Raw genomic sequence first — 115,343 nt, forward strand, 5'->3', positions numbered from 1 at the left:
TCCCACCAAAGTCGGCCAGACCGTGAAACGGAAGTTTTATTATGAATTTTTGGTCGACAAACACCTCGGGCTTTATCTTTGCCTGTATCGGACTGGGGAAAACCGGATTCGAAGAGGTTTCGGGAAAACAAAATTCCTCCCGTTCTTCGGCGTGTCCTATTGCTTTGGCAATCATTCGGCCTTGCAACGCATGATCTCCCAAATCCAGGAGACGCCCTACGATTCCATGCCCCAAGCGCAGGAATACCTCGGCCATTATCACTTCCTCATGGGCAATCTGGCCGATGCTGAAAAATCGTACAGCCAAGACGAATCCCCCTTTGCATTGATGGGAAGGACTCTCCTCTACGCGGAACGGAAAGAAGCGGAAAAGCTCCAGGATTGCCTCGAGCGAATACCTCAGCACGAACGAAGTCTCAGAGCGGCCTCAGCGTGGCTCTATCTCGGTGATTATGAACAATCACTGAAACAGGGAATGGAGGTGTGGCAAAACCGAAATCATGAACACCTTTTGGACAGCCCCTACAATCGAGCGGTGATCATTGAGCGAATCGTGTTGGCGATGCTTTGCCTCGATCGCACCGATGACGCCAAAGCGTGGATGAAGGAGAACCGAAGCGATTTCGCGAGCGACAACGAATTCGATTTCTGGAACGCCATATGTGAACGTTTCCAAAAAGGTGGAGATGGTGGATTGACCCTTCTTTCGAAAATTGACACTCACCAAATCGTGTCGTTTCACAAAGGGCTGACACTTCGATGCCGTGGTCATTACCAAGAGAGTTTGTTCGCTTTTGAGCGGGAGGACACTGTCTGGCCACATTGGCAGAATCAACTCCACGCAGCGCTTACCTATGGCCATATGGAGGAAGAAGAAAACCAGGAAAAGCTCTTGGCCTCGTTACCTCAGTATTGCTGGCTTCATTCCGCCAATCAAAAGGTCCGCAAAAAGGATCCGGCCTTTACCTCCACCTTTTCCGATGTCATTCGGGTGGAGCGACTCTTTCAACAGAGGCAAGAACTATCGGACGCAGACAGAGAAATATTGCTGCGAAACCATTTACCCATGTTCCACACACTCGTGCTGGATGAAGGGCGTTATTGCCAATAGTAGGAAGATGGGGCGCCGCGGCGCTTCGCGTGTCGCGAACATTTCCCGCAACGATGGTTCAAGCGTCGATCGCAGCCCCTGTTCCAGGCGGTTCGACAAGGCGCTATTCAGTTGACATCAAAGGATATCCGGCCCTATGATGAATGTGGTAACCAAACACGAATCTCATTCGCATCACATTCCATTTCCGTCTGGAACGAGCTCATTCGCCAATTGGCGAACCGAGGTCGCTCACCCGAATTAAGGTAGCTTATGCCTCCCAAAAAATCGATCCAAGGTGATGTACTGTTCTGGAGCAAACTGTATCTCGGGTTCTGTCGGGATTGTTTCAAAACCGGATCGATTCGGGCGGGAATCTTCATGTATTTCTCGTGGTTACGCCTTGCAGCCATGCGAGCCCGAAAAGAGACCGAAGAAAAGTCGGAAGAGCTATCGCCATTCACCTACACGATGCACTGAACCTCGACGAGGGCATATTTGAAAGTTCTGGGTGTTTCTTTTGATTATCACGATGCGGCCGCGGCCCTGGTCATCGACGGTCAAATCGTCGCAGCGGAAACAGAAGAGCGATTTTCACGTGTCAAGCACGATCCCGGCCTACCATCTTCCGCCATTGAATTTTGCCTATCCGAAGCCGGGTTGAAGCCGAACGATTTGGATCGAGTCGTCTTCTATGAAGATACCCGCAAAAAATTTGATCGAATCCTGAGTTTCGCCACGGCCAAGGATGCGGCCGCCTTGGACAAGGTCATGCGCGTCTGGGTGAATGGCGATAAGTTTTTCCCCGAACAACGACTCGCCCACTATCTGGATATCGATCCCAAAAAGGTGACCTCGGTCGATCACCACATGGCCCATGCAGCCTCCGCGTTTTTTTGCTCTCCCTTTCAGGAAGCGATCGTCGCGACTTTGGACGGGGTCGGCGAATATCATACAGCCTCCGTATGTCGTGCCTCCGACGGGAACATCACTCGCATCTTCGCCCAGGAGCTGCCTCACTCTTTGGGTCTGTTTTACAGCGCCTTCACCGCCTTCCTCGGGTTTCGAATCAACGAAGGTGAATACAAGGTCATGGGTATGGCCGGCTTCGGAAAACCGAATTACCTAGACGATATCCTTGCCATGTTCGAGCTCTCCCCCCGTTTTGGCTTCAGGCTCGACCAAAAGTGCTTCGATTTCGCACTCTCCGCGGAGGTTCCCTTCAACGGGGCATTCATCGAGAAGTTTGGGCCTGCACGAACACCGGAAAGCCCTTTCGATGTCAACGAAGATGGCGAAATTGGCACCTCCAGCCGCCACTACGCCAATATCGCGGCGAGTGTGCAAAGAGCCACCGAAATCATCATTCTCGACTTTGTGAAAAAAGCACTCCAAGACCAAAAAACAGAAAACCTGTGTATGGCCGGCGGAGTCGCGCTCAACTCACTGGCCAACGCACGAATCAAACAAGAACTCGGAGCGAACCTCTACGTTCAACCGGCGGCGGGAGATGCGGGAGGTGCGCTGGGTGCCGCGTATCTTGCGGAATCGCCAGCATTGCTGGCACGTCGATCTCCCATGACTTCCGCTTTACTGGGCCTGAGTTTCGAAGATTCACACATTCGCGACCGACTCCATGGCTCCATGAAACGCCGAGCCGTTCATTTCGAAACGGACGAGGCGCTCCTCGCGGTAGTGGTAGATCGACTGGCCACAGGACACGTCATCGGATGGTTTCAAGGCCGTGCGGAATGGGGTCCCCGAGCTTTGGGATGCCGCTCCATCCTGGCCAACCCCATGCTCCCCGACATGCAAGCCAAGGTCAATCGACTCATCAAGTTTCGCGAACCCTTTCGCCCTTTTGCCCCCTCCGTCATTGCCGACCGCGCCCACGAGTTCTTCGAGGTGGATCCGGAAATAGAGCCATGGGATCCCGAATTTTTCATGCTGAGTGTCGTCAAGGTATTGCCCCACAAGCGAGCGCTTCTTCCCGCGATCACCCACGTCGATGGCACCGCACGCATTCAAAGAGTCAGTAAAACGGTGAATCCGCTGTACTACGAATTGATTCATGCGTTTGGAGAACGTACGGGCGTCCCCGTGTTGCTGAACACCTCGTTCAACCTCCGGGGAGAGCCGATCGTCGGTTCTCCCGAAGATGCCGTCGCCACCTTCGGTTTCAGTGGTCTGGACTACCTCGTCATGGGTCGCACTATGATCGGCAAGTCGACTCCCAAGAAAGGTACGGCCCGATAGATCCTATTCGGAGCCGCTCAGGAGACGCACCGTCCCCCGATACCACGGTTTTCACCCTATCCCGTCATTACAGAACAGGATCTCCCAATAGGTGGTCGGGATAGATGCTGACGATTTTTCCTTCCAGGCCGGAAAACAGCGATAGATCTCGAGCGATCTCCCGCTGAAACGCTTTGGATGAAATCAGGACCTGATCGGGCTCAAAAGCTTCCATCTCATGCGGGGCCACAAGTGGCATACCGAAAAGATGGGCACACTCACCTGGATCTCGATCGGCAATGGCCACGATATTCGCCTTGAGAAGCATCGAGCGGCGCATGAGAAAGGAGGTGTGTTCGCCGGCACCATAGACGATCACCCGCGCTTCCTTTTCGATCCAATCCATTACCAACTTGTCGACGGTGCCGATCGGATCCCACTCAGGTTTTGACATTTCCGCTCGAGTGGCACAACCAATCGTCTCCGATGACAAAAGGTCGGCGACCTGCTTTTGCCCATGAGCGGATAACAGATCCAAAAACTTCGTCACGAGCCAAGTGCATTCGGTTTTTTCATAGTGATGTTTGATCTTCGAAATCAGCGGCTTCAACTCTCGTTCAATTCGGGATTCGGTTTGGTCGGTCAGCAGACGTACGACCTTGTTTTTATAAAACCATTCACGGTGGTATTTAAGGCAATCGATCACTTCCGCACTACTGTGGCTATACAGAAAGCGATTTGTGACATAGTCCGGTGTGCGCGGAAACGTGATATGAACATGATCCTGGTGATCATGGCTGAAATGCTCTCTTCCACGCAGCTCTTCCATCACAATCTCATAGGACGGAAAATATTCAATCGGTTCCCTTGGATGATTCTCTACAAATTGCTGTATCCCGATCCTGAGCAGGGCTTTATCGTGAAACGTGTGGACGTGGTAATCCATTTGACCAAGGATCTGCCGATGAACGCCTTGCTTCTTTCCGAATTTTTCCGGATTGAGCGATGGCCCCCAGTCATAGCGTTGTGGCGAAAGAGTGAGCACGAAATGGAAGGAGTCTGACACCAATTTTTTGAGGCATGAATAGATATGTTCCAGATCGGAAAGCACTTCGTCACAGGTCATGGCCTGAAACTCGTAATCGCCTCGTGCCATGCCATGAGCACAGCAAATGGGAATCCCAGTTTGTGTGTGGCTTAAATAGGTCGCAGAACCGAGGGTCACAATGACCACCGCTGCCTCGCGCAAGTGTTGTTTCGCGTATCGATCCATAACGCGCATATCGTGCAACAGAGCCGTTTTGTCGGACCGATTCACTTGCATGTTTTTGAAGTGTCGCATCGAAAAAAGTTTGGCCTGATCTTCAAACGCGTAAATGTCTCGTTCCGAGTAGTGTTTCAAGCCTACCCAGAACGACATCAGCTCGCTCAGCGTACGAGGAGAAAAATGTTGGTTTGAATCCCGATGGCTAAAACACGAGAATCCCAAGCGATTCAACACACCAGAAACGTGCAGTCCAAAACAGCTACCCATAGCGAATACATTCGTGTCGAATTTTTTAAATATAGGATTGTAGGGCAAAGAGAGATAATGGTCGTGGATACTCCCAACAGGCGCATCGACCAAGGGAGGATATTCGCTTGGATTCCAATCTGTTCGATCGAAAGACTCTCTTGTGCTCAAGGTCAGTCCCCAGGGAAGCTTCCCCAAATGCTCGGATTCGGTGACGTTGCGGTATTATAAAATGTGTATCTTCCTCGAAACAAGGATCGTTACCCCAATGCTCCGGCATTCCGACAGTTCGGGTTCAGTCAGAACCGATTGGCCACCAATCAAATTGCAGGGTCGAGCCCTCTCCATCTAGGACGAACGCGCTCGAAGCACATGGCGCCCCCATGCCGGGGAATTGGTCAAGCTTGCAGGGCATGCGGCACACGCCCAAACACCTTTATTTCCAACCCTGAAGATTATATAATCTTCGGATCAAACCGAGGCCCCGAGAAAGATGGACAGACTATGAACGCAACCTTTTTTGTCGTTGTCAGCAACACCAGGTCCGGCTCCACCTATTTAGCCACCACGCTGAACGAGCTGTCACAGGTAACTTGCGATTTCCAGGCGAATTGGTACCCGAAACCCCGGAAAATCGATGACTTTCGTCTTCCATTTTATCCAGGTTGCGATGTTTTGGAAATCCTGCGTACCTCACTGGAAGACTCAATAGCCAGGGGCACCAAACTGACGTTTAACGCCCAATCCATCCTCACCTCCACCGAGGCAGGGAAGATACTGGATGCCTTTTCGCAGAAAATAAACATCATCCAGTTAAGACGGAACTATTTAGATATTTATGCCTCTCGTTTCGGTCGAGGTACGGTCCACATTCTGAATCCCGATCGCGACAAGGCCAACGAAAGCAAATTGATACACTCAATCCAAAACATCCAGGCTCTTACCGAACAGGCAGATTTCGAGATGGACCCCCTCGACTCATACAAGGCGATCCTCCTTTTCTTCTGTGCCGATGCAGTGGGTCGCGGCCTACGCATAAAAGCCGATCGAGGCTACCAAATCCGATACGAGCGCATCTCGGAAGAAATCGGCGATATCGCGCGATTCTTGAAGGTGCCTTATCGCGGACCGGAAATTGAAAGCGCGACAAATCGACCGGTCGTCAAAAAACTCCCACCTCTGGATTTCGAATTGCTTCCAAACATTCAATTCGCCAGAGAGGTTGCCGCGGTGTTCGAGCGAGCCTATGACCGGCTGGAATCGACGGGAGAAAACCCCGTGAAACAGGTTGCTTGCAACGAGGAGGGGTACCTGAAGATCGCAATGGATCGCGAAATCCAGGATCGGCTTTCAAAAATTTGGCAATCCTTTTCATTGCCTCTCGGTTCGATACTCGAACCTGGCCTGAATCGAATCAAGAATATCGATATGAACGAGCGTATCAAAACACTCGGGCTGAACAACGACCTCTCCAAGTAACCGACAAAGACATGAAAAAACCGATCTATCTCATCTACCACATCCCAAAGACAGGCGGCGATTCAGTCATATCTTTTTTTCAATCCCATCTCGATGAGGATCGTGACTTCATCTTCTACTCTGCCAAAGGTTTGCAACGATTGAAAATGGCAGGCCGCCCAAGCCTGGAAGAACGCGAAGTCACAGATCTAAACAGGATCAAAGCGGTGATCGGGCACGAGGTCACTCACCGAACTGCTACCTTTTTCACAAATCGCGATTGCCGGTTTTCCACCATTCTACGGGAGCCGGTTGCCCGACTCACCTCGGAATTGAATTACGCGCTCACCCAAATCGCCAAGGGTCGCCATGATTTTTTCAGTCAGCTTCCCTGGGTAAGAGATAGGGAAGCATTCCACACGACACTGACCACCGAAGGGCGGTTACCCGAGTCGGATTTAAGGGCCTATGTAAACACCCTGAGACAAAGGCCAGGATGGCCCGACTTTCAGTGCTTTTGGCTGACAGTCTGCTTTCCAAGCTTGGCTGGCCATACCGCTGGCGATCATCCGTCCGAACGGGCCAAAGCCATTTTGGATCGTTTTTGGTTGGTGGGCACCACCAATCGAATCGAAAAATATGCGGCCATTCTCGGCAAGGCACTGGATCTTCCGAAATTCGAACATCATACGAACAAATCGACCAAATATGTGTCCCAAACCGAACTCAAGGCACACTTTAAAAACGAGATGCCCGCACACGACAGAATACTGTTTGATTATTTTGCACAACGTTTCGAGAAAGCAAGCATCAGGTTCCAATAAACCAAGCAATTTTCATTGCCTCTTCTCCGCTCGCTCTCTTATATGCAGTATACCCTCAAATTGTGGGCTTACTGGACCCTTGGCGTGGGAACAGAGAGGCATTTTAATTTGAGTGGATAGAGGTCCGATTGCTTTGCAAGTATTTTTAGTCTTGCAAGTTTTCAACTCGTAGGCTTGAACACATCACAATTTTCCTGTTCAATCGTTGATAATCTAAGATGCAGCCATCCAAAAAATTAGACAACGAAAACATCACAATCAGAATGTTTCTTTAATAATGCCTCTCATATTAATATTTCTTTGCCAACACAGGGCACAACAGGCACATTTCGCTTAAGACCAAGCACTCGGCGCGCTTGGTTTCAATGTTTTATTCCACAGGAGTATACAAGTGAAAAAAGTAGCATCCATGTTACTGGTCTTTTGTCTTTTCTCAATCGGACACGCTTTTGCAGGTTACGGCAAGGCGATCATTCCCCACATGTCGGCAAACACCGCAACTGACAGCATCAATCTTTATTGGATTTCCAATATCACGGAGCACGATATCAAAGTCACGATCACCTTCTACGATCAGGACGGTAACGCACTCACCAGCGGTGTTTCCTACACCAACTTCATCAACAGCAATGCCGATATCGCTGCTGGTAAAACAGGCCTCAGCACGGTAGATACTTCCACCTGGAAGTATGGTTATGGCGTCATCGAGTGGGAAAACAAGGGTAGCGACGAAGACGTCGTCGCTTTGGTCGCACATGGCTTCTTCGACGAAAAAGACGGCTCCTCCAATCCCCAAGGATTTTATGCCATCAGCATCAACGCCGGAATGCCCTTTTAAGGCAAAAGTAACACCGAATCATGACCTCCTTTCGAGGGTCATGACCATGCTCGAATCCGATACTTGGTCATTCGAAAACAGATGATCAAAGTATCAAATTGGGCGCAGGCGCCTTCCAAGGCCTGCGCCCATTGCTTTTTTGCCCGTCGAACATCGATTTGTAAACAGTCCTCCACCCCAATCTTCCGGCACTGAACCACTACTTCCGATACTGCGCCGCCTTCGCCTTCACCGCATCCTCGATCGTCATCATCGGTTCGCGATAGTAGGAGCGCATGCGGCGGTTGATCATGGCGATGTTTTTGGGACGCTCGAGGCCCAGATCGCTCAAGGAAATGGGCAGGACGCATTCGGCCGGATCCAGGGCCATCGCCTCCGCCAATCGGCAGGCGATGTCGTAGCGACTCCAGGCTTCATCGCCACAGACGTGGACCAGCCCGCGCGCATCGGCCACCTGCAGGGTGGCTACGATGCGGATCAGGTCTTCGCGCAGGAGGGGGCAGAAGATTTGGTCGGTGGCGGCTTTGACCTGCTTCCCGCAAGCGAACATGGTCGCCATTTCGTCCAAGATGCTGCCGTCTCCCTTTTCCAGCGAGTAGATCTTGCTGTAACGCAGTACCAGGCCCGCACCGCCCGTTCGCGCCAATATCTCGCGCTCGGTCTCCAGCTTCTGGTGACCGTAGTGAATGACCGGTTCGGGAATGTCTTCCTCGGTATAGTTGCCTTCCACTCCTGCAAAGACCGAATCGGACGAGGAAAATACCGGCCGAATGCCGGCGGTGATCAACTGATCTACCAACTGCAAGGTCCCCCGGACATTGATCTGATAGGACCGTTCCGGGTCACGCTCGCAACGGCCCACATTGGCCTCCGCCGCCACGATCACGGCGTCTTGGAACCGTTCCAGATCGGGAACAACGGCACTCAGGTTCGGCTCGGCCAAATCCAGGAAAGCCAGGTCGGGGGCAGGGTTCATACGCCGCGAGGTGCCGGCACACTTGACGTTCCATAGGCGGTATTGGCGTATCATGGCGCGGCCGACGAAACCGTCACCGCCGATTACGAGCGATGTGGGGACATCGATTTTGTTCGTCATGCGACTCTCCGGTAATCATGGGTCAATAAGCGTAATTTTCACATGGGCGAAGTCATTTTGCACGAGCTATCAAATATTATTATGTTCGTCTTTTTAACGAAACGCTCTCTAAAATGAATAACCTATCTATCACGCATCGCATTTTCCTAGAGCTGAGGCAATTCCAGCATTCATACCATGTCCACCAACATAAACCTAGCAATCATTACATCCCACCGAGTTACAACAACATACGGCATTCAAGCCATTCCTTACCTTGCTTCATTCAAGTCAACAAACTACATTACATCAGCCTCTCAACACTATCATCCACGGATAACTCACAAAAAAACAAAGGAGCTCCCCATGAAAACCTCAGCGTTAATCTTTGTAGTATTTTCTCTTTGTTCGACCTATCAGGTATTAGCTGGATCTGGAAAGGCAATCATCCCGAACTTTTCCGCTAACTCAGCCACAGACGGCAAGTGCGTGTATTACATGTCCAATATTACTCCACATGATTTAGAAGTAAGCATTACATTTTACGATCAAAATGGAACAGTTATCACCAGCGGAATAGTTTATACAAATTTCATTAACAGCAACACCGAAATTGCAGCCGGTAGTACCGGAGTAGTAGTTATCAATCCTACACCATGGAAGTATGGATATGCAGTTATCGAATGGAATAATAAAAGCACCGACGATGATGTTCTGGGCCTCGTTGCACATGGTTTCTTTGATCAGCAGGATGGCAGCGATAATGCTGAAGCTTACTACTCTATACCGATCAATTGCGGCGCAGCTTTTTAAGCAGGATGACGCTTTCACGTAACTCCTAGGCCCGCATGACAGAAGACCCAAAGCGCAGATCCTAAAGGATCTGCGCTTTTTTATTAAGAAAACGCTGAAGGATCACCAACTCAATCCCCTTTGCCGGGGGCACCGCCACTCTCCCTGGCGCCGCGGACCACGGTGGTGCGGCTGGCTCGGCCGTTGCCGCTGAAACTCCGCAGGCGGATCACCTCGCCAGTCACCGATACCGGGCCTTTGTACGCCTGGGAAGAGGGCGTCGGCTCCGAGCCGTCCTCGGTGTAACGCAGGTCGAGGCCAGGATAGCGCACGTTGGCTTTCAGCACGCCCCGCTCGATCCGCGCGCCTGGCAAGGGGATGCGGTACGCCACCCCGCCGAACAGGTGATCCAACCTGGGCAACTCGCGGCGCCCGAGCCGATCGGCAAAGGCCCCCCAATCGCGGGCCACCTGCCCCTCGCGCGACGCCGACGGCTTCGCCATTTCCCAGCTCGGCCGCGCCGCCCAGGCCCGCTCCGCCAACCCCAACAGTTTGGGGAACAGCATGTACTCCAGCGCCTCGGTGTCCGCCACCGTTTCGGTCCACAACTGGCCCTGGATACCGAGGACACGCTTGGCCCCCTCCGCCGTCAAACGGGCCGCATGCGTGTAACGGGCCGGGTCGATCGGTTGGCCCATGCGGTCGTGGGTGGCCGAGGCGAACAGGTTCTCGGGGGCGAAGCGAAACACCTTGTAGGTGTCCACATAGCCCGCCCAGTAGTAGCCCGGTTCCTGGAAATCCTTTTGGTAGGCCAGGTCGAAGTAGAGGTGTGGCGCCGAACACAACACCACTTCCGCGCCCGCGTTCGCCAGGCGGTAGGCGGTGTCCTCGCGGCCCCAGCCCGGCACGTCGTTCCACACGTAGGCCTGAATCGGCGGGTCGAGCAGCAACGGATTGGGCTTGTCCGCATGACCGCCCTCGTGCCCGCCCTCGCGTGTGATCAGGGCCGATTCCTCCCAACCGGCCAGGCGGATGCCGCGCTCGGCCAGCCGCCGGTGCAGCCGTTCGAAAAAGATGGAAAACAATCGGTCCTGTGGGTTTTTGTCCTGGATGCCATGCGCCTTCAAAAAGGCCTGGCAATCGGGGGAATCGAGCCAGGCGCCCTTGGGTACCTCGTCGCCGCCCGCGTGGATGGTGCGCAGCGGCGCATCGGCCTCTCGATACATCCCCACCAAGGTTTCGACAATCTTGTCGATGAACAGGAAGGTGTCCTCGCGACAGACGCACAGCACGTTGTCGCGCCAACCCTGAACGGACCGGTAACGCGAGGTATCCGCCGGATCGTGGAGCGACAGTCGTGCATGGGGGTCGGCCAGGAGCCCAGGTGCCCGCTTTTGGTCCGCCCCCTCGGCGCGCCGGTTGCGGTGCTTCATGGCGGCGATCGCGGCGCGGGCGTGGCCCGGCAAATCGATCTCGGGAATGACTTCGATGTGGCGTCGCGTGGCGTACCGCAGCATTTCGATCATGTCGGCCGCGCTGTAAAACCCACCGATCCGTTCCGGCCCGGAACCGAAGGACGGCGGCAACTCCCCGTCACCCGCACCGCGAAACGCACCGAAGCTCGTCAATTCCGGCAACCCGGGAATCTCCAGGCGCCAGCCCTCGTCGTCGGTCAGGTGGAAGTGCAATCGATTCAATTTGTAGAAGGCCATCAAGTCCAGCACCTTCTTGACCGAGGCCACCCCGTGGAAATTGCGGGCGACATCGAGGTGCATGCCGCGATAGGCAAAGCGCGGCACATCGAGGATGTCGACCTCGGGAAGATCGAGCGATCGTCCCTTCGTTCGGTAGGCCAGCGGTTCGGCCAAGGCCAGAAGCGACTGGATCCCGTAAAAGGCGCCGGCCGCGGTTTCGGCGTCGATACGGACCCCATCCTTGGGTCGCACGGTCAGGCGATATCCTTCCGCGCGCACACCCTGTTCACCGGCCAAATCAGATAACTCACCGCGATTCAACCAGACGGTCGCCCCATCGGGCCGTCCCGCTTCCACCAACCGGGCCTCGATGGCGAAATGGGAACGCAGTGCTTCTTTCAGGAACCGGGCCTCCGCCGCGAAATCGGGGTGAAATCCGATCCTCGAGCCGGATTCCAGCACCACAGACCCCTTGCCCACCCGCTGACGGCGCGGGGTGGGCAGCACCAGATGCGAAGCGGCCCCCGATTTCGGCATCTTCACGAGTGCCCGTGCCGCCTCTTGGTTGAAGCGATATCGCGTTTCCGCGGTTTCCGGTGGAACCACATCCTCTGCAGCACGTTGCATCGATCGGGTATCGACGTGCGACGGCAATTCGAGCGTCACCGGCGTCGTACGAAATGTGTCTCGAACTTGTTCGCGCAAATAAAAACCATTTGGCGCCATCGAACGATTGACGGCGCTACCCTCGAACCGGAGCGAGATTTTCAGGGGATTCGGCAAGCGTTTACTTTTCCACCCTGCCTTGGGCTGAATGCGCCACAGGTCCCCGTTCACATGGTGAACCTGAACGGGTGAACCCTTCGGCAGGGGATCGACCACCAAGGGGAAGTTGAAGAACAGGGCCCAACCGGAGGTCGCCGGCAACGCCGGCCCCTCGATCGCGAGGATCAGGTCGGCCTCGGCCCGCGCCGGCTCGCCCGACGGCGGCTCGGTCAAGACCCAACGCAGGTGCAGGCGCCGAGCGGGCTCGGACGAATCGCGGGACGCGCCCTCCTCGACGGCAGGCTGAGCGGGTGCGATCGCGATCGAAGCCAGGACAAAAAGCAGGACGGGACCGAGACGACGGGGGGTCATGGCAACCTCCGAATATTTTGTTTGATGAATTAACTAAATCACGTTTCACCAAGGCCTGGCAAGTACCTCTCCCGTTTTTCCACCCTAAATCCACCTCAACGACCGAATCGATCGAGTCGACCGAACGGTCGAATGTTTCGCCAATTGACGAAAAACACCCGATTTGCCCCGGCTTTCGCTCAGGTATTGTATTGATTTGACTTTGGCCTTCCCGCTAAGATGGTGGGGCCTACCGTGATATCTCAGCTGGATGCCCTTAGTGAATAAAGTGATTTCCGCCTCCCAAAAAGCGACCCGGGCCCAAACCAAAGAGCACAACAAACGGTTTATCCTCAAAACCATCTACGAGCGGGATCCCATCAGCCGCGCCGACTTGGCACGCCTGACCAAATTGACGCGCGCATCCATCTCCAATGTGGTCGCCGCCCTTCTCGAAGAGAATTTGGTTCACGAGGTCGGCCTCGCCAAGAAAAGCGTCGGCAAACCGCCCACCTTGCTCAGCTTCAACAAGAGTGCCCGCCAACTCATCACCCTCGACCTGGCCAACGACCAATTCCGCGGCTGTTTGATGAACCTGCGCGGCGACATCACCGATCGCGTCAAGATCTCGGTCGAAGAGCAGCGCGGCGAATCGGCGGTCGACAAGGTCGTGGAACTGATCGAGGAGTTGAAGGCCAAAGCGACCGAACCGCTGCTGGGCATCGGCATCGGTACCCCGGGCGTCATCGAACCCTATCGCGGCGTGGTCAAGAGCGCCATCAACCTCAACTGGTCCGACCTTCCCCTGGGCGACATGTTGGAAGAGCGCTTCGACATTCCGGTCTACATCGCCAACGACGCCCAACTGGCCGCACTGGCCCAGTACCTGTTCTCGCCGGACAAGGAGTCCATCAAGAACCTGATCCTGGTCAAGGTGGGCCGCGGCATCGGCTCCGGCATCATTTTCGGCGGCGAAATCTTCTTCGGTGACGGCTTCAGCGCGGGCGAAATCGGCCACGTGGTGGTTGACCCCAACGGCAAGCTGTGCACCTGTGGCCACAATGGCTGCCTGGAAACCATGGCCAGCACGCGGGCACTCAGCGAACAAATGACGCAGATCGCCATGGCCAATCCCAGCTCGAAGCTGCACGACAAGGCCCGCGCGGGACATCCGCTTCACTCCAACGACATTTTGCAAGCGCATCAGGAAAAGGACTTCACGGTGCAGCCGGTCATCGAGCGCTCCGGTCGTTTCCTCGGCGGTGCCATCGCCCACCTGGTCGGTGCGATGAACATCCGCCACATCTACATCGCGGGCTCGATGGCGCGCTTCGGCGACGCCCTGCTCGAACCGATCCGCCAGGAAGTGTTCCGCCGCTCGTACCCGGCGCTCATCAACCAGATCGACATCGAGATCTCGGACCTGGGCGCCGACATCGTGGTGTTGGGCGCCGCCGCACTGGTCCTGAACTTCGAACTGGGCATCGTGTAATCGGACCGAGCGGAGACCCGGGCTAAAGGGCCGCTTTTTAACCCAATCAATGGTGATTTCGTTTTTTACCACAAAGTCGTTGCCCAGGCCGGGGGCCGGATTGCCGGTGGTTCGGCATTCCGACCACTGGGTTTCAAGTGGGTAACTAATCGAAGCGAAACGCTAGGGAGTTCCCACGTTCGCGAGAGTGGCGTCGTGCCAGGTAGGTGCGACCGCTGGTCGCACATTCCGAAGCCAGTTGTTTTAATCGCGCCGACCCTCAAAAATTAGGTTGAAACTCCTCGAATGGATTACTTCGACAAGTTCATCCGGCGGATGAACCTACCGGGCACGACGAAACTCTCGGCATTCGGGTGCTCCAAACACAACTTGCTTCATCAGATGTTTTCAACTCTATCTTCGAGCTTTACATAGCTTGTTACATAATTATGTTACATAAGAGGTCACAGAGGAAACGGAGTTGGGATTGGACACGGGAAGCCATTGGGAACCTGCTGCCCGAATGAGCTCTTGATTGTCCGAACCATCGCTCGACGCGCAACCGGATGAGTCGTGTGTTCAAGGATGATGGCGACGAGAATCTATTCACCGAAAAGCTTTTTTCTCAAAACGACGCGTGATCCACCCCAACAATTTACCGTTCAACTCATGACAAATAGCATCTTGCGATAAATATTGTTATAGTATTTATTCTGAATTACATGATAATTTACCTTGGGATAATCAATGGTAAAAGCCGCTGAGTTGGAGATATCGATCTTCTGCCGCGATCCCTCGACCTATGCGATCAATCTCTGGTTTCACATGCCCGGGAGCGAGGTGGATGAGCGTCTTCGCAGTCTCGACCTACCGACCCTGAAGTCGGAACAGTTCGCCGAGATTTGCAAAGCGACGGAACAAAGTGCGCGCCTTCTCTCGGATTGGCTTTTCGCTCACCCAGATGTGCAATCGGCGTTCAAAGCGGCCCAACGACGCGCGGAAGATCACGAACTGCGGTTGCGCCTCCGACTCTACATTCAATCGGGTTCCGCGGAACTGCAGAAATTGCCGTGGGAGATGCTGCTCGATTTCCAGACGGGCTATCCACTCTGCCTCAGCGAACGCATCCTGTTCTCCCGTTACCTTTCGAGCCGCTATTGGAACCGCGTGACGGCCCGCAGCCATTCGGGCCTCGAGGCGTTGATCGCGATCGCCAACCCGAGCGACCTGGACGCGTATCAGCTCGCGCCCCTCGACGTGGCAAAAGAGCGCGCACGAGCCGAGAGCGGCCTGAAGTACATGCGCACGCGGACGCTCGCCCAGAATGGTGCGGCCCGAATCGACGCGATTCGGGAAGGGCTGCGCAAAGGAGTGGACGTCGTGGTGCTCGTTTGCCACGGCAGCATGAAAAACGGGCAACCGCTACTCTGGCTGGAAAACGAATCGGGTAAGGTGGCCCGAGTTCCCGGGGAACTGCTGGTCCAAACCCTGACCCAATTGGTACGGCTTCCGCGACTGATCCTTCTGGTCTCCTGCCATTCGGCGGGCGACGCCGACGGCAGCGGCACGGGGAACTTTTCATCGGCCCTCGGACCGCGCCTGGCAGAGGCCGGCGTCCCCGCCGTGGTGGGGATGCAGGGCGCCGTCAGCATGACCACCATCGATCGCTTCCTCCCCGCATTCTTCGAGGAACTGCAACGCAATGGGTCGGTCGATCTGGCGATGTCGATCGCCCGCGATCGGGTTCGCGATCGCCCCGACTGGTGGCGCCCCGTCCTGTTCTCGCGCCTCAAATCGTGCGAACTCTGGTATGCCCCCGGGTTCGCGATCCAGCGAGGTGGCAATGAAAAATGGCTGTCGCTGATTCACAGCCTGGGAAAAGGGAAATGCACCCCGATCCTCGGCCCGGAGATCAGCGAATTCCTGGTGGGCTCCCGCCGCGACCTGGCTCTGAACTGGTCGCGCGCCTATGGGTTCCCCTTGACCGAACACCACAGCGGCGAACTCCCCCATGTCGCACAATACGTTTCGGTGAAATTCGACCAGGGCATGGCGGTTTCCAAGTGGGAAACCCACGTAACAAACCGACTTTCCAGCCACTTGCCCGACGACCCATCCACCACCGAAAAGCCTCAGTCCAGCCAGGATTGGGATCGATTGGCCGAACGAGCCCTCGAAGCCAACCCGAACAACGCCTTCGACCTGCTGGCCCGCCTTCCCGCCGCGCTGTTTCTCACCACCGATCCCGTGCCCCTTTTGGAGGCGGCCTTGCGTGCCCGCGACAAGCAGCCGCATTCCGAGTTGTGCCGCTGGAACGACGACATGGAAGATTTTCCGTCGGTGTTCGAAGACCAACCCAACTACCTGCCTTCTCAAACCCAGCCCCTGGTTTACCGTCTGTTCGGTTGCCTGACCGAATACGATTCACTGGTGTTGACGGAAGACCATTACTTCGACTTCCTGATCGGCGTGACCGGCAACCGCGACCTGTTGCCGGGGCGGGTGCGCCGCGCACTGACCGACTCGGCGCTGTTGTTCCTGGGCTTTCGCTTGGATCGCTGGGATTTCCGCGTCCTGTTCCGCGGGCTGATGAAACGCCAGGGTGGCCGACGCCGGCGACGCTACACCCATGTGGCGGTCCAGATCAGTCCCGACGAGGATCAACTCATCGAACCCGAAGCCGCCCGCCAATACCTGCGCGAATACTTCGACGACGCCAACATCACGCTCTACTGGGGCTCGCCCACGGATTTCCTGGCGGAATTGGCCGCCCGTCTCGAGGAGCGATAGATGAATCGGGACCCTTTCGCGACCACATCGTGGGATTCCCGGGAGGACAACCCATACGTGGGACCACGCGCCTTCCGTTCGGGTGAACGCCTGTACGGACGGGGGCGCGAGGCCCGCGACCTCTTGGATTTGCTGATCGCCGAGCGCATCGTGTTGCTGTATTCCCCTTCGGGTGCAGGCAAGTCTTCCCTGATCAACGCCCGGCTCGTTCCGAACCTCGGAGAAGAGGATTTCCTGGTCCTGGGAGTCGGCCGTGTGGCAGGCGACATCCCTTCGGATCTGAAGATTCCCAAAACCGCCAACCACTACCTGGTGAGTTTGGTGTTGTCCCTGGAGGAATCGCTCCCGAAAGACCGGCGCACCCCGGTGGACATCATCGAACAACTGGACCTGAAGGCCTACCTGGACTACCGCCGCCGCGACGATCCTTCCTCCAGCGCCATTTTGATCCTCGATCAGTTCGAGGAAATCTTGACCCTGGACCCCACCGATCAGGCCGCCAAACAGGAGTTCTTCGAAACCCTGGGCGCCGCGTTGCGCGACCCGGACCTGTGGGCACTGTTCGCGATGCGCGAGGATTTCCTGGCCGGTCTGGACCCCTATCGCCGCTACCTGCCGACTCGCTTGGAAGTTCACTTCAGGCTCGACCTGCTGCGCCCGGTCGCCGCTCGGCGGGCGATCCGCAGACCGGCGCTCGCCCAGGAGGTGTCTTTCCAGGAAGAAGCCGTCGCCCTGCTCGTGGACAACTTACGGCAAACCCAGGTAGCGAACCCCGATGGCAGCCAGGAGACGAAGCTGGGTCCGTACGTGGAACCGGTTCAGTTGCAGGTCGTGTGTCACCGGCTGTGGGAGAAGCTGCCGGAAAATACCTCGGAGATCACCATGGCCCACGTCGGCCAAGTGGGTTCGGTGGACGAAGCGCTCGCCGGATATTACAGCAACCGCGTCAAAGTGATCGCGCAACGCACCGGCACCTCCGAGCGCAGGATCCGGCTCTGGTTCCAGTTCTGCCTGATCACCGAGAACGGATACCGGGCTCAGGTGCCGCTGGGTGCCGAGAAGAGTCAGGGCCTGGAAAACGAAGCGATCCAGGGTTTGGTGGATGCGTACCTGGTGCGGGCCGAGCCACGCCGGGGCACGACCTGGTTCGAGCTGTCCCACGACCGCATGATCGAACCCATTCGCGCCGGCAACGAGGCGTGGCGGCTGAAAAACCTGAGTCCCGTGGAACAGCACGCTTTGGATTGGGAAGGCAACCGTCGCGCCGATCGCTACCTGCTGCGCGAGGGCGCCCTGGAGCAGGCGGAGGTCTGGGCGGCGACCCACCAGGAGTTTCTGCGACCCTTGGAGCGAGACTACCTCGAGGCCTCGCGCCAATTTCAAAACCATCTCGAGGTCAAACGCCAGCGGACCCGAGTTCGTTGGAACACGCTAATCATCGCGTTTCTCGTGGCGACGGTCATCGGCCTCTGGGCCAGCTTGACGCGGGCCCGCATTCAGGTGGACCTCGAGCAGGCGGAGTCGGCGAGAAGCGAGGTCTTGGAGGAACTGAAACAGGCCAAATTGGAACGTGCCGCCGCCATCGACACACGTGACAAAGCGCGGCAGGAAGCCGATCGATTGATCGCGGCCGCCGAACTCCGCGCTCGCGAAACCCAGGAACGGATTCAACAACAGCTCGACGCTTCCATGAAACGGCAGCAAGAGGCCCAGCGCAGATTGGAGGCCGCGGAACGGGAAGCCACCGCCTTCCGCGAGGCCAAGCGCAAGGCCGAAGCGGAGCTGGAGAGCTTCAGCCAGGAGGCGGATTCCCAAAAGCGCCTCCTGAGAGCCGACTTGGATCGCAAACGATCCGAGGCGAAGCGTTTAAAGGAAAGAAACATTGCACTCAATGTGGCCAAACGAGTGCCTACCTTGATGGATGGCCAAACCGCGGGTCCGCTCGCCTACGCCGCCCTGAACCTGTTTCGCCAAAATCATGCACCGGATTTCACGATCCCGGTCGATTTTTACCAAGCACTCATCAGTGCCCTTCAACTCCTGGAATATCCGTTTCAGAGTCTGCTTCCGATCGGTGCCGAAGATACGATCCGCGCCTTGGCGCTTCACCCCGAGACGGGTGTGTTGGCGGTCGGCGGTGATCGCGGCAGGGTCGCGATTTGGACTCCCGTCAGAACCGAAACCCTGCTCGATCACCTGGTCGAGTTCGAAATGGGCAGCCCCATCAGGGAACTTCTGTTCGCCCCAAATCACCACGACTTGATCATCGGCACATCGGATGGTGCCATTGCGATTTGGAAAAAGCCCTACATCCGAACCAAACCGGAAACGATTGTCAAACTGCCCACCAACTCGATTTGGCGCATGGCCCTGTCACACGATGGCCAATGGTTGGCGACGCTGGGAAGGAACGGTTGGCTGACACTTCATTCGCGCAATCCCGACAATGGTTCCATCACCAGCGACCCCAATTTTCCCAGCGCGCCAGAACCCGTGCGGGCCATGGCGTTCCAACCCAACCTTCCCAACTTGGTGTTGGGCGGAGAATCGGGCGGTATCCATCTGATCCGGTGTGGCGTGCAGGGTACGGCTCCCGTTCGTCTGTTCCAATTCCCCAGCGCGAGTGCCGACACAGAACCGGAGAACCTCACCCTTACGTCCCTTGCGATGAACGAGGCGGGGCTTTTGGCCGTCGGCACTTCGGGGCACGGTATAAAAATCCTCGAACTCGAAGATCGAGCGGCAAAAGCCAAACACCATCTCCCTCACGATTTTCCCGTTTTCGATCTTCATATGTTCCCCGACGGACGCCTTCTCTCTGCGGGCGGCAGCGGTGCCGTGAACCTATGGATCGATCCACGGAACAGCCAAGAGGCCATCGAACTGGGAAGCCATGGTGCCTGGGCGATGGTTTTGGCTGCCTCCCACGATGGCGGCACCGCCTTCAGTGGCGGCGCCGACGGCACCGTCCGTCCCTGGCTGGCGAGCACCGACGCTTTGGCAGATGCGATTTGCCCCTTGGTTCGAGAGCCAATCTCGGAAAAAACGTGGCGCACGTTCTTCTACGACCTTCCCTTCAATCCCCCTTGCCAAACGGACCCCTAGATCCGCTTCCCGATTCCGGAGGTCGATTCATGTTCATCCCGTTCGGTCGTTGCAAAAAGGTACTCTCGATGGTTTTGGTTTTCGCGGTATTCGGAGGCGGCTGCTTTGGCCAAAGCGACGACCTCGACTGCATCGCACGTTTGGACAAGGCCCGACGAGCATTCGCGATCGGCGACCTGGATGCCGTGATCGCGCGTCTGCAGCCCTGTCTCAAAGGGGTCAAGCAACGGCGCGAGTACATCGCCGTTCTGGAACTGTACGCCCGCGCCCTGTTGGCCAGCGATGCGTTCGCGGAGGCGGAAAGCGTGGTCACTCGCATCTTCGGGCTGGTCCCCAGGTACGAGCCACCTTCCGATGCGCTGCCGCCATTCCGGTGGCTGGTGGCACGGGTCGGGGAAACCCAAGCGAAGCTGACCGTCAGTTCCGCTTCGCTGCTCTCGGAGAACCGCAGCGAGACGCCCGCAATGGTGGACTACCTCGGCCGAACCACGATCGAACTTTCCGGCTATCGCAACTTGGCCGAAATCCTCTACGACTTTTCCGGTTTCGACATCACCCAGGGCAACGGCGACGAATTCATGACCATTACCCCGCGCGGTTTCCGCACCGAGGGCAATTTCAGCATGCTTTTGCGGATCGACGGGGTCGAGCAAAACGACCTGCATTCCAACCTGATGTACCTTTCGAGGCAATTCCCGCTCAGCAACGTCGAACGCGTGACGGTCGTCTACGGCCCCGCTTCGACCATCTACGGCCCCAACGCCTATATGGGCGTGATCGACGTGGCGACCAGTGTACCCAGCCCTGAACCCGGCCAGGCGGTTGGCGCTCGAATTCGATTGGAGGCCGGTTCGCTGGATTCCCAGTCCTTCGACATGACCTTTGCCGGTCGCATGCTCGGCGACAGGTTGGACGGCGGCCTAGATTGGGCCCTGACGGCCCGTCGGTTTCGGTCCGACGAGAACGACCTGAGTGCCGACCCCACTTGGGATTATCGTGGAGAGGTGCGCTCGTTCGGTTTCGTGGTCAGTGAAGGCCAGCTCATCGACATCTTGGAGCCCACCTTTCCAAGACCCGAAACAGCCTCCTTCACCGACCCCACCGACGATTGGTACCTTTCGTTCAAACTATCGCGAAACGGTGTGTCGGCCGGCATCGAGACCTGGCGTCGAGAGGAGGGATCCGCTCCCTGGTTTTCCGACAATTTCCAGCCAGACGGTGCCGACGTGCAGTGGACCCCAAGACACACAACCCTGTTCGCCAATTTCGTCAAAGCGACCGACGTACTCACGTTCCGAATGGAAAACCGCTATACGGAACACCGCCTCGACGAAGGTACTTCGACGTCCTGGTTTACCCAAAACCTGGCCAACAGCGGGTTTGAATCGCCTAATCGGTTCCACTGGCACCAGTTCTCCACTCAATTCCGCAGCCAAGTCAGTTTGCTCGTTCCGGTCACGCCCTGGCTTTCGGCGTCCACAGGCGCAGACCTGCGCCTGAGTAAGGTCCATTCGGGTCTCGACCGCTGCATCGAACGCGACAACAACGGTGATTATGGGTGTCAACCCGTGAAACCCCATGACGGCCTGGAAGACGTTCTCTTCTTCGACATGCTGGATCTAGGTGTTTTTTCCCAGCTCAACTTTCGATTTCGCGAGGCCTGGAAAATCACTATCGGCCTGCGCCACGACCGCAACAAGAACCGCAGCGAAGACGCTTTTTCTTATCCAAGTCGAACCAGCCCCCGTCTTGCCATGATCTGTCGTTTGAGTGACAGGATGACCTTGCGAACACTGTACGCGGAATCGTTTCGGCAGCCAAACATCTACGAATTGGTATCCTTCCGCCGCATTCCCTTCGCACGATTGGATTTCGACATCGCCAGCACTACAAAGCGTCGATATTCCGCAGAAAACACGGAATTATCAATCCTTTGGGATGATCAACCACGCCACCATTACGTGGGTATGACTTTGTTTCACACCAAAATAAGAGATGTGTTTTCGGTCTTCGTTCAGGACAACGAAAGCGACCTGATATCCCGGGGATTCCAGCTACTTGCAGGCTGGAGGAACGAACGCGCCAACCTGAGAGGGAACTTCACCTTCACGAATCCCAAGGTCGTAGGCGAACGAGCCGTGTTTCGTTATTTCGGGGAATATCCCGATTTGGTCCAACCCTTTCCTCAAGCCGATCCAACCCAGCGGCGAGACAGGATCGGCAACATCGCCCGTTATCGCTTGAACCTGGCCGGCAACTACCGCTGGGACCGACCCCGACTGAATCTGAATGCGCGCATCAACGTGGTCGGCGATCAGCCCTCGGGTCCCGACACCACGATCACCCTGGGCCCGAAGGACGAAATCGAGGGCTACTGGATCGCCAACACCACCCTGACCTGGCACCCCTTCTCCCAATCGAAGCGCTGGGTTTCGGAGACCCGACTCCAACTGATCGTCAACAACCTCTTCGACCACGACTACACCCACCCAGGCGTTGGAACGGCCGACAGCTTCACCCGCGATGACGGCACGACCGTCGGGTTCTACGCCGCCGAAATCCCTCAAGCGGGCCGCACCGCCTACCTGCGGTTGCTCATCGATTTTTGATCACCGAAGCCCCGGATCCTCGACCAACCCACCAGACCCCAAACGCGCCTTCCAACCGCAATTACCACTTCAGCGCAGTTTTCAGGAGCAGGCATGGAACAGTCTCCCAATCTCGACGAGCTCTTTTTTTTCAACGGCATCGACGCCGCCACCGGCAATGCGGCGATTGCGCCTCAACCGCTTCAAAACCTGATCCCGTCCATCCGTCAAGCCGAGCTGCCCGACGACCTGAAAGAGCTGGAGGCACTGCGCCAACACAAGGAACCCCACTACGGACTCAAGTCCGGCCTCGACCCGAAGGACCTGGCCCAGGCCGGCTGGGGCCTGATCTGCGCCGAGGATGTGGACCCCGCCATCCTGCGAGCCTTGGAGCCGCTCATCGCATGGCGTCGCGAACAGACGCGGCCCGATCGCCACCGGGTGATCTCGGGCGCCGACGGCATTCGCGCCGGTGAATCGAAACGCGACTTCCTCAAGCGCCACAACATCGGCCCCGGCCCGGTCAACCCGGAAAAAATGCCTTACTACCTGCTGTTGGTGGGCGACCTGTCTTCCATTGGCTGGACCTTTCAGTATCAATTGGACGTGCAGTACGCCGTGGGGCGGATATGGTTCGACACACCCGAAGACTTCGCCAGGTACGCCCAATCGGTGGTGGCCGCCGAGCGCGACGGCCTGGCGCTGAATCGCCGGATCGCCTTTTTCGGGCCGGATTACGACGAATCGACCGAACTCAGTCGGGTCAATTTGGTGGAACCGCTTCACGACTATCTGGCCAAATCACATCCCGATCTCGAACTCACCAAACAGGTCGGCACCCAGGCCACCAAGGCCGCGCTGGCCGAGCTGTTGGGCGGTGCGGAAACGCCCGCGCTGGTGTTCTCCGCCAGTCATGGCGAATTTTTCAGCCCGGGACAACCACTTCAACGGGAGCACATGGGCGCCGTCCACTGCCAGGATCCCGGTGGCCACGATTTGCGGGCCATCCGGTCCGGCGCATTGCGAAAGTACTACTTCAGCGGCGACGACCTGGATCCCGATGCTCGGTTGCACGGCTTGATCGCCTTCTTTTTCGGCTGCTATTCGGCGGGAACCCCGGCGCGCGACAGCTTCGCGCGCTACGACCGTAGCGCGAAGCGGATCGACAGCGAAACGTCGCTGCGCCAGGGGCCACAAGCCGGTCTCTTGAGTGACACCCCCTTCCTCGCGGCGCTGCCTTCGGGCCTGCTGTCCCACCGGCGCGGCGGTGCCCTGGCCGTCATCGGCAACGTGGATCGCACCTGGAGCTTTTCGTTCCGCTGGGGTCGCGCCGGCTTTCAACGAGATGTCTTCGAGAGTGCGCTGGATCAGTTGATCGCGGGTTCCCCGATCGGATCGGCGATGGAGGCGTTCAACGAACGCTACGCGGAGCTCGCGGTCGAGCTGGCCGCCGAGCTGGACGACATCGACCACGGCAAACGGGTCGCCGAACGCGAGCTGGCCCGACTCTGGGCCGCGCACAACGACGCCCGCGGTTACGTGGTTCTCGGCGATCCCGCCGTTCGGTTGCCCCTGGCCAAACCCGACACCGCACCCACCGGCAGGAAACCCCTGCAGTTCGACGAAGCGAAGATGCCCGCATTTGATTCCTCTTCCCCGAGCGGGCCCGAACCGATTCCGGCAGCCATCCAGCACCATATCGCCGACTCGTCGGATACAACCGAAGAAGGAGAGGATTTCGAAGAATTCACCTTCTCGACCCGGTCAGCGCTCTCGGATTCCCAGCCTCCACCGACGTCCACGAGTTCTACGACCCTGGTGGTCACGACCTATATAGGTGGAAACGATCCCGATCCTTCCGAGAAATCAAAGGTGGTGGCCCGCACCCGCATGGACGCAACCGGCAACGTGGAAAACTGGCTCCCGGACCCGGAGCACCTGGACGCCACCGCTTGGCAGGCTCATCGAGATGTTCTGGCGCTCGCCCTTCGGCACCGCCGCCCAAAATAAAAAAAGCGCGAGCCCGAAAGCCCGCGCCAGGAGCATTAGAGAAACCAAGGACAATCGTGTCAGCAGCCGGTGGCGGGTCCGATATCCGTCCAGACGTTGGAGGATGCAGGGTTGTCACCCTGGGTCCACCACTTGGCGCGGTAACGGCGGCCGTTGTAGTTGACTTCGTCACCGCCGTTGTAGGCCCGCGCGGGGTTCCAGGTCTCGCCGCCGCTTTGGTTTTCCCAGACCGAGTTGGTTCCCGGGGTTTCTCCCCGAGTCCACCACAACGCTTTCCAAACCTTGCCGTCGTGGCTGACCATCTCGCCACCCGTGTAGATCTGGTCGGCGTTCCAAGCCGGGTAGTCGCCGGGATCGGGGCCGCCGCAGCCATCGTCCGGCCGGACAGTCACGTCGACGGTTGCGCTGTCGGAAAGCGAGCCATCGGAGACCTGGACCTCGAAGGTGAAGGTCGTGTCGGCCGTCACCGCGGGCGCCGTGAAACGGAGCATGTCCGCGGTGGTGCCATCCGGATCGATGCCGGCGGGCACCGACCACTGAAAGCTCAGGGCGTCTTCGTCCGGATCGTACGAGGCCGAGGCGTCGATGACGACGGCATCGCCGGCGGTCACGGTTTGATCGCCACTCACCACCGCTACGGGAGCCCGGTTCGCCGAGGCCGGACGCACCGTCACCGCGACGGCGTCGGTGTCTTCGAACTCACCATCGGAGACAGTGAGCTCGAAACGGTATTGGGTCTCGGAGGCCACCGACGCCACCTCGAAGGATGGCGTGGCGCCATTGGCACCCTCCAACACCACGGTCGGTCCCGTGACCTGCTGCCAGGAGTATTGGAGTGCATCGCCGTCGGGATCGCTGGAAGCCGACCCATCGAGCGCCACCCGGGCCGGTGCGGTCGCGGCGAGGTCAGAGCCGGCGTTGGCGGTCGGAGGTTGGTTGCGGGGCTTGGGTGCGATGGTGATCACGACCTCGTCGCTGTCGCTGAACTCACCGTCGTTCACGGCCAGCTCGAACCGATAGGTCGTGTTCTCCTGCACCTCGGGCGCCTCGAACCCGGCCCGGGCCTGGTCGGCATCGCGAATCGCGACAGCCGGGCCGCCGGTTTGGGTCCAGGCGTAGCTCAGCGGATCGCCGTCGGGATCGAAGGAAGCCGAACCGTCGAGGGTCACATCGGCGGGACCCTCGTAGCGCGCGTCCATGCCGGCGTTGGCGACCGGCGCGGCGTTGCCGGGCTCGACCTCGTAACTCGAAGCCTTGCCATTCAGCACGAAGAGGCGCGGACCGCCGGAAAAGGTCAGCTTCATCATGCCCTGAAGGGTCACGCTCCCGCCCGCGGGAATGCCCTGCCAACCGGGTCCGGTGATTTCGAAGCGTTGAAAGTCGTCGTGTTCGCCGGTTTTCGTGAAGGACGCGCCCCAGACCGAGGTCAGGGTGGTGGTTTTGGGCAGGCTGAACCCGAGTTTCCAACCCGGGTCGATCGCATCGGCGCCGTGGTTATGGAGGGTGAGGGCAAAAGTGTAGTTCGGATGGTCGTAGGTCCCGCCAAAACGAATCTCGTAATCGGCCGTTTCCGCGGGCAGGGGAAAAGTACTCATGCGCCCGTCGGCCGGACCGGCGCCCTGGAACATCTCGTGGGCCAGGGTGGTCAGGGTCGAACCCATGCGGTATTCGCCGTTGGGGCCCATTTCGAAGTCGCCGGCCAGCTCCCACATCATGATGCCGCCGAGTCCCTTGTCGATCACGTACTGCACCTTGTGCCGCATGGACTCCTCGTCCTCCAGCGACAGGAAGACGCGCTTGTTTTCGTTCCAGATGTAGGGCACTTTACTGACATCGTCGAAAAAGCGCTCGTAGGTGCCGCCCAGATCGGGATCGAAACCCCAGTCGTCGGCGTAGCTCAGGTTCTCCCGGTTGGCCACCAGGTTCTTGAGGTGCCACAACGGGTTGGAACCCGACCCGATCTCCTGGCCGTTCTCGTCCAGATCGTGCCAGATGTTGTCGATGCCCAACGCACCGCCGCCACTCTGGGCTGCGGAACCGTAGAGCCCGCCGGGCAGGCTGCCCTTGTTGACGTTGCGCCAGCCGCGCGAATAGTAGGGGATGCCCACGTTCATCTTGGCCGGCGGAATCACGCCGCGAAAATAGCGATAGGCCCAATCCACGTTGAGAACCGGAACGCCCAGCGGCCGTGTTTCGGGGTCGCGGTCATCGGGCAGCAGTGCCGAGTTGTGTCCGACAAATCCGTTCCAGGCACCGTGGAAGTCGTAGGTCATGATGTTGACGAAGTCCATGTAGGTCGCGTACTCGCCCATCATCATACCGCCGAGAATCCAAGAGGAAGCAGGCGCGGCCATCGTCAACAGGTAGGATTTCCCATCCTGGGCACTGGCTTCGTCCAGTTTCCGGCGCAGCAACTTGACCAACTCCATGTAGTCGGCGTACAGCCGACCACGGCGCGGTTCGGAGACGTCGAAATCGTTGGGATTGCCGGCCTGCGAGGTGGCCGTGGGATATTCGTAGTCGATGTCCAGGCCATCGAAGCCGTAATCGCGCAGGAACTGGACGGCGCTGTCCGCGAAGGCCTCGCGGCCCGCCGCGGTTTCGCACATCGTATAAAACCCGCGCGACTCGGCCCAGCCGCCCACCGCGATCAGGGTCTTCACGTGGGGATACTGTTCTTTCATGGTGCTCAGCACGTTGAAGTGACCGAGGTAGGGATATCGATCCGACTGACCCGGCAGGGTCATTTCGATCGCGGCCTCCCGGCTGCTGAAATCGATGCGGTTGGTTTGCTCGTTGACGCGTGCGAAGGCGTAGTTGAGGTGGGTGACGCGATCCCAAGGGATGTCGGTCGCCAAAAAGGTGGGAAACCCATTGGAACCGTTGCGCCATTCGGTGAAGTAGCCGACGATGCGCCGCTGTGGGGCGGCATCGCCGGCCAGGGTGATCGGCGCCAGCCAGGCAATGGCGAAAAGCGCCGCGATGTGGGCCAGATGCAAGGCCTTACGTAGCATAGTTCTCTCCTCAAATATGACCAACTCGGGGGAACGACCACCCCGAGTCGGGGATGGTACTCAGTCCGAATCACGATTCGCCCGCCGGATCGGGACACACCGACACCGCGGACGGTCGCGGTGGGTCGAGCCCGGCGAAAGCCAAAAAATCGTGAGTTCGAGCGCGGTCTCCGATGCCGGCGGGGTGACATCCATAAACATGGCAACCGGAAGCCGTCGCTCGTCGAAAGGGCTCGACATCGGGGTAGCGCGCACAGCGTTGGGTGCGACCGTTACCCGTCGTCGGGGGAAGGCGGGCGATGTCACCGCGCGAGGCGGCACGCCCGAGACGGAACCGACCTCGAGATACAGGTCGACGGCGGTCCGGTTTCGGATCCGAAAACCCGGGGAAACCGACGCGCCGGCGAACGTCTTCGAGGCATGGGGGGCATCAAGGGGTTGGAACGATTGAATGATGGCCGTTTTCCCGCGAACCGGGGAGATTCGCGATGAAAAGGGTGGGGGAAAGGCACGCGCGGCCGGGGCGGCGACGCGTGGAAAAGCCGGGAAGCGGCAGGTAGTTGCGGGATGCGCCGTGATGGCGGAGGGGTCCCCTGCCCGGCCAACCCGAGTGGGGATGGGGGACGGCGACCCACCGAAGTGGGCCGCCGGAGCCGTGGTCGGGGGGAGACCGCGGGTTGGGGATGAAATGGCTTTTTGTTCAATCAGTGTACTAAACATGTCAGTGAACGAAGGTAAAGTCAAGCCAAAAACTTGTCAACAGGTGCGCCGCGGAATCGCGGGAGATGTGAGCAACCCTACACAAGCGGGCAGGTTGCCCCGCGGGAAACAGCAAAAGGCCGATGGTCGGGGGAAATTTGCTATAGTGGCGAAGAGCGCGGGACCCCGCAGCCCGTCAGGGTGCGGTCCACGGCGCTCGATTTGGATTTCGTCCCGCCCACCTCGCACGCGAGCGCGAGAGAGATGGCGGGCTCAGTAAATCCGCCACGACGTCGGGCATCCGTTTTTCCCGTAAAATCGTCGAACGCACTACCGCATAAACCCTTTCGTAACGCAGATGCAGCTCGTCCCGAAGCCCGGAAACGCGAGGATTCCGGAACGGTGACGTGTTTTTTGCGACATTTTTTGTTTGTTCACTTGACAAACTTAACCACGGCTTCACATAATGCTTTCACCAAGTCTGCGATCTCTTGCACTCCACCTTACCGGCGCGGCCCTCTCCCCCGAGGGACCCGTCCACTTCCGGGGGCTCTTTTGTTTGTTGCTCTCCTTTTCTCTTTTTCTCTTCCCCCGTCGGCGGTCCGCGTCGGATCGGTCAAGCGTACCCGTCTCCACTCATCCGGTAGACGACACGAGAGGTTCCGCAAATTTATGCAGCACACGGAGGTTTCCCAGTGTTGAGACATCATGCTTTGACAAGTCGTCTGGGCGCGTCGGTTCCCCACCCCGCTCCGTCGCCTCACGGGCGCTTCGCCGCTTTCCTATCCCCGCTTGGTAAGCGACTGGCTCTCGCTCTCGTCCTGTTCCTGCTGTTCCCAATCCCCCAACTTCTCGCTCAATCCAGCAACGCCGCCGTTCAAGGCCGCGTCGTCGTTCAAGGCAGAGGCGCCCTCGGCGACGCCCCCGTCCTGGCGCGCAATACCGAAACCGGAATGGAATGGACCGCCACCACCAACAAGGACGGCTATTACTTTTTCCTGTCCATCCCGCCGGGCACCTATGAAATTCGCTTCGAACACGAGGGTTTCGAGCCCCAGATCAAATTGGCCAAGATGTTCATCGGACAGAAGGTCGACATCAATTTCGAAGTGACCCCGGGCGGCATCAGCGAAGAGGTGACCGTCACGGCCGAAATCCAGGCGACCGACCTGACCAAATCGGACCTATCGATTCCGATCCGCAACGAGCAGATGGAAAAGCTGCCGCTCAACGGCCGCAACTTCCTGGAAGTCGCCACCCTGGCGCCGGGCACCAAGCCGGCCGCCGGCGGCGCTTCCGGTTCGGGCCTGACCACCGGCGCATCCACCGCGTCCAGCCTGGGCTTCTACGTGGACGGCAGCGATCGCAAGAACGAGATCGTGGACGGCGGCATGGTCGGCCAGTTCATCAGCTCGTCGAACGCCTTTCCGCTGAGTGCCATTCGCGAGTACCGCGTCGTGACCCAGCTCTACAAGGCCGAGTTCGCCAAGGCGTCGGGTGGCGTGGTCACGGCGGCCACCAAGTCGGGCACCAACGACCTCAACGGCGAGGTGTTCTTCACCTATCGCGACAAGGACCTGAACTCCAAAAACGCCTTCGCCAGCGAGAAACCGGCCTACGAGCGCAACCAGATGGGTTTCGCGGTCGGCGGACCGATCGTGAAGGACAAACTGCACTATTTCCTGGCCTACGAGGACACCCAGGTGGACGAGTTCTACATTTCGGCGCCGACGGGCGATTTCGCCGATCAGGGCGGCAACTTCCCGATGCCGCAAAAATCGAAACTGGGCTTCCTGCGGCTGACCTACCAGCCGTCACCAGAGCACTATTTCGACATCTCCCTGGACGATCGCGACGAGTCGAACACGGCGTACTGGCTGTGGTGGGCCCAACCCTACACCCAGGATCGCGGTCTGGATTTCACCAACGACGTCACCAACATCAGCGCCAAGTACCAACTGGTGGCCGGCACGGCACTCCACGAGATCCGCTTCAACAGCCAGGATTACGGCTGGGCGACGGCGACCCTCGCCCAACCGGGACCCGGCCTGCGCTACCCCAGCATCCACATCGGCCCCTTCTCCCATGCGCCGCAGGATTGGGCCCAGGAACGCTACTCGTTGAACTACGACGTCAGCGTGGGATTGGGCAATCACTTCATCAAGGCCGGCGTGTCGGCCCAGCGGTTGCGCTATCAGGCCGAACAGCAGCTTTTCCTGAACCCGCAATTCGATTTCGAGACCGATACCGCCACGGTGCCCTACAACGCCAGCATCGGTGTCGGTGACCCGGGCGTCGCCAAGTACAACACCCAATACGGCCTCTTCATTCAAGACGATTGGAAGGTCAACGACAAACTCACCCTGAGCATGGGCATCCGCTACGACTATGAAACCAACATGCTCAACAACGACTTCGTCACCCCCGCCGACGTACGCGCGGATCTCACGCCCTACTTCGACGAACGCTACTTCTCCGACGGCAGCAATCGCGATCCGTTCACCGGCGCGCTTCAGCCGCGGCTCGGCCTCTCCTACGACATCAGCGGCGACGGCACCCGCTTCCTGACGGCCGGCGTGGGCATCTTCTACGACCGCACCATCTGGAACGTGGCCTCCGACGAAGCCCTGCGCTACACCTACAAAATCTTCAACATCCGCTTCTCGGAAGACGGTGCCAACAATTCGCTGGTATGGGACGACGCCTACTTCGAGCGCGACAACCTGCTGGACCTGATCGCCAGCGGTGAAACCGATCCGCCGGAAGTCTTCCTGATCCCCGACGACCTGAAGCCGCCCAAGACGATTCAGTTCAGCGTGGGCTACCGCCAGAAAATTCAGGACGCCACCCTCAGCGTGAGCTACGTGGGTGTGCGCGGATCCAACGAAACCGCGGTCTACGACGCCAACGCCAACGGCCAAATTCCCGGCTACGGCAAGGTGAACGTCTGGACGGACGAGGGCAACTCCTGGTTCGACGCCTTCTACCTCTTCTTCGACCGTCCCTACAAAGACGGTTGGTTCGGCCAGGTGTCCTACACCCTGGGCTGGGCCGACAACGAGTCCGATTCGCTCTACCACGGCTACTGGCGCTACACCAGTGAAGACATGCTGGAACGCGCGCCGGCCCTGACCGACGAGCGTCATCGGGTTTCGGTCAACGTCGGGTTCGACCTGCCCTGGAAAATGCAGGTCAGCGGCTGGGGCACCTACGCCACCGGCACGCCCTACGAGGTCATCGTGGGCTCCGACGTCAACGGCGACGGCTTCGTGAACAACGACTATCCCGAGGGCGAAGGCCGCAACTCGGGCCGCAAGGACGCCACGAAGGTGCTCAACCTGCGTCTCTCCAAAAAGGTGACGCTACGCCAGATCGGGCTCAACGTCTACGTCGACGCCTTCAACGTGTTCGACTGGGAAAACTACACTTCCTACATCAACAACCAACAATCGGCCAGCTTCGGGCAAGCGAGCGCGGCCGGCGATCCCCGCCAGATCCAGGTGGGCGGCACCTTTACGTTCTAACCAGGGCCCATTCGGTAACGAAAAGGGCGAAACCGCCCAATTCGTTCGCCTGGATGGGTACGCCATCGGCCCTCGGGCGTCAGGTCTCAGCAACATACTTGTTCACAGGTAATTAACTGACACCTGACACCTGGCTGCCGATACCGGGTCGCAAGCGTTTCCGAGGTGCCGATTCCTCGATGAAGCCCTATTTCCGGATGGGCACAAACGAATCCTAGTGAGGCGGCGGGCTTGCTCCAGCCAGGTGAGTCGCCTCGATCCGGCTGACGTTGTGAAAACGTCAAAACCTTCGGGGGTCGTGCGCTCAGGGCGCTCGGCCCCCTTTTTTCGTGTCGGGGAATGGGGCCGCATCGAACGCTTTCGGCCTTCCATCGAACAACCGCGGGAAACGGGAGATCATCGGTTTTGTCCCCTCGGAAATTCTGACGAAAAACGCAGCCGCTACCCCTTGCCGCAAATTCTTGCTATGATCTAGTAAATTTTACTGCCCTCTTTCCACCAGCGTTCCCGCCAAACCGGATTCGTCGATCGTTTCCGGTCGAGCCGCGAAAAGAGTCCTTTCCGATGTCAGTTACCCCTGTCGCCACGGCATCCGAACAACGCCGCATGGCTCTTCATGTCAGGCGCTTGCTTCTGGCCATGATCTACCATGCCGGCTCTGGATATCCGGGTGGAGCGCTTTCCGCGACCGATATCCTGGTCCACCTGTACTCCCAGTGCCTGGCCACCACGGCGGAGGCCATGGCGGAGCCGGATCGACCGCGGTTCGTGCTTTCCAAGGGGCACGCGTGCGCGGCGCTCTACGCGGTGGCCGCCCTGAAGGGCCTGCTTCCGCTCGACGCCCTGACCTCGTTCCGAAAGATCAACGGGACCCTGCAGGGACATCCGCACGTGAAGACGACCCCCTTCGTGGAAGCCAGCACGGGCTCCCTGGGCCAGGGGTTTTCGGTCGCAGTGGGCATGGCGGTCGGCTATCGCCATCACCACTACCGCAACCCCATTTTCGCGATGCTCGGCGACGGCGAGCTTCAGGAAGGGCAGGTATGGGAAGCGGCCATGCTGGCCGGTCACTACCAACTGGACCGGCTCTGCGTGTTCATCGATTACAACAAATTGCAACGCGGCGATTTGAACCAGAACATCATCGGGCTGGAACCCCTGCTGGAAAAATGGCGCGCCTTCGGCTGGCAGGCACTCAACGTGGACGGCCACGATTTCGAACAGCTCGAAATGGGCGTGAACCTGTTCATGCGCACCGCCGGGGTGCCCACCGTGCTGGTGGCCCACACCATCAAGGGCAAAGGCGTGCGCTACATGGAGGGCGTGGCGAAATGGCACGGCAGCGTGTGCCTCAGCTCCAGCAACCTGCGTCAGGCCCTACTCGATCTGAACACCGATGAAGCCGAAATCCCCGCGTTCCTCGATGGCTCGGTCTTCGCCGGGGAAGCGGGGTGACGATGGACCTTTCACCTCCCCCGTCGCGCGATCGCCCCGGAGAATCGCTGAAGGAGGCGTTCGGCCGCGCGCTGGTGCGCCTGGGCAAGACCTACCCGAATTTCGTGGTGCTGGACAGCGATGTGGCGGGTGTTTCGGGAACCCATCACTTCCGCCGCGCCTTCGGCGATCGCTTCTACCAGTGCGGTATCGCCGAGCAGAACATGGTCTCCCTCGCAGCCGGCATGAGTGCGGTCGGCCTACCGGTCCTGGTGTCGACCTATGCGGTCTACTGCCTGCGCTCGCTGGAGCAGGTTCGCCAATCGGTGGCCTATCCCCATCGCAACGTCAAAATCGTGGCCAGCCATTCGGGCTTGGACGTGGGCCCCGACGGCGCCTCCACCCAATGTGTCGAAGATTTGGCGGCATTTCGCGCCATTCCCGGCATGGTGGTGCTGTCGCCGGCCGATCCCCACGAGGTGGCCCAGGCCACCGAGGCGATTCTCAAATACCCCGGCCCGGTCTACATGCGGACCGGTCAAAGCTCGGCCCGATCGATCATGCCCCCGGACCAGGCCTTCACCATCGGTAGAGCCACCGTGCTTCGCGACGGCCGAGACGCCACGCTGGTCGCCTGCGGCACCATGGTGGCCAAGGCGCTCGACGCGGCCGAATCGCTGGTCGACCAGGGCCTCGACGTGCGCGTGGTCAACATGGCCACCATCAAACCCATCGATCAGACCTGCCTGCTCACCTGCGCCCGCGAGACCGGCTGTTTCATCACCGCCGAAGACCACAACGTCTTCGCCGGCTTGGGCGGCGCCGTGGCCGAAGTCTTGGCGCAACACATGCCCTGTCCCCTGGAAATGATCGGCGTCGACGACACCTTCGGCGAATCGGGCGAACCCGAAGAACTCGCCGAAAAATACGGTCTCACCGAAGCCGCCATCGTCGCCGCGGTGCTGCGCGCGGTCGCCCGCAAGAGACGTTGATCCGGTGCACGCTTCACCTCTCCCCCTGCGCCGAGAACCTTTTTTACGCTATGCTTTTCGAACGAGGTGAATCGTGCAACAAACCATTCTGTTCGTTGGTGGTGGTATCGAAACCGTGCCGGGCGTGGAAGCGGCGAAGCGCATGGGCCTGTCCGTCTGGGTCAGCGATCGCAACCCCAACGCGCCCTGCTTCGCCATGGCCGATGTGTCCCTGCTCGCCGACACCTACAACGAAGAGGAGACGTTGGCCGCGGTTCACGCCCAGTTGGCGAAGGGGGGACGACTGAACGGCGTCCTGTGCCTCGCCTCGGACGTTCCGCAAACGGTCGCCGCCGTGACCACCGCCCTGAATCTTCCCGGCATCTCGCGGGAGACGGCCGCGCTGGCCGTGGACAAGTTGGCGATGAAGGATCGGTTGCGCGAGCACGGCGTGGCCATTCCCTGGTATACGGCGGTCCACTCGGCGGCCCACCTGCAGGCATTGGTGGTGGAGCACGGCGTCCCACTGATCTTGAAACCGGTGGACAGCCGCGGCTCGCGCGGCGTCTTGCAACTCGGGGTCGGTACTTCGACGATCGACACGAACTGGGCCTACCACTACGCGCTCAAGTTCTCCCCCACCGAGCGCGTCATGGTCGAGCGCTTTCTGGAGGGCCCCCAGGTTTCCACCGAGTCGATCGTCGTCGACGGGCGCGCGTTCACCCCGGGTTTTTCCGATCGCAATTACGAGTTGATGGCCTGCCACGCACCCTTCGTGGTGGAAAACGGCGGCGACCTGCCCAGCCACCTGCCCAGGGCCGCCCAGACGGCCATCGAACGGGAAGTGGCCAACGCGGCCCTGGCCATGGGCGTAAAGAATGGCGTGGTCAAGGGCGACATGGTTTGGAGCGGCGACCGGGCCTACGTGATCGAAGTGGCGACGCGCCTCAGTGGCGGCTATTTCTGTACCCATTCGATTCCCCTGAGCACCGGGGTCGACATCGTCACCGAGGCCATCCGCCAAGCCCTGGGGGAGAAGCCCTCTACCGATGATTTGGTACCCCGACACCAGCGCTTCGTCTGCCAGCGCTACCTGTTCCCCGAGCCCGGTTACGTGGTGGCGGTCGAAGGTGTGGCGGAAGTGGACGCACGACCCGACATCGCCTTTTGCGAGGTACGGGTCCAACCGGGCGATCACATCGCGCGCATCGAAAACCATCCGGGCCGGCCGGGCCTGGTCATCGCCACCGGCGAGAGCCGCGAGGCGGCGATGGCGGCGGCCGAATCGGCCATCGAGGCGATCCGGATCCAAACGCGATCCTGCTAAGGGGTGGCCATCCGATGCCGGGTATCGGGTGTCAGCCGAATCATCCCGCGAGAGTATCCACCATCCGAAGCGAACCCGGCACACAGTGCCCGCATGTCTAGAGAGACGTCGTCGCAGTAGGTTGGGCTGCCAGCCCGACGTTTCGAAGCGACTCAAGCAACGCCAAAAAACCCAGCCAAAGAGAGGAACAACCTGTCGCAATGTTGCGACATCGGAGTTCCCACATTTTCCGGGAAGCGTCGTCGTAGTTGGTTGAGCAGGAGCGGTAAGCCGCCCTGTTGACGTTCCGAAGAGACTTGGCCCGATGGAAACGAAACCCGAGAGCGGAACACCTGGGTATTGCACGATCCCCAGACGCGAAGCACCACCTTTTGCGAACCCAAAATGTCAGGTTTGATGGTTATTGCCCATTCAAAGAGGACGAGCTCCGCTCTTTCGACCTGGCGCACTCCGAAGCAATCGTTGCTTCGATTGGTTGAGCACGGCCGGTATGGCAAGCTACTCATCCTACAGGTGTTACACCGCTTACGAAGATGCGGGAACTGCATATGAATCTATTTCGCTGGGCGCGATCATGCGATGGTGGTGCGCTCCGCTCTTTGGCAGGGTTTTCTGGTGTTGTTTGGATCGCTTCGAAAAGTCGGCCGAGCCGGCCAACTTACTGCGGCGCCGACCCTCTCGGGATGCGGGCACTCCTCGTGTAGGTCGCTTCGAAATGTCCATCGGGCCGATGGACCTACCTGGCACAACGACCCTCTCGGGATCCGGGCACGCCTCGCATTGGTCGCTTCGAAATGTCGGCCGGGCCGGCCAACTTACTGCAATGGCACCCCTCATTAAAATGCGGGCACCGCCCAGCTAGACCGCTTCGACAAGTTCATCCAGCGGATGAACCCACCGGGCACAACGACCCTCTGGAGTTGGGGGAATTTCGAACCTGGTTGGCTTCGACACCTCGGCCGAGCCGGCTTACCGCCCCGCCAGACATGCGGGAACGCCGGGCTTGGATCACTTCGAGGAACTCACTCTTTGGGAACGCCCCAACGGATGCGCAGCCCGAAATTGGCCTGCCAGCGCTGGGTCTCGAATGCGCCCTGTTCGCCCGTGCTCTGCACGAAATCGGGCGGCACGTCGACCGTGATCAACTCCAGGTCGCTGACCTTGCGATCGCGGTTCTGCACGTAGATGACCGCGCCTTCCAAAATGTAGCGGCGCTTGTAGGTGTAGCTGACGCCGAAGTGATAGGAGAACCGGTCGCCATCCGGGAACCCGGGTTCGACGGTATCGGTGGGCATGACCCGACGGGTCGCGGCCAGACCGGCGCGCCAGAGCAGGGCCTTTTTCTGCTGGAAATCACCGGCCAGCCGGTAGGACCAGGTTTCGTCCCAATTACGGGGAATGACCATGTTGCTGCCGTCCGCGGCCACGAACACCTGCTGATCGACGGAACTCCAATCTTCGAGCGAGAGGTCGAATTCGACCCGGGTGCGGATCGTGACCCGGGTGGCGAAACCGACCTGATAGCGTTGGGGCAATTCCAAGGACGTCGCCAGGGTCGTGTCGTTGAAAGCACCGCCGAAATCGGTGATGGCGCGTTGGTCGTCGAGGCGGGTGGCCTGGGCGAAGGTGCGGTCGCCATCCATGTTCAGGTCGATGGCCGACTGGTAGCTGAATCCGATGCTGAACTTGCGGCTGGGGTAGTACTGGAGACCGACGATATAACCCGTGCCGTCCCCGTCCACGTCCGAAGATTCGCTCGCTTCGTAGAACACCGGATTGCCCAGTTCGCCGATCGGCCGAGCCAGGTTGCGGTCGATGCGGTATTCGGCCTGGGTGTAGCGGTAGGTGATGCCGAACGACCAGGCGGGCGCGAGCTTCACGGCGAATCCGGCCAGCAGGTCCTGGGCATAGAACTCGGATCCGGTGGAGAGAAAACGACCGGGATAGTCCGCTTCCTCCCAATCCAGCTCGTAGTGGTGGGAGGCGGTGGTGCCGATACCGAAGGCGAAGCGCCCGAACGAGGGAGAGTTCCAGAAGATCGAAGGCAAGGCCGAAAACGTGGGATCGGAATCGTAGGTCGTCTGACCGGCGTTGCTGTAAAAAGACTTGCTGGCCGCCGGCCGCACGCTGAACGCGAGTTCCTGGAACGGGAGTTGGGCCAATCCGGCCGGGTTGTGGTAGACGGCTGAAGCGTCCTCGGCGCGGGCTACGTAAGCGCCGGCCATTCCGGAAGACTGTACGCCCTGCTCATAGACGCCGAACCCGGAGGCCCAGGCGGGCGTCGCCGTCAGCGCCATACACGCGATCGTCAGCATCGTGACCTTGAATCCCTGGATCATCTGCCCTTTTCCCATGCGTATCCTCGAGAACTAATTCATTTGTTTCATCGGTGGTACGGCGGGCCCGGCACGCGGTGGCCAATTGCGAGAAGTCGCGCCACGAAAAGGTACACGGGCAGCCAAACGCCATGTTGACGGGTCAGCATAGCAAAATAAAGCTCGGGACTAAAGCGCCTTCAACGTCAAGCCTTTGCCGGGAGGGCGATCGACATTCCCGAACCCCTCCGTCGGTACGGGGACCACACCTCACCGAAGCACCTTCGCCGCTGGAATCATCCGCACCGCGGCTTGATTTCCCGTTGCTTCACACAAGTGAATTGGGTACACTGCACCATTTAATAAGGAATGCCGTGGGCGGTCCCCCCTCGTCCGGCGCGCAAGCCGAGCCTCCAACGGTTTTGCACCTACGTGCGGCATTCGCCATGCAACCCGGCGACGGCATTTCCCCCACCAGGGCCGGCTCTATCACAACTGGTCCTCGACCAGGCGGCCTGGCATTCGTCTATTCCCGATTTGACTAAAGTAACTCGAGGCCTCGTGCCTCCAAAAGAGGTTAGCCATGCTTGATCATTTAGGCGATCTGAAACGAACGCACCATTGCGGCGAGCTCCGTTCCGAGCACGTCGGACAGACCGTGACTTTGCTTGGTTGGGTAGCCAAGCGGCGCGACCTGGGTAATTTGACCTTCGTCGACATCCGCGACCGCTGGGGTTTGACCCAGTTGGTGCTGGACCCCGAATACAATGCCGACGCCCACGCCAAAGCGAAAAATTTGCGCTCCGAATTTGTCATCGGCATCGTCGGCAACGTGCGCGCGCGTTCGGAAAATACGATCAATAACAAGCTGGCAACCGGGAATATCGAAGTCTTCGTCAATGAACTGTTCGTACTGAATCACGCGGCCACCCCGCCGTTCCCCATCAAGGACGACGTCGAAGGCGTCGGCGAGGAACTGCGCCTGAAACACCGCTACCTGGACTTGCGCCGCCCGGCCCTGCAAAAGAACTTCCTGCTGCGTCACAAGCTGACCATGGCCGTGCGCAACTACCTCGACACCAAGCAGTTCGTCGAGCTGGAAACGCCGATCCTGACCAAGTCCACCCCCGAGGGCGCGCGCGACTACCTGGTCCCCAGCCGGGTTCACAAGGGTTCCTTCTACGCCCTTCCCCAGTCGCCCCAAATCTTCAAACAGCTCTTCATGGTCAGCGGCTTCGAGCGCTACTTCCAGATCGCACGCTGTTTCCGCGACGAGGACCTGCGCGCCGATCGCCAGCCCGAGTTCACCCAGATCGACATGGAGATGTCCTTCGTGCAGCGCGATGACGTCTACGCACTGCTCGAGGGCATGATGGCGGAACTGATGCGCGTCATCGGCGTGGAAATCGAAGCCCCCTTCCAACGCTTGCCCTACGAGCGCGCCATGGACGACTACGGCAGCGACAAACCGGATCTGCGCTACGACATGAAACTGAACGATCTGTCCGACAAGGTCGCCGATTGCGGCTTTGGCGTCTTCGCCGACTGCGTGGCCAACAACGGCCGAGTCAAGGCGGTGTGTGCACCCGGCGCGGCGTCCAAATCCCGCAAGGAAATCGAATCGCTGGAATCCTGGTTGAAGCAGGATTACGGCATTCGCGGCCTGGCCTGGCTGAAATACACGGAAAAAGGGGTTTCGGGACCGATCAAGAAATTCCTCGGCGAAGATCTCTGTCGCGAGCTCTTCACGATCTCGGGCGGTGGCGAAGGCGACATCCTGTTCTTCGTCGCGGATGCCCGCGAGAAGGCCAACCAGGCCCTGGGTGCGCTGCGCTGCCGCCTGGCAGAGATGTTGGACATGATCCCGGAAAACACCTTCAAGTTCCTGTGGGTCACCGACTTTCCGCTCGTCGAGTTCGACGATGACTCGGCCCGTTACGTGGCCCTGCACCACCCGTTCACCTCACCGCTCGACGAGGACCTGGAACTGCTCAAAGAGGATCCGAGTCAGGTTCGCGCCAAGGCCTACGATCTGGTGCTCAACGGCTTCGAAATCGGTGGCGGCTCGATCCGGATCCACCGCCGCGACATCCAGGACGCCATGTTCAAAGCCCTGGGCCTGAGCGAAGAAGAGGCCGAAGAGAAGTTCGGTTTCCTCCTGAATGCCCTCAGCTACGGCGCACCGCCCCACGGCGGGATCGCGCTCGGCCTGGACCGCATCGCGATGCTGATGGCCAACGAGAAATCGTTGCGCGACGTCATTGCTTTCCCGAAAACCACCTCGGCCTACTGCATGATGACCGATTCCCCCTCGCGCGTATCGGTGGATCAGCTCGTGGACCTGGGCATCACCGTGTTGCACGCCCACAAGGACAAGGAAAACTGAGGTCGAAGCCGCGGTGTGACCGAGACGACGAGGTCGCACCGCACGGACATATCTTCGGAAGGTCCCGTCTGTCGAAAATTTGCGCGGTGCCTGTAGGTTTGGCAGGTTGCCGAAACAATCGAAGCACCCCTGCTCCCAGTTCCCGCATGGTGAGAGCGTTGCCGTGCCTGTAGGTTGGCCCGCTGGGCCGACGCGTCGAAGCAACATATGCAAGGGGAGTGGGTTGCCCCAGAGAGCGAAGCGCGCCCTTTCCCCGGTCCCACCCAAGCGAAGTGACCAGCTAGTGCCCATCCAGAAACGGAAAGGCTGCCAGCCCTGGGTGGTTTGGCTGGATGGGCACGCGATCAGGTATCAGGCGTCAGGTTTCAGCAAGATACTTGTTCGAAGGTAATTAGCTGAAACCTGATACCTGAAGGCTGATAGCAGCTTGCATTGGAAACCCGACCGATCCAGAGGATCCCTAACAAAAACACCCTGTTTCTGGATGGGCACCAGCTAGCGGAGCCCCCGCATGCACAGTGAGACGTCGAGCCCGTAGGTGGAGCAGCCTGCTCCACCAATCGAAGCTACTCGAGCAGCTTCAGCAACAAACGCCTCAGAGCGGAGCCCCTCATTCTCCTCGATCGTACACCCTCGAAGTGACCGGACCTCGGAGTACCTGGAGGCCGCAAGAGACGTGATGCCAGGTAGGTACATCAGGAGCGGTAAGCCCGCCGGATGTGCCCTTCCAAACGAAGTCGGCTGCTTCTCGTTGCCGAACGAAAGGGCCACACTCCAGCTCTCACGACACGGATACCCCGATCCATTCGATCTCTCGATGACTCTACTCGATCGATGCGCCGCCGCTTCGATTGGTTGAGCACGGCCAGCATGGCAAGCTGCTCAGCCTACAGGCCTTACGTCGCTCTCACGACCCGATAACCTTGGACCTTACGGCTTTCGATGGGGGTCGTGAGGGAATGGGGCGGCTTCACTCTTTGGCGCAATTGATTGCTGTTGCTTGGGTTGCTTCGATTGGTTGAGCAAGCTGCTCAACCTACAGGCCTTATACACCTCTCACGATCCGGGAATTTGGGACTTTGCGACTTCGAATTGGGGTTGCGAGGGAGATTCTGGGCTTCGCCCTTTGGCGCAATTGATTACTGTTGCTTGGGTTGCTTCGACGTGTCGGCCCAGCGGGCCAACCTACAGGCTCGGTGCTCCTAACGAAAATGCGGGCTCTGCGAAGGTCCCGTCTTCAGAATGAAAAAAACGGCAAAAGCCCCAAGTGCTTTTGCCGTTTTTTTATGCGGTTGTCGATCGATCCATCACTGCGGGGACGACTTTTCCGCTTGGTCGCGCTTGGTGGATTCGCCTTTCGGCGGTTGCCAACGCCAATCCAGCCACAGCCGTCCGTCCCTGAACACCTTGCCCGTGTCGGCCAGGTCGGTGGACCCATTTTCGATGTGTTCGTGCACGTTTTCGATGGGGCCGAGCAAGGCATCGCGACCGAACTGGAACGATTGTTCCCGCACGATGGCCATGTAGGCGCGGTTGAGATCCAAGGCACGCCGGGGTGAGGGCGCGATCAGGTGGGTGATGTCCTTGTCGCCGCCCGGCGCCGCCCGCGCGATTTCCGCTTCGCGAGGTTTGCCGTTTTCGAAAAAGCGGCTCAGGACCTCGGCGTTGGCGCGGAACTCGTCGCCGCCGGTGACACGTTCGAAATAGGTGGCGATTTCGGGTTTCTCGTGCCCCTGCTGCGGCACGTCCCGCAAACCGGTGGGGTTTTGGTAACGCCATCCCTCGGCGCCGGGTACTTTGCGAGCCAGGGTGAAGGTGTGGTCGACCGTCACGCCGATGGCGCTGTGGCAACCCATGCAGAACTGATGTTCCTCGCTGGTCTGCAGCCGCAACCGCCCCTTCTCGTCTTCGATGAAACCCTGGAGTTGCCAGCCGAAGCCGTTGAGGATGCCCACCTGGGGGCCACCGGAGAAAATGGGCAGATCACCGGCTTCCTTTTCGTTGTACTCCTGCTCGTACATGTAGGAGATGCCCCAGGAATCCAGGTACTTGACTTTCTTGGAGTAACGCAATTCCTTCATGCGGCGGGCCGTCATGCCAGGCGCTTCGGGGTCCAGATAACGCACGCTGTGCAGGTATTCGGTGCCCTTGGGATAGATGTACTGACGGGTGGATTCGCCGGAAGCGTCACCCACATAGGCTTGGGGAAAGCCGCGAATTTCGCGGACCACCCCGGCGATCCGGCCGTCGCCGTCGAGGTCGGCTTGGATCGCTTCTTCGTTCAGGGGCTCGATCTCATAGACGAATCGACTGCCGCGGCCCGCCATCGGACCCGCGGCGATCACGGCCTCCAGGATTGACAGGTTGGCCTTGTAGATGTCACGTGAAGGCTTGCCGTCCAAGGTCCGGAACTTCTCGGGCAGGCGGATGAACACATCGTCGGTGGAGCCGTTGGTGGGCCAGAAGGTACCCAGGAACGGCTTGTAACGCAACGCACGCCACATGCTGCCATCCTTGGCGAAACCCTCGTCGTCGAAGCCCGCCTCGAAATCGAGATCGGGTACGTAGCCGGGATAGCCGGGCGCCGTCGTCAAGGCGTCGCGAAGGGCCTTGTAGTTTTCGCCGCGCACATAGGCGATGACTTCCTCGTCGCCGATCCCGGCCATGGCTTCGCGGCGATCCTTGAACAGGTTGAACCAGCGGTTGGTCATGGCGAAATCGCTGAAGGCATACTCTTCCTGGAGCTCCCAGTCGACCAGCTCGTTGGGAAGCTGCGGGTTGGTGTGGCAGGTCCAGCAGGGATTGGCGGTACCGGCAGTCTTGGTGTAGCACTGGGGCGGAACGGTGGCCTCGTAGTTGGAGATCTGTCCCTTGGTGGCCATCGCCAGGGCCAGGGGGTCGTATGCACCCTCGATCTTGGCCGATTCCAGAGGGACCACCACGGTGGTGGTCTCCTCATCGGGGTCGTCGGTAAGGTTGAAGGCTAGGCCGCCGGCCGCCGAAAGCAAGGCGAACACGAAGACGGCGAACAAAGAACTTTTCACGGTCGTGGCTCCTGAAAGATTGTTTTTGGCAGCCTGATAGGTGATTACTGTATTGGTTGGGGTCACATTTTCAGTTTGGGGTTCCACGGCATCCTCCCATCCATGGTGCATAAACGGCGAAAACCCGCACCGTTTCCGGTGCGGGTTCGCGAGTTCCGAAACGCCTCAGGCCTGGCGTTCGGATCTTCGAATCGAGGAGCGGGGTGGGCTCCGCCGCCTCGGGGTTCGACCTTACTCGCCGTCTTTGAGGACGGGGATCGTCCGCGGCAGAATCGCCGGACGGGTCCGCTCTTGCGGCCAGGTGCTCGGAGATTCGACGTAGTTGGAGCCGGGGTGCTGTACGTTGAAGAACAGCGTTTTCTGGTCAGGCGTGAACCAGGGGCCGGTAGCTTCGGAATCGCCGGGAGAGGCGATGAAGCGGAACGCCTGGCCGTAGGTGGGGTTCACGATGCCTTCGGCACCTTCCTTGTGGGCGGGATCCAGGTCCAGGTAGTAGATGGCGTCCGCGCGGGTACGACCGGTGCTGCCGGGGTTACCGTCGGTACCGAAGAAGACCTCGCCGTTCACACCGATCGCCAGGTTGTCCGGATCACCGGCTGCAAACGGCTCGGCATCCTCTTCGCTCGCCGGCGTGTAGCCCTTCCAAACGCGGAAGTAGATGAAGGTCTTGGAATCCGAAGGTGCGAACGGGCTGACTTCCTGCATCGCGAAGATGGAACCGTCGCGATCGGTACGGCTGGGCGTGTTCTCGTCCATCACACCGTCCTGGTTGTTGGCCGCGGGGCGGGTGTGGTTGGTGAACGCCACGTAGACGCGCGGGGTACCGCTGGGATCCTTGGGGTTGTATTCCAGATCCTCGGGACGGTTCAACTCGGCGACGCCGAGCTTGTTACAGGCGGTGAACAGGATGGCCTTGAGGGTGTTCTCGTCGGGGATGCCGCCGATGCCGTTCCAGTTCTGATCCCGAAGCGCCGCACCGACCTTGGTGCCGGCACCCAGGGCGGGTGCGTTGGGGGCATCGTCTTCGGTGTTGGTTACGCTCATCTTGATCCAGCGGCCCTGACCGGGTGCTTCGACGGTGGGCACGATGCCGCCGCCGGTGGGGTTGGAGGCGTCGTACAGGGTGATGCCGGTCTGGTGGTCCAAGCCGGCGAAGTGCGCGACGTACAGATCACCGTCGTCCAGCAGCGCGCGAACCTGGGCGCGGGTCATGCCCGGCGTGTAGGGCTGGCTGGAAACGAACTTGTAGATGCGGCCGCTGCGGCGATCGTTGGCACCGTAGATGACGACCGGCTTGTTGGGGATCAGTTTCCAATCGGCGCCCACGGCGAAGGTGGCGTTTTCCCAGCGGACGCGACCCATGGTGCCGATCTTGCGGTGGCCCAGGCCGTCACCGCCGCTGTTGGCGGAATTGTAGAACTTGGAAGGATCCTGCGTGGGATCGATTTCCACCAGGAAACCGTAGTTGTCGCGGTCGCGGCGCTTGTTCACGTCGCTGGTACGGCCGAAACGCTGGGAATCGGTGGATTGGGGCTCCACGTTCAGGGTCACGTTGGCACCGGGATCGAAACCTTCGCCGGCCTTGAAACGGTTGCTGCTCGACCAGGCGGTTTCCAGGTCGCCGTAGTAGGACTGGACGTTCTCTTCGGCGGTCACCACGGTGCCCCAGGGGCTCAAGCCGCCAGAGCAGTCACCGGCGATACCGGGCACGACGTTCTCGGGCAGGTCGGCGCCCCGATCGTCCTGAGCGATGCGCTGAATGTTGTAGCCCACGACGCGCACTTTGGTGTCGGAAGTGGCGTCGAAGCGAGCCACGCCCTCGGCTTCGGGATCGACGCTCCATTTCAGGGAGAGGGGGTCCTGCACGATGCGGAACCAGGCACCGCCCACCTGTTTCTTGTGCCACTCGATGTAGGTGTCCACGTCGGCTTGATCCCAAACGTCCGCGGTCACGTCGTTTTCGAGCGTGCCTTTTTTGGAGAGGAATCGAGCCAGGGTCATGTGTTGACCGGTCGGTGCGCTTTCGGGGGTGGGGTAGGCATTGGAAATGTATTCGTGGTTGACCCAAACCCAACCGGAACGGCTGGAACCGGCGTTCATGGGGCTGCTGTTGACGGCACCGGATTCCCAGTCGGCGTTCCAGTCGTCACCGAAGAACGCGATGAAATCGCAGTTGGCACCGAAGCGGGGTGCGTCGACCGCATCGGAAGTGGTCAGGGGATCCAACCACTTGGCGACGACGTTATGACGAAATCCGATGGTCCGAACCGTGTCGGTGATCTTGTTGTCCAGAGGGAACTCGACGCCTTCGGCCAACTGGCCCTTGGCGTAGTCGTCGACCATCTTCTTGACGATTTCGGGGATGGGGGTGCGCGAAGTCACCGCCACCATCGAAGAAAGCGGAGCAAACGGAGAGACTTCGTCTCCGGCAAAGGTGGGAACGGAAAAACACAAAGATGAGGCAAGTCCAACAGCTCCGGTCCATTTCACGAGCTTTGATTTCATAAACGTTTTAAACAAAACGCCATCTCCTTTTGAGGTCTATGAGTGTGGGAACAAGCGGCGATCCAGACGATCGTCGTCCGAGGTGGATCGCTCCTGAAGACGTGCGAAGAGAGCCATCGCCACGCCCACGGCGCCAAAATACTCGGCATGCACGCGAATCGATCCCATGGAACAGCGTGTGAATCCGATACCCGGGATCATCCGACCACCTCGTGCGATGGTTGGCTCCGATCCGCCACCAGGCAAACCAAACTCAGGGCCTTCGGTTCGAGAAAGCACGGTTCAGTGGGGGTGTGACTGCGAAATGCAGGGCGGAACGGGATGACTCGGATCCAAACCCACGGCATTTAACTACACGGGTGTCAATCGGGGATAAAGGCACGGTTAAGGTGCGGCAAGTTTTGTTAGAGACCCGAGTTAGCGATCTGTGAAATTTTTAAAAGAAAACGCAAGAATCCCTGGAAGCCCTGCAAGGAAAACGCTTAGCAGTGTCCAATCGGGAATGGCGGTTTTTCGACAGGGTCCCTCGAAACCGGCAGGTTCTCCATGCAAGCGGCTATCAGCAGTCAGGTACCGGGTGTCAGCTAGTTACCTTCGAACCGGGATCTCACGGATACCTGACCCCTGAAACCTGATACCGTGCCCATCCAGCCTAACCATCTTGGGAGTCACGATATTTCCGTTTCTGGATGGGTACGATGCTCGCAAAATCCCTCTATGCCACAAGGGTCTGGCCACCGACCTCCCTGGTGCGCTAGGATGGATCGGATTTTTGTGAAGAGGGTTGATTTTGATCGCCGAACACCGCACCTGCGCCCAAGTCAGTCGCACACTGCTCAACTTGCTGACCATTCTGCTGCCCACCCTCGAGGGCCTCTGTCAGATCACGGTCCTGGACGGCAAGCAGGGTTCCATCTTTTTCCGTTATTCGGAGGAAGTCGCCTCCGAAATGGACGCCTTCTTCGACTACCTGAAGCGCCGCCACGGCGACGAGTTCAACCTGCAGCCGGAAAAAGCGCCACCCACGTTCGAGCCCTGACCACCCGTCGGACGGGGATCAGGGACGACGGTAGCGCCGCACGGCGCGATTGTGTTCGCGAAGATTCTTGCTGAACTGGTGGGTGCCGTCGTTGCGCGCCACGAAATAGTAGAAGCCGTGGGATTCGGGCTCGAGCGCGGCGGTCAGCGACTGAAGTCCCGGACTGGCGATCGGGCCGGGCGGCAATCCCTTGTATACATAAGTATTGTAGGGATGGTCGTGACGAATCTGGCTACGGTAGATTTTACCCCGGTACTGGTTGTTCAGCTTCAAACTGTAGATGATGGTGGGATCGCACTGGAGCAACATGCCGCGCTTCAGGCGGTTGGAGAAGACGCCGGCGATACGGTTGCGTTCCTGGGGAATGGCCGATTCCTTTTCCACCAGGCTGGCCAGGGCGACCCATTCGCGGACCGTCATGCCCGCGGCCGGAAGCCGGGCCCGCAGGGACTCGGTACGGGTCACGAAGTGCCGCACCATGGTCCCGACGATTTGCTCGGGCGTCGCTTCCTCGGGGAAAAAGTAGGTCTCCGGGAACAGGTATCCCTCCAAATTGGTGGCGTCGCCGTCCAACGCGCGAATCGGCGTGGGATCGTCGATCAGCGCTTGGAATTGGGCTTCGGTGCCCCAACGGGATTCTCCCAGCAGACGCGCCACCTCCCAATGGTCGAGACCCTCGGGAATGGTGATTTTCTCCAGCAACACGTGGCCGTCCCCGAATTGCTGAATCAGGTCCCAGGTCGAAGCCTCCTCGGGAAACCGGTAATTTCCCTTCTTGATGACGAGATCGGGATCGTGGCGCATCAACGCCAGCCGCACGTAGAACGGTGCCGGCGCGAGTTTGCGGCGCTGGAGTTCTTCCAGAACCGAATTCAGGTGGGCCCCTTCGGCGATGTGAAAGCGACGCTGATCCTCGGGGATGCGTTGGACCTGGAACACCTTGGTATAGGCCAGGAAAAAGTGGGTGGTCAAGGCGACGACATGGGCCGCGACCAGGAGCACGAACAGGATTCTAAGCAATGTCTCGATCTTGCGGTGACGCGCGGATTTTTGTAGAACGGCCATGAATCATCCCAAGAACAGGTTCCATCCCAGGCCCTTAGCGAAAGAGAGATCGTCCAGGCGAACACGGGTTCCGCGCGGCGATGGCCGGGATCGTCCCAAAAGATTACCAAGAAACGGCGGTCGGCTTCTGGGAAACTTGAGTCGGGGTGGGGAACACGGCATGGTTTCGAAGGACAGGGATATTTTCACCACCCAGTCGCCGCCCAGGCTGGGGGCCGACATTTATCGACGAACTCCCCGAACATCCGCCTATCTAGGTTTATAGCTTTATCTTCGAACTTTAGCCCCGGACCAGCGGGTATACCCGCTCGATTTCGAGAAAGAAACAACACACCTGGTTTCTGGCGAAGGGCCATGGGTCGGTCATCTAAAAATAAAGCAGGAACCCATGAACATCGGAAACCAGGAAAGGATCGGCATTCGGTGTCACATCATGATCCTGCTTTCCCAGGTTTCGATCATTCCTGTCTTCCCGATCAAGATTTGACGACGGCAAGACCTTCCTCCGGTTGAATCCACCATTCCGTTTCAAGAGAGGGCACGAAGATCGCGGAAGAGCACAGGAGACCGATACATGCTCCGGCCTCCAATCCTGCATCACACCTGGGTGGCGTTCAGGAAGGCGTCGACGCGCTCCGGCACCTTCTTCGGATCCAGCAGGTCCTCGAATTCCGACAGCTTCACGCGCGGAATATCTTCCGGCGCAAACTTCAGGATGCGGCGCCACACCTCTTCGAAACCTTCGGCGCCCTCGAACTTTTCGAGTTCGCTGGAGCGGAAATGGCAGGCGAAGACCTTGCGTTTGAACCGCAAAATCAAGCAACCCCGAAAACCGCGCTCGGTTCCCAGCAGGTGGCATCCATAAATCGCCAGGAAGGCGGTCCAGGGTACCTTTTGTTCCTTGCCGTTGGACAGCGTCATGTGGATGTGGTCGTTATCCACCTGACGAAGCACCACATCGATGTGCGAATGCACCTTGTCGTGAAAGATGACGTGGCTCTCGTCCTCCAGCGATTTGGCCGTTTTGTCCAGAAACAGACCCAGCTTCTCGAGAAGGGGATGATTGGGCGATTTGACCTTGAGCGTGGCCAACAAATCGTAGAGATAGGCCCGATCCGGGCGCTGCTGCAACATGATTTTTTCGGTCATGGTGCCGACCAGTTCCATCGCCTGATCTTCCATGATTTCGGGGTGATCGAGCACGTAGGGCACCAACCTGCGGGCCGCGGTCAGCTCGTTCTTGTTCACGGCCACTTCCATGGTCCGGATCAGGAGATGGCCCGGGACATCCAGGTCGTTGCGCAACATGTCTTCCAAAATGTTCCGCGAGGCATTGTGATCCTGCTTCTTGTTGGCCTCGCGCAACAGATAGGAAAAGGCGAGGGTGGCGATCTCGTTGTTGTCGTGGTTGAAGGCGAGATCGGCAATGCGCCGCACCTGTTCGTCGTTGGTGGGGTTCTGCACCAATTCACGCAGAATGGCCATGGCTTCGTCGCGCCGCTCTTCGTCCAAAAACATTTCCACCCGCGCCAATTCCCGGTCGGTATGCACCTCGGGATCGCGGTCTTCGAGAATTTCGCGCGTCGGCAGAAAGGAAAAGACCAAAGCCAACAGGAGCGCTTCCACGCCGATCAGGATCAACGATTTCTCTTCGAACAGGTGCGCGTAACCGGAAAAGTGGGCCGTCACCACGTAGACGGCCAAAACGAACATGAGTGAAAACAACCAAATGGGGACTTTCGTTCGGAACTCCACGAAGCGAAAGAACCAGGTTTTGAACGTCACTTCCAACTGCACCTTGGGACCCAACACACAGGCGATCATCATCAGCGTCGCCATGGTGTAGGCCCATGCGAACTCCAGAGAAGGCGCAAAACCGGCGGGAACGAAGAAGGGAAAGACAAACCAGGACATGGCCACGACGACGGTGAGGCTCATCACCCATAGCTTGTCGAATAGGTGTTCGAGTAGGTAATTGGTAAAAAAGAGGCAGATGACGCTCAGGATCAGTAGCGCCCAGTGGTGGGGCATCAGGGCCAGGATCAAGCGCTTGCCGGCGTCGCTCTTGGCGATCAGCGTCAGTGGTTGAACCGCGGACGAATAGTCGGCATAGGCCCGGTGAACGGCATCGTCGAAACTGCTGGCGTATTCGGGGTCGACCACCAGGTGCGGGTTCTTGATCGCCTGGAAGTAAATACCCTGTTTCAGCTCACCCTGGCCCAACTGATCTTCCAAAGCCGTGTGGAGAACGTGCAGCCGCTCTTCCTGAAGTTCGCTGAAGCGGGACTCGCGCGGAAGAACCAGCGCAAAATATCCCGCCAAGGACAAAAGAACCAGGATCACGGCGCCCCATGACTGCGATGTGCCTTTGGTTAGGTTTTCTCCGGTGGGGTAAATCACCATGGCCTGGCCTGCCTTCAAAATCGCGAGGTGCGGAAGCGACCGCCGCACGCATCACGGAAACGCGCCGTCGAACCGTCTCCACGGAAGAACAGCTCCCGAATGGTCGAGGTGGGCGCAATACATGAACTTGATGGCATTATACTACCTGGCGGGAAGGGCCAAGTTGAGCGCGCTCATCTTTTACAGGCCTGCAAGCGCGGCAATCCAGGGTTTTACGGCAATAAGCGGCACCTTGAAATTTCACCCGACTTTATGTGCGACTTGGATGCCGAAGGCGGAACGAACGTCCTCCGAACCGGCCCTCCGAGCGAAGCATTCGCAATTGGAGGGCCGGTTCGGGGAACCCGACATCTTTTCGGCATGGATCGATCAGGATGCGGCGATCAGGGAATCGCCCGCACCGGCCTCGGCCGTGGCCAACAAACTCTCACGTACGTTGACGACCTCGCCGACCACGATCGTCGCCGGCGACCGCACGCCTTTCGCCTTGTCCACGATATCGGCCAGGGTTCCGGTCACCACCTTCTGTTCCGGCAAGGTGCCGCGCTCTACCAGGGCGACCGGGGTTTGGGGACTGCGACCGTGGGCGACGAGGCGCTCGACGATCAGCGTCAACCGCTCCACACCCATCAGGAACACGGCGGTACCGATGCGGGCGGCCGCTTCCCAATCGACCTGTGCGCGTTTGGCACGCGTGCCCTGTTGTCCCGCGAACACGCCGAACGAGGGCGTGATGCCTCGATAGGTCACGGGGATCAAGGCCGCCTCGGGCGCCGAGATACAGGAACTCACGCCGGGCACGACCTCGGCCGGAATACCGGCGTCTTTCAACACGAGCAGCTCTTCGCCGCCGCGCCCGAACACGAAGGGGTCGCCTCCCTTCAGTCGCACCACGATTTTTCCCTCACGGGCGTGACCGATCATGAGCGCGAAGATCCGTTCCTGGCGGAGCTGCATGTCGTCGCCTTTGGCCTTGCCCACGTAGATCCGCTCGGCGCCGGTGGCGTGATCCAACACTTCGGGGTGCACCAAGCGGTCGTAGAGCACGATGTCCGCGCGCTCCAGCAGGCGAACGGCCCGCAACGTAATCAGATCGGGGGCACCGGGGCCCGCGCCAATCAAATAAACTTTTCCCAATGTCATCTTCTGTCCTCGAACTCGCAATCGGAGCAAATGGTAAGGCCGAAGCGCGAACGATCAGGTGCTGCTTCTCAGCTTCGGTCAATGTTGTGGGGGAACTCGAACGCGTTCGCATCGGGCACCACGTTCGATGTGACCAGCGTCCATCCGGCGAGGGCATCGGCCGTCGCAGACGGCAGGGCTTCCGGATGGTCACTTACTTCCGGTTAGACTTTCTCGAGGTATGACTCCATCATGGCGGCCAAACGTCGTTCGGCTTCGGCTTCACGACCCGACCGCACCAATTGAGGGATCTCGGAATCCAGGACTTTTCCCCAAAAACCCCGCTTCACTTCGAAGGAACCCAAGCGCTGTTTGAGGGCGAGCCGCCACCGGCCCAGCCATTCGGCGAGGATGCCGGTGTCGCCACCGAGAAATTGGTCGCGAATGGCGTTGCGGAGCCTGCCGGCCAGGGTCGGACTTCGTCCGGATGTGGACACGGCCACCTGAACGGGACCCGATTGGGCGATGGCCGGCACGATGAAATTACAAAGCGGCGGATCGTCGACCACGTTCACCAAACGTTGCTCGGCTTCGGCCAACTCGAAGACGCGCCGATTGACCTCGCGATCATCGGTCGCGGCGACGATCAGGAACCGATTGACGGCATCTTCGTCGCGAAAGGCACGCCGATGCCAGGTCAAGGCACCGCGTTCGGCCATCGCGACCAACCCCGGCGTGGCCCAAGGTGCGACCAGGGTGACGTCGGCTCCGGAATCGAGCAGGGGCACGACTTTCATTTCAGCAATGGCCCCAGCGCCGACCACCAGGCAGGAACGCCCGCGCAGATCGACGAAAACCGGATAGAACTCGGCCATGATTCGCCTCCAACACAATCGAAATGCGTTGCCATGGAGCAACGACGGTTAGGCGAACGGTTCGCCGGGATCGGCGCACCGCCCGATTCAGGTAGTGCCGGGTTTTCTGTCTCGGGATCCGACCAGGCGACTTGGGATCATCGCTTCGCCGAAACCTGGGACATCGCCCATCCAGTCGGTGCATCCCGGGGGAAGGGCGTACGGTCCGATTCTGAACGGGAACGAGTTGTAAGGGGGGGAAAATGGGGCCGCCCGAAGGGAGTCGCTCGGGCATGAGCACTGGCCCCAAGGTAACTTTAACCTAAATTGAGCGATTCTTGGCGGCGCGCTGCACAAATCTGTTGGGCTGCAACAGCCTGTGAAAATGCTCGACGTACTTTCCAAGTACGCCTCCGCTTTTCCCAAACTGTTTCGCTCCAACATCTTCGCACATCGCATCCACCCGAATCGCACACTTCAGGTTTAAACCAACACGGCCAGATTTTTGGCTGGCTTTTCCATTAATTGTGCGGTTTTTGGGTGATTTTTGAGCACTTCGATCAAACGTTCGGTACCTTGACGCCGATTGAAGTAGCCCACGGTCTCCCCGTCGCGGCGCTCGTTCATGTAGTGCCGGTAGAGCACGTCGATGACCACGGGCACCTGATCGCGGGGAACGGATTTGAGGTAGGCCAGATTCTCGTCCATCAGGGGCACGCCCTGGTGACGCCCGTCCTCGGTGCCGAACAGCTTGAATTGGTAGCGATTGTTGCCGGACCCGACCAGGCCGATGGCCTTGGTGGCGGGCCGGAAGCACTGACGTTCGCATCCGGTGATGCCGATGCTCGTGGCCAGGCCACCCCAACCGAGCCCTTCCAATTCGTCGATCAGGACCGGTTCGAATTTCTCGGATTCGGTGTAGGCCAGGCGGCAGGTGTCGCGGCCCACGCAGGAGCCCGACTGCTTGCGCAACACCGAATAGGTCTTGCCGTGGCGCTTGCCGAAGCCATAGGAGGCCAAGGCCTGCTCGAATTCCTCGCGTTGCGCGGCAGGGATCCCGCCAAACACCAGATCCTGGTTGGGCGTGATGTAAAGTCGCGTCCGGAACCGCGCGGCCACCTCGCGCACCATGGTTTTCAAGCGGCCGTTGGGGCTGTTGTCGATCAGGCGACCGTTCTCGATGAAGGCGCCGAAGGCATAGGTCGGTTCGGCACCATCGCGCGCGGGTTCCCGGGTCCAGCCATGGTGTAGGTGACGAGCACCTACGTCGAGGTCTTCGACGGGATCGCCCAGATCGAAATCGAGCAGTTCCTGAACTTGGTTGCGATACCAGGCGATGCCTTGTTTCTTGACGACGTATTTCAAGCGAGCCCAGTGACGATTGGCGCGATCGCCCCAGGTCTGGTGGACCTGCACGACCGCATCCATCGCGGCCAAGAGCTGGTCCTCGGTCACGGTGGCCAGTGGCAGGGCCAGCAGGGACGCGGACGGTTTTCCGTTTTTCTCGCCCTGGCCACCGCCGACGTAGATCTGGAAGCGATTCACGGCGTTGTTTTCGATGACCGGGGCGATGCCCATGTCGTGGGTGCGCAGTTCGGTACAGTTGTCGGGTTCTAGCTCGCCGGTTTCCGGATTGCGGTGCACCGCACCGAAAGCGATCTTGAACTTGCGGTTCAACAAACCGGGGCCGTACTGGAAGCGTTGCCCGCCGGCCGCGTCTTCCATGTCGCGAAAGGCGTGGGGATCGACCGCGAAGATCTGGATGAAGGGCGTATCGGGCAGGCGAAAGTAATCCGCAGCCTTGGCCGCCCAGGCATGGGCGTCGAAGATGTCGCTGCCGTGAGAGAAGGGGCATGCCATGACGTTGCGCACGTTGTCGCCGCAACCGTTGAGACTCAGCAGCCCAGACTCGGCACTGAGGCGGATCAAATCCACCAGGTGTTCCTTTTTGACCCAATGGAACTGGACGTTTTCGCGGGTCGTCAGGCGAATGGAGGGGTTGCCCTCGGGATCGCGCGCGTACCGATTGGCCAGGTCGTCGAGGGTGTCCCATTGCTCCGGCGTGATGGGGCCGCCGCCGGGAATGCCGAGCCGGATCATGTACATCCAGTCCTTCTCACGACCGGACTTGGCTCGGTTGAACTCCAGATAGATGCCGTAACTCTTGGCGAGCTGCTCGGTTTCCCAGGCGAGGTCGGCGCGGTCGTCGCGAAAATCCTCGTAGAGATTGCCGGTCAAGCCGTTGGAGTTGCGTTTGTTCATCTCCTCTTTGCTCTGATCTTCAAGAGGCGTTCTCAGATTCGGTTCGAAAGGCTTTCTTTTCATGTTTCTGTCTCCGGTGGTGGGGGGTGCGGTAATGGACCGCGAAGAGGTTGCTGGGGGAACGACTGCTGGGTGGCGTGACTGGAATCGAGTCCGGTGGGGGTGGGAGAGGAGCCCACCATGGGGCCGTTTGCGGCGGCCTTGCCGGGGGCTTCCTCTCCACGGCGGACAATCAGGGAGTCGCTTCGCGGGAGTCGGCCGAAAGAGCCTTGGGAATCAGGCCGCGGCCGTCGAGGAACGCCAAGATTCGGTCGAGCGCCTGTTGTTCGGTGAGTTCGTTCATGGGGAGCCGAAGATCGGGATGGGCGGGCGGTTCGAGCGGGCCGTTGACGCCGGGCAGGGGAAAATCGGCATCCTCCGCCGCGCGTTGGTACTGCCCCTCGCGATCGCGTTTGGCGCACCACTCGATGGGTGCCTCCAAGACGATTTCGATCAGCCGGTGGCGACCGATCCGGTCACGGGTCAGGTTGGCGTCGGTCGCCTGCCGCAGGTCCGTGGCACAGATGGCGATCAAGCCGGCGCTGTTGAGCAGGGTCGCATCGGCGGCCAGGCGACCCGAGGACACCGGTCGCTCGGTCGTGGATTGAAGGACCAACGGCAGGGCACCGCGGTCGAACAGGGCCCGTTCGATGCGCCGCGCCAATGCCGGCTGACCTGCGGCGACCGGTCCGGTCAGCCAGAGGGTCAGCGGTCGTTGGCCGAGGCGGCGGGCGCGGTCGGTCTCGCTGACGTGCCGCTCGCCATCGGCAGCGCTCGCCTCGCGCGACTCGCGGGTCGTGGCTTCCGGTTCGGCGATCATGCCGGCGGCCACCGTCAGATTGGTCTGCTCATCGATCAGGATGAAGCTGCCGGTGGCGCGGTTGCTCTGGTAGGCATCGAAGAACAGCGGCTTGAAGGTCGTCAGGCGCAACCGGCCGATCTCGTTGAGTTGGAGGTTTTCACCCGTCGTGGTCTCCACGCGGTTGACGTCTACCTTATATATAAGGTCGTCGACCACGACGCGGGTGGTTTGGGAGGTGTGCTTGAGCAGGTAGGCGCCATTGGGCCGAAGCGGCGTTTCGTCCATCCAGACGACCATCGCCTCCAGGTGGCGCTCGGCCTGGGGGGCATGGCTGGGATGGAACAGGACCGCGCCGCGGCTGATGTCCAGTTCGTCGGCCAGGGTGACCGTCACCGACATCGGTGCGAAGGCTTCCTCCAACTCCCCGTCATAGGTCACGATGGACGTGACCCGCGAGCGGCGCCGACTGGGTTGCACTTCGAGTTCGTCGCCTTTGCGCAGCACACCGGACACGATTTGACCGCTGTACCCGCGAAAGTCGGCATGAGGCCGCGAAACGTACTGAACCGGAAACCGCAGGTCTTCGAGGTTTCGACTCCCGGTCACGGGCACCGACTCCAGGATTTCCAGCAGGCTGCCGCCCTCGTACCAAGGTGTGGCCTCGCTTTTCTGCACGACGTTGTCGCCGCGCAAAGCGCTGATCGGCACGTACTTGGGGCGGGCGATGCCCAATTGATCGGTGAACCGATCGAAATCGGCGCGGATGCGTTCGTACACCGCCCGATCGAAGTCGACCAGGTCCATTTTGTTGACGGCGACCACCAGATGCGGCGTCTGCAGCAGGGCCGCGATGAAGGCGTGCCGCTTGGATTGGGTGCGCACCCCGTGGCGCGCATCGATCAGGACGATCGAGAGATCGGCGGTGGAGGCGCCGGTCGCCATGTTGCGGGTGTACTGCTCGTGGCCCGGCGTATCGGCGATGATGAATTTTCTTCGCGGGGTCGCGAAAAAGCGATAGGCCACATCGATCGTGATGCCCTGCTCGCGTTCGGCTTTGAGCCCGTCGGTGAGCAGCGCCCAATCCAGTTGGTCGCGGTCGTTGGGTTTGCGCGCTTCGAGCGCGGCGAGATGGTCCTCGCACAGGCTTTGGGAATCGTGAAGAAGGCGCCCAATCAGGGTCGACTTACCGTCGTCCACGCTGCCGGCCGTGGAAAAGCGCAGCAGTTCCTGGGTTTCCTGTTCCCGCAGAAAAGTATCGATGGTCACTTTGGTTCCTCGCTATGGTGGTTCCGAGATGAGAAAGATTCAGGGAAGGTTCCGGTTGTTCGCCGAATCAGCTCTTGCAGCGAATGGGTCGGACACGTGGGCCGGGGCCCATCCGGAAACGGCGGTCTTTGGAACGGGTCCTCCGAACCAGCCCGCTTCCGGATGGGCACGATCTAGAAGTAGCCCTCGCGTTTCTTGCGCTCCATGGCGTCGTCGCTGTCGTGGTCGATCACCCGGTTGGCGCGTTCGGACGTGCGGACCTCCAACATCTCGGCGATGATCTCGGCCACGTTGGTCGCTTCCGAAGGGATGGCGCCGGTGCAGGGCGAGCAGCCCAGGCTGCGGAAACGGCACTTGATGCGTTTGGCCCGGCCGGCGAGGCGTTCGGGAAAGGGAAAGCGCTCGGTGGGGATCAAGGTGCCGCCGGTGTCGATCACTTCCCGCTCGCGAGCGAAGTAGAGCGGGACGATGGGGATTCGTTCCAGGTAGATGTACTGCCAGATATCGAGTTCGGTCCAATTGGACAGGGGGAAAACGCGAATCGATTCACCCTTTTTGATACGCCCGTTGAACAGGTTCCACAGCTCGGGACGCTGGTTCTTGGGATCCCATTGACCGAATTGGTCGCGAAAGGAGAAGATGCGCTCCTTGGCGCGCGATTTCTCCTCGTCGCGGCGGGCCCCGCCGAATGCGGCGTCGTAATTGCCGGCGGCCAAGCCGTCGAGCAGCGCCCGGGTCTTGAGCTGGCCGCAGCAGGCGGCCGTGCCCAGATCGAAGGGATTGGCATTGTCGGCCAAGGCCTCGCGATTGCTGTGCACGATCAGGTCGAGGTCGTTCTCGCGCGTGAATTTATCGCGAAACTCGTACATTTCGTGGAACTTGTAAGAAGTATCCACGTGTAGCAACGGAAACGGCACCTTGCCCGGATAGAAGGCTTTCTGTGCCAGACGAACGAGGACCGACGAGTCCTTGCCCACCGAATACAACATGACCGGACGCTCGAATTCGCTGGCGACTTCGCGAATGATGTGAATGCTCTCCGCCTCCAACTGGCGGAGGTGGGACAGACGATAGCGGTCGGGGGTCGGACGTCGCCGCGGTGTATTGCGAAACAGACGAAAGGCCGGCGTTTGTGCCGGTTCCAAAACTGGGGCCAAAGCTTCAACCATGATCAAACTCCATTGTTGCGTGGGCAAAATCGGGGGGGGTGGACGGGAATCGTGCCGCGACGTGGGAACACCACTGCGGCCTCAGTCGCCGGTAAGCGGATTCAGCTCGCCGGACCGCGCCATGGGCTCGGGGGTCGGCTCCTCGCCGGAAGTTCCGGCCTTCTGGCCGAGCGAGATATGGGCCCAAAGGCGTTCGTGAAGGAAGTAGAGTGCGAGCTTGGCGACGGCTTCCAGGCCACCGACCGAAACGGCCAGCAGGGGCTTGCCGGTCATGATCAGAACCAGGGAGAAGGTGGCGGCGGTTGCCAGCAGCCGCCACGAAAGGGCTTTGTATGCCGATCGAAGTCGGGATTCACGAGACAAAACAAACCTCTTTTTTATGCCTAAGCGATGCCCCGCGGTTTCTAGAACCGCGAGTAAGTCATTTTTTTCATTAAGTTTGCATTCATTCATCGCCATCGATACCGCTGGCCGCACGCCGCCCGTTCCCACCCACGAGGCGTGGGTGGTTCACCAGGGAGGACAGCGTCAGGGCCCGTTCTCGCACGTCTCGTTGGGGTTGGAAGACGCGGTCGAACCCGTGAGTTGGGGTCTCGCGGCGGCACTTGGAGCCAATTCGTTGGGGGGAGCCGGTTCCAAGGGGGTTCGCCGAAGCCCTGACGCCAATCGGTGGTGCGGCTGCCGGATCCTGACGCGGGGTCAGGCCGGCACGACGGTTTCGATGTGCGTCACTCCACGAAGACCGGGACCTTGCGTTCGACCCGGCCGTTCACGATGTGGATGCCGCATTCGTTGTGTTCGCGGGGTTCCCACCACCAACGCCCGGCCCGGGGATCCTCGTCGGGCAGCACCGCACGCGTGCACGGGGCGCACCCGATACTGGGGTACCCCTGATCGTGGAGGGCGTTGTAGGGAACGTGCTGCTCTTCGAGAAAGCGCCGTACCTGGGCTTCGGTCCAGTCGTGAAGGGGATTGATCTTGACCATTTGGTTGGCCTCGTCCCACTCGATCACTTCCGTGTAGCCTCGGTTGGTCGATTGATCGCGACGTAAACCGGTTACCCAGGCTGACTTACCAGCCAGAGCCCGCTTCAGCGGCTCGATCTTGCGAACCGCGCAGCATTGTTTTCGCTTGGCGATGGAATGACGAAAGAGGTTGGAGCCGTGCTCGTTGACCATCTCTTCCACGCGATGTCGGTCGGGAAAGTACACCTTGATCCGCAGGCCGTAGTGGCGCCGCGTCTGGTCCAGCAGGTCGTGCGTTTCGGGGAAGAGCCGACCGGTGTCGAGCGTGATGATGTCGAGCGCAGGGGCGTGGCGCGCGATCAGATGGGTGAGAATCTGATCCTCGGCGCCGAGAGAAGAAGCCAGCACCGCGTCTCCGGGAAAGGTCTCCACGACCCAGCGGATGATGTCGCCGGGTGATTTGGATGCCAATTCGGATCGCCAGTGCTCGATCTTTTCGTTGCTTTGGAGTGTCATGTCCGCCGTCTCCTTGCAATCGTGAGCGCAAAACTTGCGACTTAAAACGTCTAGAAACAGGTATATAGGTTTTTGTGGGGCAGGGAATGGGAAGAGGGACTCCGTCCGGTTGGGGAGCCGGACGGAGCCGGGGTGAAGGGAAGCCTGTCCAAAATGGGGTTTGGGGGGAGCTTGGACAGTACGGACCCATTCAGCCCGCAAGCGGTCGACATATCGCGTGGGAGTTGGGAGAGGAAGCCCTAAAAAGCAAAAAGCCTTCCTCGAGAGTTCCGAGAAAGGCTTTTACGCGTACCTTGCGAGGGGCTTCAGCTTGTTAAAGCAGGCGCGCTTCCCGGTTCCCATCGGACATGCCGTGGATACAGCAGCAACAACAACCCATACAACAAGCCGTTTCAAATGATGCTTTGTTTGCGATGTGGGCTGCCATGGTGCTACCTCATGGTACGTTTCGTTCGTTGCCGCAAGGTTACAGGCGTCTTCGATCGAGTGTCAAGGTTTTTTTTGGATCCGCCCTGGAGGGGCACCCGGCACGACCTGTCCAAGCCTTGAACGCCAAGCGATACACCGCTTTTCGGGTCGGGATTGGAAAGCCCCGGGCAGGCCAAATCGGGGTTGCACATGCCATGGGCAAAATCCCCGTGAATCGCGGCTTTACCACCGCCGCCTCAAAGTCTATACTCTGTCAGTGATATTTTGCGCTTCGCAAAGGAAACTTTGCACCTTGCCAAAAAAACATCATCGCGTGAACAAGGGAGGCTGGCTTGAAGTGCCCGTTTTGTGCACACCAGGGCGACAAGGTAGTCGATTCCCGCGAAAGTAAAGACGGCGAACTGATTCGCCGCCGTCGCGAGTGCCTCTCCTGTGGCCGCCGTTTCACCAGTTACGAACGGATCGAAGAAATTCAGTTCATGGTGATCAAAAAGGACGGCAGGCGCCAGCTTTTCGATCGCACCAAACTGCTGAACGGCATCTTGGCTTCCTGCCAGAAGCGTCCGGTCAGCATGGCCCAGTGTCAGGAAACCGTGAACGACGTGCTCTCGGTCCTGTACCAAAAACCCGATCGGGAAATCTCGACCACCGAGATCGGCGAGATCGTGATGAAGCGCCTCAAGGAGCTGGATCAGGTCGCCTATGTGCGTTTCGCGTCGGTGTACCGCGAATTCCAGGACGTGTCGGAGTTCATGGGCGAGGTGAAGCCATTGATCGAAGGCGAAGACGAAGGGAACGGCTAAAGCCTGGCACGGGGCCCTTCATTCATAAGTCTTTTATTACCACTGAGTTCACAGAGAACACAAAGAAAAGACAGTGCGCCTGAAGAGACAACATCCCCTTAGGCCGGAGAAGAGGACTTGGAGGTTTTTGGAGGGGATTGCTCGGTGGTTGCGGGGTATCTATGCGCAAGTTTTTTAATTTCGCTGCCCGGGCCGAGGGCTGGGATACCTGGTTCTGGCGAGGGGTCATGGGTCGGTCTTTAAAAAAATGAAGCAGGAACCCATGAAATTCGGAAACCAGGAAAAGAAGGGCAATTGATGGCGCACCTTTCGGAGCGACCTCGCACGGATCACTCCGAAAAGTACATCCAGCGGATGTACCTACTGGGCACGGCGAGTCTCTCGGCATTCGGGCACGCCAAACGGATTGGTTTCAAGAGAGGATCGTCGATCATCAACGATCGATTTAAACTATTTGAATTTATTCACTTACTTCAGTATCAGCGCCTTTTCTCTCCGCGTTCTCCGCGACCTCTGTGGTAGAAAAAAATTTGGGAGTCACCGCGATGTCAAACCGGGGACCCTCCCTCCAACCGATCGAGGATCCAGGCCACGGCTTCGGGCAGGTCGGCGGCGTAGTGATCGGCGATCGCCTCCCCCCTGCCGGCGACCTTGACGGTTGTGACACCGCGGGCCGCGCCGGCGCGGATGTCGCTGTCGCTGTCGCCGACGAGAAAGGAAGCCTCCCAATCCACGGCGAGGGCCCGATCGGCCTGATCCAGTAGGCCCGGATCGGGTTTGCGGCAGCCGCAACCCTCGTCGCGATCGTGGGGGCACACGTAGAACTCGGCCAGGTGACCACCCAGCTCGGCGACGCACTCGCTCAAATGGCGATGGACCCGATCCACGTCGGTGCGACTCATGCGGCCGACGGCGATGCCGCGTTGATTGGTGACCACGGCCAATCGAAAACCGGCCCGGGTCAACCGGGCGATGGCCTCCAGCACGCCTGGCAGGAGCTGGAACTCGGCCAGGCAAGTCACATAGTCGGCCATGATCCGACGGTTGATGACACCGTCTCGATCCAGAAAAACGGTTGGGACTTTAGTCCTCGTCATTTTCATCCTGATTGGGCATGACCACGACGCGCATGTTGCTGTTCACAGGGGCCGACTTGGGGCTCGGCTTCGCCTTCGGTTGAAGTGTTTCGATCAAGAGCACGTTCTGAAGGGGAATCATGATCGACGAAATGTCGGCGAATCGCTTTTTGGTAGCCTCGAGGTGAGGGTTGACGACCATGCCCTCCTCGTAATCCAGGATCATGTCCTTGATCGAGACAAAGTAGGGATGGGTTAAATCGAGAGATTCCGCAACCAGTTGGTATTCCTCTTCCTTGAGGCGGAAATGGACCTTGTACACGGCCTCCTCCTTCATTCGGGGAATGGATATTCTAGCAAGTGCACATCCAGAAACAGTGGTTTTTTTCGATGGGCTCTTTCAATCCCGGCTAGAATAGGGTCCGTCCAGAAACGGCGTTTTTGGAAGCTCTTGGCATCGATCCGGCGTCCCGTTCCGTGAGGCGCCCTCTCGATTCTCGCCCCAGCGGACTTCGGCCAAGCACTCGAGATCGCGTGGCTTGGCCGAACACGCCAGCCGAAATCCAAAAATCAGCTCAGTCTGGCGGGACCGTTCGGGGACGAATGAGGATTTCGTTTCCGAACCCAATACGCGAATCGCCCCCACATTCACCGTGGATCCGGTCCACGTCCGACATTCGGAGGTTTTGGCGCATGCCCGACGACCTGCACGTCCCCGGCGACGAACGAGCCCGACTGATTTTGACCCATCTTCGCGAACGCCGAAGCCTGCCTGCGAACCGCATGAAACCGGATCCCATCCCGGAAGACCAACTGCTGGCGATCTTGGAAGCGGCCAACTGGGCACCGACGCACAAGTTCACCGAGCCCTGGCGGTTCCGGATTTATCGCGAGGATGGCCGTGCGGCTCTCGCGAAGGTTTTGGCGGAAACCTACACGGCGACCGCCGGGGATGCCTTCACCCCGAAAAAATTGGAAAAGATCCACGCTCGCCTGGCCCATGTCCCGCTGGCGATCGCCCTGATCATGGAACCCAGCGAAAAGTGCGGCCTGCCGGAGTACGAGGAAATCCTCGCCGTCGGCTGCGCAGCCCAAAACCTGCACCTCGCCGCCCACGCCCTGGGCATCGGCCTGATCTGGTCTTCACCGCGCTACCTGGATCACCCCAAGCTGCGCACCTTCCTGCAGCTCGAGGGCCGCATGAAATGCTTCGGGTTCCTGTACATGGGGTATCCCGTCGATTGCTGGCCCAAATCCAAGCGAGGTCCCGTCGAAGAAAAGATCGTATTCGTGGAAAGCTGATCGAGAAACCATCCGAACCCGGATCCCATCCGTGATCGAGCTTCCCGTGGAGGAACACATGTTGCCGACCGTTTGCGACCTCGAAGAGCCCTACCGCCGATTCATGGAGCCGGCCTACCGCATCGCGATCGAGGCCGGTGGCCTCATTCTCGAGGTCTACGACGACGATCACCAGGTAAGCTACAAGGACGATCGCTCGCCGATCACCCGAGCCGACCGCGCCTCCCACCACCACATCACCCAGGCTCTCCAGGCATCGTTTCCGGACATTCCGGTGCTGTCGGAAGAGGCCGAACTCCCCGATTTCCAGGTTCGCCGCGACTATTCGCGCTTTTGGTTGATCGATCCGCTGGACGGCACCCGCGAGTTCGTCAACCGCAACGACGAATTCACCGTCAACATCGCCCTCATCGAGGGAACTCGGGCCGTGCTGGGCGTGGTCCACGTACCCGTCTCCGGGCAAACCTTCTTCGGGGCGGCCGGCCAGGGCGCCTGGCTGGCGGAACGAGACGGCACGGCACGACGCCTCGCCTGCGTGCGGCCCACCTCGGAGCGGGCACTGCGCATCGGTGTCAGCAGGTCCCATCCCGATCCCCGCCTGACCGAATTCCTGAATCACCTGGATGCCCCCCAATCGGTGCCGCTGGGCAGTTCGCTGAAGTTTTGCCGGATCGCCGAAGGCCAGGTGGACCTCTATCCGCGCATGCACCCCCTGCGCGAATGGGACGTGGCGGCGGCCCAGGTGATCACCGAAGAAGCGGGCGGTGTAGTCTGGGATTGGCAGGCCCGACCCCTGACCTACAACAAGGAAGTCATGAAACACGACGGCGGTTTTCTGGCCGCGGCCGGATCGGGTCTGGCCGAACGAATCCTGGCTGGAAGCCGATAGGACGGCGGTTGCGAGACCCTCTCGGCGGCGCGTGGGGTCCTGTGCGAATGGTCTTGCGGTTCCGGGTCGCGGTAAGGCATACTGTAGGTCCAAAAACCAGCGAACAACAGTACCTTCCAAAATTCGCTCTCTCAAAGGGATATGGTGCGCCCAGGCCGTCATGCTCCCGTTTCATTCGATCCTCGGATCGGCGTCAGCGGGGATGGTGTCGACGTGCTCCGCGAAGCCGATGTAAGGCCTTGACATGGTGAAGTTTCCCGATCCTGACCTGCAACTCTTCGAGAATCTTCCTTTCAAAGTGGTCGTGATCGATCGCGGCTACCAGGTGGTATACGCCAACAAGAGTCCCGACATCTTGGTGGGCCAAAAGTGCCATGAGGTCCTGTGGGACTCGCCCGAGGTATGTGACGACTGCCAGGTTCGGCGCTTGTTCGATCAGGGCGTGCCGTTCAAAAAGGCGGGTCAGGGCCAGTTCTGCGGCCAGAAAGCGTTCATGACCTGCGAGTACCGTCTGCTCCACAATCACGCGGTCTGCTTTCTGGACGACAAGACCCAAATGGTTTCCGCGCTCAAGGGGGCCAAGGAAAACGCGGAAAAGATCCGGTCCGAAATGGATCAGCATGTGGAGAAGGCCAAGGCCCAACAGCGCATGTTGCGCCACAAGCTCAGCAATACCGAACGCAAGCTGACCCAAATTCCCCAGATCATGGAAGGTGTCTCGGCCGGTGTCATGATGATCGATTCCGGAAAGCAGGTACTGCACCACAACGCGCGGCTGAACTCGGTGCTCATGGCCTTTTACAACCCGGACACCAAAAAGCGCCACACCTGCTACGAGATGCTCTATCGCCGCGATGAGGCCTGCGAGGATTGTCCGATTTCCAAGGGACGCCTGCTGCAGCACCGACTGACCCGCAAAATGGAGGGCGGCGCGGGCAGCGGGTACATGACCGAAGAATTCTCCAAAGCCGGCAAGGACTTCGTGCTGACGGTCACCAACTCCAGCCGCACGATCGAATTGGCCATGAGCATCCAGAGCCACCTCAGCGAATTGGAAGAAATCAACCGCATCCTGAACTCCATCGTGCGGCGCGGTGCCGCGCTTCAGAACAGCGACGATCTCGAATCGCTGTTCGAACTGGTCCTGGATGAACTGGCCAACTACCTCTTCCCCGAAAAGGAAACGCCGATGGTGTTGCTTTCCAAGCAAACGCCCAGCCGCAACGTGGAACAGGCGGTGTTTCGCAATGTCGCACCGGAAGATCGCAAGGAATTCCTGCGACTATTCGCCGAAAGCACCATGGCGGGGCTCGAAAGCCTGGGTTGGCAGGTCTTTCCCCTGTCGGGCAGCTTCTCGGGCGGTACCGGCTTCTTCATGGTCCAATCGCCCATTTTGGAAGAGAAGCGCCTCAGCATCCTGAAAATCTTCCTCAACATGGTCGGCTCGCGCCTGGACAACCTCAAACTGGTGGCCAACCTGGAACGCCAGGCTCACATCGACGGGTTGACCGGCACCTTCAATCGCGCTTTTTTCGAAAAGCGGTTCGAACAGGAGAAGGAGAAGGCCGACAAGGTGGGCCTCAACTTCGGCATCGTGGTGATCGACATCAACGGGCTCAAACGCATCAACGACGTCTACGGCCACTTGGCGGGCGACACCTTGATTCAGGCCTGCGGCAGCTTGCTCAAAAAAAATATCAGGGAGAGCGACGTTCTCAGCAGATTTGGTGGGGACGAGTACGTCATTTTGCTTCCTTCCACTGGAATTGAAGGTGTTCTGGTGCTGGTGGACCGCATCAACACCGCTCAAAAAGATGCCACTTATTGTTTTCCGGGCGAAAATGGAGATAAAATAGTCGAACCGCTTCAAATGAGTGTCGGTGCGGCCTCTTCCGAGGAGACCCCCATCGATAAAGTTTTTAATCTTGCAGACGAAAGAATGTATGAAGCCAAAGAGCGGTTCTACGAAACGCACGAACGCTATCGGTGAACCGCCTTCATGTAACAAATCTCGGAACTTGACGAAGTATTTATGGCAAAAAACGATCAGAACAATCAAAGTGCACCGGATCTTGATCCGCATCTCAAAAGTATCGTATCCACGGTCAAGAACATTACCGAGGGTAAGTGGCACCAGGATCTGGATGTCAAAGCCAGTGGGATGATCGGTGAGCTTGCCTACTATCTCAATCACACGCTGAAAAACCTCCGCAAATTGGACAAGAGTCTGGGCGCCAACGTGGAAGACACGCCGCGCGCCATGTCGGAGGTCCAGGCGGTCATCGACCACACCGAAAAGGCCACCATCCTGGTTTTGGACAAGGCCGACGACATCTTGGCGCGGCTCTCCCAGAATCGCGAGATGGTCGACCAGCTCAAACAGATCAGTGACGAGGCCGGCCGTTCGGAATTGACCGAAAAGCTGAGCAACAACAACACGGCGCTGGAAAAGTCGGCCTACGACATCATCAACGCCATGGAATTCCAGGACGTGACCCAACAGAAGATCATGAGCATCATGAGCTGCCTGGAGGGCATCGAGGAACGGTTGATCGATCTGCTGATCATTTTCAAGATCAAGGAAGGCAGAGAGAACAAGAACGAGAACGTGGAAATCCTCAAGAACCTGCACGACGAGGAGTTCGATACCTCCAACAAGCAGGGTCTGGTGGACCAGCTTCTCGCGGAATTCGGCATCTGAGCATCCGGTTCCAGAGTTCCCGCATGTCCGAGAGTGACGTCGAAGCTACGCCCGCGGCATCCCCCTAAGAGCGAAGCGCTCCCAAGCGAAGTGATCGGCCTTCGGCGTTCCCGCATGCACAGAGATACGTCGTCGCAGTAGGTTGGGCTGCCAGCCCGACATATCGAAGCAACCTTTGAAACGGAAGAGAGTTACGTCAAAGAGCGAAGCGCGTTCCTCCCCGTATTGCCTTCAAGCCAAGTGATCGGCCTTCGGCGTTCCCGCATTCCGAGAGAGATGTCGTCGCAGTAGGTTGGGCTGCCAGCCCGACATATCGAAGCAACCTTTGAAACGGAAGAGAGTTACGTCAAAGAGCGAAGCGCATTCCTCCCCGTATTGCCTTCAAGCGAAGTGATCGGCCTTCGGCGTTCCCGCATTCCGAGAGAGATGTCGTCGCAGTAGGTTGGGCTGCCAGCCCGACATTTCGAAGCAACGTTTGAAACGGAAGAGAGTTACGTCAAAGAGCGAAGCGCATTCCTCCCCGTATTGCCTTCAAGCCAAGTGATCAGCCTTCGGCGTTCCCGCATTCCGAGAGAGATGTCGTCGCAGTAGGTTGGGCTGCCAGCCCGACATATCGAAGCAACCTTTGAAACGGAAGAGAGTTACGTCAAAGAGCGGAGCGCATTCCTCCCCGTATTGCCTTCAAGCGAAGTGATCGGCCTTCGGCGTTCCCGCATTCCGAAAGCTGGCCATTTCAGGCAAGCGCAAGCTGGGCGAATGGTGGGCTTCGCCCTTTGGCCTTTGTTGCTGAAGCTGCTGGGGTTGCTTCGATTGGTGGAGCAGGCTGCTCCACCTACAGGCACGACGCCTCTCTCCGCACGCGGGCACTCCGAAAGCTGGTCACTTCGAGCGGGTGCGATCGGGAAGATGAGTGCGCTTCGCTCTTTGGCGTTCGTTGCCGGGTCTGCTTGGGTTACTTCGACGCGTCGGGCCAGCGGCCCAACCTACAGCCTCGACGCCTCTCTCCGCACGCGGGCACTCCGAAAGCTGGTCACTTCGAACGGGGAAGATGAGTGCGCTTCGCTCTTTGGCGTTCGTTGCCGGGCCTGCTTGGGTTATTTCGACGCGTCGGGCCGGCGGCCCAACCTACAGCCTCGACGCCTCTCTCCGCATGCGGGGACTCCGAAAGCTGGTCACTTCGAGCGGGGGAGATGGGTGGGCTTCGCTCTTTGGCGTTTGTTGCCAGGGCTGCCTGGGTTGCTTCGACGCGTCGGGCCGGCGGCCCAACCTGCAGGCTTCGCGCCGCTTACACACCTGCGGGCACTCCGCGACGGGTAGGAACGAGCGACCCCTGCGGGGTCGCTCGTTCGAACATCAGTTGTCGTGGTAGTCGAAGGTCTTGAAGCTCACCCCGAAGAACATCGAGTAGAGCAGCGGGACCACCCCCAACGTCAGCACCGTCGCGAACATCAATCCGAAAATGATCGTGATCGCCATCGGTTCGAACATGGGTCCACCGCCGTACCAGAGCGGCAACAGGCCGGCCAAGGTGGTCACCGTCGTCAAGAGAATCGGCCGCAACCGGCGCTGGGCCGATTCGATCACCGCCCGGCTTGGGGAATGCCCGTTCTCCTCGATCTCCAACCGAATCCGATCGATCAACACGATCGCGTTGTTGATGACGATGCCGGAAAGCGAAATGATGCCGAGAAAGGCCATGAAACCCAACGAGGCACCGGTCACCAGCATGCCGATCACGACCCCGATGATGCCCAGCGGCAGCGTCATCAGGATGATGATCGGACGGCGCACCGAATTGAATTGGCTGACCAACAACAGGAGAATGATCATCGCCGCGATGGGGAGCTGGTCGGCGATGCTCTTGTTGGATTCGCCGGAAGTTTCGTACTCCCCGCCAAGCTCCCAGCGGTACCCGGGCGGCCAGGATCGGCTGTATTCCGCCAGCCAGGGAATCAACAGGCTCTCCACATTGGCGGCGGGCATGTCCTTCTCCAGCTTGCAGGACACGGTAATGGTGCGCAAACGGTTGTAACGGCGAATGACCGGCGGTTCCCAGACGACCTCGATGTCGGCGATCTGCCGCAGGGGCACCGATTGACCCGAAGCCAACGAGTAGACCGACAACTGCTCCAACTTGCTCAGGTCCTGGCGGTCGGCGGCCACCGACCGCAACACGATCGGAATCGTCTTGTCGTCTTCGCGATACTGGGTCGTTTCCAGTCCGGTGAACACGGTCTGTAGCGAAACCGCGATGTCCTGGCTGCTGAGTCCGGCACGGCGGGCGCGGGCCTGGTTGACGTGTACGATCAGTTTCTTGGTCTTGAGGCCCCAGTTGTCGTCGATGTTGAAGGTCCCCGGGGTTTCGCGCAGCTTGGCCTTGACGCGATCCACCAATCCGTAGAGCTCGTCGTTGTCCCGACCCGAGAGCCGGATTTCGATCGGGTTCTCGATGACCGGCCCCTTGGGCAAGGCCTTGGCGGTGATCTTGGCGTCGGGGAAGTGCTCGCGCACGAACCCTCTCAGTTGGTTGGCCAGGTCGTCGATCACGCGGTAGTCGTCCACGTTGACCAACATGAAGGCCAGGCCCGGTGTCGGCGGATCCGGTGCATAGGAGAGATTGAAGCGCGGGGCACCCTCACCCACGTACGAGGACCAGTTGGTGATCCCCGAACGCGTCTCGTTTTGCGTCAGGTTCTCGCCCATCCATTGATCCACGCGGCGCACCATGCGGCTGGTTTCTTCGATGGCGGTGCCCGTGGAGCGTTCGATCTCGACGGTGAACTTGCGCTCGTCCGAATCCGGGAAGAAGCTCTGGGGGATGAATTTGAAGCCCTGGAGGGCCAGGTAGAAGGTGCCCAGAATCAGGGCGATGCTCAGCACGCGGTTGCGCAGGCCGAACAGCAGGAGGTTGCGGTACTGCTGGTAGAACTTGGTGTCGTAGCCTTCCTCGGTATCCCGGGGCTTCACTTTCAGGAACAGCACGCAGAGCAACGGAATCAGGGTGAGCGCCAGAATCCAGGAACACAGCAGCGAAATGGTGACCACCTTGAACAGGCTGGCGGTGTATTCGCCGGTCGCCGATTTGGCCAGGAAGATCGGCAGAAAGGCCGCCGAGGTGGTCAAGGACGACGTCAGCAGCGGGATCTTGAGTTCCATGGAAGAAGCCACCGCGGCCTCGATCGGCTTCTGACCTTCGGCCATGTTGACCATGATCGACTCGGCCATGACGATGGCGTTGTCCACCAACAGCCCCAGCGAGATGATCAGCGCGGCCAGCGAGATCTGATCCAAACCGATGTCGAAGGCGCCCATCACCAGAAAGGTCGTCAGAATGGTGGACGGAATCAACGAGGCCACGATCAATCCGGTGCGAAATCCCAGAAACAGAATCATGGAAATCATGACAACCAGCACACTCTGCCCGAGATTGCCGGTGAAGTTGGCGATGACCTCGGCGACGGCATCCGGTTCGAACGAAACGATGTCGAACTCGATGCCGATGGGATAGATCCCCTTCAGGCGCTTGATCTCCGTCTTGACCTCCTTGCCGAGGTCGATGATGTTGCCGCCCTCGCGCATGGAAATCGCCAGGATCAGGCAGGGTTCTCCGGAGGAATAGGCCTGGCGCTGGGGCGGGTCGATGTAGTCGCGATAGACGTGCAGCAAATCCTTGAGATAGACCGTTTCCTCGCGGCCGGGGAGGTTGATGATGGTCTCTTCGATATCGGTCACGGTTTCGTAGTTGCCGGTGGGTTCCAGGTAGATCCGCTCGTCCTCCACGCGCAGGGAGCCACCCGAGATGAGAATGTTCTGGGCGGAGAGAATCTGCTGGAGTTGCGTGGGCGAAATGCCCAACTCGGCCAGGCGCGCGTTGTTGTACTCCAGAAAGACGCGCTCTTCCTGATCGCCGATGATATCGACCTTGGCCACGTTTTCCAGCATCAGGATCTCGTCGCGCACCGTATCGGCGATCTCCTTCAGCTCCGCGAACGAGAAGCCGTCGCCGGTGATCGAGACGATGGTGCCGAAAATGTCGCCGAACTCGTCGTTGACGAAGGGACCGACGACGCCGTCCGGCAAGTCCGGCGTCTCGCGCTCGACCTTGCGGCGCAGGCTGTCCCAGATGGGACGCATGTCCTTGTAGCTCTCCTTGATGTTCACGTAGAGAATCGACACACCGGTCTTGGACTGGCTGACCACCGAATCCAGCTCGGGCATCTCCTGAATGGCCTTTTCCAGCCGATCGGTGACCAGTTTCTCCACGCGCTCCGGACTGGCGCCCGGGAAGTAGGTTTGCACGAGCGCGGTGCGCACGATGAAGCCCGGATCCTGGGAACGCGGCATCTTTTTGTAGGCCAGCAAACCGCTGATCAGAATCAGACTCAGAAACACCAGGGTGATGCGGTTCTTTTCGATGGCGGTACGGGTGATGTTCAAGACCTACTCCTTTCCGGCGGCAGGGATGCGAACCTCCATGCCTTCCTTCAGGAAACGAATGCCCGCCGTGATCAGAAGCTCGCCTTCCTCCAATCCCGAGAGGATCTCCAACCCGTCCTCGGTGAGCGCGCCGGTCTCCACCGCGCGACGGGTGACGGTGGCGATATCCTCGGCCTGGGGCGTGGCGACGAAGACGAAACGTTCGGTGCGGTCTTCGACGACCGCAATCGGCTTGACGAACAAGCGCGCATGGTCCTCGGTCTCGCCGAGAATCAGGCTGACCTCGGCCGCCATGCCGGGACGGATCTCGCTGGGCGTCTCACCCAAGCGCACGACCACCGGATAGGTGGTGGCCAGTTGGGCGGTGGCCACGCCCACCTCCGTCACGGTACCGTTGAACTCTTGAGTGCCCAACGAATCGAAGCGAACCTTGGCCTGGGCACCGACCTTGATCTTGGCGATGAGCTGCTCCGGCACCGCAAAGGTGACCTCGGGGTGCGATCCGGCGTTGAGCACCGCGACCGGCGTGCCGGCGTTGACGTTCTCGTTCTCCTCCACCAGGATCTGGGCGATGTACCCGGCCAAGGGTGCGTGCAGGGTGGTGTAGGTGAGCTGCGAGTTGGCCAGTTCCAACCGTTTGCGAATGGAGACCACCTGTGCGTTGGCGGATTCCATTTGCGTGCGAGCCGCGTCCAAATCGTTGATGGAGACGTTGTTGTTTTCGTAGAGCCCGCGAATCCGCTCGTAATTGGCCGAAGCGTTGCGCGCCTGGGCGATGGCCTGTGCCAGACCGGCCTCGGCCTCCTGGACCTGCAGCTCGTAATCCTTGGGATCCAATCGCGCGATGACCTGATCTTTCTGGACGCGATCGCCCAGGTTCAAGGTAAATTGCATGACCGAACCGGCAATCCGAAAACTGAGTTTCGATTCGACCCCGGCGCGGGCGGTGCCGGAAAACGTGCGCAGGCGTTTTCCGCCCGTGAGGGTCACGGGCGCGACCCGCACGGGACGAATCAGTTTTTCTTCGCTCTGAACCGGTTTTTCGCTACAGGCGGCACACAGCAGGAGCCATGCGGTCAAAACCGCCAAAACCGTGGGGCGTGCGTACATAAAGCCTCCAAACCAATGACGTCGTTTGTTGGGTGATTCGGGTTCGAGCGCTCGGCGCGTGCGGCCGAACGATCGCGGGCGCCAAACCGGGGCATGAGCCGCGCGGGGCCGTCGCGAAACGCAGGAGCGACTGGCGACGCGGCTCATCGGTGCGCCTCGTAGAAGGTCTTCAACCGTTCGAAGAAGGCGTCGCGCTCGGCGCTACTCATGAAGAAGTCCATGTTGGCGGCGGCCCGCTGAAAGGCGATCAGGTCGAGCATGAAATCGTAGAGCGAATTGGCGGCGCTCTGATCGGCGACCAACGCCGCGTTTTGCGCATCCAACACATCGAGCGCCGAGGCCACGCCCTTGCGATAGGAGTCGTCGATCAGCTCCATGTTCTTCCGCGCGGCATCGGCGGCGGCGCGGCTGAGATCGATCGCCGCCGCGGCCGCGCCGACCTGGCGAAGCGAAGCGCGAATGTCCAGCTCGATGTTTTGGGCCGCCGATTCACGCGTCATCTCGAGCTGAAGTTGCTCGTAGGTATCGCGTTTGAGAGTCGCTTTGCGGGCCCCGCCCTGGAACAAGGGCAGCGACACGTTCAACGCCACGTTCCAACCGTCGTCCTCGCGTTCCGGCAAATCGGTACCCGGAAAGGCCAGTCCCGTGGTTCCGGCCCCGCTTCGGTCGAACTCGTAATCGTATTTGCCTTGAAGGGCGACGGTCGGCAGATAGTAGGCCCGTTTGTCCGCCACGACCAGGCGCCGCTTGGCCTCGATCAACGCATCCAATCGAGCGAGTTCGGGCGCGTTCTTCAAACCCACTTCCACCATGAAGGCCCGGAACTTCTCGAAGGCGAGCGCGTTGGCCACGTACGGTTGTAACCGGCCATGCCCCGTGATCATTTCCGGATCCATCAGGTTCGGCTCGACCGCGTCCAGCAGCAGCTCCTGCGCGGGTTCGTTCATCACCTGGTTGAGCGCGTAGAGGGCGGCGTGCATCTGGGCCTGTGACTCGATCGCGGTTTGTTTGTCTCGGGCCACCTGGCTCTCCCAACGGTAGACTTCCGAAGGGTTGCCGATCCCGATGTTGCGCCGCGTCTGTGACGTTTCGAGATGCGACATGCTGCGCGACAGGTTGTCTTTTTGGATGTGGTACAGGGTGCGGGCCTTGAGGAAATTGAGAAATCGGTTCGCGGCAACTTCCGCCAAGTCGAGTTTGACGCTCTCCAGTTCGCTTTGACTGGCGATCAGGTTCAGTTCCTGAGCGCGAACGGCCGAATTGATTTCCTCGGAAAACAGCACCTGGGACAGCGACACCGAACCGGTCGTCTGTTTTTCGGGCTGAGCCCCGAAACTGGAGGCCGCGGTGTTGTCGTCCACCTGAAGCCCGGTCACGGAGGCATCGAGCTGCGGCAGGCGATTGGCGCGAACCTGGTTCACGGCCTGGCGCGTCGCTTCCACCTGGGCCTCCAACGCCTTGATCTGCGGGTTGCGATCGATCGCGGTCAACACCACGTCCTTCATGGTCAGGCGACGGTCGACGGCCCGTGGCTCCTCGTTGACGAGTTCGGCGCTGTTCTGCAATTCCCAGGAAGGATACCAGCCGATTTCCCGCGCGGTGCCCATGTTCAGCGTCAGCCTGCTCTTCTCGTGGACGATCACCGAAAAGGTGCCCGGGTCCTCGCCCATCAGGGCACGCTGGATGTTGAGCGCCAGGCGCCGATACCAGCGCAGGTAATCGGATGCGGCCGCCGTCCCGGCCAGGACTCCGCGTTCCACCTCCTTGCGACCCAACAGCGAAAAGCTGGGCAGGCCACGCCGGATGAGTTGCTGATAGAGCGCGTCCCGCTCCTCGTCGGAAAACCGCAGCAACGGCGCCAGGTACACGAACTCGGTGGTGGGCGGCAACTGGGCCAGCACCTGCTCGGCGTTGTCCGAAGCGTTCACGAGCTGGATGTCCATGCCCTCGGCGGCGAAACTGTCGGAGACGTGCTTCGTCAGGCCCGGAATGATTTGGGCGAACAGTTGATCCGCGACCAAATGCACCCTCTTGACCGATTTCATCGTGCGAATGACACGCGCATCCTGGCGAAGATTGCCCGGCGTGATCAGGTAGTTCAAGTTCTTCACGCCACTCGAACCCCCCTTGAAGGGCACGCCCGGCAAACTGCTGTCGATACCGAAGGGACCGAACACCGGTTTGTCGTAGGGCCCGTTGGTGCAGGCCTCCAGGGTCGCCAACACGCCCATACAGACCACCACGTCCACGTCGGGATCATTCAACAGAGCCTGGAAGTTGCGTCGAATCTCGGGCACCGACCAGTTCGATCGCAATATTTTGGATTCGGGGAACCGCACATCGTATTCGCGTTCCAGCAGATTGGTGGTCTCTTCCACCAACAGCGGCATGAATTGTCGCTCCACGGGAAGGGCCCGTCGATCGCCGTCGGTGACGATACCGACGGTCAGGGGCTTCTTCTCGCGCTGCGATCCCTCGTTGGGCGCAACCGCGGCCTGCCAGGCCGCCAGCGGACCCGAAACGACGAGGATCGAGACCAATAACAAAATCTTTAGCAATGAGGCCGAACGTTGCATAGTGAATCATCCTCAACATGTCGAAATTCGAAAACGGGTTCGCCGGCAGCGGATCTCGAGGATCGGAAAACCGGTCATGCGCCCTGGGAGAGATCGAACGGGGCTCGACGATCCAAATCCTGCGGTTTCCAGCCCGATTGACTTACCGGTCGGTGTCGACTCCAGCCGGTTTCGATCGCCCGCGTCCCGCATGTGGGAGCGCCCCTTCGAACGATGTCGATCTCGTCGGTTGCGGAGGGTCGAGATCCCCAAAAAAGGCGAATCACCGGCGAAACACGGCAAGTGGGAGCATCCCGCGGACTAGAACCGATCCTTGAGCCCACGCACCACGGCCAGAACGGCCACCGGCTCGGCGGGCGTGCCGGGTTCGTGGCGTTGCACCGTTTCGATGATTTCCGCACTGTCACAGCGCATGAACGGGTTGACGGCCCATTCTCGAGCCAGGGTCGAAGGTGTCGTCCATTCGCCTCGGGCCCGCAAGTCGCGAACCTCCTCGAGACGTTCCTGGACCGCGGTGTTGTTCGGCTCCACGGTAAGCGCGAATCGCAAGTTGCTTTCGGTGTACTCGTGTCCAAAATACAAGCGCGTCTCGTCCGGATGGCCGCCGATCTTTTCGTTGAGGGAGCGATACATATCGGCGGGGGTTCCCTCGAACAGGCGCCCGCACCCCGCGGAAAACAGGGTGTCACCGGTGAAGGCGGCATCGCCGAAATAGTAGGTGATCGCTCCAGTGGTGTGACCGGGATTGTGGGTGATCGAGCCTCGCTGCCCGCCAAACGCGACCGTATCGCCCTCTTCGAGGAAGTGGGTCTGGCCGGGAATGCGGCCGCGGTCGCTGGCGTGCCCGAAAACCTGGATACCGGGAAAGGTAGCGAGCAGGGCCTTGTTGCCCCCCACGTGATCCCAATGATGGTGGGTATTGAGAATCGCGTTCAAAGACAGGTCGCGACGGCGAAGCTCCGCGAGGACCGGCTCGCTTTCGGAGGGGTCGACCACGGCGACTTCGCCGGACTGCTCACAAATCAACAAGTAGGCGTAATTGTCGCGCAGACAGGGAATGGGTATGACATCCATGGCAGGCTCCGTGTGTGGGGTCGGGAATTGTTCCGAGCCTACCATTGCCCACTGTCGGTTTCAGCTACTTTTTCTTTTTCTTGCGATCGCCTTTCTTATCTTTTTTCCCGCCGCCTTTTTCCTTTTTGGCGTCGGCCTTCTTTTCCTTGGCCCGCTTGGCTTTGGCTTTACTTTTCACGTCCTTGGACTTGGCCGAGCCCTTGTCCTTTTTCGATTTCGAATCGGCCGCGGCTTTTTCGGTTTCGCTTTTCTTGGACTTCTTGGCGTCCTTCGATGCCTTGCCAGACTTTTTCTTGGGTTTTTCCGGGGCCTTGTCGGCCTTTTTCGACTTTTTCCCGGCTTTTTCGCGCGAATCGGCCACTTTGGCGGCTTTTTTCGCTTTGGCGGGTTTCTTTGGCCCGCTTGCCACGAACGCCTCCTCTGCGACTTCCACGGGCGGGACTTCCACGGGCGGGGCTTCCGGCTCGGGGGCCGCCTCGCCGACGGCCTCGTCTCGTGGCTCGGGTTCAGGCTCCCACGCTACGGCCGCCGGTTCGGGCGGATCCGCTTTGGGTTCAGGCTCCGGCGCTACGGCCGCCGGTTCGGGTGGATCCGCTTTGGGTTCAGGCTCCGACACGGCTTCCGCGGCTGGTTCGACCGCGGCCGGGCTTTCGACGGTTTCGGCAGCATCGGTGGTTGGTGCGGCGGTTGCCGGATCTTGGACAGGCGCAGCCGTACCGGCCGTTTCGGGCGGTGCTTCGGCCGCCTCGACGGCGGCACCCTCGGAACCCTCCTGACAAAGTTGCTTGGCCGACGCGATCATTCGCTCGGCCTTGGCCGCGCCCACGCCCCGAATCGAAGCGATGGTCTCCGGAGCCGCGGCCGCCAGTTCTTCGACGGTCGTGAGGCCCATGGCTTCGAACGCCTTCGCGGTCGCAGGACCGACACCGGTTACATCGCGGATATTCAATTTCTTCATCGATCGTGCTCCTTCACCATGTCACGAGGGCCTCTATCAGTCTTGGATTTCAAGGGAAGTGCTTTGACGCGCGAGTGACTGTCCGGGGCGGTTCACCATGGGTAACCGCCCGACCGACGCCCCGCGAGTACACCTTCTGTTCGGCGTCACGACACGCCAAAAAAGCAGTAAACACCAGAAAAAAAGCAACAAAGAGCTAACCAATTCTGCCAAAGCACCCAAACACTGTAAAGCCTTATTGGCCGGAATCCCTTTGTATGTCAACAAACGAACCGCTCGCCGAAGGTCTCTCCGGGAAGCCGAGAAACAAAATAACCTAACACAATTTTAACAATTGCCCGCGCGTCTCGATCGCGATTTCGTCGCTCTCAAGTCCACTTGCGACCGTCGAACCCCATTCCGGACAGCACGAGCCATCAACGGACCAGGACCTGTCATCCCAGCCTGTTGCCAGGGTCCGGCGACTGTGAGACACTTGTTCACGCTCTTCTCACAACGAATCGCAACCCTTTGACGGGGGTTTCTTTGACTCAAGCGGTCATTCTGGTCGTGGACGATCATCCTCATAATTTGAAGGTTTTGTTCAACCTCCTGACGGATTCCGGATACAAGGTGCTCGTGGCCCAAACGGGGGAAAGTGCGCTGGAGCAAGCCATTCGCACCAAACCCGATCTCATTCTCCTGGACATCATGATGCCGGGTATCGGTGGCTTCGCCACCTGCCGGCGCTTGAAGGAACACGAGTCGACCCAGTCGATCCCGGTCATCTTTCTCAGTGCGCTGGCGGAATCCAACCACATCGTGGAGGGGTTCAACGTGGGTGCGGTGGATTACATCACCAAACCGTTTCGCCAACGGGAGGTGCTGGTACGCATCCACACCCACCTCAGTCTGCGCAACCTGCAGCAATCCCTGGAAGAGAAACGCCAGGAGCTGGAACGGGCATTGGAGGACAAGCGACAGATTCTGAACATCACGGTTCACGATCTGAAGAATCCACTGCAGGCCATCGCGGGCTACCTGGACCTGGTGAGAACCCAGGACGGGGAGATCATCGACCGCATCAAGCAGTCCACCAAGGTGATGTTCGGCATCATCGACGGCCTGATGCGTTCGGCGGAGCTGGAGAACGCGGGCCTCGCCCTGAATACCGAGCCCAAATACATCGCCGAGCTGGTCGGCGTGGCAGGCCAGGAATTCGCGGGCCAGGCCAAGGCGAAAAACCAACGCATGTCGTTCGAGATCGACAAGACCTGCCTGGCCATGGTCGATCCCCTTCGTTTTTATGAAGCAATCGCGAATTACCTCTCCAACGCATTGAAATTTTCTCCCAGCGATACCGAAATCGTGATCACGTTGCGCCGCGAAGGCGACCGAATCCACTTTTCCGTGCGCGATCAGGGCCCCGGCCTGACCGAAAAGGATCTTCAAAAGGTATTCGGCAAGTTCTGTCGCCTCAGTGCCAAACCCACCGGTTCGGAGCCATCCACCGGACTCGGCCTGTCGATCGTCAAGGCCCTGGTCGAATTGCACGACGGCGAAGTGGGTGTCCACAACAATCCCGAAGGCGGCTGCACCTTTTTCCTGTGGATCCCGGCCGCGGCATCGAGTTGATCCCGTTCACCACGCCGTCACCTTTCGGGGGTTTCGATGAATCGTCCAACCACGGCCAAGATTTCGGAGGGCGCACTCGCCGCGATGCCCGAGCTGAACGAGATTTTGCGCGCGATGTCGCTGGAACCACGCGCCTTCGATGCCCGAGCCGCCAAACCGGACAACCCGGCGGATCGACCTGCGTTGCTGGTGGTGGAAGCTGATTTGGAAGCCGAGCCGATGGCTCAGCTCTGTGCCGAGGCGGCCATCCGCGACGTGCCGGTCGTGGTCGTGGCCAAACCCGACGACATCGCCGGCGGGACCGCGGCCCGCGACCTCGGTGCGGTGGAAACCCTGATCGCCGGCGAAGCCCCGGCATTCGTCAGGCACCGCCTCGATCAGGCCCGCCGGCTACGCCCACCGCAAGCGCGACAGGCATCGCTCGACGACGATCTGGAGTCCACCGGCTGGGATCTGCTCGACGCACTGTGCAATCGTGTGCCCGTCGGGCTCTACCTCTTTCGCCTCACCGATCGGGAAAACCTGGACAGCATGTTGTTGGTTCGTGCAAATCGAGCGGCCACGGTCATCACCGGCCGCGATTACACGAACAAACTAGGCCGCCCCTGGCGCGAGGGCATTCCCGAACTTTCGGCCCGTGACCTGGAACCGCACTTTCAACAGGTGCTCCACCACAATGAACCCACCGAAACCTTCGAGACGACGTTTTCCGATCGGTCCGGCAAGGATCTGTACTTTCGCTTGATCGCGTTTCATCTGACCGGTCCCTTTCTGGGCATCATGTTCAAGGACGTTTCGGAACAGCGCATCGCGGAACAGGTAAAAATCAGCTTCCTGTCGCAGATGAGTCACGAGCTACGCACCCCGTTGAACGGCATCCTGGGTTGTGCGCAGATTCTCAAGCGCGACATCCAGGAGCCCTCGCAGGCGAAACACGTGGACTTGATCGAGCAATGCGGGCAAAACCTGCTGACCATCTTCAACGACATCATGGACCACACCCACATCGAAGCGGGCCTGATCAAATTGACGCCCGATAAAGTGAACCCCTTGGAATTCCTCAACAAAACGGCCGATAGGTTCGCCGAAAAAGCCAGAAAAAAAGGCCTGGGTTTTCAAGCTCGCTACGACGACAACCTACCGTCCCGCGTCTCCATGGATACCCGCAAACTGGAACGCGTGCTGCGCCAATTGCTCGGCAACGCCCTTCATCGGCTGGATCAGGGCAGTGTTTCGTTTCAGGTCACCTATCGGCCAGGACGGACCCGCTTCGAAATCGCCGAAGTCGATGGGAAACCTAACGATGAAGCCCAATCTCAGTTCTTCCGCAAATTCCGCCAAATCCAAGATGCCCATTTGATGTCGGAAGGCGCCGATCTCGGATTTTCGATCTGTAAACGGTTTGTCGGCTTGATGGGCGGCGCGTTGATCCTCGAGACCCCCTCCGAACAGGGCAGTCGCCTGTGGTTCGAGATCGAGACGCCCGTCATCGACGAAACACCCGCGGAGCGGAAACCCAGCAAACGAATCATCGGGTATCGGGGCCCAAAGCGCAGGATTCTGGTCGTGGACGACGATCAAGTCAATCTCCTGCTTCAGTCGGAGATCTTGGGGAGCCTGGGTTTCGAGGTGATCCCCGTCAATTCGGGCGAGGCCTGCGTGAACTCCGTCTCGGAAACCCCGGTCGATGCGATTATCATGGACCTCCGCATGCCGGGCATGAACGGTTTCGAAACGGCGCAACGACTGAAGGCCGGCAACCTGCTGGGGAAGGCATGCATGATCGCCACCTCGGCCGAGGACGGGGAATCCACACGCGAGGCAGCCCACAAGGCCCAGTTCGACGGGTTTTTGGCCAAGCCGGTACAGAGCGGGCAACTCATGGAAATCCTGTGCGAGCGACTCGGCCTCGACCCGATCTGCGAACAGCGGGAGACCAACACCGCCACGCTGAGGGAAACGGGAGGTCAGGTAGGAAACCTGAACACGTTACCTCGAGCGTTTCAGGAAGACCTGATTCGGCTGGCCGAAAGCGGAGACGTGGCCGGCTTGATCCGCTGGTCCAACCGCCTGAGCGAAGAACCGAGCGGAGATTGGCAGGACATCGCCCGCCGTGTCGCATCGCTGGCCGACAACTTCGAAATGCTGCAGTTGAAAACCTGGGTTCGCCGCCAGATCCCCTGAATTCGGTCGTGGCACCAGGTAGGAGGCGAGCGCGCGAGCATGGCTTGGCAGTGCCCGCAGGCACCGCTCGCAAGGATCGCTCAGTTCTTGGCGCCCATGTCGCCCACGAAGCGCGCCAACAGTGCGGTCAGCTTGTCCAGCGCCCGCTCGGCATCGGCGTAGGCACTTTTCAGTACTTCGAACTCTTCGCGAAGGTCGGCCAGGTAACGGTGGATGTCGGCACTGCCGGGGCGCTGCATCACGGTCCGCCCCACTTGATCCAGCGAGCGCACGGCCCCGTGACAGAAGCCACTGAGCAGGGTCGCGTCACCCAGAGTCCGCAAAAAGGCCTGGCAGTACCAATTGATCCGCTCGATTCGCGTTTCCAAGGCGTCCACGGCGAGCAGGCGTTGGTGATCGAGCGCTTCCAGATCGGTCTCGGCATCCTCGGCAAAAACCCGAAACTCGCTGAACAACTTGCGAACCGGTTCCAGCTCGGCCATCTGGGCTCGCGCATGGGCGACCACCTTCGACTTGTTCATTGTTGGAACGGCACCCCGCACCGCACGGTCCACGATACGCGCCACATCCACCTCCCGCGTGGCGTAGCGGCTCAGGGCGTCGCGCAGTTTCATGGCGCGGAACCCCTCCAATTCGGCCCCTCCCTCGGTGGCGTTGATGAAGACGCGATCCGGGTCCTGGCCCACGTAGAACCGAACCGCCTCGCGGTACCAGTGAATGAAGGTGGTGTAGTGAATCAGGGTTTGGGCGGGATGACCGAAAAAGCCGGGCACTTCGCGGCCGTGGCGATCGTCATAGGCGAATTTGCGATTGAGCTCGGAGCCCACATAGGTGCGGCCGGAGCGCAACGCCAGATCCTGGCCGGCCAGGATGATCGGGTTGCAGCCCATGTAAAACGCCAGGCAAAAAGCCTCCGTCGCCACCGATCCCCCGCTGTCGGCCCGAAACTTACGCAGTTCGGGAAAGCGGGACACCATCCAGTCGGTCACCAAATTGTTTTCGTTCTGGTACACCAGCCGATGGCGACCCGGACCTTCGAAGAAACCGGGATGGCATTGATCGGAAAGAAGAAAGGTGGTGCGGTCGAGGTTGTGGGCGTCCTCGATCAGGTTGCGGTAATCCTTCGCCTCGGTATGCACCAGGAAATCCGGTCGAACGCACCAGCGATCCAACGCCATGACCACGCGTGACAAGGCGAAAATGGCGACCCGGTCCCGGTTCGGTACCAAAAGGCCGAGGTTCCCGTCCAGCGAGGGTCCCGCGGCAAGCACGACGGCCGGCACCCCGCGCAACCGGCCCATCATGCAATCGGCTCCGGGCAGGGAAAGGGTATGGGACAGGGAACCGAGCGAACTCTCCATGACCGCCGGATAAGTTTTGACGAGCGTGATTTCCTTGACCTTGCGGTCCTCCAACTCGGCGCGCAGCTCGGTGCGAAAGGCGGAGAAGGCCTCCGGAAAGGTCTGTAAATGGTAGGGGTTGGCCAAGACTCGAAACTGCCGGGAACGAGTGAGACCCAGGCCGAGCAACTGTCGAAATCGGGCAAGGGTGCAGCAGATCTTTGCGCCGTGGGGGGTCAATACCTCGGACAGGTCCAGGTGTTTCAGGGCACAACGAATCATTTCCGGATCCGGTTCGAACACGATCTGGGTGCCCCCCTCGAGCGGGCGATCCGCCGCGAGCAAATGGCCCAGGCCGAAACCGAAATGAAGGTGCAGGCGCTGGGGCGGTGCATCGGCCTTGGCAATCAGGCCCTCGGCCTCGCGGCGCGGATTGTACTTGCTGTGGACGAAGCGCGGCCCCCTGGCCAAGGTCAGCCCTTCCTTGCGGGCGGGCACCAGGCGCAACGCCTCGGTATCCCGGTCCTCGACTTCGGCCAATTCCGACAAAAGCTCGGGATCGTAGTGTGCCAGAAATTCGTGGTTTCGCCGTTCCAGCTCGGTTTCTCGTGACATGGTTCCTTCCGAATGACCCTCATTCTACCTGACTCGGTCGGCGAGTTCGGGGTGGAATCGAAAGGAACTTTTTGGGATGCTGTCGAAAGCACACCCATGAAAACGTTGAGAAGTTGAGTAACTGAAAAGCGAGAACAACCCGCTTCCAATCCGGTCGCGCCCACAAGGGCGGTATCGAACACCATCCGGCCCTCCGCCAACCGGTGCGGTAAACGTCCGGAGGCCGCCCGCGACATCGCGAACCATGGCGCGACCGACTCAGCCATACAAGGAGACATCAGTATGTACAAGCTTCACGGTGTAGGTCCTTCCCCATTTGTGCGAAAAGTCCTGATCGCCCTAGCCGAGAAAAAACAGCCGTTCGAATGGGTGTTCCTAATCCCGGTCAACGTGGCCGAAGAATATCTCGAGATTCATCCCATGGGAAAGGTCCCGTCCCTGCAAGACGGCGATCTGTTCGTGCCGGATTCTTCGGCCATCCTGGCCTATCTCGATCGCAAACATCCCGAAAACAGCCTGTACCCCGACGACGCCGGCGATTATGCCCGCGCCATCTGGTTGGAGGAATACGCGGATACGCGCATGAACGAGCGCTTGAACGGCAAGATCTACGCGCCGCGCGTGATTCGCGCGACCTTTTTCGGAGAGGCTCCTGACGAAGAGGCGGTGGAACAGGCGATTCGCGAAGAACTGCCCCCCATCTGCACCTACCTGGAAAAACAGGTCTCCGGTGCCGCCCCGATCGTCGGTCCCCGGCTCTCGGTGGCCGATCTGGGCATCGCCACCATCTTCGTCTCACTCCAGCACGCCGGTGTGAGCGTGGACGCCGCGACCTATCCGAAACTGGCGGCCTACGCCACCTGGCTGCTCGAGCGTCCCTCGGTGGCCGAACGCATCGCGGAGGACAAGAAAACCTTCGCGGAGGCCAGCCAACCGGCCTGATGCGGAGCTACCGCCGAGCCGCTTCGAACGCGATTCGAAGCGGTTCCCCCAAGTGGTTGCCGGATGAACCTGTCAAGGCGATCCATGCGAGAAGTTCCCGCATGCCAAGAGCGTCGGCCCGGCCGACATTTCGAAGCGATCCAGGCAACGGGCGATCGAAATACCAATGAGCGAAGCCACTCGCTCCGTATCACGTCCATGTCGAAGTACGTTGCCTCCAGAGTTCCCGCATCCCGAGAGAGACGTCGTCGTCGTAGGTTGGCCGGCCCGGCCGACATTTCGAAGTCACCAATGCGCGGAGTGCCCGCATCCCGAGAGCGTCGTCATGCCAGGTAGGTCCATCGGCCCGATGGACATTTCGAAGCAATCCTTCTCGACAATGAGTGGATGGGCCATTCGTCCGAAGTTCAGTGCGTGCCTTTGCGACCCAGGCCGGCGGCGGTTCGGGTGGCTTCCTCGACGGCCCGAGCCAATGTCGAACGGATACGCCCGTCTTCCATCGTCAGCAAGGCGCTGATGGTGCACCCCGCCGGCGTGGTCACCTCGTCCTTGAGCGTCGCCGGGTGTTTCCCGGTGCCCTGGAGCATCATGGCCGCGCCCAGCATCGTCTGTGACACCAGTTGAAACGCGATGTCGCGCGGGAGACCCACCTTGACGGCACCGTCCGCCAAGGATTCCATCATCAAATAGATGTAGGCGGGACCGGATCCGCTCACGGCGGTGACGGCATCCAGATGGTGCTCGCCCAGGGTCCAGACCTTGCCGACGGATGCGAACACCTGTTCGGCGATGGCCATATGTTCCGGCTTGACGTGGTTGCCGGGAGAAATCACGGTGACGCCGGCCCCAATCAGGCACGGCGTGTTGGGCATGGCGCGAATGACCGCGAATCCCGGCAGGCTGGACTCGATCTCGGCAATCTTGGTGCCCGCGGCGATGGAGATGATCAGCGCGTGGGGACGAAGGGTGCCGGACGATTTCAGGCGATCGAGAATCTCCACTACCCGATGGGGTTTGACGCACAAAAGAAAAACGTCGGTGTCGGCGATCCATTCCGGCGGGTATCCGCAGGCCACGGGTATTTCCAGATCTTCCGCGATGCGATCGCGCGAGCCGTTGGTGGCGACCGCGGCACGCAGGTTCTTGGTGGGCAGGAGCTCGGCGGCCAACATCCCCTTCAGGAGGGCCGTCCCCATGACGCCGGCGCCGATGACGCCAACGGTCTTGTCGCTGAAATCCACCTGTTCGGTATCCATTGCAATCTCCAAATCCCCGGCTCATGCGGTCCCGGCGTGTCGGGAAGGTTCGCGCCCGCGGCCGAGACCTCGTTCAAAGGGCTTTTGGGGCAAAGATCATAGGGTAAAGCGCGCACGGGTTCAAGCCCCGATGGCGGAAAGATCGAACGTCGGTGAGATGGTCAGCGCAGATCGGGCGCCAGGTAGCAGAGCCCCTTGGGCTGGACCTGACCGAGTTCGGCGTTGTAGGCGCAGCGAAAGACCGCGCCCATCACGTCGTCGCGCTTGAATACCGCGAGAAATTCGGCGGGCTGGGGCGTCTCGCAGGGAAACGCGCGTCCATCCACCAGGTAGGTGTAGGCGCGATAGGGCAGTTCGACCTCGGGAAAACGCGGCAACACTTCCGACACCGGCCGGCTCCACTGGGCCAGGTTTTCGGGAGTCAGATCCTCGGGAACGGCGCATTCCGCCAGACCGATGGGCCCGACGCTGGTGCGCTCCAGCGATTCCAGGTGGGCAGGCGTACCGAGCGCCTCGCCGATGTCCCGAGCCAGGGCCCGCACGTAGGTTCCCGTGGAACAGGCGACTTCGCACTCCAGCCGCAGTTCGTCGAGAGGGGTCAGCTTCAGGTGGTGGATGGTGATGTGCTTGGGGGCCAACGCGACCGCCTGATTCTTGCGCGCCAGCTCGTAACTCTTACGACCGTTGACGCGCTTGGCGGAAAAGGCGGGCGGGACCTGGCTGATACGGCCGGTTAAGGCCTCGGCCACCCGATCCAGGCGGGCCTGATCCAGGTCGGGCACCTCACCCTCCGCGGTCACCTCGCCCGTGGGATCCAGGGTGTTGGTTTCCACACCCAGGCGAATCACGGCCCGGTAGGCCTTGGGCAGCTCGTGCACGAAATCCGCGAATTTGGTGGCCTTGCCGATGGCCATCAACAGGACGCCGGAAGCGAAGGGGTCCAGGGTTCCGGTGTGGCCAACCTTGACCCCCTTGCCCACGACGCGGCGGATACGGTCCACCAGGTCGTGCGAGGTCGGCCCCGTCGGTTTGTGAACCGGCAGGAAAACAAAGGGATACCATTGCAAATTCATCTTATTCTTCATCCACCGTGTCGGGCCCTGCGTCACCGGTCGCCTCACCGGACTTCAGGCCCTCGAGAATTTGATTGATGCGACGCTCGGCTTTCACGTCGTCGTCGTAGTGGAAACGCAACTCGGGAACCCGACGCATTTGCACGCGCTGGGCGATGTGCCGCTTGAGCGCTCCCTTGGCCCGCTGAAAAGAGCGCATGGGCACTTCGGGATCGATCCCGTCATCCAGCTCGGTGAACAGGACGTCGGCGAACTGGAGGTCCGGGCTCAACTTGACGCGGGTGATGGTCACCCCCACGAAGCCGGGATCTCCCATTTCGAAATTGATGGCGTAGCTGATGACCTGACGAACCTGTTCGGCGAGGTTGTGCAGCCGATTTGACATAAGACCCTCCCACAAAAGCAGGAATGGCCTCTTTGGTGGCCGGAGACCGCCAAAGAGACCCAGATTCGTGCGGAAGAACCCGCACCTTGTTTAAAGCTTGGTTGGGATGATCTTCTCCATATCGAAGAAAACCAGAAGATCTTGTTCGTTGAAGTCGGAGAAATCTCTGATTCCGATCCCGCACTCGAAGCCGGATTTCACTTCGTTCACGTCGTCGCGGAAGCGCTTGAGCGTCTGCAGATCGCCCTTGAAGATCTCGTCCTGACCGCGCATCACCCGGACACCGGCGTCGCGTTTGACGACGCCCTGTTCCACGTAGCAACCGGCCACGGCGCCGAGCTTGGCGACCTGGAAGATCTGCTTGACCACCGCCTTGCCGATTTCGCGTTCGCGGTATTCGGGTGCGATCAAGCCGACCATCGCCGCCTCGATCTCTTTGACGACTTCGTAGATGACCGAGTAGAAGTGAACGTCGATCTGTTCTTGCTCGGCGAGATCCATCGCCTTGCGTTCGCCCTTGACGTTGAACCCGATGATGATCGAATCCGATGCGGCCGCGAGCAGCACGTCGTTTTCGGTGATGCTGCCGACGCCCTGGTGGACCACCCGCAGGTTGACCTTCTCGCTCTCGAGTTTGTTGAGAGCGAAGACCAGACCTTCGACCGAACCCTGTACGTCGGCCTTGATGATCAGGCACAGTTCCTTGATCTCGTCCTGCTTGAGGTTGCTGAACAACTGATCCAGGGACGTGTGCTTCTGGCGACGGAATTGATCTTCCTTGACCTTTTCCTTACGGAAGCTGGAGATCTGGCGGGCCGTGGCCTCGTCGTCGACGACGCGGAAGATGTCGCCGGCGGAGGGCACTTCCTGGATCCCCAGGACCTCGACCGGAGTGGCCGGGGAAGCGACTTCGACGTTGTGGCCGAGGTCGTCGTGCATGGCGCGAATCTTCCCGTAGGTGGAGCCGGTGATGAAGAAGTCGCCGACCTTCAAGGTGCCGTCCTGCACGATGAGGGTGGCCACCGGACCGCGACCGCGATCGAGCTGGGCTTCGATCACCGTACCCTGGGCCTTGCGGTTGGGGTTGGACTTGTAATCGTTGAGTTCGGCAACCAGCAGGATCATCTCCAGCAACTCGTCGATGCCCTGGCGAGCCTTGGCCGAAACCGCCACGGAGGGGCTGTCGCCACCGAAATCCTCGACGATCAGGTCGTGCTCGGTGAGCATCTGTTTGACGCGATCGGGGTTGGCTTCCGGTTTGTCGATCTTGTTGATACAGACGATGATGGGAACCTTGGCCGCTTTGGCGTGGCTGATCGCCTCGATGGTTTGCGGCTTGACGCCGTCGTCGGCGGCAACCACCAGGATGACGATGTCGGTTACCGAGGCACCGCGTGCACGCATCTTGGTGAAGGCTTCGTGACCGGGCGTATCCAGGAACACGATGTCCTTCTCGTTGCACTGAACCGAGTAGGCCCCGATGTGCTGGGTGATGCCGCCGGCCTCGCCGGAAGCGACGCGGGTCGAGCGAATCGCGTCGAGCAGGGTGGTCTTACCGTGATCGACGTGACCCATGATGGTGACGATCGGCGCACGCGTGATCTGGTCCTCGTTGTCCGTGCTCTCGGCGGAGATCAAGGACTCGTCTTCCTGGAGCTGCAGGTCTTCCTCGAAGCTGACGATTTCGGCTTCGTACCCGAAGTCCTTGGCGATCTCGATGGCCAATTCCGAATCCAAGGTGTGGTTGAGGGTCGCCATGATGCCTTTTTCGAACAGGCGCTTGATGACGTCCTTGGACTTGCGATCCACCTTCTCGGCCAGTTCCTTGACCGTAACCCCTTCGGACAGCATGATGATGCCCAGCTCTTCGCCCGGCAATTCCACTTTGCTCACCGAAATCGGTTTGATCTTGGCGATATTCTCTACGTTTCTCTTTTTCTTCTTCTTCTTGCCACGAGCGCCGCCGGGTTTACCGGTCGCCTTGAGGCGCATCGGCCCCTTGCCCATACCGCCGGCGGCGGGTGTGGGCTGCTGCATGGAGAACTGTTCACGGAGCATTTCCGTGGTGGGCGGCTTGCCGGGACGGCCACCGCGGGCACCACCGGGTCGATTCCCATGGGGACGGTTGCCACCGGGCCCACCGTGGGGACGGCGATCACCGGGACCGCCGTGCGGTCTGCGGTCGCCAGGGCCACCAGGGGGGCGGCTGCCGTGCGGTCTGCGATCGCCGGGACCGGCATGCGGCCTGCGATCACCGGGTCCACCGTGGGGACGGCGATCACCGGGCCCACCTTGAGGACGGCGATCTCCAGGGCCGCCGTGCGGCCTGCGATCACCGGGTCCACCTTGAGGCCGACGATCACCAGGGCCTCCCTGAGGTCGCCGGTCACCGGGGCCACCACGCATGGGCGGACGTTGGCCGCCACGACCGTCGCGGTCACCACCGCGATAGTCACGGGGACCTCGATCGCCGCCACGGTCACCACCGCGGTAGTCGCGACGATCCCCGGAGGGGCGGTCGCCACCGCGATCACGGGGGCCTCCCGAATCACGCGGCCCGGAAGGGCGGGAATGGTCTTGCCCGGAGGGTCGACCCCGATCGCGGGATTCGTGGGCGCGCGCTCTCGCGGGGCCCGATCCAGGCTTGGCTTCGGCGGAGGGCTGTGCCGGTGACGCGCCCTGAGCCGGAGCCTGTTCGTCGCCTTCCGACGGATGGCGCTGACGCTTTTCGGCGATTTGATGGATGCGTTGCTCCACCGCCGGGCTGCGTTTACCGCGCTTCAGCTTGGGACGCTTCAGCTTGGGCTTATCGTCCGGTTTCTCTTCCGCGACCGGCTTGGCTTCGACCTCGGCCGCTTCGGGCTCGTTGGTGTGGTCGCGCTTGATGACGCGAACGCCGAGCTTGGGGGCGGCCTTCGCTTTGGCCTTGCCCTTGGGCGCCGCTTTGCGCTGCTCACCTTCGCCAGCCTTGACCGGCGCTTCCTGATCTCCGTCGACGACTGTCAACTTGAACTTACCCAGTTTTGCGCGCACGGTGTGGAGGGCATGCTGGTCAAGGACCGCCGTGTGCGAAGAAACAGGGATTCCCGACGAACGGAGTATTTCCATCACCTCCTCTGGGGAGCGCGAATACTCCTTCGCAATTTGGTACACCCTTACTGCCATTAAAGGACCTCCATCACCATGCAAACGTGTCTTTATCTTCAATAATCCCAATCACTCTTCGCTTCCATCTTCCTCGCCGAACTCCTGCTCGTAAGCTTTGGCCAGTTGGATGATTTCTTGTACATCTTCAGCGGTAAGTTCGGGGATCTCGTTGAGAACCGCCGGGTCCGTGTAGAGCAGATCCTCGATGTAGTAAATGCTGTAGGCTTCCAGAATTTTGCGTCGCTCGTCCGTCAATCCGTCGAGGTACTCGAGCGAGACGCCTTCTTCGCCTTCCTCTTCGCTCTCGTAGTCCTCGTCGTCGGCATCGGCCGGAACCACTTCGTCCTCTTCGGCCACCGGCTCGGGGACGACCGTTTCCTCGGTGTCTTCCGCGGCTTCCACTTCGGCCACCATTTCTTCGGTGACGGTCTCTTCTTCGACCACTTTGACCGGCGTGGGTTCCGATTCCTCGCCTGCCTGAGCCAGCCGCTCCATTTCTTCAGAGGCTTCGACGCGTTTTTGTTCTTCGGTTTTCACTTCGATCGTCCAGCCCACCAGTTTCGAGGCCAGACGCACGTTGATTCCCTTTTTCCCGATCGCCAGGGAAAGCTGGTCTTCGTCGACGATGACTTCCAGACGACGTTCGAGCGGATCGGCGATGACGACCCGGTTGATCTTGGCCGGGCTCAATGCGTTGGACGCGAAGAGCGATATATCGTCCGAGTAGCGGATGATGTCCAGGCGCTCACCCTTCAACTCGCGAATGATGCTGCGTACCCGCGAACCACCCATACCGACGCAAGCGCCGATGGGGTCCACGTCGCCGTCGGTCGAGTAGACCGCGATCTTGGAACGGTCGCCCGCCTCGCGGGCCGCGTTCTTGATGACCACCGTCTCGTCGTAGACCTCGGGCACTTCCATTTCGAACAACTTGATCAGCAGGCGTGCATCCGATCGGGAGACCTTGACCTGGGGCTCCTTGGTGCTGCGATCGGAGCCGACGATCACCACCTTGGTGCGGTCGTTCTGACTGTAGCGCTCGTTGCGCGACTGCTCGTCCTTGTACATGATCCCTTCGACGTTGTTGCCCAGGTCCACGATGACGTTGCCGCGCTCGAAACGGCGAACCACGGCGGTGACCACCTCGCCGATGCGTTCGCTGTATTCCTTGAATACCTTTTCCTTTTCGGCGTCACGCACTTTCTGCAGAATCACCTGCTTGGCCGCGTGTGCCGCGATGCGACCCAACTGCGAGGTATCCTTCTGGAACTCGATCGTATCGCCTTCCTCGACGCCTTCATAATAAAGTTGGGCTTCGTCCATCGGAATCTGGCGACGGGGATTCATCACCTCCGAGACGACTTCCTTGATGGCCCATACCTCCAGGTTGCCGGTATGCCGATCGAAACGCGCACCGAAGTTCTCGTCGTTCTTGAAAATCTTCTTAGAAGCCGCGATTATCGCTTCTTCCACGGCGGAAATGATGATTTCGGCGTCGATACCTTTTTCGCGGCTTACTTGATCAATGGCTTGCAGTAGTTGCGAACTCATCGCACGGCTCCTAAGAAAAGACTCTGGATTGAGGACTTAAAATTTCAGGACGGGTTTTAACGTCGCTTTCGCAATCATGTCGAAAGGGATTTCGTGTTCCCGCCCGTCATGCTCGTTGTGCAGTCTGACCGCCGTCTCGTCACAGGCCAGCAAGGTGCCCGTGTAGTTCTTGATTCCGTTGAGGGCCTTGTGGGTTTTGATGAAGACCCGCTCGTTGACAAAGCGTTGGTAGTCGGCGTGTTTCACCAGGGGTCGATCGACTCCCGGTGACGATACTTCGATTCGGTATTCGGCTTGAACCGGATCGTCGGCTTCCAAGGCATCGGCAACGAGATAGGTCGCTTTTTCACAGTGGTCCAGCGTGACGCCATCGGGATGATCGATGTAGACACGCAGCACCCACTCCTGACCCTCCCGCTTGTATTCAATCAGGACGATCTCGAGATCGGTGGTTTCGAGAGCATGGTTGACGACACTCTCGATTTGTTTGATTTTGCTCTTTCCAGATGTGGGCTTGTCTGTCATGAAGGCATAAAAAAAAGTGGGATGGCCCCACTTCCTCGGGTTCTATCGCTAACGCGTGCGCCAAAAAGGCAATGCTTAGAGACACGCAGCCATACTACAGAAAATGGCGGGCGTTCGCAAGCCACAAATACCAAAAGGCGCCCTTTTTCCAGTCCTCTTGCCGAACGGAAAAAAGGACAGGCTGGCAAGCTCTCAGACTAATGGACCAAAAGAACGGCAGCGCGCTGTTGGCGACTCCAGCATTTAAACACAAGGCACCATGCTGCGCAAGAAGATGCGACATTTCTTCGTTTGATATGTTTTCTCATGCGGCTCATTTACGGAACCGGGCATATCTACGAAAAAACAACGGGGTGATTCCCGCACGCCGCCCTCAATCGCCGATGCGCCCCTTGAAATCGGGCATGGTTTCCGGCTTGCCGGCGACCGTGTACCGCGCTTCCTTGTCCGTCGCCGTCACGTTTTCATAAACTCCGGTGTCCCGTTTGACCAACTTGGTGAAACCCATGTTCTTGAGTTCGCTGGTCGTCTTGGGGAAAGCCAGTCCCGGTGCCGAGATCAGGCGCTCGACCGGAGCGTCCGGAGACGTTTCGCCCGTGGGTACACCCGCCAATTCACAGAGCTCCCCCCATCGGGTCACTTTGTGGTTCATGCCGTGAAGCACTTCCAACATCACGCCATTTTCGGCACAACGGTATTCGTATGTAGGCAAGGCCATCCTCCTGATCGCAATACTACCGCGCACCGAAGCCCCTCGCAGGTGTCCGGGTACGCCTGCCCCTGCAGCCTGAATTCTACCTCAGATTATGGATTTGGTGCACGGTCGCTCGGCCCGCGACACAACCCATAAACAATACTTATGTCATACAGACAAATGATTGATTTTTCTTGTGCATTTGGCGACCTTATATTGAAGAACATCCGGTGGGACATCCCGGAAAAGCCAAAAAGACGAGGAAGATCCCCGTCCCTTCGATGCGGCCTGAACCCAGGAACCGCCGAGAACGGACGGATCACCTGGATTTGATCAGTCTTCTCGCGGAGTCGGCGGCCAACGAGGCCCGGCTCCGCTTTTTTTTTCGCCGGACCGCGAACACCGCGCACCGAATCCCGACCGGACGGGCACACACAAAAAAAGCCCGGCACGAGGCCGGGCAAAGAAACGGAGCGGGTAAGCTCCAATGGGTGGTGCCGGAGATGAGCACCGCAAGGGGCTGGTTCGCGGGAAACCAATGCGTGGTAGGTGGAGTTTTCCCGCCGTCCATCGCCCATTGCTTCGTGAGGACTCGCCGAGCCCTGTCCGGAAACGGCCGCCATCCATGGATCCTCCGAACGATTCCGTTCCCGGATGGGCACGCGCTAGCGGCGAGGTCCGTGACTTTCGCGTATTCGTTCCAGCAGGCGCCGGGCTTTTTTGGCGCCGGCGGGCAGGCCGGCCATCGCCTTGGTTTCCTGAAAGGTCTGGAAGTAGGCCACGTCGGTTTCGTCGGTGTTCAACAACCCGCTAGTGGTCCCGGGATTGAACAGGGTCAGGAAGGTCTGCCAATTGTTGTCGCGAAAGGTGAAATGGGGGATGACCTGGCGATGTGCCAGGGATTCATCCTGAGCGACGACCGGTACGACAGAAAAAGCGGTCGCCGACATCAGCGTGAAAATCGTGTAAACCAGCAAATTGATGATGGGCATGCCGAATGACCGAAAGGGCATGGGAACCTCCGAGAAAGCGAATAAAGGCGAGCTGAACGATCAGCGTCGCGCCGACTCGAAGGGCAATCGCGGTGCCAGCCGCTTCGGCCGACACATCCCAGATCACACAAATCCATTTTTTCAAATAACTTATCACTCAATACCAAATCCCGGGTTTGCCGAACTCGCGCCAGAAAGCGGCCTCGGCGCCATGAATCCCACGTGCATTCGTAAGACCCGACAAACATGCTGTAAGGTTTTTCTTACGGCGCTCGATGCGGAATCGGCGGCAGGTGAGCAGTCTCATCGGAGTGAACCTGCGTTAATGGTTTGCATTTCAAGGGGTTGCCAAGTACAAGGGCCGGCGTGGCACGACGGTTGCCCCTTGGCTTCCAAGCCCGAGTCCGTAGCGGGTCCGCTCGCGCCCCCCAAGCGGGCCACCGCGCGCCGGCACTTGGGTTATGATTCGCACGGAGGATTCCATGAAAAACGGCCCGCCCGGTTCCGGGCGCCGGAGATCCACCCACATCACGAGGTGTCGTGCCCGACCACCGGGACGCCGGATCGCAGCCCCGCCGCCGCGGGAACCCGATCGGGCATCGCATCCTGTGTCGATGCGGCGCCCAAAACCAGACGAGGGCTTTTTGGCGCGAAGCATTCAATCGATTCGCCTGCTCGGCATGTTCATCTTTCTTGGGTTCGGCTTGCTCCACGGTTCGGAGAGCCCGAGCTTTTTCATCGAACACATCAACATCGAGAACCTGAAACACGTTTCGGAAAGAATCGTGCGGGCCGAACTCCAACTGGACACGGGCCAGGAATACGACGAAGAGCAACTTCGCCAGGCTCTCTACAGAGTGGAACGCCTTCAGTTCATTCGGGAAACCGAGTTCTCGCTGGAAAAGGGATCGCGACGCGGTGCCTACGTACTCAAGATCCACGTGACCGAGACGCGGCGACTCTTCTGGCTCCTGCTCACCGACTCGCTCCTGGTTCGAAACAACTACCGCTTGAGCGACGAGCCCGGCACGTCCAAGTACCTGGCCAATTTGGACGGCCAGGCCTTCGGATACCGGTGGTTCAGCCGCAAAACCGAATGGCGGGTGTTCCTGCCCGGTGGTTTCGCGATGACCCACTACGATTTGTTCGGCACGGGCATGGTGGTCGACGCCGGCTTGGGCATCCCTCCCAGCTTCAACAGCCGCGACTTCGATTTCGGGACCCTACCGTTCACCGAAGACGGATCCCAGTTCGAAATAGCCGCTTCCGATTCGACGTTGATCGCCTTCAGCTCCCTGACCTATCCGATCTCCCAGGAGCAGAGCCTCAACCTGGGCATGTACTCCGGCAACATCGGGATCTCGGAACTCCAATCGCGGGGCACGGAAGAGAAGCGAAAATTGGAGGACACCGAGTTTCAATTTAATTTCGCCACCCTGAACTGGACCCACAACACGACCGACCACCCTTATTTCCCGCTCACGGGTCGGTTCATTCAAGCCGGCCTCCAGTGGGAATGGAACCAATTGGCATTCGACGAGGCTACCCAAGATCTCGTGGGCGGCTACGACACCTGGACCTGGTCGCGCAACAGCGTGGTCGCAAGCTACAAAGAGTTTTGGCAACTCAACAGCCGCGACAGTTTCGGTCTGGACTTCGACGTACGCTACGCGGGCGTGCACGTCTCGGGCAAACCCGAGGAATTGGCACTGGAAACCGAAGACTACGTCAGTGCTCGCGGCGGCATCGAACTCAGCCTCAGTCGAAACCTGATGAACCGGCGCTTCCTCTACGGCTCGCGCGATTTTCGCGTGACGCTTTCGGCCGGCTATCGCCGCTACGACACCGATCTCGACGAAGAAAAGTTCACCCCCGATCCCAATTACGGCATGTATCACGCCGGCGTGGGATTGACGATGCGCGATAGCTGGGGAGCCTTCCGGATCACGGTTCGCTACGAGCAGTCCAATCGGGGGTTGTGGCCATGAGTACATGGATCCTACTCCTTCTATTGGGGTGGCAACACGGAGAGGCACCTTCCCTGAGCGAAGGCCCGGATCGCGGCCTGGTGCTGCGATTGCCCGGCGCCTTGTTCGAACACAAAGACGTGGTGAAACAGATCAATTCCGGACTGACGGCGGCCTTGGTGGTCACGGTCACCGACCGCGAGGGACGCATCGGTGGAGCCCGGATCGCGGTGCGCTACGAGCCCTGGGACGAGGTCTACCACGTCCAGGTGCTGGATATGCGCGGCACGGAAACCAAGCGGGTTCTGGCGACCAGAACGGAAATGGCCGATTTCTTCAAAAAAGGGGTGCTGCACGTTTGGTCCGCCAAACATCGCCTGCATCGGGACCAGCCATTCGCGATTCGCATCAAGGTCCTGCCCTTTTCCCAACGCGAACAGGCCGATACCCAGGCCTGGCTGACCCGCACGGTCAGCGGTCAACGCCCGGGCGGGGTGCCCACCATGGGCATGGAACTGATTCTGGAGCGATCGATCAAACGCCCTACCACCACGCAATTCGAATGGAAGGTCGGGTTGAAACCATGAACATCAAGCTGCTGTGGCCGTCGCTGATCCTCATGTTCGGGGCGGCATTTCTCACGTTCCACCTTTTTCAAAGCCAGTTTTCGGGAGGACTGTTGAACGTGGCGCTCGACCCGAGAGTCCGCGAAATGCTGGCCCAAGGCATGGACGACCAAAAGGCCCTGGCCGATTTGGACCCGGAACGGGAACTGGAGTACCGCAGCCGCTTCGAGGAGCTCAAACAATTCCAGGCGCGTTACCTGATCCTGGAACACAACCGCGAACAGATCGAATCGCGCTTCGAGCTGGCGATGATGATCGTGTTGGCCCTGATTCTCGGCGGCAGTGCCGCCTTCTACTATTGGGACTACGCGACGGGCGAGCGCCGGCTGAGACGCCTGCAGACCCACCTTGCCGCGTTGGCCGAGGGGCGCACCGACATCGTGGTCGACGACCATCGCCGCGACCGCCTGGGCCGGATCGCCCGCATGATCGAGGAGACCTCGCGCGTCATCGCGGTACAGCGGACCCGCCTGGCCAGCCTGGAGAATCTCTCCTCGTGGCAGGAGGCGGCCCGGCGTCACGCCCACGAAATCCGCACCCCCCTGACGGCGGCGCGCATGGAACTCAACCAACTTCGTCGCCTGATTCGCGATCGGGCGCCCGATTTGACCGTCGCGTACACGGAAATCGAAGAGAGCGTCCAGGAGGAACTGGATCGCCTCAAGGAATTCACCCAGGAATTCACCTCGTTCGCTCGCCTGGGTCAACCCAAACCGGAACCGGTCGACATGGACCACATGCTGGCCCGTTTCGCCACCTTCTTCGAAGACGCCTGGGAGCACCTGACCCTCGATTTCGAGCAACCGGAACGACCGACGCCGACCCTCGAGTTGGATCGCGAAATGGTGCGCCGCGTACTCATGAACCTCTGCAACAACGCGGCACTGGCGATGGCGGATCGGCCCGGCCTGATCCGGTTCGCGGCCCGCACGGAGGGCTCGCAAGTCGTGGTGTCGATCAGGGACGACGGCCCCGGCATCGACCCCAAGGTTCGGCCCCACCTGTTCAAACCCTACACCACGACGCGGGCGATCGGGGAAGGCATGGGGCTGGGCCTTTCCATATGCAAAAAAATCATGTTGGATCACGGCGGCGACCTGTTGCTGGCGCACACCGGATCGGACGGCACCGAATTCCACCTGATCTTCGCGCTTCCTTCGGGAACGGATCGGGAACGACCTTCGGAACAGAACAAGGAGCGGGCACATGAACACGACTAGCGGAAACGCCTGGATCTGGGTGGTGGAAGACAATCTCAAGATTCGTCGCAACACGATGTTCCAACTGGAGGAGGCGGGCTACCGCACCGAGGGGCTGGCGACGGCGGAAGAGGCCCACGTGCGGTTGCGGGAAGGCAGCGATCGGGCGCCGGATCTCCTGCTGTTGGACGTGCGCCTGCCCGGGGTCAGCGGAGTGGAACTGGCGGCCCGACTGCACAAGGACAACCTGCTGCCGCCGACGATCATTTTTTCCGGTGAAGCGTCCATCAGCGAAACGGTGGAGGCCCTGCGACTGGGGGTCTACGACTTCCTGGAAAAACCGGTCTCCAACGAGCGGTTGCTGCATTCGATCCACAACTGCCTCGAGAACGCCAAATTGAAACGCCACATCCGCGAACTGGAGCAGAACAAGCCGCGCGGACCCAAGATTCTCGGCGAGAGCGCCATGGTGGTCGCCCTGCGGCGCCAAATCGACAAGGTCGCGCCGACCCAGGCACGCGTCCTGATTCGAGGCGAAAGCGGGTCGGGCAAGGAATTGGTGGCGGCGGCCATTCACGAGCAGAGTTCGCGCCGAAACGGGCCCTTCGTCAAGATCAACTGCGCGGCGATTCCGGCCCACCTGATCGAGGCCGAACTCTTCGGTCACGTACGCGGGGCCTTCACCGATGCCCGCCACGACAAACCGGGCATGTTCGAGCAGGCCAACGGCGGCTCGCTGTTCCTCGACGAAATCGGCGACATGGCGATTCACCTGCAGGCGCGCCTGCTGCGGGTACTGGAAGACGGGACGGTGCGCCGCGTGGGCGACACGCGCGACCGGCGCGTGGACGTTCGCGTCGTGGCAGCCACCCACTGCGATTTGGAACACATGGTGCGTACCGGCGAGTTCCGTCAGGACCTGTACTTCCGGTTGTCGGCATTGCCGCTTCAGGTGCCTTCGCTGCGCGAGCGCCTGGACGACCTGCCGTTGTTGTTCACCCACTTCGCCAACCGCGCCAGCGAGTACCACAAAATTCCCCGACGCCAGATCGAACCCGAAGTCTTCGAGGTGCTCAGGAACTACCACTGGCCAGGTAACATTAGGGAATTAAAGAACTTGGCAGAACGAATGGTCATTTTCGGCGGCGATCCGCTGTCGGCCGACCAAATCCCGCTCTCGCCCTCCGGCGACAGCATCGTGGCCGGAACCGGTTTGCTGAATACCGACCAACTGATGCCGTTCCAGGAGCTGAAGGAGTTTCGGCGCCGTTGCGAGAAGGAATACCTTCAGACCGTGTTGACCCACACGCGCTGGAACGTGACGGCCGCCGCCAAGATCTTGGGGGTTCAGCGGCCCTACATGCACCAAAAAATGAACCAGCTCGACATCAGTCGTCCGATCGAGGAAGACTGAGAGGCGGCACCCGGCAGGTCCGCCCCGGGGAACACCCCATAGATCGGCGCGAATCAGGACTCCAGCGCGGCGACCTTGTCCAGGCGTTTCTGGTGGCGGCCACCCTCGAACTCGGATTCGCAGAACTTGGCGACGACGCGCTCGGCCACGGCATCTTGAATGGCACGGGCGCCCACGCAGATGACATTGGCGTTGTTGTGGTTGCGCGCCATTTGGGCCTCGAACTCGGTGCGGCACAGGGCGGCGCGAATACCCTGGAACTTGTTGGCGGCGATCGACATACCGATGCCGGTCCCACAGATGAGGATGCCCTTGCCCTCGTCATCCTGAAGCACCGCTTGCGCGACGCGCTTGGCATAGTCGGGATAATCGACCGAATCCTCGTTTTCCGTACCCAAATCCTGAACCTGATAACCCTTCTGGGCAAGCATCGGCTTCAGATGCTCCTTGAGTTTGTAACCGGCATGATCACAGGCGATGTACAGCTTGGCCAAAATCTCCTCCGAAAGGGATGGTGTTCGATCGGCGAACCGAACCGGTTCTTCCCGTCAAAATCCTAGCCCAGTGCCCCTCCAGAAACTAGCGCTTTTCTTTTCGGGAGATGGCCCTCGAGCCGGCATCACGGAAACGGCTTGCACAAGCGCTGAAGATAGCGTCGAAAACCGACTCAGCGCCTCTCTCGTCGATGCGGGAACTCTCGTCGTTCGGGTTTCACCCGAGCAGGGTGACCAACCAGCCCAAGCTGAAGAAGGTCCCGGCCATGGATCCCAGGTTGGCCATGAAAAACACCACCAGACAGCGGGTGAACTGGTTGGTGTAGAACCCCTTGAGCGAGCGGATGTCGTTAGGAATGTTCTCGCAATCTTCCACGGTGGGCTTGCGCTGCCAGGCCTCCACCAAGCCCACGACCATGCCGGCCCCCAGCGAAGGGTTCAGCGAGGTCAGCGGCGCCGACAAAAACCCACTCAGGACACTGAGCGGCCGGGCGCCCGCCAGCATGGTGAACACGCCGCACATGATGGAGTTGGGCAGGATCCAGGCCGTCAACATATCCATGATCGCCTGATCCTTGTGCTTTTGGTAACCCACGATGAACAGCGCCAACACGATGATCGGAATGGCCCATTGGGCGATCTTGATGAGGCGCGAGGGCGGCGGAATCTTGTTGATGGCCTCGCGATCGACCGGCTTGCCGAAGTGACGGGACATGCCCTGAACGTGACCGGCACCGACGATCGCCACGATCTTTTCACCTTCGGCTTCCTCGATTTTGGACATCAGGAAGGCGTCCCGTTCGTCGATGAGCGGTTCCTTGACCTCCGGCAACGCCTCGGCAAAGGCCTCCATCGCGTCGGTCAGTTGATCCTTTTCCTTAAGGGCTTCCAGCTCCTCTTCGGTGATTTCCTCTTTGGAGAGCATGCTCTCCAACAATTCACCCAAGACGGCGAACTTCTTCCAAAAAGAGAGGTTGCTCCAGGTCCGCTTGAGGGTGACCTGGATGTCGCGATCCGCCAGGACCAACTTGGCGCCCACTTCCTCGGCCTTGCGCACGCCTTCCAGGAGTTCGGACCCGGGTTTGACGCCGACTTGATCACCCATGCGTCGCTGAAAGGACGCGAACGCCAGGTTGGCCAGAAGGAACAGTGCCTTGCCGTCTTTGATGACCTGGCCGATGTTGAGCTTTTTCCACTGATTCTCATCGGTAATGGCGCGATAGCGCGTTTCACACAGCTCCACGCAAACGGTGTCGGGCCGGATTTCGTCGATGACGCGCGCCACTTCCTCGACGCTTCGGGCCGAGATGTGGGCGGTGCCGACGATGTAATAGGTCTTGCCGTCTTTGTTGAGGGTGAGAACGTTGCCCTCGTTCGCGGGTTCCGCCGGGGTCGAAGGTGCGGCGGCGTTGGTGTTGGGTGCCGAGGATGCCGAATCAGCGGGCGTTTGCGTCGGCGTGGAGTTGGACATGGTGCTATAGCCTTGTGGCGAATTTGCCTGGCGGGGAAGGTCGTTGACGAACCCGGGAACGACGCAAACCGCGTGGCGACCTGCATCGCACGCCCGAACGCGATCGATCGGGCGCGACGACACCCGTTGGAGAGATGCCATCTCTGTCAGTCTAACGACGGTCGTCATCGGAATGCTTCCCGTCGGGTTCGCAAGGTTCGAATCTCGAAGATGCCGGACAGACAGTCTCCGCCTCGAGCGGAGAGAGATCGTCCATTGTACAGGAGGTAGCGGCGGCTTTCCAAGTCGGGAATGGCGCCGGCGGGGCGAATGGCGCGCCAAGACCCATCGCCCGACACCGCCAAATCGGTGAACGTGATCTGCCCCACGCTTGGGCCTGCGGGTTCCGATCCAGGGCGGGAATGTGCGACCGATAACCGACCACGTGAGCGATCCTTCTTAAAATGAGCCGCATCGCCCTCGAGATCGCCCCGTGGAATCAAGGGTTCCGAGATAGGGATTGCAACCCCGATCGAACTATGCGTGAATGGGTTCATCCTCTACAACCCATGCCGGTTCTCACGGGCACGCCGTCGGGATCCATGAGGCGAATGTCCCGGATGCGGTCGCGGGTGCCGTCGGCGCGTCGGTGCCCCGCGGTTCACGCCGTTTGTCGCGGCGATGAGGCGGTGCAGCCCCTCGCAGGTACTTCGGCGAACGGCCGATCTCACTCAATCCTCCATTCCGCGAATCACCGAACCACACGAAAGAAAGGATGATGTGCCATGACTGCCGTCAACCCAGGAGGCCGAACCCCGAGCTCGGCCCGTCATTTGATACTGCTCGCGCTTCTCTTCGCTTCGAGCTCGGCTTTCGCCCAGATCAAGCTGAAGCTCGGCAGTGATTTTCAGTTCTGTCGCTCAGAGATCACGCAACAAACCTGTGTCCAGGTACCCATCATCATCGAAGATCCGACCGGCGGCCTGGATTTGGTCCAGCTTTTCGCCACCATCGTGCTCGAAGGGGACACCATCAACCTGGTCAACGATTCCGGCGGCGAGTACACCGTCACCAATTTCCGTCCCTCGCCTTCCAGTACGACCGGGATCGCCAATCCCGGGGTCGACCTCGCCAATCCCGGCAACAGCCCCGCCTCGCCCTCGTGCGGGGTGATCCGAAACCAGGCCACCGAGGGCACGGGCCCCGCCATCGATTTCGTCACCAACTCCTCCGGCTTCATCCTGCTTTCCAACAGCGCCAGCTCGGCCACGATCAACGATGCCAAACAGGTCAGTTTCTTCGACCTCGGCGGCACGGGTTTCTTTTCGACCACCCAGGACGAAGACGTCCTGATCGGGGTGTTGGAACTGCCGGTCATCGCCAATCCCAACGCCGGCACGATCACCGTTCGCGCCACCACCAACGCCGAATTCAACCAATCCAACTTCTATGAAACGACCGGCGGTGGGGGCCTGACCCTGCTCGACATCTCCGAAGCCTCGATCACCATCGACCTGACCGAAGCGCCGGTGATCACCACCCATCCCACCGACCAGTCGAACATCTGCACCGGTGACGTGGTGAACTTCAGCGTGGTCTCCAACACGGCCGGCAGCCTGAGCTACCAGTGGCAGAAGGACACCGTCGACATCCCCGGCGCCACCAACAGCTCCTACAGCATCGCCAACGTGGCCCTGGCCGACGCCGGCAGCTACCGCTGTGTGATCACCAACAATTGCGGTTCGACCACCTCGAACGCCGCCTCCCTGACGGTCCAGTCCGGCGTTTCGGTCGACAGCCAGCCCCAGAACGCCTCGGTCTGTGACGGCGATCCGGCCCAGTTCAGCGTGACCGTCTCGGGCGCGGGCCCGATCACCTATCAGTGGCGCAAGGACACCGTCAACATCGGCGGTGCCACCGGCAGCACCTACAACATCGCCAGCGCCAGTGCGGGCGACGAAGGCAGCTACGATTGTTTGATCACCAGCCCCTGCGGCACCATCACCTCCACGGCAGCCACCTTGTCCGTGACCTCGGGCCTGGCCGTCGACACCCATCCCAACGGCGCCACCGAATGCCCCGGCGCCAACGTGTCCTTCACCGTGGCCGCCAGCGGCGAGGGTTCCTTGACCTACCAGTGGCGCAAGGACACCGTCAATCTGCCGGGCGAGACCTCGGCCACCCTCAGCCTGACCAACATCGACGCGGCCGATGCCGGCGCCTATTCCTGCGTGATCGGCAACGGCTGCACCACGGTCACCTCCAACGACGCGACCCTGACCGTCAACGAAGAGGTCTCGATCCAAACCCAACCGCAAGCGGCGGCGGTGTGCCCCGGCAACGACACCTCGTTCACCGTCATGGCCCAGGGCACCGGCGTCCTGACCTACCAGTGGCAGAAAGACACCGTCAACATTCCCGGCGCCACCAGCGCCACCCTCAACCTGACCGGCGTCGATGGGGACGACGTCGCCAGCTATCGCTGTGTGATCACCAACGTCTGTGGTTCGCTCACTTCGAACGCCGCGAACTTGACCCTGCAAGCCGGTGTCTCGGTAGACAGCCAACCGCAGAACACCACGGTCTGCAACGGCGACCCCGCCCAGTTCAGTGTCAGCGTGTCGGGCGCGGGTTCGGTCACCTACCAGTGGCGCAAGAACACCGTCGACATTCCCGGCGCCACCGGCAGCACCTACAACATCGCCGACGCGGACGAAGCGGATGAAGGCAGTTACGACTGCGTCATCAACAGCGACTGCGGCAACGCGACCTCCACGGCGGCCACCTTGACGGTGACCACCGACCTGGCCATCGACACCCAGCCCAACAACGCCCAGGACTGCCCCGGCGACAACGCCTCCTTCACCGTGGTCGCCAGCGGCGATGGTTCCTTCACCTACCAATGGCGCAAGGATACCGTCGACCTCCCCGGCGAGACCTCGGCCACCCTCAGCCTGGCAAACATCGACGCGGACGATGCCGGCGCCTATTCCTGCGTGGTCAGCAACGGCTGCACCTCGGTCACCTCCAACGACGGCACCCTGACCGTGTTGGATCTGGTCACGATCCAGACCCAGCCGCAATCGGTCGTCGCCTGCCCCGGCGAGAACGCGTCCTTCACGGTCGTGGCCCAGGGCTCCGGCACCTTGACCTACCAATGGCGCAAGGACAACGTCAACATCCCCGGCGCCACCTCGGCCACCTTCAGTCTCACACCGGTCCAAGCCGGTGACAGCGGCAGTTACACCTGTGTGGTGAGCGGCGCCTGCGACAGCGCGACGACGGCACCGGCGACGCTGGTCGGCGATCTGGAGGCCACCATCACCAACGGCGACATCGCCCAGGGACTGAGCGTCATCACGTTGAACTCGCAGGTCGACTGCGGCGAACCCGATTTCAGCTATTCGTGGACGGAAGTCGGTGATCCGACGGTGTTGGGAACCCAAGCCACCCTGGCCCTTTCACCGGCGCCGCAAGCCACCACGACCTACGAGGTCGAAGTGACCGACGCCACGTCCGCCAGCGTGACCGATCGGGTGACGGTCTTGGTCAGCCCGATTTCGCTGGATGCGGACGGCAACGGATTCAACACCATCGCGGATCTCTGGTTCGTCGGCCAGGGTTGGCCGGACGACCTGGATTTCGACGTGGACGAGGACGATCTCCTGACCGTGCTCGACCTGCTGTACATCAACCTGGGTGATCCCGAATAATTCGCGATCGACGCAAAACGAAAACGGCGGTTCCACAAGGGCCGCCGTTTTTGGTTTTGGGGTTGGCCGCGAACATCGACCTCGCTACCCCTCGGGCTGCCATCCGAATAGACGGAGATTGATGCGGCCGCTTTCGCTGAACTCGACACCCTCGTCCTCGAGCTTGCCGCGCTGGCGCCGGTACTTCTCGGAATGCTCGGGGAAGGAAATGCGGCCCTGGCCGTTGACCACGCGCTGCCAGGGGATGATCAGGCCCGGCGGCGTGGCCGCCAGGGCGTATCCCACGTGGCGCGCCTTGCGCGGCTCGCCCAAGAGCCGCGCAATCTGGCCGTAACTCGCCACCCGCCCCTCCGGAATTCGGTTCACCAGGCGCCAAACACGCTGATTCCAAGGTATTTGAGCCATGTCGCCACACCTCCTTCATCGCCAGCGAGGTTTCGAGTTACGTCCGTCGATGGGGTTCTATTTGCCGCGCTTCTTGCCCAATGCCGCACTCAGGGCCGCACCCATGGCCGTATTGGACCGCGGTTCGCGACGTCGATCCGAACGGCCGCCGCGTCCGCCCTGGCCGCCCTTGCGATCGGTGCGGTAATCGCCGCGTCCGCCACCGACCTTCTTGCCGGCCTCGTCGTCCAGCCTCATGCTCATCGCGATACGGCGCCGCTCCAGGTCGACCTCGACGATTTTAACCTTGACCACGTCGCCGGCGCGAACCACTTCGCGCGGATCCTTCACGAAGCGATTGGCCAGGGCCGAAATGTGGACCAATCCGTCCTGATGGACGCCCACGTCGACGAAGGCCCCGAAGTTGGTGACGTTGGTGACCGTGCCCTCCAGGACCATGCCCGGTTCGAGGTCCTTGATGTCCTCGATCCCTTCCGCCAGACTGGCCGTCTTGAATTCGGGTCGGGGATCGCGACCGGGCTTTTCCAGTTCCGCAAAAATGTCGGTCACCGTGGGCACACCGAACTGGTCATCGGCGAAATCGGCCGGTTTCAGGCCGCGCAGGAATTCGCCGTTGCCGATCATTTCGGCCAGGGGTCGGCCGCCCTTGGCGGCGATGCGCTCGACGACCGGGTAGGCTTCCGGGTGGACCGCCGATGCGTCCAGGGGATTGTCGCCACCGACGATTTTCAGAAAGCCGGCCGCTTGTTCGAAAGCCTTGGGCCCGAGGCGCTTCACCTTCAGCAACTGGTTGCGTCGGGCGAAACGGCCGTGCTCGTCGCGATAGGCCACGATGTTGGCGGCCAAGCTTTGGTTCAAACCGGAGACGCGCGCCAACAGAGGTGCGGAAGCCATGTTCAGGTCGACGCCGACCGCGTTCACGCAATCTTCGACCACCGCATCCAGGGCCCCCACCAGGCGGGTCTGGTTGACGTCGTGCTGGTACTGGCCGACGCCGATCGATTTGGGATCGATCTTGACCAGCTCGGCCAGCGGATCCTGCAAACGACGGGCGATCGACACCGCGCCGCGCAGGCTGACGTCCAGCTCGGGAAACTCTTTGGCGGCCAGTTCGGAAGCCGAGTACACCGAGGCGCCGGCTTCGTTCACCATGACCTTGATCAGGCCCAGATCCGGGTGCTCCTTGGCCAGCTCGCCCACCAAACGATCCGTTTCCCGACTACCGGTGCCGTTGCCGATACTGACCAGCGCCACGCGATGGCGGCGACCCAGATCGGCCAACAGCGATTTGGCGTCTTCCCATTTCTTCTGGGGCGGGTGGGGATAGATGGTCGCGCGATCCACCAGTTTGCCGGTGTCGTCGACGACCACGACCTTGACCCCTGTCCGCAGACCGGGATCCAGACCCATGGTCACCCGCGCTCCAGCCGGAGCCGCCATCAACAAATCACCGAGGTTCTTGCCGAAGACCTTGATCGCCTCTTCCTCGGCACGCTCGCGCAGTTGGTTGAGCAGCTCGGTCTTGAGGTGCAGGTAGATCTTTACCTTCCAGGTCCACTGGACCACTTTCTGGAGCCAGGCATCGGCCGGACGTCCCTTGTCGCGAATCTCGAAATAGGCGGCGATCAGCTTCTCACACCGGTTTTCGGCCGGCTTCTCGGCCAGTTGCGAGGGATCGGCGGCGATTTCCAGTCGCAGGATGCTCTCCTTGAAGCCGCGGAACAGGGCCAGGGCCCGGTGACTGGGAATTTCGGCCAGACGCTCGTGGTAATCGAAGTAGTCGCGGAACTTGGCGCCTTCCTGCTCCTTGTCCTTGGCCACCTTGGCCACGGCGAGCCCGTTGCGCCCCATATAGTCGCGCAGTTTGCCGATCAGGTCGGCCTCCTCGGCGAAACGCTCCATCAGGATGTAGCGGGCGCCCTCCAAGGCGGCTTTGACGTCCTCCACCTTCTTTTCCGGGTCCAGGTACTTGGCGGCCTCGGTCTCCGGATCCAGGGCGGGATTCTTCCACAGGTCGAGCGCCAGGGGCTCCAGCCCCGCCTCGATCGCGATCTGGCCCTTGGTCCGGCGCTTGGGCTTGTAGGGCAGGTAGAGATCCTCCAGGCGCGTTTTGGTGTCCGCCGCCAAAATCGAGCGCTCCAACTCGGGGGTCAGCTTGCCCTGCTCGCGAATGCTCGCCAGAATCGTTTCCCGCCGTTCTTCCAATTCCCGGAGGTAGCCCAGTCGCTCCTCCAAGGTGCGCAGGTCCGTATCGCTCAGGCCCCCGGTCACCTCCTTGCGGTAACGGGCGATGAAGGGCACGGTCGCGCCTTCGTCCAGCAGCGCGATGGCCGCGCGAACCTGGGCGTCGCGAACGTTGAGTTCCTGGGCAATGACTGCTTCGATATTCATGGTTCCACCTGTGTGTGTCGCACGCGCACATCCAAGGCGCGGCATTCGAAATAAAGCGGACGGCAAGGTCCGGATGGCATGTGGATCAGGTCGGTCTTTCCATCAAACGCACAAAACCCACCGAACGATTCGAAGGTTCGGCAGGTTTTCCACGATCATCGGCGCTGACACGACATCGTCGATGACGATTACATGCGAATGACGCCACGATCCGATGATTTGATGAAGTCGACCAGATAGGTCACACGGGGGCAATCGGCATACTCTTTGTCCAAACGCTCCAGTGCGTCGACCAGACGCAACTTGCGCAGGAAGAGGATGCGGTAGGCATCTTTGAGATTGGAGACTTCCTCTTTGGTGAAGCCCTTGCGCTCCAAACCGATGTTGTTGATACCGTAGGCCTTGGCACGGTTACCCACGCTCTTGACGTAGGGCAGGGCGTCCTGGGTGATGACGCTGTAACCACCGATGAAGGCGTAGTCGCCGACGCGACAGTGCTGGTGAACGCCGGAGTAGGCGCCGACGGTGGCGTGATCGCCGACGGTGATGTGTCCCGCCAGGGTCGCCGCGTGCGACAGGATGTTGTGATCGCCGACGTGGCAGTCGTGGGCCACGTGCGAGCTGACCATGATCAGGTTGTGTGAACCGATTTTGGTGATGCCGCCCCCGCCCGCGGTACCGCGGTGCAACGCGACGTGCTCGCGGAACACGTTGTGATCCCCGATCTCGAGCCAGGTCTCCTCGTTGCCGAACTTCAGGTCCTGGGGAATGGCGCCAATGGTGGAAAACGGGAAAAAGGTGTTGTGGGCTCCGATGCGGGTGTATCGGCCCACGAAAAGCGAATTCATCAGTTTGGTGTGCGGCCCGATCGTGACGTGATCCTCGATCACGCAGTACGGACCGATTTCGCTACCCTCGCCGATCGTGACGTTTTCGCCGACGATCGCCGTCGGGTGAATCTTGTGTTTCGTCATTTACCCATCCCTCTTCACCAGCATGGAGGAGAACTCGGCCGAGGCCACCAGTTTTCCATCCACGAACGCCTGGCCCTTGAGCCGGCACACCTTGCGGCGAAAGTGCAGCACTTCGCACTCCAACCGGATTTGGTCGCCGGGCACCACGGGTTTGCGGAACTTGACATTGTCGATGGTCATGAAAAAGATGACGTATTCGTGGATATCCTCGAACTCCTGGGCGATCAGGACGCCGCCCGTCTGGGCCAGAGCCTCGATGATCATGACGCCCGGCATCACCGGACGACCCGGGAAATGCCCCGCAAAGAAATGTTCGTTGATCGTGACGTTCTTGAGACCCACGATACGCTTACAGGACTCGTACTCCATGATCCGATCGACCAACAGCATGGGATAGCGGTGGGGGATAATATCCATAATCCCAGTCACATCTAACATGAGGTTTCCCCTTTCGTATTCACGGCCGATTCCAACGACTTCAGCCGCTTCTCGAGTTTGGCCAAGTTACGCTCACGCGCTTTCTGACGCTGATATTGCATGTGGGGCACGGCGGGATTGCCCGCGTACTGGCCCGGACCCGGCAGGTCCTTGGTGACCACCGAATCGCCCATGACCACGACCTGATCGCCGACATGGACATGGCCGACGACACCTACCTGCCCGGCCAATACGGTGTACCGCCCCAGAGTCGCACTGCCGGAGATGCCGGACTGGCTGATCACCAGGCAGTGCTCCCCAATCTTAACGCCATGGGCAACTTGAACCAAGTTATCGATTTTGCTCCCCTTGCCGATGACGGTATCGCTCAAGGCACCGCGATCGATGGAGACGTTACTTCCGATTTCCACATCGTCTTCGATGCGCACCCCGGCCACTTGAGGCACCTTCAAATGGATGCCGCCGGTTTGGGCATAGCCGAACCCGTCGCTGCCGATGACGCTGTTGGCGTGAATCCGCACGCGATCGCCCAGGGTCACGCCGTGGTAGAGGACCGTATGGGGGAACAGGCGGCAGGCCGCGCCGATCCGACAATCGCGCCCCACGGTCACGCCGTTGACCAACACGGTACCGGCACCGATGACGGCGCCGGCCTCGACCACGCAGTGGGGGCCGATGTGACATTCGGGATGAATCCGGGCGGAGGGATCGACGACCGCGCTGGGATGAACCGAGGCCGGATAGGCCGGCTCGGGATGGAGGTCGGCGAGAATGCGCGCCAGCACCGCGTAGGGTTCGCGGCACAGGAGCTGGACGGCCTCGCAATCCGGAATCGGCTCGGCGGTCAGGACCGCCGTGGCCTTGGTCTCGACGGCCTGCTGCCGGTACTTGCGATTGTTGAGAAAACTGAGATCGCCTTCTCCGGCGGCCTCGAGCGGCCGAACGGATCGAATCTCCGGATCGCCGTCGGGCGGCGTCACCGCCTTCAAATCGTGGCGGCGCATGAGCTCGGAAAGTTTCATGTGAACCTGCCGTTTGAGATGGAGCGACGACCCCCGGTGGGGAATCCGCTCCCTTTTGTGATGGGCCCCGAGAAGACGCGTACCGGGCCACGGGTTTCGTCCCAGTCGATCCGGTCGCGCCATTGTCGCACCGGGTGGCGGACTTGGGGGTCAACCGTTCGTCAAAGAATGTCACAGTTTCGGGAGAAAAAGGACTGGGAAACGCGGTCCGGTGCTCGGAGCCTGGCGCGGGGCGCCGCGCTCGCGAAGCCTTTGGACCCACAAGGGTACCTCACGCGGCGTCGGATGGCGAGATCACCGGTCGGCCGCGGAAATCGCGCCCGCGCGAGCATGGTTGCCGGCGCGGGCGAAGACTCACTGCATTTCGTCGTAGGCTTTGATCACCGCATCGGTAATGTTGACCGAGTCATTGAAGTACACGAGGTTCGAGTTGGGGCCGTAGTTCAGCACCATGTCCAAACCTTTCTCGATCGCCACCTGGTGTACCAGCGGCGCCAGCTCTTTGCGGAACTTTTCCAAACCGGTATTGAGCTTGAGGTCGCTTTCGCGCTTGGCGTCTTCCTGGGCCCGTTTGATTTCCGTTTGCATTTTCTGCAGTTCCAGGGCCGATTCCTTCTTCTTGTCTTCGCTCATGCTGGCCGCTTTGGCCTGCAGATCCTTTTGCTTGGCCTGAAACGCCTCGATCATCTGGTCGATGGAAGCCCGCTTCTGCTCGGTGAACTTCTGGAACTCCTCGAAAAAGGCCTTTCCTTTTTGGGACTTCTGCACAACCACGTCCGCGTCGACGATGCCGACCTTGGTTCCTTGGGCCATGACGGGAACCGCCAGGACCGCCAGTGTAAACATCAGGGTAATCGCTTTTTTCAACATGATCTCTTCCTCGAACTTTTGGGATATTTCCGGAATGGATGTGGTTCATCCTTGGGGGATCTCGGCAAGGGTCCCAGCCGCGAATCGCATCCGCGGACCGTGACAGGTCCGTCACCCGAGGGCGGCCCTCATGGCGAAACGGACATCGCCGTGGTCGGCCGGTCGTCCGTGCGGACGGCGATCTCGTGACGAGACCCCATCCCAAGAAACGCCCGTTCCCGGCACTCGACCCAAACATTCAACTGCGAGTCAACGGTAACTCCTGAAAAGCCACACTTCGAATACAAAGACCTGACGCCATGGGTCAGAAAGTGGTACCGATCGAGAACGACGGCTCGCCGCCCTTCTGATTGAGGCCGGCCTCGTCCTCGTCCAACTTGTAAGCATAGATCAAACGCAGGGGCGCCTGGAAGACCGGAAGGCTGAATCGCATCTCCACGCCGACGGAACGGAACAGGTCGGTATCGAACCATTCCTCGTCCACGCCGAACACCATCCCGGCATCGTAGAACATCACGAACCGGAATTGATCGGAAACGGGAATGATGTATTCGAAGTTGGTTTGGAACAATTTATCGCCGCGTTCGGCGAAGGTTTGACCGTCGACCGTGATCGACGGACCGAGGCTCTGACGCTCGTAGCCGCGCACCGACTCCTCACCACCGCTGAAGAACAGTTGGTGGCGAGTGGGACGCTGCCCCTCCAAGGTTTCCAGCACGGCGGCTTCCACGTTCAAACCGATGAAGCTGTTCTTGAACGCTTTCAGGTATTGGGTGGCGCCCGTGCTGACTTTGTAGAAGAAGTTGTCGCCGCCGGCTTGCCAGCTCGCCACTTCGACGGACAGCGACAGCTTGCGGCCCTTCTTCGGGAAGAAGGGATGGTCGGTGGTGTTGTAGACGAAGGATTGCGTCACCGAGGAGGTCAGCAGATCGTCGACCGGCTTGAAGGAAGGCGTGATGACGGTGGGGAAACGATCCTCGGAGAACAGGTAACTGATGGAATAGGTGGAGAACACGGTGGGACGGAAGGAAAGTCCCAATTGGAAACCGGTGGACTCCACGTCGAAGCCGGAGGCACTGAAGTTGGATCGGGTGTTGAAGATCCGGGTGGTCAGGCCACGAGGCTTGTCGAACAGCCAGGGTTCGGTGAAGGTGACGTCGAAGGTATCGGTGATGCTGCCCAACTGGGCCTGAACCTTCAACTTCTCGCCCTTGCCCAGGAAGTTGAGCGTCGAGAAGCTGAGGAAGCCGCTGGTGCCGCGGAACTCACTGAAACCCAAGCCGAAGTTCAGCTCGTTGACGCCGGACTCCTGGCCCTTGATGGTGATGTTGACCTTGTTTTCGTCGGGAAGGAACTTGATGTCCGGTTCGTCGCGGGTCACATCGAAGAAACCGAGCTGATTGATGCGCAACAGCGAGTTGCGGAAGAAGTTGAGACGGAAGACGTCGCCTTCGCGCAGCAGGATCTCGCGACGCAGCACCTTGTCCCGGGTCGTGGTGTTCCCCGCGAACTTGATGCGGTGGATGTAGGTCTGCTCGTTCTCCTGGACCTCGAACACCACGTCGACCTTGCTCTCGTCGCGCACGCTCACATCCTGGCGAATGCTGTAATGCACGTATCCCGCGTTGTTGTGGGTTTCTTCCAGGTCGGTGATCCAATCGTTGATCTTGGAGAGATCGTAGATCTCGTCCTGACCGATCGGGAAGGTCCGGGTGTAGTAGAGTTCCGGCAGGACGGTGTTGCCCTTGACCGCCACCGAGCCCAAGGTGTAGGGACTACCCTCGAACACCGGGATCGTCAGCTTCAGGCGCTTCTTTTCCTTGGCGGGTTTGCCGCGTTGGGCGCGCTTGAGGTTCTTTTCGCGCTGGCGCTCGGTGGTGTGGTCGGTGATTTCCAGAACCGGATCGCCGATGACGATGTCCTTGTAGCCCTTCTTCCAATACTTCTTCTTGAGCTTCTCGACATCCTCGCCGAAGGCTTCGGCCTTGTAGATATCGTGCGAAGTCAACCAGGAGAACATCCAGTGTTCCTTAGTTTTTCGCATCGTGCGCTTCAGCCGCTTGTCGTTGAACAACTGGTTGCCGGTGAATTCGATGTCGTAGATCCGGACCTTGGAGCCTTCGTCGATGTTGAAGACGACGCGGGCGGAACCGGCATCGATATTCTCCAAGGTATAGTTCACGGTACCGAACCGCAGCCCCTTGTCGTCCATCAACTGCTTGATCAAGGCGCGAATCGCGTTGATCTTGCGGTAATCCAGCGGCGAATCTTCGGGGATGGTGAGCCGTTCTTCTTCGATCTTGTCGGTGATGCTGGATTTGGTCATTCGGCGGTAGCCGCGATAATCGACTTCGGTGACCAAGGGCAGTTCGCGCAGGACATACTTGAGGATGACCCCGCCGGAAGTACCTTCCTCGATCGCGATACCGGCATCTTCGAAGAGACCGGTCTCCCAGAGGACGCGAAGGTCGGAAGTCACCCGTTCGGGATCCAGAGCGTCGCCGACCTTGAAGCTGATTCGAAACCAGACGGACTCCTTGGGAACGCGGGTGGTACCCAGAACCTGGATGTCCTCGATCGTCTGTTTGGTTTCTGTCTCAACTTGTGCCGAACTGAACGGAGCCGAAAGGGTTATGGCTAGCAAACAAATAAATAGGCCGCGCATCACGTCGCGAGCTAACTGGGGCATTCAGCCTCCTCAGTTGTTTCCAGTCCCTTTGGTGATGGCGGCAACACGATGTCCAAGCGCTCTTGCTCCGGATCGAATTGGAAGATGACCGGACCCTCGATGTGGGCGTCGGCACTGACGATGGCCTCGGCCAGGGGGTCCTCCACGTGGCGTTGAATGATGCGCCGCAAGGGACGCGCTCCGTATTGACGGTCGCTCGAAGTCAAGTCCAACAACCAGCGCAGACCTTCCGGGGCGATTTCCACGTGAAGGTTGCTCTTGGCCAGGTTCTCGTTGATCTCGTTGACCAACAGGCTGCAGATTTGCAGCAAGTGATCGTCCTTGAGCTTATCGAATACAACGACCTCGTCGATGCGGTTGATGAACTCGGGCCGAAAGACCCGCTTGAGCTCGCGCATCGCTTCTTGCTTCATGTTCCGATCCCGCTGGGAAACGTTGCTCGTCAAGCCCATCGTCTTTTCGTTGACGATCTGCTTGGAGCCGACGTTACTGGTCATGATGATAATGGTATTGCGGAAGTCGATCGTGTTGCCGAACGCGTCGGTAACCTGACCGTCTTCAAAGATCTGCAACAGGATGTTGACCAGATCGGGGTGTGCCTTCTCAATTTCGTCGAACAAAACGATCGAGTACGGATTGCGCTTGACCTTGTCGGTCAATTGGCCGCCCTCCTCGAAGCCGACGTAGCCCGGCGGAGAACCGATCATCTTGGAGACCGAGTGTTTCTCCATGTATTCGGACATGTCGAAGCGAATCAGCTTTTTGGCGTCGCCGAAAAGGAAGCGCGCCAACTGCTTGGAAAGCTCGGTCTTGCCCACGCCGGTGGGGCCGAGGAACAGGAACGAGCCCATCGGGCGATTGGGATTCTTGAGGCCGGTGCGGCTGCGGCGAATGGCGCGGCTGACCGCGCTGATCGCCTCGTCCTGGCCGATCACGAAGGTCCTCAAGGTCTCTTCCATCAAAGCCAGCTTGGCTTTGTCTTCTTCCTTCATCGCGGTCACGGGAATGCCGGTCCAGGAGCTGACCACCTGTTCCACATCGCCCAACTTGACGTCCAGCACGCGGCTGTCGCGGTTGACGGAATCCTTTTCTTCCTGAATCTGTTTGCGAATCTTGATCTCGTATTCGCGCAGCACCACCGCCCGCTCGAAATCCTTGTTGGCCACCGCTTCGTTCATGTCCTCGGACACCTGGCGAAGGTCCTTTTCGAGGTTGCGAATGGTTTGGGTATTGGTGGAATGGGCCAGTTTGACCCGGGCCCCGGCTTCGTCCAACAGATCGAGCGCCTTGTCGGGCAGGGCGCGATCGGTGATGTACCGACTGGACAGGTAGACCGCGCCGCGCAGGGCGTCTTCGGAATAGCGCACGCGGTGGAAGCCCTCGTAATGATCTTTGAGGCCGAACAGGATCTTTTCGGTTTCCGGCTCGTCGGGCGGCATGATGTTGACCGGCTGAAAGCGCCGAACCAGGGCCCGATCCTTCTCGATGTACTTGGAGAACTCGCGGTGGGTGGTGGAGCCGATGCACTGGATCTCGCCGCGGCTGAGGGCCGGCTTGAGAATGTTGGCCGCATCCAGCGAGCCTTCGGCGGCACCGGTGCCGATGATGCTGTGAATCTCGTCGATGAACAAAATGACGCTGATGTCCTTGGAGGCCTCGGCGATGATCGACTTGAGGCGTTCCTCGAACTGGCCGCGGTACTTGGTGCCGGCCACCACCAGGGAGAGGTCGAGGGCGTAGATGCGCTTGTCCATCAACTCGATGGGCACGTTGCCCTGCACGATGCGCTGGGCCAGGCCTTCGACGATGCTGGTCTTGCCCACGCCGGGTTCGCCCAGGAGGATCGGGTTGTTCTTGCGGCGCCGCGCCAGGATCTGGATGATGCGTTCGATTTCCAGCTCGCGCCCGATCAGGCGGTCAAAGGCGCCGCGTTCGGCGAGATCGGTGAGGTTGCGGCTGAACTCGCCCAGGAGCGGGTGTTCCTTGCGCTTCTTGTTGAGTTTCTCTTCCTTGAGAATGTCGAGCAATATCTCTTTGGCGCGATAGAGATCGGCGCCCATTTCCGCCAAGAGCTGGGAGGCGAAGGCGTGTTCGTCGCGAAGGATGCCCAGCAAAATGTGTTCGACGCCCACGTACTTGTGGTTCAGCGACATGGATTCCTTGAGCGCGTAGTGCAGGACCCGTTTGGTTTCCTCACTGAGCGGAATCTCCACGGTGGTGGCGGCCACCGGCTTTTTGTACATGGTTTGCGATTGAGAAATAATGCGGTCTTTCAGCTCTTGAATACTAATGCCCATCTGTTCGAGCATCGCCATCGTCGTCTTTTCGGCCTCCCGCACAAGCCCCAGTAGAAGATGCGCACTGGTGATGGTGCTTGCGCCGAATTGGCTGGCTTCATATCGTGCAAAGAATAAGACGCGCCGGGCCTTGTCGGTATATTTTTCAAACATCTTCTACTCCCTGTCGCGATAGCGTTAGGATTCAGATCTCGATTCAATCTGGTGTATTCTATCACACAAATTTGCGAGGGCCGGGTTATGGGTCACCAGCATACAAGAGATTTTTAGCTCTTTTTGCAAGCGGAAAAGAAGTTCCAAGACACGCTGTCCAGACTCCAAATCCAGGCTACCGGTAGGCTCGTCCGCCAACAACAAACGGGGGTCGTTGATCAAGGCTCGCGCGATCGCCGTTCGCTGGC

Annotated in this window: 73 protein-coding genes (2 of these 73 cut by a window edge); 30 read left to right on the forward strand and 43 right to left on the reverse strand. The window is 59.9% G+C overall.

The genetic code is table 11. The annotated features are described in order from the left end of the window. Positions 1–1,111, forward strand: the end of a protein-coding gene (locus J3U87_RS13605) for an NHL repeat-containing protein (RefSeq protein WP_237383593.1). Its footprint begins 1,721 nt before the window's first position; the window shows 1,111 of its 2,832 coding nt (coding positions 1,722–2,832); its start codon lies off the left edge, out of view; it ends in the stop codon at positions 1,109–1,111. Positions 1,112–1,588: 477 nt separating this feature from the next. After that, complete coding sequence (locus J3U87_RS13610; protein ID WP_237383594.1) at positions 1,589–3,346, forward strand: carbamoyltransferase family protein; 1,758 nt, start codon at positions 1,589–1,591, stop codon at positions 3,344–3,346. Between the two features lie 67 nt (positions 3,347–3,413). On the opposite strand, the gene J3U87_RS13615 is transcribed toward J3U87_RS13610, so the two are convergent. Then, the gene (locus tag J3U87_RS13615) at positions 3,414–5,009 is read right to left on the reverse strand and encodes a GSCFA domain-containing protein (protein WP_237383595.1); all 1,596 of its coding nucleotides are present in this window, start codon (positions 5,007–5,009) and stop codon (positions 3,414–3,416) included. A gap of 333 nt (positions 5,010–5,342) precedes the next feature. On the opposite strand from J3U87_RS13615, the gene J3U87_RS13620 reads away from it, so the two are divergent. From J3U87_RS13620 to J3U87_RS13630, 3 genes are all read left to right on the forward strand, one after another. Next, positions 5,343–6,317, forward strand: coding sequence for a hypothetical protein (locus J3U87_RS13620; protein WP_237383596.1), 975 nt, complete (start codon positions 5,343–5,345; stop codon positions 6,315–6,317). Positions 6,318–6,328: 11 nt separating this feature from the next. After that, positions 6,329–7,120 carry a hypothetical protein gene (locus J3U87_RS13625; protein ID WP_237383597.1) on the forward strand — a complete coding sequence of 264 codons (792 nt, stop codon included), beginning with the start codon at positions 6,329–6,331 and terminating at the stop codon, positions 7,118–7,120. 391 nt (positions 7,121–7,511) lie between these two features. Further along, positions 7,512–7,958: a hypothetical protein gene (locus J3U87_RS13630; protein ID WP_237383598.1), complete on the forward strand. Its 447-nt coding sequence runs from the start codon at positions 7,512–7,514 to the stop codon at positions 7,956–7,958. 199 nt (positions 7,959–8,157) lie between these two features. Here J3U87_RS13630 and J3U87_RS13635 read toward each other — a convergent pair whose 3' ends face one another. Continuing rightward, complete coding sequence (locus J3U87_RS13635; protein ID WP_237383599.1) at positions 8,158–9,054, reverse strand: SDR family oxidoreductase; 897 nt, start codon at positions 9,052–9,054, stop codon at positions 8,158–8,160. 345 nt (positions 9,055–9,399) lie between these two features. Between J3U87_RS13635 and J3U87_RS13640 the strand changes: the two genes are divergently transcribed. Continuing rightward, the gene (locus tag J3U87_RS13640) at positions 9,400–9,846 is read left to right on the forward strand and encodes a hypothetical protein (RefSeq protein WP_237383600.1); all 447 of its coding nucleotides are present in this window, start codon (positions 9,400–9,402) and stop codon (positions 9,844–9,846) included. Between the two features lie 110 nt (positions 9,847–9,956). Here the strand turns inward: J3U87_RS13640 and J3U87_RS13645 are convergent, their stop codons facing one another. Further along, a complete protein-coding gene (locus J3U87_RS13645) occupies positions 9,957–12,656 on the reverse strand; it encodes a family 20 glycosylhydrolase (RefSeq protein WP_237383601.1) in 2,700 nt (899 codons plus the stop codon). Positions 12,657–12,915: 259 nt separating this feature from the next. Between J3U87_RS13645 and J3U87_RS13650 the strand changes: the two genes are divergently transcribed. The 5 genes from J3U87_RS13650 to J3U87_RS13670 all read left to right on the forward strand — a co-directional run bounded on the left by J3U87_RS13650 (position 12,916) and on the right by J3U87_RS13670 (position 24,599). Further along, positions 12,916–14,127, forward strand: a complete 1,212-nt coding sequence (locus tag J3U87_RS13650; RefSeq protein WP_237383602.1) for an ROK family transcriptional regulator — start codon at positions 12,916–12,918, stop codon at positions 14,125–14,127. Positions 14,128–14,853: 726 nt separating this feature from the next. Then, positions 14,854–16,896 (forward strand): CHAT domain-containing protein, encoded by a 2,043-nt coding sequence (locus tag J3U87_RS13655; protein WP_237383603.1) that lies wholly within the window; start codon positions 14,854–14,856, stop codon positions 16,894–16,896. Continuing rightward, positions 16,897–20,001 carry an nSTAND1 domain-containing NTPase gene (locus tag J3U87_RS13660; protein WP_237383604.1) on the forward strand — a complete coding sequence of 1,035 codons (3,105 nt, stop codon included), beginning with the start codon at positions 16,897–16,899 and terminating at the stop codon, positions 19,999–20,001. Between the two features lie 29 nt (positions 20,002–20,030). Beyond that, positions 20,031–22,610 carry a TonB-dependent receptor gene (locus tag J3U87_RS13665; protein ID WP_237383605.1) on the forward strand — a complete coding sequence of 860 codons (2,580 nt, stop codon included), beginning with the start codon at positions 20,031–20,033 and terminating at the stop codon, positions 22,608–22,610. Between the two features lie 93 nt (positions 22,611–22,703). Further along, entirely contained in the window at positions 22,704–24,599 is a 1,896-nt protein-coding gene (locus J3U87_RS13670) for a C25 family cysteine peptidase (RefSeq protein WP_237383606.1), read from the forward strand. Between the two features lie 59 nt (positions 24,600–24,658). On the opposite strand, the gene J3U87_RS13675 is transcribed toward J3U87_RS13670, so the two are convergent. Continuing rightward, positions 24,659–27,613: a glycosyl hydrolase family 18 protein gene (locus J3U87_RS13675; protein WP_237383607.1), complete on the reverse strand. Its 2,955-nt coding sequence runs from the start codon at positions 27,611–27,613 to the stop codon at positions 24,659–24,661. A 1,397-nt stretch (positions 27,614–29,010) separates the two neighbouring features. On the opposite strand from J3U87_RS13675, the gene J3U87_RS13680 reads away from it, so the two are divergent. The 4 genes from J3U87_RS13680 to J3U87_RS13695 all read left to right on the forward strand — a co-directional run bounded on the left by J3U87_RS13680 (position 29,011) and on the right by J3U87_RS13695 (position 35,568). Beyond that, positions 29,011–31,836: a TonB-dependent receptor gene (locus tag J3U87_RS13680; protein WP_237383608.1), complete on the forward strand. Its 2,826-nt coding sequence runs from the start codon at positions 29,011–29,013 to the stop codon at positions 31,834–31,836. A 564-nt stretch (positions 31,837–32,400) separates the two neighbouring features. Beyond that, positions 32,401–33,291 carry a transketolase gene (locus J3U87_RS13685; RefSeq protein WP_237383609.1) on the forward strand — a complete coding sequence of 297 codons (891 nt, stop codon included), beginning with the start codon at positions 32,401–32,403 and terminating at the stop codon, positions 33,289–33,291. 2 nt (positions 33,292–33,293) lie between these two features. After that, positions 33,294–34,262 (forward strand): transketolase family protein, encoded by a 969-nt coding sequence (locus J3U87_RS13690; protein ID WP_237383610.1) that lies wholly within the window; start codon positions 33,294–33,296, stop codon positions 34,260–34,262. 73 nt (positions 34,263–34,335) lie between these two features. Next, positions 34,336–35,568 carry an ATP-binding protein gene (locus tag J3U87_RS13695; protein ID WP_237383611.1) on the forward strand — a complete coding sequence of 411 codons (1,233 nt, stop codon included), beginning with the start codon at positions 34,336–34,338 and terminating at the stop codon, positions 35,566–35,568. 1,022 nt (positions 35,569–36,590) lie between these two features. Here the strand turns inward: J3U87_RS13695 and J3U87_RS13700 are convergent. After that, positions 36,591–37,922 (reverse strand): OmpP1/FadL family transporter, encoded by a 1,332-nt coding sequence (locus J3U87_RS13700; RefSeq protein ID WP_237383612.1) that lies wholly within the window; start codon positions 37,920–37,922, stop codon positions 36,591–36,593. Between the two features lie 544 nt (positions 37,923–38,466). Between J3U87_RS13700 and aspS the strand changes: the two genes are divergently transcribed. Further along, a complete protein-coding gene (aspS, locus tag J3U87_RS13705; RefSeq protein ID WP_237383613.1) occupies positions 38,467–40,269 on the forward strand; it encodes an aspartate--tRNA ligase in 1,803 nt (600 codons plus the stop codon). A gap of 1,307 nt (positions 40,270–41,576) precedes the next feature. Here the strand turns inward: aspS and J3U87_RS13710 are convergent. Beyond that, on the reverse strand, positions 41,577–43,313 hold the full coding sequence (locus J3U87_RS13710) for a hypothetical protein (protein ID WP_237383614.1): 1,737 nt from the start codon (positions 43,311–43,313) through the stop codon (positions 41,577–41,579). A gap of 231 nt (positions 43,314–43,544) precedes the next feature. Further along, positions 43,545–45,695: a PhoX family protein gene (locus J3U87_RS13715; RefSeq protein ID WP_237383615.1), complete on the reverse strand. Its 2,151-nt coding sequence runs from the start codon at positions 45,693–45,695 to the stop codon at positions 43,545–43,547. Between the two features lie 913 nt (positions 45,696–46,608). Here J3U87_RS13715 and J3U87_RS13720 point away from each other — a divergent pair. Next, on the forward strand, positions 46,609–46,857 hold the full coding sequence (locus J3U87_RS13720) for a hypothetical protein (protein WP_237383616.1): 249 nt from the start codon (positions 46,609–46,611) through the stop codon (positions 46,855–46,857). A gap of 18 nt (positions 46,858–46,875) precedes the next feature. Here J3U87_RS13720 and mltG read toward each other — a convergent pair whose 3' ends face one another. The 9 genes from mltG to J3U87_RS13765 form a co-directional block, all read right to left on the reverse strand. Next, positions 46,876–47,922: an endolytic transglycosylase MltG gene (gene mltG / locus J3U87_RS13725; protein ID WP_237383617.1), complete on the reverse strand. Its 1,047-nt coding sequence runs from the start codon at positions 47,920–47,922 to the stop codon at positions 46,876–46,878. Positions 47,923–48,519: 597 nt separating this feature from the next. Beyond that, positions 48,520–50,325, reverse strand: a complete 1,806-nt coding sequence (locus J3U87_RS13730) for a hypothetical protein (protein WP_237383618.1) — start codon at positions 50,323–50,325, stop codon at positions 48,520–48,522. A gap of 369 nt (positions 50,326–50,694) precedes the next feature. Then, positions 50,695–51,468 carry a uroporphyrinogen-III C-methyltransferase gene (cobA, locus tag J3U87_RS13735; RefSeq protein ID WP_237383619.1) on the reverse strand — a complete coding sequence of 258 codons (774 nt, stop codon included), beginning with the start codon at positions 51,466–51,468 and terminating at the stop codon, positions 50,695–50,697. 203 nt (positions 51,469–51,671) lie between these two features. Further along, positions 51,672–52,322 carry a precorrin-2 dehydrogenase/sirohydrochlorin ferrochelatase family protein gene (locus tag J3U87_RS13740; protein ID WP_237383620.1) on the reverse strand — a complete coding sequence of 217 codons (651 nt, stop codon included), beginning with the start codon at positions 52,320–52,322 and terminating at the stop codon, positions 51,672–51,674. A 462-nt stretch (positions 52,323–52,784) separates the two neighbouring features. Then, positions 52,785–54,626: a nitrite/sulfite reductase gene (locus J3U87_RS13745; RefSeq protein WP_237383621.1), complete on the reverse strand. Its 1,842-nt coding sequence runs from the start codon at positions 54,624–54,626 to the stop codon at positions 52,785–52,787. A gap of 169 nt (positions 54,627–54,795) precedes the next feature. Next, positions 54,796–56,670 carry a sulfate adenylyltransferase subunit CysN gene (gene cysN, locus J3U87_RS13750; RefSeq protein WP_237383622.1) on the reverse strand — a complete coding sequence of 625 codons (1,875 nt, stop codon included), beginning with the start codon at positions 56,668–56,670 and terminating at the stop codon, positions 54,796–54,798. Positions 56,671–56,843: 173 nt separating this feature from the next. Continuing rightward, positions 56,844–57,839: a sulfate adenylyltransferase subunit CysD gene (gene cysD / locus J3U87_RS13755; protein WP_237383623.1), complete on the reverse strand. Its 996-nt coding sequence runs from the start codon at positions 57,837–57,839 to the stop codon at positions 56,844–56,846. 81 nt (positions 57,840–57,920) lie between these two features. Beyond that, on the reverse strand, positions 57,921–58,202 hold the full coding sequence (locus tag J3U87_RS13760) for a DUF2061 domain-containing protein (RefSeq protein WP_237383624.1): 282 nt from the start codon (positions 58,200–58,202) through the stop codon (positions 57,921–57,923). 365 nt (positions 58,203–58,567) lie between these two features. Beyond that, positions 58,568–59,320, reverse strand: a complete 753-nt coding sequence (locus J3U87_RS13765; RefSeq protein WP_237383625.1) for a phosphoadenylyl-sulfate reductase — start codon at positions 59,318–59,320, stop codon at positions 58,568–58,570. A gap of 761 nt (positions 59,321–60,081) precedes the next feature. Here J3U87_RS13765 and nrdR point away from each other — a divergent pair. Continuing rightward, positions 60,082–60,552, forward strand: coding sequence for a transcriptional regulator NrdR (gene nrdR / locus J3U87_RS13770; RefSeq protein WP_237383626.1), 471 nt, complete (start codon positions 60,082–60,084; stop codon positions 60,550–60,552). Between the two features lie 548 nt (positions 60,553–61,100). Here nrdR and J3U87_RS13775 read toward each other — a convergent pair. Beyond that, positions 61,101–61,649: a D-glycero-alpha-D-manno-heptose-1,7-bisphosphate 7-phosphatase gene (locus J3U87_RS13775; protein WP_237383627.1), complete on the reverse strand. Its 549-nt coding sequence runs from the start codon at positions 61,647–61,649 to the stop codon at positions 61,101–61,103. After that, positions 61,636–61,950: a DUF1820 family protein gene (locus tag J3U87_RS13780; RefSeq protein ID WP_237383628.1), complete on the reverse strand. Its 315-nt coding sequence runs from the start codon at positions 61,948–61,950 to the stop codon at positions 61,636–61,638. The genes J3U87_RS13775 and J3U87_RS13780 overlap by 14 nt, the downstream gene beginning before the upstream one ends. 371 nt (positions 61,951–62,321) lie before the next feature. Between J3U87_RS13780 and J3U87_RS13785 the strand changes: the two genes are divergently transcribed. The 4 genes from J3U87_RS13785 to J3U87_RS13800 all read left to right on the forward strand — a co-directional run bounded on the left by J3U87_RS13785 (position 62,322) and on the right by J3U87_RS13800 (position 66,520). Next, on the forward strand, positions 62,322–62,930 hold the full coding sequence (locus J3U87_RS13785) for a nitroreductase family protein (protein ID WP_237383629.1): 609 nt from the start codon (positions 62,322–62,324) through the stop codon (positions 62,928–62,930). A gap of 58 nt (positions 62,931–62,988) precedes the next feature. Further along, positions 62,989–63,819 (forward strand): 3'(2'),5'-bisphosphate nucleotidase CysQ, encoded by an 831-nt coding sequence (gene cysQ, locus J3U87_RS13790; protein ID WP_237383630.1) that lies wholly within the window; start codon positions 62,989–62,991, stop codon positions 63,817–63,819. Positions 63,820–64,063: 244 nt separating this feature from the next. Continuing rightward, positions 64,064–65,809, forward strand: a complete 1,746-nt coding sequence (locus tag J3U87_RS13795; protein WP_237383631.1) for a sensor domain-containing diguanylate cyclase — start codon at positions 64,064–64,066, stop codon at positions 65,807–65,809. A 42-nt stretch (positions 65,810–65,851) separates the two neighbouring features. Further along, entirely contained in the window at positions 65,852–66,520 is a 669-nt protein-coding gene (locus tag J3U87_RS13800; RefSeq protein WP_237383632.1) for a protein phosphatase CheZ, read from the forward strand. 1,353 nt (positions 66,521–67,873) lie between these two features. Here the strand turns inward: J3U87_RS13800 and J3U87_RS13805 are convergent. From J3U87_RS13805 to J3U87_RS13825, 5 genes are all read right to left on the reverse strand, one after another. Further along, positions 67,874–70,957 (reverse strand): efflux RND transporter permease subunit, encoded by a 3,084-nt coding sequence (locus tag J3U87_RS13805; RefSeq protein ID WP_237383633.1) that lies wholly within the window; start codon positions 70,955–70,957, stop codon positions 67,874–67,876. Positions 70,958–70,960: 3 nt separating this feature from the next. Continuing rightward, a complete protein-coding gene (locus tag J3U87_RS13810) occupies positions 70,961–72,067 on the reverse strand; it encodes an efflux RND transporter periplasmic adaptor subunit (RefSeq protein ID WP_237383634.1) in 1,107 nt (368 codons plus the stop codon). A 143-nt stretch (positions 72,068–72,210) separates the two neighbouring features. Beyond that, positions 72,211–74,643 carry a TolC family protein gene (locus J3U87_RS13815; protein ID WP_237383635.1) on the reverse strand — a complete coding sequence of 811 codons (2,433 nt, stop codon included), beginning with the start codon at positions 74,641–74,643 and terminating at the stop codon, positions 72,211–72,213. A 300-nt stretch (positions 74,644–74,943) separates the two neighbouring features. Further along, a complete protein-coding gene (gene gloB / locus J3U87_RS13820) occupies positions 74,944–75,717 on the reverse strand; it encodes a hydroxyacylglutathione hydrolase (protein ID WP_237383636.1) in 774 nt (257 codons plus the stop codon). A gap of 64 nt (positions 75,718–75,781) precedes the next feature. Further along, a complete protein-coding gene (locus tag J3U87_RS13825; protein WP_237383637.1) occupies positions 75,782–76,675 on the reverse strand; it encodes a helix-hairpin-helix domain-containing protein in 894 nt (297 codons plus the stop codon). A 525-nt stretch (positions 76,676–77,200) separates the two neighbouring features. Between J3U87_RS13825 and J3U87_RS13830 the strand changes: the two genes are divergently transcribed. Together J3U87_RS13830 and J3U87_RS13835 are read left to right on the forward strand one after the other, a co-directional pair. Further along, complete coding sequence (locus tag J3U87_RS13830) at positions 77,201–78,289, forward strand: hybrid sensor histidine kinase/response regulator (RefSeq protein WP_237383638.1); 1,089 nt, start codon at positions 77,201–77,203, stop codon at positions 78,287–78,289. Between the two features lie 36 nt (positions 78,290–78,325). Then, a complete protein-coding gene (locus J3U87_RS13835) occupies positions 78,326–80,473 on the forward strand; it encodes a PAS domain-containing hybrid sensor histidine kinase/response regulator (RefSeq protein WP_237383639.1) in 2,148 nt (715 codons plus the stop codon). 80 nt (positions 80,474–80,553) lie between these two features. Here J3U87_RS13835 and J3U87_RS13840 read toward each other — a convergent pair whose 3' ends face one another. After that, complete coding sequence (locus J3U87_RS13840; RefSeq protein ID WP_237383640.1) at positions 80,554–82,428, reverse strand: motility associated factor glycosyltransferase family protein; 1,875 nt, start codon at positions 82,426–82,428, stop codon at positions 80,554–80,556. Between the two features lie 282 nt (positions 82,429–82,710). Here J3U87_RS13840 and J3U87_RS13845 point away from each other — a divergent pair, with 282 nt between their 5' ends. Further along, positions 82,711–83,370 (forward strand): glutathione S-transferase family protein, encoded by a 660-nt coding sequence (locus tag J3U87_RS13845; protein ID WP_237383641.1) that lies wholly within the window; start codon positions 82,711–82,713, stop codon positions 83,368–83,370. A 407-nt stretch (positions 83,371–83,777) separates the two neighbouring features. Here the strand turns inward: J3U87_RS13845 and proC are convergent, their stop codons facing one another. The 8 genes from proC to J3U87_RS13885 form a co-directional block, all read right to left on the reverse strand. Then, positions 83,778–84,626, reverse strand: coding sequence for a pyrroline-5-carboxylate reductase (gene proC, locus J3U87_RS13850; RefSeq protein ID WP_237383642.1), 849 nt, complete (start codon positions 84,624–84,626; stop codon positions 83,778–83,780). Between the two features lie 161 nt (positions 84,627–84,787). Continuing rightward, on the reverse strand, positions 84,788–85,699 hold the full coding sequence (gene truB, locus J3U87_RS13855) for a tRNA pseudouridine(55) synthase TruB (protein WP_237383643.1): 912 nt from the start codon (positions 85,697–85,699) through the stop codon (positions 84,788–84,790). A 1-nt stretch (position 85,700) separates the two neighbouring features. Then, positions 85,701–86,084, reverse strand: coding sequence for a 30S ribosome-binding factor RbfA (rbfA, locus tag J3U87_RS13860; protein WP_237383644.1), 384 nt, complete (start codon positions 86,082–86,084; stop codon positions 85,701–85,703). 90 nt (positions 86,085–86,174) lie between these two features. After that, complete coding sequence (infB, locus tag J3U87_RS13865; protein ID WP_272932485.1) at positions 86,175–89,249, reverse strand: translation initiation factor IF-2; 3,075 nt, start codon at positions 89,247–89,249, stop codon at positions 86,175–86,177. 51 nt (positions 89,250–89,300) lie between these two features. Further along, positions 89,301–90,782: a transcription termination factor NusA gene (gene nusA / locus J3U87_RS13870; RefSeq protein WP_237383646.1), complete on the reverse strand. Its 1,482-nt coding sequence runs from the start codon at positions 90,780–90,782 to the stop codon at positions 89,301–89,303. A 36-nt stretch (positions 90,783–90,818) separates the two neighbouring features. Continuing rightward, complete coding sequence (locus J3U87_RS13875) at positions 90,819–91,307, reverse strand: ribosome maturation factor RimP (RefSeq protein WP_237383647.1); 489 nt, start codon at positions 91,305–91,307, stop codon at positions 90,819–90,821. Between the two features lie 373 nt (positions 91,308–91,680). Then, the gene (locus J3U87_RS13880; protein ID WP_420038266.1) at positions 91,681–92,025 is read right to left on the reverse strand and encodes an FmdB family zinc ribbon protein; all 345 of its coding nucleotides are present in this window, start codon (positions 92,023–92,025) and stop codon (positions 91,681–91,683) included. A 641-nt stretch (positions 92,026–92,666) separates the two neighbouring features. Continuing rightward, positions 92,667–93,014, reverse strand: a complete 348-nt coding sequence (locus J3U87_RS13885; protein WP_237383649.1) for a hypothetical protein — start codon at positions 93,012–93,014, stop codon at positions 92,667–92,669. A gap of 623 nt (positions 93,015–93,637) precedes the next feature. On the opposite strand from J3U87_RS13885, the gene J3U87_RS13890 reads away from it, so the two are divergent. The 4 genes from J3U87_RS13890 to J3U87_RS13905 are packed head-to-tail and all read left to right on the forward strand — an operon-like array spanning position 93,638 to position 98,199. Then, positions 93,638–94,981 (forward strand): POTRA domain-containing protein, encoded by a 1,344-nt coding sequence (locus tag J3U87_RS13890; RefSeq protein ID WP_237383650.1) that lies wholly within the window; start codon positions 93,638–93,640, stop codon positions 94,979–94,981. Next, entirely contained in the window at positions 94,978–95,547 is a 570-nt protein-coding gene (locus tag J3U87_RS13895; RefSeq protein ID WP_237383651.1) for a hypothetical protein, read from the forward strand. Before J3U87_RS13890 ends, J3U87_RS13895 begins: the two co-directional genes overlap by 4 nt. Further along, on the forward strand, positions 95,544–96,806 hold the full coding sequence (locus J3U87_RS13900; protein ID WP_237383652.1) for a sensor histidine kinase: 1,263 nt from the start codon (positions 95,544–95,546) through the stop codon (positions 96,804–96,806). Before J3U87_RS13895 ends, J3U87_RS13900 begins: the two co-directional genes overlap by 4 nt. Then, entirely contained in the window at positions 96,793–98,199 is a 1,407-nt protein-coding gene (locus J3U87_RS13905; RefSeq protein WP_237383653.1) for a sigma-54-dependent transcriptional regulator, read from the forward strand. Before J3U87_RS13900 ends, J3U87_RS13905 begins: the two co-directional genes overlap by 14 nt. Positions 98,200–98,252: 53 nt before the next feature. Here J3U87_RS13905 and rpiB read toward each other — a convergent pair whose 3' ends face one another. Together rpiB and J3U87_RS13915 are read right to left on the reverse strand one after the other, a co-directional pair. Further along, on the reverse strand, positions 98,253–98,693 hold the full coding sequence (gene rpiB, locus J3U87_RS13910) for a ribose 5-phosphate isomerase B (protein ID WP_237383654.1): 441 nt from the start codon (positions 98,691–98,693) through the stop codon (positions 98,253–98,255). A 217-nt stretch (positions 98,694–98,910) separates the two neighbouring features. Continuing rightward, positions 98,911–100,164 (reverse strand): TraB/GumN family protein, encoded by a 1,254-nt coding sequence (locus tag J3U87_RS13915; RefSeq protein WP_237383655.1) that lies wholly within the window; start codon positions 100,162–100,164, stop codon positions 98,911–98,913. A gap of 764 nt (positions 100,165–100,928) precedes the next feature. Here J3U87_RS13915 and J3U87_RS13920 point away from each other — a divergent pair. Beyond that, on the forward strand, positions 100,929–103,856 hold the full coding sequence (locus J3U87_RS13920; protein WP_237383656.1) for an immunoglobulin domain-containing protein: 2,928 nt from the start codon (positions 100,929–100,931) through the stop codon (positions 103,854–103,856). 84 nt (positions 103,857–103,940) lie between these two features. Here J3U87_RS13920 and J3U87_RS13925 read toward each other — a convergent pair whose 3' ends face one another. The 9 genes from J3U87_RS13925 to J3U87_RS13965 all read right to left on the reverse strand — a co-directional run. Next, positions 103,941–104,261, reverse strand: coding sequence for an MGMT family protein (locus tag J3U87_RS13925; RefSeq protein WP_237383657.1), 321 nt, complete (start codon positions 104,259–104,261; stop codon positions 103,941–103,943). A gap of 57 nt (positions 104,262–104,318) precedes the next feature. Beyond that, positions 104,319–106,652: a Tex family protein gene (locus J3U87_RS13930; RefSeq protein ID WP_272932486.1), complete on the reverse strand. Its 2,334-nt coding sequence runs from the start codon at positions 106,650–106,652 to the stop codon at positions 104,319–104,321. Between the two features lie 188 nt (positions 106,653–106,840). Beyond that, positions 106,841–107,626, reverse strand: a complete 786-nt coding sequence (gene lpxA, locus J3U87_RS13935) for an acyl-ACP--UDP-N-acetylglucosamine O-acyltransferase (protein ID WP_237383658.1) — start codon at positions 107,624–107,626, stop codon at positions 106,841–106,843. Next, on the reverse strand, positions 107,627–108,043 hold the full coding sequence (gene fabZ, locus J3U87_RS13940; protein WP_237383659.1) for a 3-hydroxyacyl-ACP dehydratase FabZ: 417 nt from the start codon (positions 108,041–108,043) through the stop codon (positions 107,627–107,629). A gap of 14 nt (positions 108,044–108,057) precedes the next feature. After that, a complete protein-coding gene (gene lpxD / locus J3U87_RS13945; RefSeq protein ID WP_237383660.1) occupies positions 108,058–109,086 on the reverse strand; it encodes a UDP-3-O-(3-hydroxymyristoyl)glucosamine N-acyltransferase in 1,029 nt (342 codons plus the stop codon). A 354-nt stretch (positions 109,087–109,440) separates the two neighbouring features. After that, the gene (locus tag J3U87_RS13950; protein WP_237383661.1) at positions 109,441–109,956 is read right to left on the reverse strand and encodes an OmpH/Skp family outer membrane protein; all 516 of its coding nucleotides are present in this window, start codon (positions 109,954–109,956) and stop codon (positions 109,441–109,443) included. Between the two features lie 304 nt (positions 109,957–110,260). Then, positions 110,261–112,645, reverse strand: coding sequence for an outer membrane protein assembly factor BamA (gene bamA, locus J3U87_RS13955; RefSeq protein WP_237383662.1), 2,385 nt, complete (start codon positions 112,643–112,645; stop codon positions 110,261–110,263). Beyond that, on the reverse strand, positions 112,633–115,095 hold the full coding sequence (locus J3U87_RS13960; RefSeq protein WP_237383663.1) for an ATP-dependent Clp protease ATP-binding subunit: 2,463 nt from the start codon (positions 115,093–115,095) through the stop codon (positions 112,633–112,635). The genes bamA and J3U87_RS13960 overlap by 13 nt, the downstream gene beginning before the upstream one ends. A gap of 24 nt (positions 115,096–115,119) precedes the next feature. Next, on the reverse strand, positions 115,120–115,343 hold the end of the coding sequence (locus J3U87_RS13965; protein WP_237383664.1) for an ABC transporter ATP-binding protein. The gene runs 469 nt beyond the window's last position; only the last 224 of its 693 coding nucleotides appear in the window; its start codon lies beyond the right edge, outside the window; the stop codon is at positions 115,120–115,122.

It is taken from the genome of Sulfidibacter corallicola, from assembly GCF_017498545.1.
Taxonomy (GTDB): Bacteria; Acidobacteriota; Holophagae; order Acanthopleuribacterales; family Acanthopleuribacteraceae; genus Sulfidibacter; species Sulfidibacter corallicola.

Excerpts from the sequence above, each read along its gene's own strand:
- J3U87_RS13730 (WP_237383618.1), bottom strand. The coding sequence starts at position 50,325 with ATGGTGATTTACCCCACCGGAGAAAACCTAACCAAAGGCACATCGCAG.
- J3U87_RS13875 (WP_237383647.1), bottom strand. The coding sequence starts at position 91,307 with ATGACAGACAAGCCCACATCTGGAAAGAGCAAAATCAAACAAATCGAG.
- J3U87_RS13690 (WP_237383610.1), top strand. The coding sequence starts at position 33,294 with ATGGACCTTTCACCTCCCCCGTCGCGCGATCGCCCCGGAGAATCGCTG.
- J3U87_RS13745 (WP_237383621.1), bottom strand. The coding sequence starts at position 54,626 with ATGAAAAGAAAGCCTTTCGAACCGAATCTGAGAACGCCTCTTGAAGAT.
- J3U87_RS13645 (WP_237383601.1), bottom strand. The coding sequence starts at position 12,656 with ATGACCCCCCGTCGTCTCGGTCCCGTCCTGCTTTTTGTCCTGGCTTCG.
- J3U87_RS13620 (WP_237383596.1), top strand. The coding sequence starts at position 5,343 with ATGAACGCAACCTTTTTTGTCGTTGTCAGCAACACCAGGTCCGGCTCC.
- lpxD (WP_237383660.1), bottom strand. The coding sequence starts at position 109,086 with ATGAAACTTTCCGAGCTCATGCGCCGCCACGATTTGAAGGCGGTGACG.
- infB (WP_272932485.1), bottom strand. The coding sequence starts at position 89,249 with ATGGCAGTAAGGGTGTACCAAATTGCGAAGGAGTATTCGCGCTCCCCA.
- J3U87_RS13825 (WP_237383637.1), bottom strand. The coding sequence starts at position 76,675 with ATGAAGAAATTGAATATCCGCGATGTAACCGGTGTCGGTCCTGCGACC.
- J3U87_RS13785 (WP_237383629.1), top strand. The coding sequence starts at position 62,322 with ATGCCCGACGACCTGCACGTCCCCGGCGACGAACGAGCCCGACTGATT.
- J3U87_RS13885 (WP_237383649.1), bottom strand. The coding sequence starts at position 93,014 with ATGCCCTTTCGGTCATTCGGCATGCCCATCATCAATTTGCTGGTTTAC.
- gloB (WP_237383636.1), bottom strand. The coding sequence starts at position 75,717 with ATGGATGTCATACCCATTCCCTGTCTGCGCGACAATTACGCCTACTTG.
- J3U87_RS13670 (WP_237383606.1), top strand. The coding sequence starts at position 22,704 with ATGGAACAGTCTCCCAATCTCGACGAGCTCTTTTTTTTCAACGGCATC.
- J3U87_RS13905 (WP_237383653.1), top strand. The coding sequence starts at position 96,793 with ATGAACACGACTAGCGGAAACGCCTGGATCTGGGTGGTGGAAGACAAT.
- J3U87_RS13915 (WP_237383655.1), bottom strand. The coding sequence starts at position 100,164 with ATGTCCAACTCCACGCCGACGCAAACGCCCGCTGATTCGGCATCCTCG.
- J3U87_RS13810 (WP_237383634.1), bottom strand. The coding sequence starts at position 72,067 with ATGTACGCACGCCCCACGGTTTTGGCGGTTTTGACCGCATGGCTCCTG.
- J3U87_RS13950 (WP_237383661.1), bottom strand. The coding sequence starts at position 109,956 with ATGTTGAAAAAAGCGATTACCCTGATGTTTACACTGGCGGTCCTGGCG.
- J3U87_RS13900 (WP_237383652.1), top strand. The coding sequence starts at position 95,544 with ATGAACATCAAGCTGCTGTGGCCGTCGCTGATCCTCATGTTCGGGGCG.
- bamA (WP_237383662.1), bottom strand. The coding sequence starts at position 112,645 with ATGCCCCAGTTAGCTCGCGACGTGATGCGCGGCCTATTTATTTGTTTG.
- J3U87_RS13930 (WP_272932486.1), bottom strand. The coding sequence starts at position 106,652 with ATGAATATCGAAGCAGTCATTGCCCAGGAACTCAACGTTCGCGACGCC.
- cysD (WP_237383623.1), bottom strand. The coding sequence starts at position 57,839 with ATGGTTGAAGCTTTGGCCCCAGTTTTGGAACCGGCACAAACGCCGGCC.
- J3U87_RS13740 (WP_237383620.1), bottom strand. The coding sequence starts at position 52,322 with ATGGCCGAGTTCTATCCGGTTTTCGTCGATCTGCGCGGGCGTTCCTGC.
- J3U87_RS13960 (WP_237383663.1), bottom strand. The coding sequence starts at position 115,095 with ATGTTTGAAAAATATACCGACAAGGCCCGGCGCGTCTTATTCTTTGCA.
- J3U87_RS13765 (WP_237383625.1), bottom strand. The coding sequence starts at position 59,320 with ATGACACTCCAAAGCAACGAAAAGATCGAGCACTGGCGATCCGAATTG.
- J3U87_RS13675 (WP_237383607.1), bottom strand. The coding sequence starts at position 27,613 with ATGCTACGTAAGGCCTTGCATCTGGCCCACATCGCGGCGCTTTTCGCC.
- mltG (WP_237383617.1), bottom strand. The coding sequence starts at position 47,922 with ATGGCCGTTCTACAAAAATCCGCGCGTCACCGCAAGATCGAGACATTG.
- J3U87_RS13660 (WP_237383604.1), top strand. The coding sequence starts at position 16,897 with ATGAATCGGGACCCTTTCGCGACCACATCGTGGGATTCCCGGGAGGAC.
- J3U87_RS13845 (WP_237383641.1), top strand. The coding sequence starts at position 82,711 with ATGTACAAGCTTCACGGTGTAGGTCCTTCCCCATTTGTGCGAAAAGTC.
- J3U87_RS13895 (WP_237383651.1), top strand. The coding sequence starts at position 94,978 with ATGAGTACATGGATCCTACTCCTTCTATTGGGGTGGCAACACGGAGAG.
- aspS (WP_237383613.1), top strand. The coding sequence starts at position 38,467 with ATGCTTGATCATTTAGGCGATCTGAAACGAACGCACCATTGCGGCGAG.
- J3U87_RS13840 (WP_237383640.1), bottom strand. The coding sequence starts at position 82,428 with ATGTCACGAGAAACCGAGCTGGAACGGCGAAACCACGAATTTCTGGCA.
- J3U87_RS13665 (WP_237383605.1), top strand. The coding sequence starts at position 20,031 with ATGTTCATCCCGTTCGGTCGTTGCAAAAAGGTACTCTCGATGGTTTTG.
- J3U87_RS13815 (WP_237383635.1), bottom strand. The coding sequence starts at position 74,643 with ATGCAACGTTCGGCCTCATTGCTAAAGATTTTGTTATTGGTCTCGATC.
- proC (WP_237383642.1), bottom strand. The coding sequence starts at position 84,626 with ATGGATACCGAACAGGTGGATTTCAGCGACAAGACCGTTGGCGTCATC.
- J3U87_RS13880 (WP_420038266.1), bottom strand. The coding sequence starts at position 92,025 with ATGGCCTTGCCTACATACGAATACCGTTGTGCCGAAAATGGCGTGATG.
- J3U87_RS13920 (WP_237383656.1), top strand. The coding sequence starts at position 100,929 with ATGACTGCCGTCAACCCAGGAGGCCGAACCCCGAGCTCGGCCCGTCAT.
- J3U87_RS13655 (WP_237383603.1), top strand. The coding sequence starts at position 14,854 with ATGGTAAAAGCCGCTGAGTTGGAGATATCGATCTTCTGCCGCGATCCC.
- nusA (WP_237383646.1), bottom strand. The coding sequence starts at position 90,782 with ATGAGTTCGCAACTACTGCAAGCCATTGATCAAGTAAGCCGCGAAAAA.
- J3U87_RS13685 (WP_237383609.1), top strand. The coding sequence starts at position 32,401 with ATGTCAGTTACCCCTGTCGCCACGGCATCCGAACAACGCCGCATGGCT.
- cysQ (WP_237383630.1), top strand. The coding sequence starts at position 62,989 with ATGTTGCCGACCGTTTGCGACCTCGAAGAGCCCTACCGCCGATTCATG.
- cobA (WP_237383619.1), bottom strand. The coding sequence starts at position 51,468 with ATGACATTGGGAAAAGTTTATTTGATTGGCGCGGGCCCCGGTGCCCCC.
- J3U87_RS13700 (WP_237383612.1), bottom strand. The coding sequence starts at position 37,922 with ATGGGAAAAGGGCAGATGATCCAGGGATTCAAGGTCACGATGCTGACG.
- J3U87_RS13925 (WP_237383657.1), bottom strand. The coding sequence starts at position 104,261 with ATGGCTCAAATACCTTGGAATCAGCGTGTTTGGCGCCTGGTGAACCGA.
- J3U87_RS13640 (WP_237383600.1), top strand. The coding sequence starts at position 9,400 with ATGAAAACCTCAGCGTTAATCTTTGTAGTATTTTCTCTTTGTTCGACC.
- truB (WP_237383643.1), bottom strand. The coding sequence starts at position 85,699 with ATGAATTTGCAATGGTATCCCTTTGTTTTCCTGCCGGTTCACAAACCG.
- J3U87_RS13800 (WP_237383632.1), top strand. The coding sequence starts at position 65,852 with ATGGCAAAAAACGATCAGAACAATCAAAGTGCACCGGATCTTGATCCG.
- J3U87_RS13835 (WP_237383639.1), top strand. The coding sequence starts at position 78,326 with ATGAATCGTCCAACCACGGCCAAGATTTCGGAGGGCGCACTCGCCGCG.
- rbfA (WP_237383644.1), bottom strand. The coding sequence starts at position 86,084 with ATGTCAAATCGGCTGCACAACCTCGCCGAACAGGTTCGTCAGGTCATC.
- J3U87_RS13795 (WP_237383631.1), top strand. The coding sequence starts at position 64,064 with ATGGTGAAGTTTCCCGATCCTGACCTGCAACTCTTCGAGAATCTTCCT.
- J3U87_RS13625 (WP_237383597.1), top strand. The coding sequence starts at position 6,329 with ATGAAAAAACCGATCTATCTCATCTACCACATCCCAAAGACAGGCGGC.
- J3U87_RS13635 (WP_237383599.1), bottom strand. The coding sequence starts at position 9,054 with ATGACGAACAAAATCGATGTCCCCACATCGCTCGTAATCGGCGGTGAC.
- fabZ (WP_237383659.1), bottom strand. The coding sequence starts at position 108,043 with ATGGATATTATCCCCCACCGCTATCCCATGCTGTTGGTCGATCGGATC.
- lpxA (WP_237383658.1), bottom strand. The coding sequence starts at position 107,626 with ATGACGAAACACAAGATTCACCCGACGGCGATCGTCGGCGAAAACGTC.
- J3U87_RS13775 (WP_237383627.1), bottom strand. The coding sequence starts at position 61,649 with ATGACGAGGACTAAAGTCCCAACCGTTTTTCTGGATCGAGACGGTGTC.